Source organism: Thalassospira lohafexi (assembly GCF_002844275.1).
Classification (GTDB): domain Bacteria; phylum Pseudomonadota; class Alphaproteobacteria; order Rhodospirillales; family Thalassospiraceae; genus Thalassospira; species Thalassospira lohafexi.
The window spans coordinates 1-115,343 of sequence record NZ_NXGX01000005.1 but is presented as its reverse complement, the minus strand read 5'-3'; the positions used below and the strand labels follow the sequence as shown (position 1 = coordinate 115,343).

Below are 115,343 nucleotides of genomic sequence, written 5' to 3'. Positions count from 1 at the left end.
GGTCATGACTGCGGCCGCACCGGCGTCTTCAAAATCCTTGCCGGCTTCGATGGCATCGGGAAAGCCGGTCGAAAGGACGCCGGGAATGATAGGGGCGCTACCCGCCGCATCGACACAGGTTTTGACAATGTCCTTGCGTTCCTGACGTGACAGGGCCGGGTATTCGCCGGTCCCGCCAATCGGAACGATGCCAGTAGCACCCGCTGCAAGTTGCCGGGTTACCAGATCAGATAACGCTTTGTGATCGACGGATTTGTCTTCGGTGAAGGGCGTTACAATGGCGGTATAAAGACCATTGATATCGTTTTTGGTAAGCGTCATGTGAAGTCTCTTGTCTTTTGGGTGGTGGCGATATTGTGATTAGTTCAAGAAGCCAAACAGTCGTGGCAGGGTCAGTGACACCGCCGGGATGTAGGTCACGATCATCAAGACGATCAGGTTCGATATCAGGAACGGGAAGCTTTTTCGGACAATGTTGGCGAGGGGCTGTCCGCTAATGGCTGATCCAAGATACAAGCCAAGTCCATAGGGCGGTGTCATTAGGCCGATCATGACGTTGACCACCATGATCACGCCAAACTGCACCGGATCGACACCCATCGCCGCAACGATCGGGGTGAAAAGCGGGGCAAACAGCAACAGCTGAACAGAATCCCCGATCCACAGACCGTTGATCAGGAAAAAGATGTTCAGACAAAGCAACAGCATCCAGGGTTGCAGGTCGAGTGTTTCGACCAGCATGGTCAGCTCGGATGGCACCCGTTCATTGGCCAAAATCCAGCTGATGACACTGGCAAAGCCAACAATTAGATAGACCGAGGCCGAGGTGCGCACCGCGCGATCAAGGATGGCCCAAAGCTGTTTCAGCGACAGGCTGCGATATGCACAGATACCCACAACAATGGCATAGGCAACCGCGATGGATGCGGCTTCGGTGGCTGTGAAAATACCTGAAATGATCCCGCCAATAATGATCAGCGGCATGAACAACGCCCAGAAGGCATTGTAGAAAATCTTAAATGCCAGACCAAGGGTCAGGGCTTTGATCGGGTTGGCCGGGAAGTTGTTTTTACGTGCAATGAAATAAATCACGATAATCTGCGCGATCCCCATCAAGGCACCTGGAATAGCCCCGCCAAGGAACAGTGCGGCAACCGATGTGTTGGTCAGGCTTGAAAAGATGATCAACGGGATTGACGGTGGGATGATCGGCCCCTGAATGGCCGAGCTTACCGTGACCGCGGCGGCAAAGTCCGCGTCATATCCGTCCTTTTTCATCATGTCGATTTCGACGGGACCCAAGGCGGAGATATCGGCAAGTGCCGAGCCCGAGACACCTGAAAACATCATCGACCCGACAACGTTGACATAGGCAAGACCACCGCGCCAGCGCCCCACGAGAAGGCGCGAGAACTGGACAAGTCTGTCAGTCATCCCGATAGATGTCATGATCTCGCCGGCGATGATAAACAGTGGAATCGACAACCAGATGAAGACATCCATTCCCGTAAAGAACTTGTGGGAAAACATGTGCAGCATGTCGGTCATGCCGGGTTTGACGAAGAAATAGGAAAGACCGGCAAAGCCGATGGCAAAGATCACGGGGCTGCCGAGGAACATCAGCAGCAGCAGCAACCCGATCATGGTGATAAGTGCGTAATCCATAGTGTGCCCTTACAGCTCTGCGCGTAAAAGTGATGCTTCCTGTTCTGCGTCCGGACCTTTAATGATGTCGCGAAGGGCAAGAACAACCATGTGGAAAAGCATCAAGGCGGCTCCGACCGGAACGGCAAGATAAATCCAGAACCATGAAAGGTTCAGTGCAGCGGAGGTGCGACGCAGGCCAAAGATTGCCGAATCAAAGCCTTTGACAAGCAGGACAGCCAATAGCCCTGCGAGCAGCAAACGGAAAAAGGCATTGCGATAGCCAAGCCACCGGCGCGGCCAGAAGGCGTCGAAGAAATCAACACAGACCAGTTGTTCATCGCGAACAAGCAGGCTGCCGCCCAGCATGACGACCCAGATCATCAAAAAGCGTGATGCTTCTTCGGGCCAAGGGAGCGAAAAGCTGAAACCAAAACGTAGAACGACCTGAACGAACAGGACAACCGCGACCGATGCCAGCATCAGTCTGGCAGCAATCGACGTCAGGGTTGCGATGGTCGTCGATAGTTTTTCAAGGAACAGAAGCATTGGAGGTCCTCTCTCGGACCGTGTTTTCTGCGGATGGCAACACGGATATCAGAACAGCGTGCGAACTGGTCGAGCGCAACTTGCACCGCATGGGCTGTCGATGGCTCAATGTCTAAGAAAGCGCCAGAACAGTCAGGAAATGCAAGGTTATAGAAAAGGCCCGGAAATCTTGGTTCCCGGGCCTTGTCATTTTATTCCTGTGCGGCTTTGACGGCTGCCTCAAGTTCGTCGATCAACTCGGCGCCAACCTTTTCTTCCATGAAGGCACGGATTGGTTCTTTGGTGGCGTCAACGAATTGCTGGAACTCGGCCGGGGTCGGCTGATAAATTTCGACGCCGGCATCGCGAATAATCTTGAGGTCCTGTGATTCTTTGGCCGCAATAATGCCAAGCATCGCAAAGGTTGCTTCCTGTGTGGCATTGTCAAAAATCACTTTGTCTTCGTCGCTCAGGCCCTGATAAAAATCATCATTGATGGTAATTAGCGGCATGTTGATCAGGTGATGATCGAGCGTATAGTACTTTTGTACTTCCTGAAGATTGGTCAGAAGCATGGTGTAAGGGGCATTCTCCTGACCATCGACAACGCCGGTCTGAAGTGCGCTGTAAAGTTCCGCCCAGGCAATCGGGGTTGGTGATGCGCCAAGTGCCTTGACCATTTCCATGTGCAGCGGGACAGTCTGGGTACGAATTTTCAGGCCCTTCATGTCTTCTGGGGTGTGAATCGGGCGGACCGAGTTCGAGAAGTTACGAAATGCACCGGTCAGGTAGCTCATGATGCGTACACCACTGCCTTCTGCAATCATGTCCGCCAGTTTGTCGCCAAATGGCCCTTCGTTGAGAACTTTGCGGGCGACTTCGGTGGTCGGGAAGGTGTAGGGCATTTCGAGAATCTGTGCGGGTGGGTAATAGGCCGCCAGATGGCCCGCATTCAAACCGCCAACCATGTCAACGACGCCAATAGCGTTCTGTTCGGCAAGGGATTCAAGATCGCCGAGCTGACCATTCGGGAAGACTTCAAGCTTGTATCGTCCGCCAGACTGGTTCTGAAGGACGTTGTCGAAAACTTCGGTAAAGGTCCAGTAGGGATTGTTCAAAAGGTCGCCTTCGCCATCAACATGGGCGAATTTGACAATGGTTTGTGCATTGGCGGATGCGGACAGTACGGTGCCAAGGCCGATGGTGGCGGCGAGGGTGGCATGCCGAAGTTTCCGAATGAAGGTCATTCTTTCTCCTTTACCGGGCAACGGACAAAGCAGTGGCGCTTCGAAGGTGGCCTGGTATTTCCCTGATAAAGTTATGATCAGTTGCGCCGGGCATTCATGCCGGGCTGCAATTGACGGCTTTGTTACCGGATGCATCCGAAAGGTTGTGCAGCGACGATTGGGCGAGAAGAGCATCGCAAAATCGGTTTGCATCCGGTGAAATCAGAATATATCCGATATGACTGATGTCAACAAAATACGATAAAAATTTTCCTATAGTATATTTTTTATCAAATGTGGCATATTTCCCAAGATGGGATATGCTGCTGTTGGTTCATTGGAATCGCAGTGGATTCAAGTAACGGTTGTCAGGCTATATGGGGTCGGACACATAAGTGACGATGTTTGCAAAAGGAATATTACGGAATGAACGTCGATCTGGAAGATTTCCAGTCCAACCGTCGGCAGGGTAATCCCGCCAGCAATAAATCCGACGAAATTGGACCACGGTTGCATCAACTGCGCAAAGGGCGTGGCTGGACCTTGCAGGTTGCCAGCAAGGCATCGGGAATTTCGGCATCCGCATTTTCCAAAATTGAACGCGGTGAGCTTTCGCCGACCATTTCAACGATCCAGCGCATTGCACGCGGATTTGAAATGGATGTGCTAAGCCTGCTGGCCGATCCGGAAACCCAACCCACCCTGCTTGGCCGTCGCAGTGTTACACGGGCAGAAGAAGGAAAACCGCATCTGTCAGGCAACTGCGATAATAAGCTTTTATGTGCGGATCTTAAAAACAAGCGGATCACGCCGATAAAGACCCGTGTGGTTGCACGCGATGTTGAGGAATACGACGTCTGGCCCAAAACCGATGCCGAAATATTCATGACCATCCTGAGTGGAACCGTCGTCGTGCACAGCAAGATTTACGAGCCGCTGGAACTGCACGAAGGTGACTCGATGTATTATGACGCCAGTGCCGAACATGTCTGGACCCGCAAAGGCCCGGAAGAAGCAGTTGTACTGTGGGTATTAACGAGCTGATCGATGGCCAGACTCTTGAATGCCGAAGACTTTCGGGGGGCTGCGCGCAAACGCCTTCCCAAAGGATTGTTTGAATATATCGACCGCGGCACGGAGGCCGAACTGGCCATGGCCGATATTCGCCATTCACTTGACCGTATCAAATTCAAGCAATCCGTTCTTTCCGGCCAGTCGCAATGTGACATGACAACAGAGCTGTTTGATCGCAGTTATCCCACACCGTTAATCGTGGCGCCTACGGCCTTGGCCGGATTGGTCTCCTATGACGGGGAAGTTAAACTTGCGCGCGCGGCCAGCCGGTTGCAGATACCGTTTTGTGTGTCGACCCAATCGGTCACCAGCATTGAGGGTATTCGCAAAGGTGCGCCAGATTCTGAACTTTGGCTTCAGCTTTATGTCTGGAAGAACCGGGAGCTGACGTGGCAATTGCTTGATCGTGCGCGCAATGCCGGGGTGTCAACGCTTGTAATTACGGTGGATACGCCGCTGTCGCCAAAACGCGAATATAACCAGCATAACGGGTTTTCTGTTCCCTTCGTGCCGTCAGTTCGCGGGGTGGTGGATGTTCTATCCCGACCGGCTTGGCTAGGATCGGTCATGATGCGGTATTCAATGACAAGCGGCATGCCCAGCTACGCGCATTATCCTGCCGAATTCAAAACGGCAATCACCCGCGATGCCGTCGCTCAAGACGTTCAAATTGAAAGCGGCCTTGGTTGGGATGACATTGCGCAAATTCGTGATCGCTGGTCTGGAAAGATCATCATCAAAGGCATCCTGTCGGAGAAGGACGCGGTGCAATCGGTGAAGGCTGGTGCCGATGGCATTGTGGTTTCGGCCCATGGCGGGCGGAACTTTGATGTCGCCCCGGCCCCGGCAAACGTCCTGCCCGGTATCGCCGCTGCAGTTGGCGAAAAGATTGCTATCATGGCCGATAGCGGCGTGCGCCGTGGCAGCGATGTTTTGAAATACCTTGCCCTTGGCAGTCGATCCGTTCTGGTCGGGCGTTTACCGCTTTATGGTTTGGCCGCGGCGGGTGAGGAAGGGGCCTTTGACGCGCTTTCAATGCTGATGGATGAAATGCACAGCAACCTGATTTTCGCAGGTGCCAAAAATCTTGAAGACTTCAAGAAAAACGCGATTGCGTCATCTGGGCATCCCCAACGGGAGTGACATTTAAAATGAAAAGAGACGGAATTACCCGCCCCTTTTCATCGCCCTTTTCATCGCGATTGTGCGGAAATTTCTGTCGTTGATTACTGGGAACTCAGCACCGGCGATTCCAGAAGTTTACCGATTTCGACATCGCCAATGCCGCGATCCGTTTGGTGGGGCCCCGCGTTGCACGCAAGGGTCGCGCCAAACAGCGCCTTGAACACCAGATACGGCGGGTTCCAGTCAACGATGGCATCGGTGGCCGCCCGGATGTGGGAGAATTGTTCGGCGACTTGATCCATCGGGGCATCGGACACCAGACCACACAGCGGCAGCGGCAAGATCGCATCAAGTCTACCGTTTGACGCAACCGCCATTCCGCCACCGGCCTTGATGACCGCATTGGCGGCAATTGCCATGTCTTTGGGGTTGCCGCCAAAAACAGTCAGGTTGTGGCTGTCGTGTGAAACAGTGGTGCAAACCGCACCGCGCCAAGTGCCCCAGTTTTCCAACAGGCCAACACGTGGTGTGCCATCAACCTTGCCGTGGCGATGCGCGACTGCGATCAAAGTCGTACCATCGGGCGGGATGACAAAACCGTCTTTGACGTCTGCCTCAACCTCGCCCCAGCGGGTGAAGCGCGGGCGATCAATGGTGGCGATACGAACTTTGTCACCGGTCGCAGCAATGCGGAAATCATCGACTGTCAGTGTGTCGATCTTCATGGTGTCGGTCAGCGGGGCCGGGTCAAGGGCCGTTGGCTGTGTTTGAAGTTCACCAGATTTTGCGACCATTTTGCCATTGGCAATAACGGTGTGGGCGACAAAGCCGTCAAGGTCATCAAAAATGACAATATCGGCCCGTCGTCCGGCCGCAATGAGCCCCAAGTCATTGCGGCCCAGACGTGTGGCGGCATTCAGCGTTGCGGCGCGCAAGGCCCATTGGGCTTTCATACCATAACGCACCAAACGCCGCACAACATCATCAAGCCCGCCTGCGTTGGCCAGATCATCGGGGAAAACATCATCTGTGCAAAGTGTGACGGTTTGCGGCAGGAATCCAAGCTCATTGAGGGTTTGCACAAACCCCGGCAGCAAATGGTCATGCGATCCGCGCATCTCAATCGTCAGCCCGGCACGCAGTTTTGCCATCAGATCGTCGTTTGACACCAACTCATGGTCGGATCCGATGCCGGCAACGATAAAGGCGGCAAGGTCGCTGTTTTCCAGTCCCCGTGCATGGCCGCACACCAGTTTTTGCGATGTCAGGCCCGCTTGGACAATGCTGCTCATGCGTGGGTCACGGTCAATGACACCGCGCATGTTCATGACCTCGGCAACGCCGTGGATGTCTGGCCATGACAGCATTTCGGTCATGGCATCGCCATCAAAATCAGCCCCTGATACTTCATACCCCGGTGCGGCGGGAACGCAGGACGGCGCAAGGGTAAGGACGCGCAACGGCAAATCACGCACCGCATCGGTTGCCCATCGAACCCCGTCAAGCCCCAGCACATTGCCAAATTCATGCGGGTCCCAGACCGTGGTGGTGACACCGCGTGGCACGACGGTTGCGGCGTAGGTCGCAGGCGTCGTCATCGAGCTTTCAACATGCATGTGCGTGTCGATCAGGCCCGGACTGATAAACCTGCCCCGTGCACTGATCAGGGTGCGGGTGTCGCTTCGGGTGGCGGGTTCGTGGACACTGGCGATCATTTTTCCAACAATGCCAATATCGGCAAGGCGGATTTCGTCGGTGACCATATCAACGATTTTTCCACCGACGATCAGCACGTCAAACGGGGCATCGCCACGGGCAGCAGCAACCGCGCGCGCGCGTAAGGCATCGTCATGCAGGTCAAGGGGTTCTGAATTTCGGTCTGTCATTTTGCGGCTTCTGCCTTTAGCGCGTCAAAGATCATGGTGCGTGCACGATCAGCATCAACCGTGACACCATATTGCGCATTGAATTTGGCGGTTGCGGTGGGATCAATATGGGTTTGCCCCCGCGCGACACCATGGCTCGTGTCAACCGCGACATGGGTGTTGGCAAATTGCACAACGTCAGGGTCAAGGAGTGTAATTGCGGCAACCGGATCAAAAATCGCCATGCCACTGCGTCCACGTGAAATCCCGATATTGATGTAGCCGTCGGTCAGATCGGCCAAAAGGCTTGCATTCTGGCCGCCCGCAATGCGGATGGCATGGACATCGTCCGGGGTCGCAATAACCTTGCGGCACAGATCAAGTTCAACCATGCGAACAGGCAATTCATGGGCCAGTACAATTGCCAGCGCTTCGGGATCGGCAAAGGCATTATATTCGGCAAGGGCAGTATGGTTGCCGCGCCCCGCCGCACCGCCCATCCAAGTGATTTGATCAATCTTGCGGGCCAAATCAGGACGGGCCAAGGCCAAAGCGGCAAGATTGCCAAGTGGGCCAAGGGCCAGAATATGTTTCTTGTCATCCCCAAGGGCAGGTTGTTCAAGCCACTTGCACAGGGCGCCAAAGGCACAGCGTTCAGTAAGGGGGCGACATTCAGGTAAATGTGCGCCTGCACTTTGCATGCCGCGTGGGCCAAGGATGGCCTGTGCGGTTTCAAGCCCCCCTAGGACAGCCTTTTCACGTCCGGTAAAGATCGGAAAATCCCAGCCAAACAGTTTTGCCGCACTGGCCGCATTGCTGCGCACGGTTTCAAGCGGACTGTTGCCCGCAATCAAAGACATGCCGTCAATCAGGCGTCCGGCATGGGCTAGAACCAGCACAGAAGCCAGATCGTCAAACCCCATATCGGTGTCGATCCAAAGTCCCATTACAGGCTCCCGGTACGGGCAAGCTGGGCGGCTTTGGCGACCGGAAGATCAAATTTAAGCACTGCGCCAAAATCATGTGCCGGAAGGGCGGCATCACATTCGGCCTTGATCTGTCCAAGCGGGGTATCAAGCAGATATTCGCGCGTGCCCCCGGCAAAGGATGTGCCGCGCACGGTTCCCTCATAGGGGCCTTCGCCCAAGGTCACCATGGACGGACGCCAGGCAAGACCCTTGGTCGCATCATCAATGTCGCCCGAAATGGCAACGTCGCCATTTGCGGTTTTGATGGTGTCACCGACCCGTTCAAAGACGTTTTCAAAACCAACAAAGTCGGCCACGAAATCGGACGCCGGGTTGTTATAGATGTCTTCAGGGGTTCCGATCTGTTCGATATGACCATCCAGCATCACAATGATGCGGTCGGCCATGGCAAGGGCTTCGACCTGATCATGGGTGACAAAGATCATCGTCACGCCGCTTTCTTTTTGCACGCGCTGTAGCTCGGTGCGCATTTCAAGTCGCAGGCGCGCATCAAGGTTCGAAAGCGGCTCATCAAGCAGCAAGACCTTGGGTTCCATCACCATGGATCGGGCAAGGGACACGCGCTGTTGCTGGCCACCGGAAAGTTCGGCGGGTTTGCGCGTGGCATATTGCGACAGGCCAACGGTTTTAAGGCCATCGTTTACACGTGTTTCAAGGTCCTTGCCCTTAACCCCCATCAGTTTCAGGCCAAAGGCGACGTTTTCATAAACGTTGAGATGCGGGAAAAGCGCATAGGATTGAAACACCAGCCCGACCGGGCGTTTGTTGGCTGGAACGCGGGTGATGTTTGCGCCGTCCAGAACAATGGCGCCCGATGCCGGTTCCATCAGCCCGGCAATGGCGCGCATGGTTGTGGTTTTGCCACAGCCTGACGGGCCAAGCAGGGCGACAAGTTCGCCCTTGGCGATATCAAGGTCCATTTCCGGCACGGCAACGTTTTTGCCATAGGACAGGGTCAGTTTTTCAAGTGATAGAAAACGGGAATCAGACATAGCGGGAAAATCCTAGGAAACGTTCGGCCAGAAAGACAATGCCCAGTGACATGAAAGCAAGCAGCGCAGACAGGGCTGCGACCGATGGGTCATAGGTGATCTCCATATAGGAGAGCATGTCGATTGGCAGGGTGCGCACACCCGGACCAGACAGAAACAGCGACACGGGCACCTGATTAAAGCTGGTGACAAACCCCAGAATGAAGGCGGCCAGAATGCCACCCCGGATATTGGGCATCACCACCCGGAAAAAGGCCCCAACGCGCGAACAGCCCAAAAGCACGGCGGCTTCTTCGATGTCGGAGCGCAGGTTGGTCAGGCTGGCCGACACCACCCGCACCGCATAGGGCAGGATCAACGCGGTGTGGGCCAGAAATAGCGCAAACAGTATGCCGAAATTAAACGGCACCACGAAATAACGCAGCAAAGCCAAGCCAACGATGATACCGGGCACAATGATCGGCGATGACACGATGGTGCGGATGGTTTCGGCACCCGGCACCTTATAGCGCGACAGCGCATAGCTTGCCGGGATGCCAAGGATCAGGGCGGCAATCGTACCGCCAATCGCCAGAAACATCGAAATGCCAAAACTGGCCCGGAAACTTTCGACCTCAAACACCTTGATCACCCAGCGCAGCGACAATCCTTGTGGCGGGAAGGATAACGTTTCACCCGCTGACAGCGACGCGGCAATGATGATGATGAATGGGCCGATCAAAAAGGCCAGAACCAGCAACAGGATGATCGGGGCATAAAGCTTGTTACTCATCGCTTGTTCCTCGCAGTTGCCAGTCGTTTGAGCAGAAGGTTGGCGGCAAACGCCATCACAATCAGGATAAGGGCAATGACCGAGGCCGAGACAAAATCATTGGCCATCGTCACACGCTGGTACAGCAACGTTTCAAGCATCAAGACCTTCGATCCACCCAGAATGGCCGGGGTGATATAGGCGGTCATGGAGCCGGTAAACACAAGTGTTCCGCCAATAACCAGACCTTCCTTGGTTAGTGGCAGGATGACCTTGGTAAACACCTGAAGCCAGTTCGCACCCAGAACCCGTGCGGCGGGGACCGCATCGCGCGGCATATTCTCAAGCGCGCTGATCAGCGAAATGATCATCAACGGCAAGAACAGTTGCAATAGCCCGATAAACACCGCGGTTTCGGTAAACAGGAACCGGATCGGTTCATCGCTTAAGCCCACAGCAACTAGGGCCTCGTTGACAATGCCGGTACGCCCCAGAATGACGATCCATGCATATGTCCGGGCAACCGGCGAAATCATCAACGGCAGGACCACAAGCCCGGTAATGCGGCCTTTGCCTTTGGGGGGCAAATTGACAATTGCGAAGGCTGCGGCATAACCAATGACTGCGGAGGCGGCTGTGACCATGGCAGCGAGTTTCAGGGTACGCAGAAACACCGCCTGATTAAGCGGCTGCGCAAAAAAGTCGATATAGGCTTGTATTGTCCAGCTATCACCGGATCGGAATCCCTCGGAAAGAAGGATCACCACGGGCACCAAAAAGATGGCACCGGCAAAGATCGCGGCAGGCAGGACCAGCGCAAAGGCCTCGGCCCGGTTCTGAAACATCTCAGCAACCTTGTCGTCGATAAGTTAAGTAAATGGTGGCGCGACGGGGAGGTGGGGCGTCGCGTTTAGCGTCTTGGATCAATCATCGGGGCCGGTGCGGTCACCAGCCCCGAATTCAGATCCAGTGTCTTATTGGCCGACCTTGTTGTTCCATTGCGATAACCAGTTTTCACGGTTATCAAGTGCAACTTCAGATGGGATGAGATGGAGGTTCTTAACCGTTTCCGCGCCATAGGTCAGATTGTCGGCAACCTCATCAGATACCACGACATCCTTGTTGGCCGGGCTGTCGACAAGGTTCTCGGCCAGGGCGGTCTGAATGTCGGTCGACAACCAGAAATCCATGAACTCAAGTGCGAGATCGCGGTTCTTGCTGCCTTTGGTCAGGACCATAACGTTCATGCCGCCAGACTGGCCTTCCTTGGGGGTGGCCCATTTGATCGGCATGTCCATTTTGGAAAAACCGGCCCATGCAAAACGGCCAATCGGTGCGGCCCAGATTTCTTCTTGCTGCATCAACTGAACCAGTTGGGACGACCGGACATAGAAGGTGACGATGTCGTCTTTTTTCTCGCCAACTTTGGCAATCGGAGTTTTAAGCGACGGGTCTTCATCGCCCAGCGCCTTGCCCAGCATATAAAGGGTCAGCGGGCCTTGCGTCGTGGTGACGTTTGGCAATGCCACGCGCCCGGCAAGATCGTCAGACAGAAGATCGGCCCAGCTGTTGATGGTGACCTTGTCAGAACGATAGGCAATCGAACTTGCATAGAAGGTGTAGCCGATGCTCATGCCATCGCCATTGGGGTCTTTGGCAATGTCATAAAGCTTGTCAAAATTGGCAAGCTTGCTGTTGTCGATTTTGTCGGTCAGGCCGTTGCGTGCCGCAGAAAGCGCATCGCGCATGGAAATCACCGCCAGATCAATGACCGGGTTTTCCTTGTTGGCTTCGATTTTGGCTAGACGTTCGACGGAGTTTCCGGTTTCAACAACCAGTTCACAGCCACATTTTTCTTCGAACGGCTCATACAGGTGTTCCTTGAAGGCATCCTGTGCAAAACCATAAACGGAAATGGTCAGGGTTTTTTCTTCGGCCTTGGCAGCGGTAACGCTTAGGATCAGCGCGGCAGATGCCATCATCAGCTTTTTAATCGCCATTATAGAATTTCTCCATTCGGGCTTGGTGTGGCGGGTGAAACTGCCGGGCCGCTTGAGGCGCGCACCATCAGTTCCATGGAAACCTTGGACGTATCGGCTTTGACGGTGTGTGAAACCGCTGCACCGTTCTTGTGTTCAATATTGGGATCAATTGTTCTGGGGGTTTCGATTTCTGTGATCAGGGCGGCAATCGCGATTTGTGCGATCTGCGTCATGTTCATATGCACCGTGGTAAGCGACGGAGTAACCACCGGCGCAAAGACCAGATCATCAAAACCGGTGACGCTGACCTGTTGCGGAACCTTGATGCCCGCTGTTTGCAGTTCGGTCAGAACGCGCAAGGCATGCAAATCCGAAACCGCGGCAATCGCCGTAACGCCGGATTTTACATGATCCATCAGGCCAAGCGATGTGCGGTCTGGCTGCGCATTGAGCAGCGTTTCAATCCAGATCGTCTGATGGCGTGTATCGGAACCAAGGGCGGCTTTCATGCCGCCAATGCGGTCATTTTGCACGTTTGATGCTTGATCATGGCCGACAAACAGGAAATTGCGATGGCCAAGATCCTGAAGGTGGCGGGTGATTTCGGCCCCGCCTTCCCAATGGTCGGCTGAAACGGTGTTGCCCGGTGTTGACGGGGTATCGACCATGGCAACCGGGCAGCTTACCGACCCGATGCGCGTCCCGCGGCGTGGAATAACCACCAGCCCATCAACGCCGCGTTCAATCAGCCGTGCGATGGCCTGTGTCTGGGTGGTGACATCACCGCGTGAATCGGCAATCAAAACCCCGTATCCGGCATTGGATGCGGCGACTTCCATCGCCTGTGCGATTTGGGGAAAAAGCGGATTGGAAATATCTGGCAGGACCAGCCCCAAAACATTGGATCGCCCCGTGCGAAGCGCGCGCCCGGCATTGCTGGGGACATAGCCAAGTTCGGCGGCTGTCGCGCGGATTTTTTCAACCAGATCGGCCGACACGCGGCCCTTGCCAGAAAGCGCGTTGGACACAGTCGCCGACGACACGCCAACGGCTTTGGCGATCTGGGTCATGTTCGGTCCGATACGCGATGCAGCCAAGGGGGCCTCCGCAGAAACGTGAAACTGTTTCAAGTTAAATGACGTGATTAAACGATTAACCAAGTGCGTCAGTGTTAATCGAACCGATCCTGTGAGTCGAGTTAAAATTTATCCATTATCCCTGATGGGATAGGGTTCCTATGGTGAAAGCACGGGTGAAATTTGCGATAGAATATTGAAAAACTGATATAAATATCTGCTGGGGACCGAGTGGACGAAAGTGTCCTCGAAAAAGCGTGCGCCTGTGGTCAGGATGCGGTTGGACACAGCAGAATGACGGACGCATTGACAGGCGATCGTCCCGATTCATGATTGGTGCCTGAAGGGTCGTTATGTGCTTGGGGCAAACACATGACCGGGGATAAAGACACGGAATGTCGCGCCTTTACCCGGTGGGCTTTCGGCCCATATTTTGCCCTGACAATGTTCAACAACATGTTTGGCAATCGCCAGGCCCAATCCCGATCCCGATGGTTTGGGCTTATCATCGGCATATTTTCCCCCGCGTGAGAATTTGTCAAAAATGATCTCAAGCTCGTTGGGGGCAATGCCGCGGCCATTATCGGTGATCGATACCAGATACCCACCGTCCATGGCCTCGCCCCGGACAGAAACGCTGGGATATTCCGGATCCGAAAACTTTGCCGCATTCGACAACAGGTTGATGAACACCTGTGTCAGGCGGTCCCGATCGACATGCAGCATTACGGTCTGTGCGGCGAGATCGGTGGTAAGTGCAACCCCCTTGCGATCCAGCAACCCTTTGACCGCATCGACACTTTCATCAAGCACGGTGCGCGGATCAACATCAATCGCCCGCCAATCGGAATGACCGGCTTCAAGTCGGGCCAGATCTAGGTGATCATCAATCAGGCGGGTCAGGCGTTCACTTTCACGTACAATGATGCTGAGGAAATGTTCAGCCCGTTCGTGGTCAAGGGTCGGGGTGTCGACCAGAATTTCGGAAAATGACCGGATAGAGGTCAAAGGTGTTCGGAATTCGTGACTGACCATGGTCAGGAATTCATCCTTAAGCCGGTCGAGTTCTTTGAGCCGGTCATTGGCGGCGCGCAGCTCGGCAGCAGCCTTTTCAAGCTCCGCCGATTTTTGTTCAAGGCGCTGGGAATATTCAATAACGTGCGATGTTTCCTCAAGGATTTCCAACACTTCCTCAAGGCTGACCATTTCGCCCTTGGCCACCGATGAGACCATCACACGTGCCGATGCGGCCCCGATCGACCCGGCCAAAAGCCGTTCGGTAAAGGCAATCATATCGGCATTTGCTTCCCCCTTGCCGCGCCATGGGGTGTCTTTTTCCCAACCAAAATCACGGAACGAATGAAACGCGCGTTCACGGCCCAAAAACCGTTCGACAAGTTCATAAAGATCATCGACCGAGGCCGATGACCGCCAGATAACGGTATCCTGACCCTTGCGCGAAAAGGCATCGACAAACAAGGTGGCCTGAATGCGTTCGAGCGCACTTGGCGATGTGAACAGGCTGATCAGAACGTAAAATGCGGTATTAAGCGAGATCGACCAGATCAGCGCATGGGTTAACGGTTCGAACTCTGACAGGCCAAACAGGCTTTCGGGCCGCAGCCAGGGGTGCCCGAATGCGCCATTCAGGATCAGGTCCGGGTTCATCCAGCCACTATCGGCAAGCGACGGCAGCAAAAGGGTATAGCCCCAGATCAGGAAGCCGACGACAAGTCCGACCTGCGCGCCCGATTTGGTCGCTCCTTTCCAATACAGCCCGCCAATCATGATTGGGATGAACTGTGCCGTGGCCGCAAAGGAAATCAGCCCGATTTCAGCCAGGGCATCACTGGCCCCGGCGGACCGGTAATAAGCAAAGCCCAAAAATACGACTACGACGATGGAGGCGCGCCGGATGAAAATCAAAAGCCCCGTCAAATCATCGCGTTCGGTCATGCGAAATGGCCGAATGCGCAGCAAGGCCGGAACGATCAGGTCATTACACACCATGGTAGAAAGCGCGATGGTCGCAACAATCACCATGCTGGTACTCGCCGACAACCCGCCGACATAGGCCAAAAGGGCCAGAAGCGACTGGCCTTCAAACAGCGGCACGGATATGACAAAAAAGTCCGGGTCCGACCATGCCGGAAGGGCGCCAAGCCCCGCCAAGGCAATCGGCAGGACAAACAGGTTCATACCGAGCAAATAAAGCGGAAAGGCCCAGCTTGCGGTGGGCAAATGGCGTTCATCGACATTTTCAACAATGATGACCTGAAACTGTCGCGGCAAGCACAGGATGGCGGCCATCGACAGCATCATCAATGTCATCCAGCGCGCACTGCCATCTTCGGGCAGTTGCAAAAGCTTGGCGGTGTCAGGCGTGTTGAGTGCCTGTGAAAACAGGTGATCAATCCCGTCATACATCACAAAGCAAACAAAGATGCCAACCGCCAGAAGGGCAAACATCTTTACCAGACTTTCAAAGGCAATGGCCGCAACCATGCCTTCGTGATGTTCATCGGCATCAATGAAGCGTGTGCCAAACAGAATACCAAAAAGCGCCAGCCCAACGGCTGCCCAGAACCCACTGTCTGAAAACACGCTTATGGTTTCGACAACCGGTTGGGTCATGCCGTAATCCCAGACGGTTAGAACCGTATAGCTGGTGGCAATCGCTTTGAGCTGAAGGGCAATATAGGGCGTGGTGCCAATCACCGCGATCAAGGTGACCAGCACGGAAAGTTGTGTGCTTTTGCCGTAACGCGACGAGATAAAATCGGCAATCGAGGTAATCCGATGCGCCTTGGAAATGCGCAGCATCTTGCGCAGCAAAAACCACCAGCCAAGGAAGATCACCGTTGGGCCAAGGTAAATGGTCAGATATTCAAGCCCGTTACGCGCGGCCGTGCCGACCGCCCCGTAAAAGGTCCAGGATGTGCAATATACCGCAATAGACAGCGTATAGACGGTTGGGTTGCGAACCCATGATCGCCCGTCGCGCGCGCGTTTGTCGCCCCACCATGCAATGGTATAGAGCAAGCCGACATATCCGATCGATACCAAGATGACCAGTTCAGAGGAGAGCATATAGTCTATGGCCTCTCTGACTGGGCGACTTTACGCAACGAGCGGGTGAGAATGGCGCAAAGTGCAATCAGGACAGCCCATCCGGCAAAGAAATACACAAACAGGATCGGCAGACCAAAGATTTGCCCATCAAGGGAAAAGACCCCCACCAAGGGCGGTATCCATGCAAAAAACGCGGCAAGTACCAAAACAAATGCCCGTTCAGTCAATCTGCGTGGTGGGGTCATGATGGGGCTCCTGCCAATCGGGGGAAGGGTGCGTTAGCATTCCGTTCGTTCAAGCAGGGCCTTGACCCGTGATACGACATCGCGGGTCGAAAAGGGTTTGGTGACAAAGTCATCAACGCCAAGTTCCAATCCCTTGCGCCGGTCGACTTCGCGTGTTTTGGCCGTTAGCATCATGATCGGGATTGGTTTGGTTTTCGGATCGGCGCGCACGGCGCGCACGACTTCAAACCCGTCACAGCCGGGCATCATGACATCAAGGAGCACCATGTCGGGAATGTCGCGGGCGATCATTTTAATCGCAGTTTGGCCATCTGTGGCCACACTGACATCATAGCCTTCTTTTTCCATCAGAAAGCTAAGCGATTCAACAATGGTTTCCTCATCTTCGGCGATCAGGACCTTGGGTCTCTTGTTCAAAGGACGTTCTCCCCGATTCTTCGCATTTTATGAGGCCAATCCTAACCGCTAACTGATCGAATTATAATGCTACTTTGGGGTGGTATGGTTCATGCGATCAGTCAGGGGGTAAATGTGCGTTAAAATTGCAAGGATCCTGCCAAATACGTGTGGTTATGCGCCGGGCGATACAAGTGCCGTGTCCGACATTTCATACGCCCGCTGTCGACAGTCTGCGCGCGGGCATTGTCGGCATGATATCCCGACGGGAATTGCCGAATCTGCCCGCTCAAGCGGTAACCCATCGGCATAGACCACGTCATGGGCAAAGGCCGTATCACAGCCAATCATTACCGAATAAACCGATTGCGGAACCCCGTATCCGCCCGCCCCTGTGCGAAGTGCACGCGCGACAAACAAATATTCACTTGTGTCAGGCAGACGGACAAATTGTGGAATGACCCGTTCGGGGGCAAGATATGCTTCATGCACCGCCCAGCGCGGGCAGGCCCCGCCATAGCGCGGCAGTTGCAAACCCGATGCTGAAAACCGTTTGGAAATATTACCGGCAATATCGGTTCGCAAAAGGTGGAAGGGAATGCCTTCCGATCCGGTGCGCCGCAAGGTTGTTAGTCTATGGCAAATCTGTTCCCAGCTTGCCGCATAGCGTTGCTGCAGCAATTCAATGTCATGGCGGAACGTGCGCGCATCGGCAAGAAACTGTTCATAGGGGAACAAGAGGGCCGCGGCACAATAAGACACCAGAGCCTCGGTCGCGCGATGTCGCCCGGCATCGCTGCTGATCGACGCTTTATCAAGAACACCGTTGATGGCATCAATCGCCTCGATGCTACAGATGGTGCGTGCCGCCTGAAACCGTGCGGACGTGATCGGCAGTGCGCGTGAAAACCGCACTGTTTTGGTTTTCTGATCCCACTCAAACCCGCCGGTGGGGAATTCTTCAGAAGGTAAACGTTCAACCCTGATCTTGTGATGGCTTTCAAGGTAGTTGATCAGGTCGGTCAGGAACAATCCACCGTCCGGGTCAATCGCCGGGCGCATATTCGCGGCCTGATCCTCAAGCGACGGGAAGTAGTTGGCATTGTCATTAAGCAGATCATCGACTTCTTCGGCCGGGCTTGTTGCCGGGCGCCCGGCATCACCGCGTTCAAGAAAGTTGAAAATCTCGGTCGCAGATTCGGCCAGTCGCTGTGATTCACGCACCAGTGTCGCGTTAAAGCGCGCGCGTTGTTCATTGGGAAGGTCGTCGTAATCGTTGAAAATCTCGGCAACGGATCGGATCGAGGTAATCCGTGTCAGGATTGAGTGGCTGGCTTCGGTCAAAAATGGATCGTGGCTGAGGCGCTCGGACAGGGCATCAACATTGTCCAGCCCGCTGCGATAGGCGCGATACAGCGACAGAAAAGCCGCAATCATGCCCGGTGCGGCGGCGATCATGGATGGAAATTCGCTGCGTTCAATCGGGGTTGTGCGAAACACCGGATCAGACGCGGCTTCGCTGAGGTCCGATAAGAGACGACTTTCTTCCGACCCTGACAGTGTATGGGGCTGAATGTTCAGCGCTTCGGCAATGCGCATCAGCAATCCGCCCCCAATCGAACGTCGGTTATGTTCGATAAGGTTCAGATACGACGGCGAAATCCCGGCCGTCTTGGCCAGTGCATTCTGGGTCATCCCGATATCTTTGCGGCGACCGCGAATGCGATGTCCGATGGGGGCCTGACGGGTCATACTAAAGTCTCATTTTTGACAAAATTTACAAATTTTCACAGCATCCATCTATATATTTACAAAAAAACTCTTCTATATCAACTAGGTGTTGATTCATTTTCAACGCACCCCCATTGTTTTAGCAGGTCGTGAAAAAAACAAACCAGAAAATAGGCCTCAGATTTCTCTGAAACAAATCCCAAGACATTGGGGAGGAAAACCATGTCGGAGACCAAGAATATCCTGAATGTATCACGTCGTACGATCCTTAAGGGATCCGCGGCAACCACAGGTGCAGCCCTTATCGGCGGCACTTTCCCGATGCATTTCATCAAGAATGCCCACGCCCAGACTTTCCGCGGCGACCCGGGCAGCGCAAGCAGCGTAAAACTCGGCTTTAACGTACCGCAGTCGGGTCCGTATGCCGATGAGGGTGCGGATGAACTTCGTGCCTATCAGCTTGCTGTCAAACACCTCAATGGTGAAGGCGACGGCGGGATGCTTAATACCATCAAGCCGCTTGAGCTCAAAGGCAACGGCATCCTCGGCAAGAAAGTCGAGTTCGTTACCGGCGATACGCAGACCAAATCCGATGCGGCACGTGCATCGGCAAAACGCATGATCGAAAAAGACAACGTTGCGATGATTACCGGTGGTTCGTCCTCGGGCGTTGCTGTCGCGGTTCAGGGTCTCTGCCAGGAAATGGGCGTGATCTTTATGGCCGGTCTGACCCACTCGAACGATACAACGGGTAAAGACAAAAAGCGTTATGGCTTCCGCCATTTCTTCAACGCTTACATGTCTGGTCAGGCAATTGCGCCGGTTCTTTTGGATGAATATGGTGCTGATCGTCGCGCCTATCACCTGACGGCCGATTACACTTGGGGTTGGACTCAGGAAGAATCGATCAAAGCCGCAACCGAGAATATCGGTTGGGAAACTGTGAACACGGTCCGTACCCCGGTTGGTGCAGGTGACTTCTCGCAGTATATCACGCCGGTTCTGAACTCTGGTGCCGATGTCCTGATCCTGAACCACTATGGTAAGGACATGGTCAACTCCCTGACGCAGGCTGTTCAGTTTGGTCTGCGTGACAAGATGGTGAATGGCAAGCAGTTCGAAGTTGTCGTTCCGCTGTATTCCCGCCTGATGGCACAGGGTGCTGGCGATGCTGCAAAAGGCATCTTGGGTACCACCAACTGGCATTGGTCGCTGCAGGATGAAGGTTCACAGGCCTTTGTGAAATCCTTTGGTCAGGAATACGGCTTCCCGCCGTCCCAGGCTGCGCACACCTGCTACGTCCAGACTTTGCTATATGCAAATGCCTGTGAAATGGCCGGTACGTTTGCCCCTTGGGAAGTCATCAAACAGCTCGAAGGTTTCGAGTTCGATGGCGCTGGTAACGGCAAGACCCTGTACCGTGCAGAAGACCATCAGTGCTTCAAAGACGTTCTGGTTGTACGTGGTAAACAAGAACCACAGTCCAACTTTGACCTTCTTGAAGTCGTCAAGGAAGTGCCGCGTGCACAGGTTGAGTATCCGGCCGACATGTTCGGTGGGGAACTGGGTCCGTATCAGGTTTGATACAGTCCAAATAATGCAAGCAGGGCCGACCATTTCCCAATGGTCGGCCCATTTGCCAGCACGCAGGTCTCTTTGGTCTTTTCATTAAGTCCTTTACGAATACGCGGCGGATAACTGATGGACGCTATATTTCTTCAAATTCTCAATGGTTTGGACAAGGGCGGTGCTTATGCACTGATCGCACTTGGCTTGACTTTGGTGTTCGGCACGCTTGGCGTGGTGAACTTTGCCCATGGTGCCATCTTTATGATGGGCGCCTTTTGTGCGGTAACACTCGAAAAAATTCTGACCCTTTCGGTCCGAGTCAAAGATGAGTCTGTGACCTTCTTTGACGCCTACAAGGAAACGCCTTACCTTGAAGTCTGGTTCGGCGATACCGGTAGTGCGATTATCAATTGGTCGGTACCGTTGTCGATCCTTCTTGCGATACCCGTGATGTTGTTGATCGGCATCGTGATGGAACGCAGTCTGATCCGGTATTTCTATAAACGTCCACACGCCGACCAGATCCTTGTGACCTTTGGCCTGGCCATTGTGATGCAAGAACTGATCAAGGCATTCTTTGGCGCCAACCCGATCCCGCAGGGGGCACCGGATATTGTTGCCGGTTCCGCTGCAATCGGGGCTGTGTTCGGACTTGGTGAGTCGGTTGTTTATCCTTGGTGGCGTCTGATTTATCTGGCGTTCTCGCTGATGACCATCGGGCTTGTTTTCTCGTTCCTGCATTTTACCACCTACGGGATGGTTGTGCGTGCCGGGATGGCCGACCGGGAAACGGTCGAGCTTCTTGGGATTAACATCGAACGTCGCTTTACGATTGTGTTTGGCATGGCTGCGGTGGTCGCGGGCCTTGCTGGTGTCATGTATACGCCGGTTCTGCCCCCGGATTACCATTTGGGGATGGACTTCCTTGTGCTGTCATTTGTCGTGGTGGTTGTCGGGGGGATGGGCTCCTTGCCCGGTGCGGTGCTCGCAGGGTTCCTGCTGGGTATCTTGCAGTCCTTCTCGTCCATGACCGAGGTAAAAGATATCTTCCCGGGCATTGACCAAGTCATCATTTACCTTGTTGCCGTCGTTATTCTGCTGACCCGCCCGCGTGGTCTCATGGGTCGTCGCGGTGTGATGGAGAGCTAAAATGACAAACACAAAAATCGTCTCGCCAAAGCAGGATATCCTTTACATGGTCATTCTGTCGGCAGTGGTCCTGACCATGCCGATCTGGCTGCAGCCCTTTGGGGCGGCCTATCCTGACCTGATGCAGAAATTCATGATCTTTGGCATCTTCGCCATTGGCTACAACATTCTGTTTGGTCTTACGGGGTATCTTTCCTTTGGCCATGCGGCCTTTCTCGGGGTGGGTTCTTACACCGCTGTCTGGTCGTTTAAACTGCTGTCGATGAACGTTATTCCGGCGTTGATTTTCGGAACTGTGCTGTCAGGATTGTTTGCGCTGGCCATCGGGTTTGTCTCGTTGCGCCGCTCGGGGATTTACTTCTCGATCCTGACACTCGCGTTTGCGCAGATGTCCTATAACTTGGCCTATTCTGTTCTGACCCCGATCACCAATGGTGAAACCGGTCTGCAGTTAACCCAGGGGGATGCGCGTATTCTGGATCGTGCGGCTGGTATTCAGGCTGATGCGTCGCTTCCGACCCCGAACCTGTTTGGGATTGAAGGTATCGGCTATTCCGGGTTCTATATTTGTGCGGCCTTGATGTTGATTTCGTTCTTCATCTATTTGCGCATCTTCCGGTCCCCATTTGGCCTGAAACTGCGTGCGATCAAGTCAAACCAGAGCCGCATGGGATACACCGGGTATAATACCCGTCCCTATTTGATGACGGCCTTTGTTATCTCGGGCATGTATGCCGGGCTTGCTGGATCGCTTCTGGCGGTCACCGATCCGTTGGCCGGTGCTGAACGCATGCAATGGACCGCATCGGGTGAGATTGTCCTGATCACCATTCTTGGCGGTGTTGGCACTCTGATTGGTCCGCTGCTTGGGGCGGGTATCATCAAGTATTTCGAAAACATCCTGTCGGCCTTTAACGACACGGTTCTTGTGAATGCCTTTTCCTTCCTTCCGGACTGGTTGGCCAATGGGGTTGCATCGGTTCTCGGATTGTTTGTGGGTGATGGCTGGCATCTGACACTTGGTCTGGTGTTCATGCTGATCGTGATCTTCCTGCCCGGTGGCATTATGGAAGGGATCAATCGCCTTTGGCGTCTTGTGAGCAACCGTTCGTCATCCTCCGCAGAGGACAAAGAAAAAGAACAACCTTCGACGAAGGAGGCCTGACCGATGTCTGAATACATTCTTGATGTAACCGATGTGGACAAGAATTTCGGCGGTTTGCGTGCGTTGTCTGACATCAATCTTCGGGTCAAGGAAGGCACAGTTCATGCTATCATTGGTCCGAACGGTGCGGGAAAATCGACGCTTCTGAACGTGATCGTCGGGCGTCTTGCCCCCAACCGGGGCCGGGTTTTGCTTGGTGATGAGGTTCTGACGGGCAAACAACCCCACGAGATTAACCAGCTTGGGGTTGCGCGTGTCTTTCAGACACCGGAAATCTTCCCGGATTTGTCATTGTTGCAAAACGTGATGATCCCGGCCTTTGCCAAGCGCGATGGTGAATTCAAAATGGGCTTCCTCAAAAGCCTGTTTGCGGAAAATGAAATCCGCGAGCAAGCCGAACATCTTCTTGAGGATGTCGGGTTGATTGATCATCAGGATCAGATTGCAAGTTCGATGTCGCGCGGCGATAAACGCCGGCTTGAACTGGCAATGTGCTTGGGCCAGCATCCAAAACTGTTCCTGCTTGATGAACCGACTGCCGGTATGTCGCGCCATGACACCAACCGCACGATTGAACTGCTGCAAAGGATCAAGGAACGCGGCATGACCAAGGTGATTATTGAACATGACATGCATGTTGTGTTCAGTTTGGCCGACCGCATCAGTGTTCTGGCGCAAGGGGCGATTATTGCCGAAGGCACCCCTGAAGAAGTGCGCAATGATCCCAGAGTAAAAGAAGCCTACCTCGGAGGGGAAGCGGTATGAACGCAGTGCCAAAAACGGAACCTGTTCGCAATCAGGGCGGTGACCCGGCGTTTTTCTCGGTCCATAACCTGCATGCCTATTACGGCGAAAGCTATATCGTGCAAGGGGTTTCCTTCGACATCCGCGAAGGTGAAATCCTGGCCCTTTTGGGGCGAAACGGGGCGGGTAAAACCTCGACCTTGCGGGCCCTGGCCCGCATGGCGAACCCGGAACTCAAGCAAGGTGAAATCTGGCTCGACCATCAGCCGCTTCACACCATGAAGGCATGGCAGGCAGCCCAGCTTGGGCTTCAGCTTGTGCCAGAAGATCGTCGGATCATTCCGGGCATGACAGTTGAGCAGAACCTTGAACTGGCCCAGATTGCCGAGCCGATTGGCTGGTCGATTGAACGCATCTATGAACTGTTCCCGCGTCTTGGCGAAAGGGCGGAACAGGAAGCCATCACGCTTTCGGGTGGTGAACAGCAGATGTTGGCAATTGGCCGGGCACTTGCCCGCGATATCAAGCTTCTGTTGCTTGATGAGCCATACGAAGGCTTGGCACCGGTGATTGTTCAGGAAATTGAAAAGACGCTACAAAACGTCAAAAAACTGGGCATCACCACGATCATTGTTGAGCAAAATGCCATCGCGGCACTCAAGCTTGCGGATCGCGCGATCATTATGGACAGCGGCGAAATCGTCTTTGATGGCACCGCGCAAGAGGTTCTCGATAACGAAGAACTGCGTGACCAGTATCTTGCGATTTAACGATTTGATTTGGGGGGAGTTCGAAGCTCAGGGATAGGGGGAGTTTCGAAACAGAAAAGACCGTACCTTCGGGTGCGGTCTTTTTTCGTGTGGGCGTGCGGGTCAAATTTCAGATTTGCGCACCAACAGCCACCCCCTCGAAATCCTTGAGCACGTTTAGGACAATTGATGTTTTGACATGCTGGACCGAGTCATGGGGCAAAAGCACCTCATTGACGAAATGCGACAATGCGGCAAGATCGCGTGTTGCGACCTTAAGGTGATAATCCATCTCCCCGGTCAGCGAAAAGGCCTCAAGGACCTCAGGCAAATCGGCCAGAAGCCTTGCAAACCGTTTGGCATTGTCGCGGTTATGGGTGGCAAGCGTGACGGATATCACCACCAGCAACCCCAGCCCCATTTTCTGACGGTCGATATCGGCCCGATATCCCCGGATGACCTTGTCATCTTCAAGCCGCGCACGACGGCGCGAACATTGCGATGCCGACAGCCCAATCCGCTCAGACAGGTCATTGTTGGTCAGGCGGCCGTCCTTTTGCAGTTCGGCCAGCAATTTAAGGTCTAATTTATCAAGTTGCATGATATCCGCGCTATTTTGATGAACTATGCATGATGTGTGCATTAATGGGTCAGAATCAACCATAAATGCATGCACTTTGCGCGTGGTTTGGCGCACGATTGGATTAATCAGAAATTGAATAATTCCAGTCAGAGGAGACTTCATATGGGCCCGTTCCCCCATGATGCGCCGCGCGCCACCATCACCGACAAAAATCCCGCCGGTACGGACGGGTTTGAATTTGTCGAATTTGCCCATGAAGACGCCGCAACACTTGAAGCCCTGTTTACCCGCATGGGCTATGTGCCGGTGGCCAAGCACAAAACCAAAAACATCACCGTCTGGCGTCAGGGCGATATCAACTACATCCTCAATGCCGAACCGGGCAGCCACGCAATGACGTTTGTGCAAAAGCATGGCCCGTGTGCGCCCTCGATGGCGTGGCGCGTGGTTGATGCCAAGCATGCCTTTGATCATGCGGTGTCCAAGGGGGCGGAACCTTATGTCGGCAATGACAAAACACTCGATGTGCCAGCCATTGTCGGGATCGGCGGCTCCATCATTTATTTCATCGACACATATGACGAAACCGGATCGGCCTATGACGCGGAATTTGACTGGCTGGGCGACCGCGACCCGAAACCAGAAGGGGTCGGCTTCTATTACCTCGACCATCTGACCCATAATGTCTATCGCGGCAACATGGATAAATGGTGGGATTTCTATCGTGATCTGTTTGGCTTTACCCAGATCCATTTCTTTGACATTGCCGGGAAAATCACCGGGCTGGTCAGCCGCGCAATCACCTCACCTTGCGGTAAAATCCGCATCCCGCTGAACGAATCGACCGACGATAAAAGCCAGATCGAAGAGTATCTGCGCAAATACAAAGGCGAAGGCATTCAGCATATCGCCGTCGGCACGGACGGCATTTACGATGCCACCGATAAGCTTGCCGCCAATGAACTTAAATTCATGCCCGGTCCGCCGGAAACCTATTACGAAAAATCCCACGAGCGCGTGCACGGTCATGATGAACCGATTGAGCGGATGAAACAGCACGGCATCCTGATTGACGGCGAAGGGGTGATTGATGGCGGCATGACCAAAATCCTGCTGCAAATTTTCTCAAAAACCGTAATCGGGCCGATCTTCTTTGAATTCATTCAGCGCAAAGGCGACGAAGGCTTTGGCGAGGGCAACTTCCGTGCGCTGTTTGAAAGCATCGAAGAAGACCAAATTCGCCGCGGTGTTCTCAAAGTCGACGCCGCCGAATAGGGATTGAAGCGAAACCTCATGAAAAAGGCCCGAGACAGGTGATGCTGTTTCGGGCCTTTTTGCTGGGACGTTGTTGATCAGGGTCAGTAGGCACCAAACCCCAAAAGATGCGGCAGCCAAAGAATAAGACCGGGAATGGCCACCATCAAAACCACGCGGACAATGTCCGCCGCCAAAAACGGCAGGATACCGCGCGAAAGCGTGGTGATCGTCATATCCGATGACACGCCCTGAATGATAAACAGGTTCATGCCAATCGGCGGGGTGATCAGGCCGATTTCAACCACCGACACCAGCAAAACCCCAAACCACACCGGGTCATAACCAACCCCGGTAATCACGTTAAAGGCCGGAACCACGGTCAGAAGGATCATCGACAGGCTGTCCATAAAGCAGCCCAGAACAATGTAAAACGCCAAAAGCGTTATCAGCACAGCAAGTGGCGAATACCCCTGTGTGGTGATCCAGTTGACCAGTGTCTGGGTCAGCCCACTGGTTTCAATAAAGAAATTGAAAAGCGCCGCCCCGATCAGGATCAAAAAGATCATCCCGGTCATGCCCGCCGTTTCGCGAATGCCCGCGCGTAATGTTGCCCAGTTAAGCTTTTTGCGAATGCCTGCAAACAAAAGTGCCCCACCCGCACCAACAGCCGCCGCCTCGGTCGGGGAAAACAGCCCGGCATAAATCCCGCCAATGACAAGGACGATCAGCACAATCGCATCCCACATCTGAAGCAAAGCACCCCAGCGTTTCGACCACGGCACATACTCACTGACCGGGGCCAAGGATGGATTGCGCATCACCTGAAGGCGGATGGACGCGATATAAAGAATGGTCGCCAAAATCCCCGGGATCATCGCGCCCGCAAACAGGGCGCCAATCGATTGTTCAGTCATCAGGGCATAAATCACCAAAAGGATCGACGGCGGGATCAAAACGCCCAGTGTCCCACCCGCCGCAATTGACGCTCCGGCAAGGCTTTTGGCGTATCCGCGTTTTTGCATTTCGGGCAAGGCCACCCGGCCCATGGTCGCACAGGTCGCAAGCGACGATCCGCAAATCGCGCCAAACACCGCACTGGCGCCAACACTTGATGCGGCCAAACCGCCGGGACGATGACCGGAAAACGCGGTGATGCCGCGAAACAGATTGCCCGATAATCCCGAATGGGATGCAAACACACCCATAAAAATAAACAGCGGAACAACCGACAGCCCATAAGGGAAAATCGCTTCAAACGGCAGGCTCGCCATCACATAGCTTGCCGACATCCAGTCGGTCAAAAGCAAGGAGCCGCCAATGCCGACAACCGCCATCGCAATCGCGACGGGGACACGCAAAAGTGCGAGTGTCAGGGCGACAACAAACCCGATTAATCCTGCCCATTCGGTGGCCATCAAATAGTCTCGTTGGTTAAAAGCGTTTTAAGAAAATGCACCAGACACACCAGTGTCGAGATCGCCATGCCGCTGAGCAAAAAGCCCCAGAACAGGATCATCGGGATCGCAAGGTTTTGCGACACATCGCCGTAATCCCATTGCTCCATCGCCCGCCCCCACGACAGATACAGCAAAAATGCCATGACCCCGGCGCACAAAAGCGGGATCAACCTGTCGATGGTGTTGAAAAGAATGCGAAGACGGTTTTTACCGATCAGATCGACCGTGACATGGGCACGCGCGCTAAAGGCATAGGGGATTGCCCATGAGGCGGCAGCCATGACGCAAAACTGGGTCAAATCAACCGCGCCAACCATCGATTGCCCGCCGATCCGTCGCCAGACAATATCAACAACCACAATGCCAATCGCGCCAATAAGGGCCGACATGCCGACAAATGCCAGAATGTCGGTCAGCCTATTCATCGCGCGGTCAAGGTGGTCGACCGCGGCATAAAGCCGCGATCCACCAGATTTGTAAGCGCGTTGTGTCATTTGTCGCCAGCGTGATATTTGGCGTCAAATTCCGCGACCAGTTCCTGCGCACGCTTGTAAATCGCCTCGGGATCGGCAACGCCTTTTTCTTTCAGGCTTTCAAGGTAATCCTTGATCATCGGCTGGACCGATGCCTGCCATTCCGCGCGCGTCGCATCATCAATTACGATGATTTCATTGCCGCGTTCTTCGGCGGCTGCTTTGCCAACCGCTTCCCATTTGGTCCACCAGTCACCAAATTTACTCACCAGTGCATCACCGGAAATTTCATCAATTGCCGCACGGACATCTTCGGGCAGGCTGTCATATTTCTTCTGGTTCATCACAAAATAGAACCCGGCGGTATAGGCTGCCGCATCGGTATGATATTTCAAAAGTTCATTGGCCTTAACCGCATTGACCAGATCCCAGGTCGTTACCAGACCTTCGATATTGCCCTTTTGCAGATTTTCGTAAATCGCTGATGGTGGCAGCCCAACCGGCGATGCGCCAAACGATTCAAGCATGGCCGAAATCGCCGGGCTAGGGGTGCGAAGACGAAGACCCTTAAGGTCGTCAAGCGATCTTACCGGGGTATCAAGGGTATGGATCAGCCCGCCTTCATGGGTGAAAAGACCCAGAACCTTAAAATCCTGATAGTCACTGCCAAGAAGGCCTTCCTTATAAAGCTGCCACAGGGTTTCGGACCCGGAATCGGCATATTTTACAAGGAACGGCATTTCAATGACCGACGCAGCAGGATAGCGATCACGCGGAATGCCATTGAGGCCCACGGCCATGTCCATCACACCGGCGCGCACCTGATCGGCCTGCCGGTCGATCTTGCCAAAGGCGGATGTAGCGTCAAAGATTTGCACCTCAACCTTGCCATTGGTCTTTTCCGAAAGCTGCTTGCCCCAGTTTTCAAGAAAATCGACCTGAAAACCATGGCTTGGCGGCAGATAGTGGCTGACCTTAAGGGTGATGTCGGCGGCCTGTGCCACACCAGCCCCGGCAAGCATGGTGGCCCCGGCCAGAATGCTCATCACCGTTTTGCGTAAATTCATCGGTTTCATGTTCCTCTCCCTGTTTTCTTGATCATGGGGTTGTTGTTTGTTTGGGCGTCGGCATTTCCGGTCTTATTGAGTCTGGCCGGTGGATGGGGATTGCGCATCCAGTCCATCGGGTTTGATCCGACGCCGAATGTGATTTCCTCTTTGCTTTGGAATTATGATATATATAATGAATTACGCAATATGAAATTTATAAAGGTAATTTTTTGACCCAGTTTCCGACAAAAGACCTTTTGACCGATCAGGTTGACTTGGATGCACCAGACGCAATGAGTGCAACCGATGCGGCGGATACGCGCAAAGGCATCCAGTCGGTTGAGGTCAGTGGCGTCATCATTGCCGCTTTATGCGATTTCAAATTCCCGGTCCCGCTAAAGGACCTGGCCGCCGCGGTCGATATGTCACCGGCCAAGGTGCATCGTTATCTGGCAAGTCTGGTAAGGATCGGTCTTGCCTGGCAGGATGACCAAACCGGGCTTTATGGGTTGGGCCCGATGGCGCTTCGTATGGGAATTTCGGCGATTGAGCGCAATGACGTTGTCATGCGGGCCGGGCGTTTATTGCGAAAATTGGCCATTGAATTACGCTCATCCGGGCATCTGGCAATCTGGGGTGAACGCGGCCCGGTTCTGATCCGTACCGAACATGGTGGTCCGCCGATCATATCAACCATGGGGTTGGGAACGGTCATGCCGCTTTTGCGCTCGGCCACCGGGCAGGCCTTTTTGTCGGCCATGCCCAGAAGTGCCATCGAACATGTCATTCACGCCGAACAAGACATCCTGCATTGGGATGATGCGACGGTGGATCGGCTTATTACCGATACCCGGGCGCGCGGCGCGGCAGTGATCGAAGGCGATATTGTGCCCGGCTTATCGGCGATCAGTGCGCCGGTTTACAATCTGGACGGGGCGGTGGCGTGCTGTGTGACGCTGATGAACCCCAAGGCCGATTATTTTCAGCCCGGACACCCGGCTTTCGATGCGTTCCGCACTGAAATTGATGCGTTCACCCAAAGTTGGGGCGGTGATCCGCGTGGTGAAGAGTGAGGTGGAAAAGGAATGCTGATCAAAGATCGTTCAGCTTCGTCAGGAGGGCAGACAGCCGACTGAAATCATCCTCACCCAGAAAGTCGCGGACTTTTTGGTCATAGGTAATGCCTGCTTTGCAAAGCGACGCAAACGCCGATTGACCTTGGGAGGTTAATTCAAGGCGCTGAATACGGCGGTCCTGTTCGTCCTGATGACGCTTTAACCAGCGGCGCTGCTCGATGGAAAAGACTGCGCGCGAAACCTTGGTTTTATGAAGCCCGGTATGGGTAACGATTTCGGTCGCAGTCAATGCGCCATATTGGCCAAGGGTGGCAAGAACGCGCCATTCGGATCGGGTCATCCGGTATTGATCGCGATAAATATCGCGGAAACCGAAACTGACCTTTTCGCTGGCGTGATGCATCAGAAACGGCAGAAAGCTGTGTAAATCGAACTCGGTTTTCATGGCTGGAAAAGGCCGTTTGATAGTTACAAAAATAATGGTTACGAATGTAACTATATCAAATATTGTTAGGGAAAAGGCAATGACCGATCATATCGCAACCAGCAAAACCGCCCAAAACGGCGCAAGCAGCGATTTGTCTTACATGCCCGGTTTTGGCAATGATTTTGAAACGGAATGCCTGCCCGGTGCACTGCCCCAAGGGCAGAACAGCCCGCAAAAATGCCCGTATGGCCTGTATGCCGAACAGCTTTCTGGATCGCCCTTTACCGCACCACGCGGCACCAATGAACGGTCATGGCTGTATCGGATCCGCCCCAGTGTCCGCCACAATGGCCGGTTTAAATCCCTGTCCCTGCCAGATTGGAAAACCGCCCCTTGTGTCGGCGATCATAGTCTGGCCCTTGGGCAATTGCGCTGGGACCCGGTCCCGATGCCGTCCGAACCAACCGACTTTATGACGGGCATGCGCACGGTGACAACGGCCGGGGACGCCATGACGCTCAGCGGCATGGCAAGCCACGTCTATGTCTGTAACACCGATATGGTCGATGACTATTTCTTCAATGCCGATGGTGAAATGCTGATCGTGCCCGAAAGTGGCACGCTTCGGATTTTTACCGAACTTGGCATCATGGATGTTGAACCGCTTGAGGTCGCCCTGATCCCGCGCGGTATGATGTTCAAGGTATCCATCGTCAAAGCCGGAATTGACGGCGGGGCGCGGGGCTATGTCTGTGAAAATTACGGCGCGAAATTCACCTTGCCCGAACGCGGGCCCATCGGGGCCAACTGCCTTGCCAATCCGCGCGATTTTAAAACGCCTGTGGCGGCTTATGAGGATAAAGAAACCCCGTGCCGGATTTTGATCAAATGGTGTGGCAAGTTCCATCAAACCAACATCGGCCATTCGCCTTTGGATGTGGTGGCGTGGCATGGCAATTACACACCGTTCAAATATGATCTTCGGACCTTCTCACCGGTCGGGGCGATTTTGTTCGATCATCCCGATCCATCGATCTTTACCGTTCTGACCGCCCCGTCGGGCGAGGCCGGGACTGCGAACATCGATTTCGTCATTTTCCCGCCGCGCTGGATGGTCGCCGAAAACACCTTCCGTCCGCCATGGTATCACCGCAACATCATGTCCGAATTCATGGGCCTGATTTGCGGGCAATATGACGCCAAGGAAAAGGGCTTTGTGCCCGGCGGCATGAGTTTGCACAACATGATGCTGGCCCATGGCCCCGATGCGTTCGGCTTTGAAAAGGCATCGAACAGCAACCTCGGCCCGGAAAAACTCGAAGGCACCATGGCCTTTATGTTCGAAACCCAATTCCCGCAGCAACTGACCAAATTCGCCGCCGAACTTGAAACCCTTCAGGATGATTATCTTGAATGCTGGGATGGGCTTGAACGCAAATTTGACGGCACCCCGCAAGGTCGCCCATGAAGCCCAAATTTAAAGCCCAAACGTAACGGTCGAACGTAACGGTCAGCCGATAAAAAGACGATTTTCTGGACTTAACGACAAGAATGCCGGAGGCATGAAACCCAATGAAACTTGCAACCCTTAAAAACGGTACACGTGATGGCCAGCTTGTTCTGGTGACAGGTGATCTTTCACATTATGTCGATGCCAGTGCGATTGCCCCCACCTTGCAGGCCGCCCTTGATGACTGGGCGATTGTTGCGCCACGCCTCATCGAACTGGCTGATGAAATCGCCGCCGGATCATCGATTGCCAAACGCGAAGCCCTTGATGCCACCCAGCTCCATTCCCCCCTGCCGCGCGCGTTTCAGTGGGCGGATGGGTCGGCCTATGTCAACCATGTCGAACTGGTGCGCAAAGCCCGCAGTGCGGAAATGCCCGAAACATTCTGGACTGATCCCCTGATGTATCAGGGTGGATCGGACCGTTTTCTGGGACCATGTGATGATATTGCAATGGCCGATACCGCATGGGGCATTGATATGGAAGGCGAGATCGCGGTCATCACCGACGATGTCCCCATGGGTGCCAGTCTTGATCAGGCACGCGATGCCATCCGCCTGATCATGCTGGTCAATGATGTGTCGCTGCGCGGGTTGATTCCGGGCGAACTGGCCAAGGGATTTGGCTTTTTCCAGTCCAAACCGTCATCCGCCTTTTCCCCGGTGGCCGTCACCCCCGACGAACTTGGGGACGCATGGGATGGGGGCAAGGTGCATTTGCCTTTGAACGTTGACTTGAATGGCAAACCGTTTGGCCGGGCCAATGCGGGTGTTGATATGACCTTTGATTTTGCTCAACTGGTGGCGCATGCCGCACGCACACGCCCCCTTGGCGCGGGCAGTGTGGTCGGGTCGGGCACGGTTTCAAACAAATTGGACGGGGGCCCGGGCAAGCCTGTCGCAGAAGGCGGGGCGGGATATTCCTGCATTGCCGAAATCCGCATGATTGAAACCATTGAAACCGGTGCGGCCAAAACCCCGTTCTTGCAGTTCGGTGATCGGGTCAAGATCGAGATGCTGGGAAAAGACGGCACATCGATCTTTGGCGCGATCGATCAGACCGTAACGCAATATAAGGGCTAAGGTGACCGATCATGGCTGAGGTCGTTTTATATGATTACTGGCGATCCTCAGCCAGCTATCGGCTGCGGATTGCCTTGGGGCTTTTGGGCATTGCGTACCGCACGGTGCCAGTAGATTTGCTCGCCGGGGGGCATAAGTCCCCCGCATACCGGCAGCATAACCCCCAAGGATTGGTCCCCGCGCTTGAGATTGACGGGATCATGATGACCCAGTCGGTGGCGATCCTTGAATATCTTGATGAAACCCGACCGGGGCAGGGATTGTTGCCCAACGATACCTTGGCCCGCCAACGGGTTCGCGCCCTTTCACACGTGATCGCGATGGATATTCACCCCGTTTGTAACCTTGGCGTGGTGCGCCATGTCATGGATATGGCAACCACCCATGGCGAGGACCCCGATGCGGTGCGATCCGAATGGATGGCGAAGTATATCGGATCGGGCTTGGCCGGGTTTGAGGCCATGCTGGCCCAAGGTCCGGAAGCTTCCCAAGGCGATTTCTGTCATGGGGATCGGCCCGGCATGGCCGATATCTGCCTGATCCCGCAGCTTTATAATGCCCATCGCTGGGGCGTTGATACCAGCGGGTTTAAACGTATTAACGCCATTGCCGAGCGCTGTTCTGCCATCAAGGCGTTTGAAAACGCCCATCCTGATCATTGCCCGCGATAGCCCGCTTTAAACCCCGATGGCCATGCCGTCGCTGCGCGGGTCATGCGCCCCATCGACAAAACCGTCGTCATCAATGCGGATGATCCCGGCCTGACCGGCAAGCGCACTTTGGGCTTCGATCTCACGCAAAACATGCCCGCGTTGGGTTAGATCATCAAACACGTCCGGCCCGGCATCAGCCTCAAGTTTCAGGCTGTCATTGGCATCCGAAAACGTCTTGCCCAGCAAGAAGCGCGGCTTTGCCAAAGCCTCCGCAGGCGACAGGCCAAAATCAAGCAATCGGGTAAGGAGCATCGCCAATGTTTGCGGCTGTCCATCCGCACCCTGCGTCCCATACAGCAAATGCGGTTTGCCGTGTTTCAGTGCCAAGCCGGGGTTGAGGGTATAAAACGGGCGTTTGCCGGGTTTGAGTTCGTTGGGGTGACCGGGCTGGGTGCTAAAGGCAGCCCCACGGTTTTGCCAGATGATGCCGGTATCGCCCGCGACAACTCCGCTGCCCCAATCAAAATAGGTACTTTGCAGCACACTGGCGCAATTGCCCTGTGCGTCGGTTGCCGCCAAAAACACTGTATCGCCACGGCGGAACGGGTGGGGCCAATCCATTGCGTGGGCGGTTGAAATATCGTCGGCGGCGGATGTCAAAACCTCATCGGTCAACATATTGCTCAGATCATCAAGATTGAAATCCGGGTCGGCAATGCGGTCGCGCGCCAGAAACGCCCGTTTAATCGCCTCAACCACCAGATGGTAATGATCGGCCGTGCCTTCGGCCCAGTTCTTTGTCCCCAGTTCGCGCAAGATCCCCATGGTCATCAGGGTCGCCAATCCTTGTGTCGGGGCGGGCGGGGCATAAAGCGTGACATCGCCATAGGCAAGCGACACCGCATCCACTGTGCGGGTGCGTGTTTGGGCAAGGTCATTTGCCGTGATCGGGGATCCTGCCTTTGCAAGGCCGGCAATAATGCGCTGTGCCAGGTCGCCGTCGTAAAAATCGCGCGCCCCCTTGGCCGCGATCTGTTTGAGGCTGCGGGCAAGGTCGGGTTGTTTGAATGTTTCGCCGGGCGTTGGCATTCGGCCATCGGGGGCGAATATGGCGGCAAATCCCGGCCAGTTTTCAAATTCGTCTTTACGGAAATTCAGCCAGAAGCACTGCGATGCACTGATCGGGAACCCGTTTTCGGCCAGTTCAATTGACGGGGTGATGAGTTCCGACAGGCTGCGTTTACCACCCCAATGGCGGGCGGAATGATCCAGCGCGTGTTGCCATGAATCAACAGTGCAGGCGGTGGTTAATGTTGATGCTGGGCCACGCAGGGGAATGGGCGTTCCCGGTGTTATGGTCTCAGGCGTCTTTTCACCCGCCTGACCAATGCCCATGAACGATTGAACCTTGCCCGATTTGTCCGACACCATCCAGACCGCATCCCCGCCAATACCGCAGAAATGCGGGCATGTTACCGCTAACATCGCGGCAGTGGCGACGACCGCCTCAATCGCAGTGCCGCCATCGCGCAGCACGTTTGCCCCGGCTTGGCTGGCGGCGGTACTGGGGCTTGTGACCATGGCGCGGAAGGTGGAAGGGGCCGTTATGTCGGTCATGGCAGCGGTTTCTTTCTGTAAATTCAGATTGGGGTATCTGTGGTGGCTAAATTGTATGCAATCAACTATACAAACGAGACGGGTAAATTGTATGGCGTATCAAACGTGACGGATCGGCATGAAGGCATCTGATAAGGTAAAACATCGCACCGACATGATCAGTTCGGCATTGCGGTCGGCCATTCTTGAACGGGTATTGATGCCCGGTATGAAGCTGCCCGAAGATTCGCTTGGCGAACGGTTTGGCGTCAGCCGCACGCTGATCCGCCAATCGCTTGAACGGCTTGCCGCCGAAGGCCTGATTGAACTTCGCCGTAACAAGGGGGCGATGGTTGCCAAGCCTAGCCTTGAAGAAGCCCGTGATCTGTTTGAATTGCGCACCCAGATCGAAGACCTTGTGATCAGCCGGGTGATCAAGAATATGACGCCGGACATCATAGCCGAACTTGAAGGCCACCTTGCCAAGGAAGTCGAGGCCGAACACGCGGCCGAGCCAAAGTCGATCCGGCTGGCGACGGAGTTTCATATTCTGCTGGCAAAACTTGCCGGAAGCCCGGTTTTGCTGCGCTACGTCGAAGAAATCGGCTATCGCTGTGGTTTGACGCTGTCGCTGTATGCCCGGCCCCATTCGACTGATTGCGGCATTGCCGAACACCGCCAGATCATCGAAGCCCTGGCGACCGGCGATGAGGACGCCGCACGCAAACTGATGCGCCATCATCTTAATGCCGTTGCCGACCGGGCCCTTTTCACCACCGATGAGGGTGGGCCGCTTGTGTATCTTGATGCGCTTGAACCCTATGCCAAAAAGGTGCGTGACGGCGGCGCGTGATATACGCAAACCGCTGTACGCATAACCACCCGTCCGCAAGATCAGTCGGTTATCAGGGATATCGGGGTGCCTTTGCATCCGTGTCACCAGCTAGCTGTGATTAGGCTCGAATGCCCTTGCGCACCAGAATGCGTTCGGCACTTTCATTCCAGACATCCATTTTGACGATCTTGCCGTTTTTGATCACAAAGCGATCAACATACCGGTTGCCGTCAAACGCAGTGCCATCCGGCCATTCGCCATACAGCCAGCCGGTGCTGTAAACCACTGTTTCGCCGTCATTCTTGGCGACGTCAAACTGACCGAACTTCTTTTTCACCCATTTATAACGTGCCGCGTTAAACGCGGTTGTACCTGCCGGATGGTCGTATTTCTGACCATCGGTAAAGGTGATGACAACATCATCGGACATGAATGTCGCGGCCAGATCCGGGTCGGGCTTCATCGATGCATCCAGGAAATCGCGCACGGTCTGGGCTTCTGGTGGCAGGGTATCAAGCACGTTTTGTGCGGGTGTCTCAGTCATTTGGAAATCCTCATTCACGGCATTTGATCTGCGATGAGCATAATACGTGGGCAGAAAATTTGCATGCACTAATTTTATGCAATAATTGCATGCAATTTGCGTATACATAAGGCAATGCACAAATCTCACGCGGTCAAAAATCGCGTAACTATCTGATTATATTGAATTCCTGTTTTTGGCACGCCCCTTGCTGCAGTGCGAAGGTCATTTGGCGCGCACCGTGAAACTGCGACGACCAACTGTAAAAGTCATATAATCAGGGAGTCTCACATGCCTATTTCTTCGCCTATCCCGAAACTCACGCGCCGTGCCGCCCTTCTGGGTGCTGCGGCGGTACTGATGTTTTCCGCCGTCTTGCCCGCCCATAACGCCCGTGCCGAAGATACCGTCAAGCTCGGCCTTGTTGCTGCGCTAAGTGGTCAGTCGGCCAAATCGGGTGAGGCGATTACGCGTGGTATTATGCTTGCGATTGACAAGATCAATGCCGACGGCGGCGTTCTTGGCAAACCGCTTGAACTTGTATCGCGTGATGATGAAGGCAACCCGGGCAAAGGTCTGGTTGCAGCGCGTGAACTGGCCCAGCGCGAAGGTGTTGCTGCGATCATTGGGGGGCTTGATACGCCGGTTTCCTTTGCCATTGTCCCGTTCGTCAATCAGCAGAAAATTCCGTTCATCGGCCCATGGGCAGCAGGCACCGGGATCACCAAAAACGGTGCGGATGAAAACTATGTCTTTCGTGTTTCGGCCGTGGATGAATATGTCGACGAAGCGATCACTGAATATTTGATTGCCAATTACGGTGCGAAAAAACCGGGCATGATCCTGATCAACAACCCGTGGGGCGAGTCCAATGAAAAGGGTTTGCTCAAGGCACTTGATAAACGCGGCATGGAACATGCCGGGATTGAAAAGTTTGAATCAAACGACGTTGATGTTGTCCCGCAGCTGACCCGCCTAAAAGAAAACGGTGCGGATTCCCTGTTTGTCGTGGCCAACGTGGCCCCGACCGCACAGGTGATCAAGTCGCTTGATCGCATGGGTTGGGATGTGCCGATTTCTTCGCATTGGGGCCCGGCCGGTGGTCGTTTCACCGAACTTGCCGGTAAATCTGGCGAAAAGGTCCATTTCATTCAGACCTATCTGTTTACCGATGCGGCCGACCCGATGTTTGTCAAACTTCAGGAAAAGTTCCCTGAGATCAAAACGCTGGCCGATGTTACCCCGGCAACCGGCATTGCCAATGCCTATGACGCAACCCTTTTGACGGCTGCTGCGATTGAAAAGGCCGGCTCGACCGATGGTGCGGCCATTCGCCAAGCCATGTACGAGATTTCTGGCATCAAAGGCATGATCAAAACCTATGACATGCCGTTCACCCCGGACGATCAGGACGCGCTTGGTCCCGAAGATTACACCTTCGCGCATTTCGTCGAAGGTCAGATCATTCCGATCAAATAATCGATCTTTTTCACCCCTTGCGGTGCTTCGTGCCGCAAGGGTTTTTATCCCTTTGAACGCTGCACCTATGTGCAATCGACAAGCAGGTAACCGGCAATGACACTCTTAATCGCAGCCCTGATTACCGGTATCGGTCTTGGCAGTATGTACGGACTGGTCGCACTCGGATTTCAGATCACCTATTCGGTGTCCTCAAAAGTCAATTTCGCGCAAGGCAGCATGGTGATGCTGGGTGCGGTCTTGGGGTTTGTGTTTTGTGAACAATATGGCTTTCCGGTTATTATTGGTTATCCGCTGGCGATCCTGTGCTGTGGTGTTGCCGGTATTCTGGTGGAGTTTTTCCTTGTCCGCCCATTTGCCATTCGCAATTCCGAAGCCTGGTTAATGGCAACGGTTGCGGGCGGTATCCTGCTTGATAACGTGGTCCTGTTCACCTTTGGCAATGAGCCGCGCACATTGCCCTCAAACCTTGTCGGTGAAAGCTGGAATGTGTTTGGCACCGGGGTGTATCCGCAACAAATCCTGATCCCGATTGCCGCCATTGGTGTCGCGCTGGCCTTGCACGCGCTGTTTCGCCATACCCGGCAAGGACGCGCGCTTTTGGCCGTGGTGCAAAACCTTCAGGCCGCCAAGCTGATGGGCATTAACACCACCGTCATGGTGACCGGATCATTTGCCATTTCATCCATGCTGGCGGGCTGTGCCGGGCTTTTGATCGCGCCACTGTTTTCCGTGCATTCCGATATGGGCACCTTGTTTGGTCTTAAGGCATTTGCAGTCGCCATTCTGGGCGGGATGACATCGGCCTATGCGGTGATGCTGGCCGGATTTATCTATGGGCTGGTCGAGGCCGGTGTCACCACCTATCTCGGCTCGTCCTATACCTTCATTGTCGTGTTTGCCTTGGTGATCGCGGTCCTGACCATCAAACCAAGTGGCCTGTTTGGCCGTGCTGCGATCAAAAAGGTCTGATGATGAAAAGCCTTCCCAAATTCAAAAATCCCATCCCGAAATTGAACAAACCCGTGGCACTCGATTGCACGATCATTCTCGCCGTCATCGGTGGTCTGATCGGCGTTTCGATCACCGGCGGATATACCCAGTTCATCATCGGACTTGTCGCCATCACCACGGTTTTATGTGTGGGGCTGAATGTTCTGTATGGTTTGACCGGCCTTGTGTCGCTTGGCCAAGTTGGCTTTTTCGCCATTGGGGCCTACGCCAGTGCGATCCTGACATTGGCCGGGCTGACTTTCTGGTTCTCGCTTTTTGCCGCGACCATAATTGCCGCGATTGCGGGCTGTGTGCTGGCCATATCGGCGGTGCGGATGGCCGGGCCGTTTTTGGCGATGGTGACCATTGCCTTCGCCTTCATTGTCGAACATGGCGCAATTGAATGGCGGTCTTTGACCGGCGGGCAAAATGGCCTGATGGGCTTTCCGATGCCGCAAATCGGGTCTTATGTCTTTGCCGAGCGTGATCTTGTGATGCTGTGTGTGATTGTCGGCGGGATTGGCTTGCTGGCGTTCCGGCGTCTGGCCGTCAGTGGCTGGGGCATGGCCATGACCAGCATGCGCGATGCCGAAATCGCCGCAAGTTCCCTTGGCTATAACGCCTTTGCGGTCAAGGCATCGGGCTTTGCCATTGCGGCTGCCATGGCCGGTCTGGCGGGTGCGTTGTACGCACCTTTGATGATGTTTATCGCACCTTCAAACTTCCCGATCAGCCAGTCGATCCTGTATCTTTTCGCCGTCATTCTTGGCGGTGCGGGGACGGTGCTGGGGCCATTGGTCGGGGCGTCTGTTTCGGTTCTGTTGCCAGAACTCCTGTCTGATTTTGCCGAATATCGCCTGCTGATTTTCGGTGCCCTTTTGATTGTGGTGCTTTTGATCGCACCGCGCGGGTTGGTTGGCGTTGTTGAACGCTTCATCCCGATTGCCAAACGCGGTGTCACGGCCATTCCCCCTGCCGAGATTGAGGCGGGTCTCAAAGCATACCCAAAATCCGATGGCTTAACCGTCGATGATGTGTCGATTGCCTTTGGCGGGGTAAAGGCCGTCAACAGCGTTTCCTTTGCCGCCAAACCGGGGCAGGTAACATCGATCATTGGTCCAAACGGGGCGGGGAAAACCACGCTTTTGAACATCATCAGCGGCTTTTACAAACCAACCGAAGGGGCGGTGCGCATCGGTGATCAGGATATCGCCGGACGCCCCACCGACTTTGCCGCACGCAGTGGCATTGCGCGCACCTATCAGGCAACCCGTCTGTTTGAAAACATGTCCGTGATCGACAACGTGATTGCAGGCCTTCCGGTCGGGCGGTTTGGTGCACCGTTTTCGGTGATTGCATCGGACAAAAACCGCAGCCACGCGGCAGGACTTTTGGCATTTTGCGGTTATGCTGGTGATATTGATGCCCGGGCCGGTGATTTGCCGCATGTGGATCGCCGGTTGGTCGAAATTGCCCGGTCACTTGCCACCAAACCCGGCGTGTTGTTGCTTGATGAACCGGCAGCCGGTTTGATGCATGCCGATAAGGTGTCGCTTGCCAAACTGTTGCGGCAATTGGCCGATGCCGGAATTACGGTTGTGTTGGTCGAACATGACATGGAAATGGTCATGGGCATTTCCGACCATATTCTGGCGGTTGATGCCGGAACCCCGATCATTTTCGGATCGCCGCAGGCGGTCCAAAACGATCCACAGGTGATCGCGGCCTATCTTGGCGATGGTGAAATGAAGGCCCGCCCGCGTCCCATTCCGTTCGAACCCGGTGCTTCCCCGGTGATTGAAACCCTGCGTCTGACGGCGGGATATGGTGCCGCACCGGTCCTGCAATCGGTTGATTTAAAAGTCCAACAGGGCGAAATGGTCGCGCTTTTAGGGGCAAATGGGGCGGGTAAATCAACCTTCCTGACCGCCCTTGCCGGGTTGTTGCGCCCGGTAAAAGGCCAGATCGTTTTAAACAACGAATATATCCATACGCTGGCCCCCCATCAGATCGTCGAACAGGGCTTGATCCTTGTCCCCGAAGGACGGCAGGTCTTCCCCGAACTGACCGTGCGCGAAAACATCGAACTGGGTGCCTATAAACAACCAAAACCGGTCAGTAAGGACGAACTCGAAGCGATCCTGAAACGCTTCCCGCGCCTGCGTGATCGCATCAACAGTCTGGCCGGACATTTGTCGGGCGGTGAACAGCAAATGATGGCGATTGCGCGTGGATTGGTGGCAAAGCCAAAGGCACTTTTGCTTGATGAGCCATCCCTTGGTCTGGCCCCGGCCATGACCGAGGAACTCTATGCCATTCTGGGTGAGCTGCGTGATGACGGGGTGACGATCCTTCTGGTCGATCAGATGGCGACCATGGCGCTTTCCGTGGCCGATTACGCCTATGTCCTTGAACAGGGACAGGTGGTCGCCCAAGGAAAGGCGTCCGAACTTCGCCGCGATGAACGCCTGATTGCCGCCTATCTTGGCGGTGCCGAACAAACCACAAAAGAACCCAAAAAGGTTGCACAGTAAGATGCTTGATTATTTGGTGAGGAACGCCTGCCTGCCCGGTGAAAACACGCTGGTTGATATTGCCGTTGGCCACGGAAAGATTATCGAAATTGCCACGTCACTAACCGGCGATGCCCCGGTTTTTGACGCGGACGGTCAGTTGATCAGTTGCGGCTTTGTCGAAAGCCACCTGCATCTTGATAAGGCCTGTATCCTTGATCGGGCCAAAAACAAAACCGGCACGCTCCAAGGGGCGATCAGTGCGGTTGCCAACGCCAAAAGCGGTTTTACCGAAGATGACATTTACGCACGCGGCGCACGCGTCATCAAAAAGGCAATTACCGAGGGCACCAATGCGGTGCGCACCCATGTTGAAATTGATCCGGGCATCGGGCTTGCGGGCTTTAACGCGATCAAGCGCCTGAAGGCCGATTACGTTTGGGCAATGGATATTGAAATCTGCGTCTTCCCGCAGGAAGGCCTGTTTAATTATCCGGGGACCGAAGAATTACTGCGCGCGGCCCTTGATAACGGCGCGGATTTGCTCGGCGGGTGTCCCTATATGGATACCGATCCCGAAGGTCAGATTTTGCGCCTGTTTGAAATGGCGCGCGACTATGACGTTGATCTGGATTTCCATCTTGATTTCGATCTGGATGCCAGCTGGCGGCATTTGGACGAAGTTGCCAAACAAGCCATCGCCTTTGGTTGGCAGGGGCGGGTGATGATTGGCCATGTGACCAAATTATCCGTCCTGCCCAAGGTACAACTTGATGACACGATTGCGCTGATGCGCGACGCCGGGATTGGTTTGACGGTCTTGCCTGCAACCGATCTTTTCCTGACCGGGCGTGATCATGACCATTCAGTACCACACGGGGTCGCACCGGCGCACAAACTGGCCGCACAGGGTGTGTGTTGCACGATTGCGACCAATAATGTGCTGAACCCGTTTACGCCCTATGGCGATTGTTCGCTGTCGCGCATGGCAAATCTTTATGCCAATGTCAGCCAACTTTCGACCGAGGCGGAACTTGAAACCTGCTTTGCCATGGTGGCCGATGCCCCGGCCAAATTGCTGGGACGATCCAGCAAAATCGCGGTTGGTGAGGCCGCAAGCTTTATTGTCCTGCCCGCCAAAAGCCGCGCACAGGTCATCTCGGAAATCAGTCGTCCGATCTGGGGGATGAAGGATGGCCGGGTGACGTTTACCCATCCGGCGGCGACCATATTCCATCCGTGATCAGCTTGTCACAAGTTCCGGTTCTGGTTTGACCAGCGTATCGGCACCGGGGTCAAAGGTCACCGACATGCCACCATTTTGAAGGTGGGTCGGCGTGCAATGCCAATTCAGACGCGCGCAAATACGCCGGACAAGTTGCAGGCCGATGCCCTCACCCTGCGGGGTGGTATATTCACCCGTGCAGGTCGAAATTGTGTTTTTGACGGTCAATGCCGTCCCGTTTAGCGTGATGGTTACCTGCCCCTTGGGGGTGTGTTGAAACGCATTGCGGATCAGGTTGGATATGACAATCATCAAGGCCGCCCGTGACGTGGCAATCACGGTGTCTTCGCTATCGGGGATAAAGCTGCATGTGACGTGCTTGCCGTCGGTCAAATAGGAAAGGTCACTGATTTCCTGTTCGATGAAGGCTGCGAAACTGATGTGTTCGGTGCTGCCGACCGGTGCGTTGTCCCGGCCCAGCCACAACAATGTTTCCAGCAGTTGCTGCATATTCCGGTTTGCCCGTTTGATCCGCGTCATCACCCGCGACTGGGTCTGGTTAAGCGGGCTTTTTTCCAGCAATTCAACATTACCAGACACAATGGTCACAGGGGTGCGCAATTCGTGACTGGCTTGGCGTAGGAATTCACGTTCACGCGCAACAAACTGGTCAATCTGATTGACCGACCGATGCAATTCACGCGCAACGTCATTCAGCTCTTCGAACCCGAAATCAGGGATCGGATCGGCCAACCGTTCGGTTGTCAAATTGTTGGCCCAGTCTTGCAGGTTTTCAGATGGCTTGGTCAGGCGTTTGCCAATGATCCACAGGAACCATGCAAAAATGCCAATAACCGCCATGGCAAACGGGATCGAAAGCAAAGCGAGGTTGTGCAGGCGTTCAAAAAAGACGCTTTCGCCATCACCGACATGATAGGTCTGCAAAATCAGGATTTCGCGACCATCGGCAAGCTGATGGGGAAAAACCAGAAAGATCGGATTTTCTGGGTCTTTCTGGTCGGCATATTGATCCGTGTTGATATAGAAAAGTTCGTTAAGTTCGAGGTCATTGGGGCGTGCATGTGCGCGCAGCTCTGCGGGCAGTTCGTCAAAACGTTCAAAGGATTCAATGTTGAACCCCTTGGGCAACGGAGCATCCGGGTCGCGGGCAAGCTGATCGTCATATTGCTCGGCAATCAGTTGAAGCTGAAAGGCCGCGACCATCCACTTGCCATAGAGCATGTAGAAATTCAGCACCGCAGTATAAAGAACCAGCGTGACCACCAATCCCAGCAAGACGTAATTGCGCACAAAGCGCGAAAAGGATCGGGTTTTGGGGGCACAACAGGTGGTGTTCATAACAGTTACTCGCGCAGGGCCACGCCCTGGCCCGGAATGGTGTGAATCAGATTTTGCTCAAACGGTTTGTCGATCCGATGACGCAATTTGTAAAGATGCGTTTTCAGCGCATTGGTATCGGGCGGGTCCCCCTGCCACAGCGCCATCGACAAACGCGACCGGGTGACAACCCGTGGGCTGTTCTGTGCCAGCACCTCCAAAATGGTCCAGCCGGTTGGCGATACATTGATGTTTTGACCTGACCGGACAACCGACCGGTTTTCAAAATCAATCATCAAATCGCGCAGCGCAAACCGTTTGACCTCGCCACTGCGCCGACGTGACAGGACCCGCGTACGCAGCAAAAGTTCTTCAAGCTCAAACGGCTTAACCAGATAATCATCCGCCCCGGCATGGAACCCTTCGACCTTGTCTTCAAGGGTATCGCGTGCGGTCAGCATCAAGACCGGCGTGTCGATGCCTTCATCGCGCAGGGCCCGGCAAATGCTCAACCCATCGCGAAACGGCAACATGACATCAAGCAGGATGACGTCATATTCACCGGTCAACGCGCGTTGATAGGCGGTTTCCCCGTCATAGGCATGGTCGCATTCAACGCCTTCTATCGTCAGATAATCACTGATGGTGGCGGCGATATCCATGTTGTCCTCGACCAGAAGGACCATGATGTTTGCAGTTGCTTTCATTCACGTCGTCTCTTTTCCTGCGGCGGTCAAGTATGCCGCACTTCCAATCGGGGGGCTGCCCGAAACATTCATGTCGTCGCCAAATCGCTTACTTAGGTGTTCTGCGCGCGCATTGCGATCAGATCATCTTGTGTATCGATATCATCTGCCGCATTTGGCAGATCGACGCCAATCACTTCATGGTGCGCCCCATTCAGAACCTTGCGTGCGCCGGCCTGCCCATTGAGCACCGCGAGCGATTTAAACATATGTGCCGGGAAAATCGCCGGAACACCAAATCCGTCATCATGGCGGGTGGCCACGATATTCTGTCCGTCGAACGCGGCAATCAGTTTATCATAATCGGCACGGCCAAGACGGACCTGATCACACAGCGCAATCAAAACGCCATCATAAGACCCGTGATGCTGGATTTTGGCCATTCCGGCCGCGATGGAACTGCTCATGCCCGATGCCCAACTGTCATTTTTGATAATATGGGCAGGCGCGTTGATCACAGGCGCGATGTCATCCTGAAAGGCACCCAGAACCACAAACAAATCTGCCCCGGCAATCGTGCTTAATGCCTCGATGGTGTGGCAGATCATCGGGCTGCCGTTGATATCGGCAAGCTGTTTGCGTCCGCCAAACCGCGCACTTTCACCTGCGGCAAGAAGCAGCACGGCAAGAGGGTGGGGCGGGGGCTTGGCCTTGGCAGATGTGTTCATCACGCTAACGGTATCATTCTGCGGCACGCGCCATGGCGGGAACAGCGGAAACGGCGGGCACGGCACTTTGTTTAAACAGTCCGGCATGAATGCCCGACAGCATCGAAAGGGCAATGCTTTCTGGCAGTTGTCCGCCGATATCAAGACCGGCAGGGCTGGAGATATCAAATGCCAGATCAGAACGGTTGATCCCGGCGTGCTTCAACACCTCGGCAAAGCGATGATTGGGGCCCAAGGCCGACAGATGTTTGATCGGTGTGTTTTTAAGGACCGCAAGGGCATCGCCATCAATGCTGATGCTATGGGCCATAAGGATAACGGCATCGACTTTGGCCTCAAACACATGGCGGGTAAGATCATCGTCAATCTTGCGCAAAATCGTATCTGCATGTGCGAAATGTTCGGCGCGTGCATTGGCGGCACGCGGATCAACAAGTGTCGTCACCCATCCCATTTCATGGGCGATGTTAATCACGGGGCGCGCATCAAGCCCGCCCCCGACCACCAGAACATGGGGTTCAGGGCGGATCGGTGTGATCAGCCAGTCACCATCGGTCCGCTTTTCAATATGGGCGGACTGTTGTGGGCTGTCGTGTCCGGTGATATCGCCGGTTTCAAAATGTCCGGCAACGTCGCCGACTTTCTGAAAATACCGACCACTTTCGCGCTGTGTCAAAGCGTGATGCAAATCGGACAGGCCGAGATCATTTTGGGCGGTGACCGGTTGCAACATGATGTAGACCGTGCCGCCGCAGCCCACACCAAGCTTGAACGACAGATCATCTTCGTCATTGCCATCATAGACCAGCATCACCGCCTTGCCGGTGATCATGGCCTTGCGGGCATTGCGAATAATATCGGCCTCAAGGCAGCCACCGCTAAGCAGGCCGAACTGCTGTCCATGACCATTGATCAGCATCATCGCCCCGGCCTTGCGATAGGCCGAGCCGTCGGTGCGATACACCGTGCCCAAAACCCATTCGGTGGCGTCACGGTTCGCATGCCAGGCGTTTAGCATCGCAGAAAGTTGGTTGCTCATTATCTGTTCCCTTCAAGGGAAAAGGGGCTGCCCGGAGAACACAAGGGAGGGGGGGGGGAAGAAATTTGGTTCTCCGGGCAGTATGCCTTACACGAAGTCGAAACCGGCCTTGGTCATGGGAAGATCCATGATCCGCTTTCCGGTTTGTGCAAAAATGGCATTGGCGACAGCCGGTCCGGTCGGGGGAACGCCCGGTTCGCCAACACCGGTTGGTGCATTGTTTGACGGAACAATTGCGACTTCGATTTCAGGCATCTCTTCGTTGCGCAGAAGCTCATAGTCCGGGAAGTTGTATTGATCGACTTCCCCGTCGGTCAGTGTGATCTGATTGCGCAAGATGGTGCTCAGCGCAAATCCGGCCCCGCCCTCCATCTGTGCCCGGATCACATCGGGGTTGATGGCAACCCCGCATTCGACGGACATGAACAGTTTGTTGACGTGCACACTGGTTTCCTCAACCGTGATATCGGCAACAACCGCAACACATGTATTAAACGAAAGGTGGCTGGCAAAGCCGCGCTTATCGCCTTTTTTCCAGCCCGATATGTCACGGACCAGTTTGATGGCTTCGATCATGCGGGCCTGATTGGCAGTACCACCATCGAGCATCGAAAGACGCATCTCAATGGGGTCTTGCCCGGTTTGGGTTGCGACCATATCCATCAGGGTTTCCATGACAAACCCGGTATGGCTATGCCCGACCGAACGCCACCAGTTGATCGGAACCGGGGTTTGGAAATCGCTGAGGCCAATGCCGAAATTGGGCACGTTATAAAGACTTTCAGAAACCCCTTCGGCCGATGTCGGGTCGACATCGTTCTGGACCATACCGGCCATGGGTGTGCCCTTGACGATGGACTTAACCGCAACCCGGTGGTCCCAACCTATGATCTTGCCATCGGCATCAAGACCGATTTTCGCGCGATGGGCGGCCATGGGGCGGTAATAACCGCCTTTGATATCGTCTTCGCGGCTCCAGACCAGTTTGACCGGAACCTTGCGCCCGGAAACGGCAAAGGCCATCGCGGCTTCGGTATTGTAATCAGACGTGGCATTGGCGCGCCGTCCGAATGATCCACCGGCATAAAGCGTTTTGACCTCGACCTGTGACGGGTCAAGTTCAAGGATGGCGGCGACCATTGGCTGGGTAAAGGTCGGGAACTGGCAACCGTCATAGACGCGAACACCCTTTTCGGTGGGTTCAATCGTGCAGTTTTCCGGCTCCAGCGGCGCGTGTGCCAGAAACGGGAAATCGAATTCTGCGTCAATCGTTGTGGCCGCATCGGCCAAAATCGGGGCGACGGAGGCCAGTGGGACTTCGTGATTGACGTCAAATTGCGGGGCATCAAGCATCGCCTTGTGATCGGCGATCATGGCATCGGTGCTGCGCGTTTCAGCCGCACTGAAATCCCACTCAACCGACAGCGCATCACGGGCCTGAAACGCCGCCCACGTGTTTTTGCCAAACGCCACCACGCCGGCCTTGTTGGGCAGAACCTGTGCGGCGATAAAGCCACCAACGTCTTTGGCGCCACTATCGTCAAACGACACGACCGTGCCGCCAAATTTCGGGCTGCGCATGATCGCGGCATAAATCATGCCGGGCAGATTGACATCCATGGCAAACATCGCGGTGCCATTGGTTTTGCCGGTATTGTCCTTGCGGTGCAGTTTTTCGCTGCCAATCAGTTTGAACTGATCGGGGGTTTTGACCGTTGGTTTTTCGATTGCTTCAAGCGTTGCGGCGATGGCCACAAACTCACCGAAATGCGCAGAATTGCCACCAGATGTCAGCATGCCGTTTTCAACCGAAATGCTGCTGGCATCCACACCCCATTTCTGGGCGGCGGCCCGGACCAAAAGATCACGTGCGGCTGCACCGGCTTCGCGGTATTGCATGAACGAATTGGCGATTGAGGTCGACCCACCGGTCCCCTGTGCGCCAAAGAACAGGTTTTTATACCGTTCGGTATTGGCCGGTGCGAAATCAATGGCGACAGCATCCCAGTCGGCATCAAGTTCTTCGGCGACCAGCGTGGTCAGTCCGGTTGTCGTGCCCTGACCCATTTCAAAATGCTTGATGATGACAGTGACCGTGCCATCGGCATCGATTTTAACAAACGGGTTCAAATCGGTGGCGGCGGATGCGGTGCTGCCCGCGGCCAGAACACCCTTGGCGTTTACACCGACCAAAAGGGCGGTGGTGCCAGCAGCGGTTGCTTTGAGGAAACCACGGCGTGAAACATTGATTGTCATGGCTTAGGCCTCCAGCTTTTGCGATGCGAGCTTGATGGCTTCGTTAATGCGGACATAGGTCACGCACCGGCACGCATTGCCGTACATGTATTCCTTGATGTCTGCATCGGTCGGGCTGGGGTTTTCGGTCAAAAGACCGATGGCCGACATGATCTGACCTGACTGACACCAGCCACACTGCACCACATCCTTTTCACGCCAAGCGGCCTGAACGGCCTCGGCAACTTTGTCGGTGGCCCCTTCGATGGTGGTGATTTCGGTTTCGACCGCATCCTCGACAAAGGTCTGGCAGGACCGGGTCGGATAGCCATCGACATGCACCGTACAGGCGCCGCAATAGGCAACTCCGCAGCCAAATTTGGTGCCGGTAAGTTGCAGTTCGTCGCGCAGAACCCACAGCAACGGGGTGCCCGGTTCGGCGTCAACGGTTCGGGATTCACCATTGATTTTAAGCTGATATTGCATGACCGCCTCATCTCTCTCTTTTGGCTTGTTATGGCGCATCATTGCGGGGGCGCAGGTAACCGACGGGTAACCACCCCGAAAAGAAAAAAGCCTGCCGATACAGGATATGTACCGGCAGGCTTTTCATCACATCAGCAAACAGGGTGGGGCGCCTGTTTGTCGATGGGGAATGGGTCTCAGTTCGGCAGACGACCATGTTCGCAAGCGAATTGAACGTCGCGGCGTGCAATGCCGATATCGTCAAGAACTTCGCGCGGGGCCGACCGCAGCATTTGGGTGTCGCGGGCGATCTTGTATGCGTGGGCCCATTTGCGCGGCAAAAGGACGAGCCAGCGCCAGACAGATGCGGCCGAAGTCGGCGCAACATTGGTGGTGGCGACGAGGGGATCAGTCGTAACATGTGCTGGCATGATGCTGGCTCGCTAGTTTGTTTGCTAATAAGGGGTTAGAGTTTCCTCTGAACCCACAGATAAACTACGCCTGCGATATGTTGTTTGGCGCGCAAACTTCGCAATTCGGTGCGAGATTTCCGCAAAAATTTTATAAAAACGATTTTCTTTCGCTGGCGGCTTGGGTCATCCTTGTTTACAGGGTGTTACATCATGATGAACCAGGAAGACTGAACCGTGGCGGAGCTTGATAAATTCGACCATCGCCTGCTTGAACTGTTGCAGGAAAACAGCCGTTTGACGGGCAGCGAGCTTGCCGACCGTGTCGGGCTGTCGTCGGCGGCCTGTTTGCGCCGGGTTCAGCGGTTGCGCGAAACTGGCGTGATTGAGCGCGATGTTGCGATTGTATCGCCTAAGGTTTTTGGCAAAAAGATGATGGTTATCGTGCTTTTGACCATGGAGCGCGACCGGCCGGATCGGTATATGTTGATGCGTGAGGCCTTTGCGAAAATGCCCGAAGTTGTCCAATGTCATCATGTGACGGGTGCACATGATTTTGTGTTGCGAATTCAAGTCACTGACATGGAAGAATACAGCGCATTTGTCGATCGGGTGTTTCATGAACCCTATATCAAACGCTATGAAAGTCTGGCGGTTCTGGGGTCGCTGAAGTAGCGGTTCGGGCTGTTTTTATTCTTCAATTATTTTGAATAATCATCTTTATTATTCATTTTAAGAAAATGACCAAATGGCGAACCAGGGACCCGATCATGGCCCGCCATTTGGGTGACATTTGACCGCATTTTAATTGTATGAGGATTAAAGTGCATCATCGATCAGGCCGGAATGGTTTTTTCGGCGGCATCGAACAGATGCACATTTTCCGATCCGAACGTCAGCCCGACCACATCGCCGACGACAGCCTCGGAATGGCCGACGATGCGCACGGTGAAAAGTCCGACATCGGTGACATTGACATAGGCAAAGCTGTCCGAGCCGAGATGTTCCATCACATCAATCTGACCGACAAGGATGCCGTCCTTTTCGGCACACAGCGACATATGTTCGGGACGGATGCCCATTTTGGTCGCCCCGTCGGCATTGCGCGCAATATCGGATGTGTTGCGATTGCCAAAGGTCAGCGTGGTGCCAACACCGGTGCAATCCACCACATTCATTTTCGGCGAGCCGATAAACTGTGCGACGAACAGGTTGCCGGGATTCCGATACAGATCAAGCGGGGAGCCGATTTGTTCGATCTGGCCTGCTTGCAGCACAACGATTTTGTCGGCAAGCGTCATGGCTTCGACCTGATCATGGGTGACATAAACCATGGTCGCGCCGAGTTTCCGATGCAGGCGGGCGATTTCAAGACGCATCTCGACCCGGAGTGCGGCATCAAGGTTCGAGAGCGGTTCATCAAACAAAAACGCACGCGGTTCGCGGACAATGGCGCGGCCAATCGCAACGCGTTGACGTTGCCCGCCTGACAGGGCCTTTGGTTTGCGGTCAAGGTAGTCTTCGAGTTTCAGGGTCGCGGCGGCCTCATCAACCTTGGCGGTGATGTCGGATTTGGGCATGCCAGCCACAGTCAGCGCAAAGCCCATGTTTTCACGCACCGATTTGTGCGGATAAAGCGCGTAGGACTGAAACACCATGGATAGTTCACGTTCGGCGGGGGGCTTGCCCGTCACGTCATCGCCATCAATGATGATCTGACCGTCGCTGGCCTCGACCAGACCGGAAATCAGGCGCAGCAAGGTGGATTTCCCACAGCCTGACGGGCCGACGAAAATCACCAACTCGCCCTCGTCGATTTGAAGGTCGATGCCTTTGATAACCTCGACACCGCCAAATGATTTACGGATGTCTTTGAGTTCGATCTGACCCATTTTATTTGGCCTCCTGATCTTTGGCGGTGGGCGTTTTTTTTATGAATGGTGTGGATGGTGCGCAATGCCGTACGGGCATTTGATGGATTGGTGACATGATCATCCCTTGACACTCCCGGCCGTCAGGCCCTGAACAAGGAAGCGTTCAAACCACAGGAAAATCGCCAATATCGGCACGGTGGCAATCACCGCACCGGCCATCAGATGTTGGCGCGGAACCTCGGAGGAATTGAGCGAGACAACCCCGCGTGACAGGGTGAAAATGCCCGGATCATCGAGGAACATGAAGGCAAACAGAAACTCGTTCCACGCAATCATGAAGACATAAAGCGAGACCGATGCAAGGGCGGGAAGGGCAAGCGGCAGGGTGATTTTCCAAATTACACCAAGGCGCGACAGTCCATCCATCAAACCGGCTTCTTCGAGTTCGGCGGGAATGCCGCGAAAATATCCCTGAAGCATGTAAAGGGCGACGGGAACCGTGGTGGCCGGATAGACAATCAAAAGGCCAACCAGCGAGTTGCGCAGGCCAAGCTGGCTAAACACCGCATAAAGCGGGATCACCAGAACGATCATGGGCACGAGATAGATCAGAAGGATCGAGCTTGAAAGCACGGTCTGGCCGGGGAATTTCAGACGCGCCACCGCATAGGCACCGGGAATGGAAAAGGCCAGCGTGATAAGGACGGTCGAGACGGAGACAATGGTCGATGTCAGAAGGAAACTGCCAAAATTGAACTGGGTAAACAGTTCGACATAACTGTCGGTCAGGCTGGCAAAACCCTGCGAGAGATCAATCGACAGATCAAGCGGGTTCAAAAACAGGTCTTGCTGGTTTTTCAGGCTGGTCATCACCATCACATAGAATGGCAGGATGACGATCACGCTGAAAAACACAAAGCCAAGCCCCTTGAACACGCGCACAATGACAAGATCAAAGCTGTAGCGTTTGAGCATCCCCGCATGGGCGTCCATCAGGCACATGCGGTTGGCAAAGGTGATGGCCAGTGCAATCAGGCCAACGCCAAAGGCCTGAGTGGCAGAGTTTTGGGAGAATGACAGACTGAACGGCATGCCAAAGGACACCAGCATCATCGCAATCACCACCGCGGCAAAGGCGACAAGATACAATCCCGGTGTGCGGTTTTTAGGCGCGCGCGAGATAATGATCGCGGCATTGACCGCCCCGGCAAGCGCACCGGCCGAAATGATCGGGGTGGCGGCAAGCCCGGTGATCAGGGTCAGTGAGATGCCGGTAATGACAATGGCAATCACGCCCCAGATCAGGCCCGAAATCAGGGAAAGTAGAAGACCCGTACCGATACGCATTACTGATCCTCCCGATGGACGAATTTGAAGTAGAACACGGCAAAGACCAGAAGCAGGATGAAGATGGCGACGGCCACGGCCGCCCCGGCGCCAAGGTTTGAAAGGGCAAAGCCCTGTTCATAGACATCGACGGTCAAGGTCCGCGTGCCCGCAGCCCCGCCGGTCAGAAGGAAGATGTCGTCGAATTTGTTGAACGTCCAAATGAAGCGCAGCAAAAACAGGGTCGATAGAATGCCCAGAAGCTGCGGCAGGGAGATGTGCCAGAACTGTTGCAGCGGGGACGCACCATCGACCTCGGCGGCCTCATACATGTCTGAGGATATCGACTGCATCCGGGCGAGAATAAACAGGAACGACAGCGGGAAATACCGCCATGCTTCAAAGGCGATCACAGTCGCAAGGGCCAACGGGAATTCAATGGTCAGGCCAAAGATATCAATCGGCAGGGCGCGTTGGCCAAAGAAGTTTACCCCGGCATCGGTGACGTTCATGCGTTGTAAAATGGCATTGAACGTGCCGTTAAACGGATCAAGCAGGATCACCCATGTAAAGGCGACCGCGATCACGGGGGCGACATAGGGAAACAGGAAAAGGCCGCGAATGATCGAGCGGCCCTTAAAGGGCTTGTTTAAAATCTGTGCGGCAAACAGACCAAGGACCAGTGCGCCCAAGGTGCCAAAGACGGTATAGGCAATGGTGACCCAAAGCACGCTCCAGAATTCGCGGGAATCAAAGATGCGTGCAAAGTTATCAAGCGTGAACTGGTTGTTGGTCAGGATATTTTCGGAAGTGCCGGTCAGTGTTGGTTCGCTGTCGCGGGGCGACACCGGATTGGCGGCAAAATCGGTATTAGCGGTGGCTTTGAGTTCAAGGCGTTGACGGTCCCCGCCTTCAAGACGGTCGAGACGGCAGGTGACATTTTGACCGGTGATTTCACAGGCCGGGTCAATGTCGGTGATGGTGATGCCAGACGGCAGGGTATCGGTCAGAACAACGTCATCAATCGCCCCGGTTTGCGATGAATTGCGCATGCGGTACTGAATGCGAAATTCTTCGCCCGCAACATCCATATCCCCGCGCACCCGTTCCGATACCACCGGGGTTGGCGGGCGCAAGTCGGACAGTTTGACCGGCTTTACCGAAATCCAGAAGTTGGCCAGCAGCGGAAACAGGACAATGCCCATCACAATCAAAAAGGTCGGCGCCAGCATCCAAAGCGCAAGTTTTGCTTCGCGCCGGGCCATGGGGCCGAGTTTTGATTTTTTGGGCGGTGCTGTTGCGGATGGTGTCTGGGTGCTGTGGGACGTTGTCATCGTCTTTGGTCCGTTGTGAAAACCAGATATCCGGGGCGGCCCAAAATCAGCCCGCCCCGAATTCAAGATCGTTTATTCGACGGCGGCGATTTCTTCGTTGATCAAATCAGCCGTTGCCGATGCATCACGTTCGCCGTCGATATATTCGCGGACCAGCGTGTTGATGATCTGGCTGTTGATGATGCGCGATGCCTTGGCCAATTGGCCCTCAGCAACGCCCCAACGGTTGGCCGTTTCAAGCCCCGAAACGATTTCGTCGATCACAGCCGGGTCATACAACTCCGACAGTGGTTTTTTGCGATCGACCCCGACCGGAAGGGTCGCCCATGCTTTGGTGAACTTTTTCGGGTCTTCGGCAGTGCCTCGGCGGACCGGGAATTTGCCTTCGGGGGCGATGGAGAGCGTGTTGGTGTAGCCTTCGTCCATCGAGAATTTGACGAATTCTTCGGCGGCATCGGTATCGGCGTCATTGGTGATGCCGAAATAGTTGATGTCCCCCCATGCGGCACCATCGGGGTTGGACGGGCCGGTCAGACGGGTGACGATGCCGGTTTTCGATGCCAGTTCGCCCGATGTCGGGTCATCGTTGATGGTGGGCGGGGCGCTGTCGCGAAGGCCCGCCAGTTCATCCAGAATGAAGGGCGACCAGATGATCATCGCCGCCTGACCGGCGAAATAGACTTCGCGCGACTGTTTCCAGTACAGATCACCGGGGGGCGATGCCTTGGCGATGGATTTATAGAATTCGAGTGCTTCGACCAGTTTGGCCTTGTCAAATCCGACAGATCCATCCTTGGCAACCGGGGTTGCGCCATTGGCCAGAAGGACATGTTCGAGCACCTGGCTCATGAAGTTGTCGTCGATCTTGGTTGCGGCGACAAAGCCATACATTTCCGGCGGATTGTGCAGTTTTTCCAGCGCCTTTTGAATGTTGGCGTAGCTGTTGGGGGCCTCTAACCCGGCTTCGTCAAACAGATCCTTGCGGTACAGCACCATCTGGGTCCAGCCATCGGACGGAACGGCGGCGGTTTCACCGTCAAAATCGGCCATCGACAAGGCGGCGGGGGCAAAGGTATCGGCCCCAAGGTCGCGGATGACTTCGTTGTTGGCTTCGGTATCAAGGATACCGGCTTCGGACCATGGCAGGACATATTGCAGGGTGAGATAAATGACGTCGGGCAAATCACCGGCGGCATAGGCGGCCGTGGCCCGTGTGCCGAGTTCGGATTCGGTGACCGGAATGACTTCGACGGCGGTGCCGGTTTTTTCCTCAAACGCCTTGGCCATTTCCTGTTGCTTGGCAAGGCGGTCTGGCTGTTCTTCGATGGTCCAGAAACGCAGCTGCGCACTTGCCATGCTGGTGGAAACCAGCAGGCCGACGGCTGCGAGAGTCAATGCACGCGTAAACCTTGTTTTCATGAGATGCCTCCCTTGGCATTGGTAACCAGCTTTGGCGCTGGCGGATTGGCTGATCCACGGATGGTCAGCGTTGCTTCCCATAGAATCTGGGAAAACTCGGATGCAGGCGCGTTGGCCTGTTCGACAACAATGCGGCCAACCGCGCGGCCGACCTGATAACTGGCCTGGCTCATGGTGGTCAGGCCGGGGTGGATGGCCTCCCCCATGGGCAGGCCATCAAAACCGATAACCGATATTTCTTCGCCAACCGTAATCCCGGCGTGGGCCAGCGCATGGATCGCACCAATGGCGACCGCATCGGTGACGCACAGGATGGCGGTGGGGCGGTCGGGATGTTTGAGGAGGTCGGCAACGGCGTGCCGGGCGGCCATTTCATCGGTGATGCCGTCATGAAGGTAGCCATCAAGAACATCGCAGCCATGAGTTTTTGCCGCGCTCAGATATCCAGACCGGCGTTGCCACGCATAGTTCAGGTCGGGATCGCCGCCGAGATAGGCGATCTTGCGATGGCCCAAACCAACAAGATGGCCCATGGCATCGATAAAGGCCTTTTCATTGTCGATATCGAGCCACGCATAATCGTCGCAGTCTTCGGTGCGGCCTTGCACAACAAAGGGGATATGCGATTTGCGCAGATAGTCGATGCGCGGATCGTGGCGCCGTGTGCGGGCAATGACAAAGCCGCCCACCTTGCCAGACCGGATCAGGCGGTCCATGACTTCGACTTCGTCATGGCCTTCGGGGACGGCGGCAACCAGCAAATCCCAGTCCGACAGGGCCAGCTCGGTCGCCAGCCCATCAAGGATTTCGGCCAGAAATGGATCAATTTGATGCCCATGACGGGCGGGCAGGACAAAGCCGATGGTTTCAACCACACCCCGCGCCAATCGCCGGGCGGTGGTAGACGGGCGATAGCCCAGTTCATCGGCGGCCTTGCGCACACGCGCGATGGTTTTGTCGGCAATGTCGGGATAGTTGTTCAGCGCGCGCGAAACCGTACCCTCGGACAGGCCAAGGTGCTTTGCCAGTCGGGCAATAGACATGGTCTCGCTACGTTGTGGCGCGCGTGGCACGGAACCTCCCTTATCTTTTCTTCATCACCTTTGTGGGGATGTTTGCTTCTTTTCCGAAACCGCTTTCGGAAAGAGTTTGAGACGCTAGCGAAAGCGGTTTCGGTTGTCAAACCGTTGATTTTGAAAGGTTTATTTTTGCGTGTGCGAAGTGCCCAGAATCCTATTCATAAGGAGGGGATTATTTTGGGCGAAACCATAAGGGAACCCAACGTTTTCACGTCTTGCGCGACCGAAGGTATAGGGCGCTGATGTGTGTCACACGGGAAAGGGATAAACGCCCGGTTGTGCGTTAAAAAGTCGCTTTCCTGACCAGAAGGTCAGGACTCGGCATAAAAAATGGCGGACACAAGGGTCCGCCATTTTAATCAGGAGGTGTGGATTTGGCCGATTAGCTAAAATCCAGTGCCCGGTCGCCATTGGCGTCTTTGATGCGGGTCGGAAGGCCCATGCCGTTGAGCAAGTTCAGGAACGGCTTGGCGGGCAGGTCTTCGACGTTGGCCATTTTTTTGACGTCCCATTCGCCGGTCGCAATCAGCATGGCAGCCGCCACCGGCGGCACGCCAGCGGTGTAGGAAATGCCTTGGCTGCCGACTTCGTTATAGGCGTCTTTGTGGTCAGCGACGTTATAGATCAGGACTTCGGTTTCCTTGCCGTCCTTGGTCCCCTTGACCAGATCACCGATGCAGGTTTTGCCGGTGTAGTCGGGGGCAAGGGAGCTTGGGTCCGGCAGGCAGGCCTTTACGAGTTTCAGCGGAATGACTTCCTGTCCCTCGGCGGTTGTCACCGGCTGTTCGGACAGAAGGCCGATGCTGTTGAGTACGGTAAACACATTGACGTAGTGATCGCCAAAGCCCATCCAGAAGCGGACGTTCGGGACGTCCAAGTTCTGTGATAGGGAATGGACTTCGTCATGGCCGGTCATGAAGGTCTGGCTTTCGCCAACCACGGGCATGTCCCAGATTTTCTTGATCTCGAACATCTTGTTGGACTGCCATTTGCTGTCCTGCCAGGAATAGACCGTGCCGGTAAATTCGCGGAAGTTGATTTCCGGGTCGAAGTTGGTGGCGAAATATTTGCCATGGCTGCCGGCATTGATGTCGATGATGTCAATCGAGCTGATTTTATCGAAGTAATCCTCGACCGCCAGTTTGGCATAGGCATTCACAACACCCGGATCAAAGCCGATGCCAAGGATGGCGGTGACACCGGCCTTTTCGCATTCTTCGCGGCGTTTCCATTCGTAGTTGGCATACCACGGCGGGGTTTCGCAGATTTTGTCCTGCTCTTCATGGATGGCGGTATCAAGATAGGCAACGCCGGTTTTGATGCAGGCCGACATGACGGACATGTTGACGAAGGGAGAGCCGACATTAATGACGATCTGGCTTCCGGTTTTTTCGATCAGGGCTGCGGTCGCATCAATATCGGTGGCATCCAAGCCATGGCCTTCAAGAACGCCGGGGTTCTTGAGTGCGTTCTTTTCGTGGATGCTGTCGATGATCTGCTGACACTTCACAGCAGTGCGTGAGGCGATGTGAATATCGCCCAGCACGTCGTTATGCTGTGCGCATTTATGGGCAACCACCTGGGCGACGCCACCGGCACCAATAATCAGAACATTCTTTTTCATGTCGGGCCAAAAACTCCCTTGTTTGAGAGGTGGGGGCAGGTTTTGTTCTGCCCCGGTTCGCTATGAAAACAGCCCTTTCGGGTTACGAAAGGCTTGAGACGAAGTCAGTAAAGTCAAATTCGCGAATAACGCGTTCTGTACCGTCGAGTTCCCGGATGACGATGGACGGCATGCCGACCCCGTTAAACCAGTTCTTTTTGACCATGGTGTAGCCCGCGGCATCGTCAATCGAGATGCGGTCGCCGACCTTGATTTCATGTTCAAAATTAAAGTCGCCAAAAACGTCACCGGCGAGGCAGGATTTGCCACAAATCATGTACGCATGGTCGCCGGTGTTGGGCAGCACCTTGGCATTTTCGCGGTAGATCAAAAGGTCGAGCATATGGGCTTCGATTGAGCTATCGACAATCGCCAGATTTTTGCCGTTAAACAGGGTATCGAGCACGGTGACCTCAAGCGTTGTGCTTTTGGTGATCGAGGCTTCGCCCGGCTCCAGATAGACCTGCACGCCGAATTTTTGCGAAAACGCCCGAAGGCGCGCGCAGAATTTATCAAGCGGGTAATCATCACCGGTAAAGTGAATGCCGCCGCCCAAGCTGACCCATTCGACACGCGACAAAAGCGCGCCGAACTTTTGTTCGATGTTCCCCAACATGCGATCAAACAGATCGAAATCGTCATTTTCGCAGTTGTTGTGGATCATAAAGCCGGAAATTTGATCCATCACGGCTTCGACCTTGGCAACGTCCCATTCGCCAAGGCGCGAAAACGGGCGGGCCGGATCGGCGAGATCAAAGCTTGAGGTGGAAACCTGTGGGTTCAGGCGCAGGCCACGCACGATGTTTGAGGCCTTATCGCCAAAGCGGGTCAGCTGGCTGATGGAATTGAAAATGATCTTGTCGGCATTTTCGATCACCTCGCCAATTTCGCCGTCCGAATAGGCGACGCTATAGGCGTGGGTTTCCTTGCCGAATTTTTCGCGGCCCAGTTTGACTTCATACAGCGATGACGACGTGGTGCCGTCCATATAGTCGGCCATGAAATCAAATACCGACCATGTGGCAAAGCATTTGAGTGCCAGAAGCGCCTTTGCCCCGGAATGTTCGCGCACATAGGCGATCTTTTCCATGTTGCGCAAAAGCTTCGACTTGTCGATCAGGTAATATGGCGTTGCGGGCATGGGCGGCTCTCTACAACTATGTCACGGGGATGTGGGATGATTGGGGGCTTTGGCCTAAAACGCCAAAGCCGGACGGTCCATCAGGCGCACCAGCATGTGGTGCGATCCTCTAATGGTCGGCGAAACGCTGCGTCATCCATGATCCGGAGACGGATAAACTATGGTCATTCATCGTTTATGTCCCCCATCAAGGGCGGTGATGCCAAATGCGCGTCATTTGAATATGGGTAACAACGCGCGCGATTGCCGGTATGTTCCGCAAGGCGACCCAATAGCAGCGGGGGGCAAGGGGGTCAATACGGTAATCGGTCCATATGTACTGTGATTTTATCATTCGTTGCATGTTGTGATTTCATGACGATTTCAAAAGCAGGACATCGGATTGATTTTGGAGCGAAATTCACCATCTGTTGAGAAGGGTACATAAGACCAACGGAGGCATACATGACAGCTGCACCAGTCAGTGTCGATCATCTTGCATTTCCAACCCGTGATCTTGCGGCGACAGACGCGTTTTACTCGAACGTCATGGGGGCAACGCTTGTGCATGCGGAAAGTGGCTATAGCCCGTCATGGAAAAGCGATTACCTGCTGATCACCTATGCCTTGAGCGACGGCACGCGATTATCCTTTTATGACTGGCCGGCCGATAACGGGCCGTATGCCGATGATCCGCAGATGCCCGATGATGTGTTTCATATCGGGTTGCGGTGTCGGTCGGCGCGCGATGTGATTGCGTGGCAGAACCACCTGTTTCAGCACAAGATTGTCTATCATAACGAAGATGATGGCACGTCACGCCGGCTTTTTGTGCGCGATCCCAATGGCATCCGGTTTAAGATTTTTGCATCTGAAAGTGCCAAGTCCGACGAGGACCACGAAGGCCGCGCACGGGCGGTTTATGATGAGTGGCGTAACATCGGCAACGGGTAAGGAACCTGGCGTCAGGGTCGCTCATCTGGATGTCAGCCTTGGGGGCAGGGGCCTGTACTTTGCCGGATGATCAATTCGGTCGGGACAATGACCGGATCGGTTTTGCCGGTTTTGTTCGGAGTCTTGGGATCAAGGCGATCAAGCAACAGGGTAATGGCCTGTTCGCCCAGACGGCGGCGCGGTTGGCGCACGGTGGTCAGCGGCGGGTCATAGGCCGCAGCCAGATGAATATCATCAAAGCCAAACACCGAGACGTCTTGCGGCACGCGCAGGCCAAGTTCCTTGGCAGCAACAATCACGCCGATGGCCATGCCGTCACTGGCGCAAAAAAGCCCGGTCGGCCGGGTTTTGGCATCGGCCAGAAGGCTGCGCCCCGCCGCAATCCCGGCATCGATTGAATAATCCCCGACAAAGGTCAGTTTGGGATCAATTGCAATGCCATGTTCGCTCAACGCCCGGCGGTATCCGGCGGTGCGATCCACGGTCAGGATATTGTTGCCCGGCCCGGCCACATTGGCGATCTTGCGGTGGCCATGGTTAATCAGATGGGTGGTGGCCTCAAAGGCGGCCTGTTCATTGTCGATAATCACCGTGGGCAGGCCACAACCGGGGATGCGTTCGCAGGCAATCACCACCGGCGGGGTGGCATTGGCCGGGGAATTGGCCAGTGGTGCGGGCAGACGCCCGTTCAAAAGGATCATCGCGTCGGCCTGATTGCTGCGTAGATAGGCGGCATAGGTGGCTTCGCGGTCGGGATCGTTTTGGGTGTCGCCAATCAGGACATTATAGCCCGCCTTGCTCGCCCCTTGTTCAATCCCAGAGAGGATTGCTGAAAAAAACGGGTTTCCGATGTCTGGCACCAGCAAAAGAATCATGCCCGAGCGGTTCAAACGCAGGTTTCGGGCCATGACATTGGCGGTATAGCCGGTGGTCGCAATCGCGGCCTGCACTTTTTCGCGTGTGGTTTGGGAAACCACATCAGGTTTGTGCAAAGCCCGGCTGACAGTGGCAATCGATACCCCTGCGTGGCGGGCAACATCTTCAATCGTCGCGATTTTTTCGTGCATGCTTCTTCCTACTCCGCCGGTCACAGGCTGTCCAGCGGCATTCAACACGGTGGTGCGCTGGGTGATTTTGGTCACTGTAACGCAAATGTAAAGGTTTACATGAAAAATGAAAACGTTTACAGAGAAGGTAACCAACAGATGATCGCGAAAATGCGACGCTAGGGAGGATATATTCATGACGGATGCGGCCGTTCACGCCGTTGATCCCGATCAGGAGGGGCGCGTACGCCTGTCCGGTCGGCAGATTTGCAAGTCATTCGGATCGGCACAGGTGCTTTTCGATGTTTCCATCGATCTGCATGCGGGCGAGGTCCATGCGCTTTTGGGCGAAAATGGTGCGGGCAAATCCACACTGGTTAAAATTCTTTCGGGCTATCATCAGCCAACCAGTGGCGAGTTGATCCTTGATCAGGCGCCGGTCAGTTTCGTTGATAGCGAAGTTGGCGAAGGCCACGGCGTGATCCTGATCCATCAGGAATTGAACCTTGCCGAGCAGCTTACCGTCGAAGAAAACATCTTTCTGGGCCGTGAGATCAAGCGCGGCTGGTTCCTTGATAAGGCAACCATGCGCGCACAGGCGCAGGAGCTTTTGGATCAGTTGCAATGTGATGTCGATCCACGCGCACGCATTCGCGATCTTGCGGTGTCGGACCGTCAGATGGTTGAGATCGCCAAGGCGCTCAGCAAAAAGGCCGATATCCTGATTTTGGATGAGCCGACTGCGGTTTTGACCGGGCGCGAGGTTGAGATCCTGTTTGATCAGATCAGGCGCCTGCGCGAACAAGGTGTCGCGATCCTGTATATTTCCCACAAGCTTGATGAAATCAAGGCGATTGCCGACCGGGTGACGGTGTTGCGCGATGGCCGCCATATCACGACCGAAACCGTGGCCGAGCTTGAAAAGGACGATATGGCGCGACTTATGGTCGGACGCGATATCAAACAGATGTTCCCCGACAGGGTGCCCGATCACAGTGCGGAAATTGTATTGTCGGTGCGCGATGTCTGTGTCGACGGGCAGGTGCGTGACGCCAGCTTTGATCTGAGGCGCGGCGAGGTTCTGGGCTTTGCCGGGATTGTTGGCGCGGGGCGAACAGCGCTTATGGAAGCGATCATCGGGTTGCGTGAGCGCAGCAGCGGGCGCATTGAGCGCAACGGTGCGCCTGTCAAAATCAACAGTCTGCAAGATGCCAAGAAATGCGGCATTGCCTATTTGACCAAGGACCGCAAAGGCAGCGGGTTGCTGCTTAATATGGATATGCGGCCCAATTTGACGTTGCTGGCCCTTGAGAAATTCGGGCGGGTGTTCATTGACCGCAAGGCCGAGGAAGCCGCCCTTGAGACCGCCATTGAGGCGTTTGATATCCGGGCTGCTGATCGCAAATCAAAGGTCGGTGATTTTTCCGGTGGCAACCAGCAGAAATTGCTTCTGGCCAAGGTCATGGAAACCGACCCGGACATCGTGATCATTGATGAGCCGACACGCGGCATCGATATCGGCACCAAAAGCGAGATTTATCATTTCATCGGCGATCTTACCGATCGCGGAAAATCCGTCATTCTTCTGTCGTCCGAGATGCCCGAAATGCTTGGCCTGTCTGACCGTATTGCGGTGATGGCAGGGGGGCGCATTACCGGCATTCTCATGGGGGATGGCCGCAATGAGCATGAGATCATGCGGCACGCGACAGGAATCTCAGGCAAGCAGGGAGCGTCTGTTCATGAGTAGCGTTGAGCGCAACGAAGCACCGACAAAGAAGACTTCGGGCGGCTTTAGCATTGATTTTAAAGCGCTGGGCCCGTTTTTGGCGCTGGTTGGTCTGTTTGTTTTGGGGACGGCGATTAATGACGCGTTCTTAAGCGGCGGCAACCTGTCGAACATCTTCACCCGTGCGGCCTTTATCGGCATCATCGCGGTGGGGGCGACATTCGTGATTACCGCCGGCGGCATTGACCTTTCGGTCGGGTCGATGGCGGCGTTTATTTCAGGGGCCATGATTGTCGTGATGAACGGTCTGGTCGAGACACTGGGGGCCGGGGTTGAAACCGTGCTGCTGGGGGTCGTGCTGAGCGTGATCCTTGGCATCGGGGCCGGGGCGATCAACGGGCTTGTCAGCACCAAGGGCAAGATCGAAGCGTTCATTGTTACCCTTGGCACCATGGGGATTTATCGATCCCTTGTGACCTATATGGCCGATGGCGGGACCCTGTCGCTTGATTTTGATATCCGCGGTGTGTATCGCCCGATTTATTACGGCGATATCCTTGGCATTCCGATCCCGGTTCTGGTGTTCTTTGCCGTCGCGGTGGCCGGGTATGTGTTGCTGAACATGACGCCGTTTGGCCGCAAATGTTTTGCCATTGGATCGAACGAGCAGGTTGCCCGTTACTCCGCCATCCATGTCGACCGTATCAAGACCCTGACCTATGTCATTCAGGGGCTTTGTGTGTCGATTGCGACGATCATTTATGTGCCGCGTCTTGGGTCGGCATCAAGTTCAACCGGGGTTCTGTGGGAACTTGAAGCGATTGCGGCCGTGATCATTGGCGGCACCATGCTTAAGGGTGGCTATGGCCGCATCTGGGGCACGGTTGTTGGTGCGATCATGCTGACCACGATTGGTAATATTCTGAATTTGACGGATGCGATCAGTAACTATCTGAACGGAGCAGTTCAGGGGCTGATTATCATCGTTGCCGTGTTCCTGCAGCGCGGGGACTGGCGACGCAAAAAGAGCAAATAACCGGCGATCAACGTCCGGGATGAATGTGAAAATGCATCATTTTTTTTGATCAGGAGGAAGCGTTGATGAAAACGTTTACAAAATATCTGGGGGCCGCCTGTGCTCTGGGTCTTGGCCTTGGACTTGTGTCTACCGGTGCGATGGCACAGGAAAAAATTAAGATCGGTGTTTCCATTCCAGCAGCGACCCATGGCTGGGCCGGTGGTCTGAACTGGCATGCCGAGCAGGCCGAAAAACGGATTGAAGCCACCTATCCGAACATCGATGTCATCGTTGTTTCGGCAAATGGCGCAACCGAGCAGGCCAATGATCTTGAAGATCTGGTGTCGGTTCAGAACATCGATGCACTTGTGGTATTGCCGTTTGAGTCTGATCCGCTGACCGTTCCGGTTCAGCAGGTTAAAGAAGCTGGCAAATTCGTCACCGTGGTTGACCGTGGTTTGTCCCTGCCGGGGATCGAGGACGTTTATGTTGCGGGTAATAACCCGGAACTGGGCCGTGTATCGGGTGAATACATCCGTAAACGCCTCGATGACGAAGGCAAGATCGTTATCCTGCGCGGTATTCCGACCACGGTTGATACCGAACGTGTGGATGCGTTTATCGAATCCATCGAAGGATCAAACATCGAAGTGCTTGATATGAAGCACGCGAACTGGAACCGCGATGATGGCTATGAAGTCATGCAGGACTTCCTGTCGCGTTTCCCGAAAATCGATGCGGTCTGGGCACAGGATGATGACATCGCGCTTGGCGTGATCGAAGCTGTCAAACAGGCTGACCGTACCGACGAGATGTTCATCGTTGGCGGCGCTGGCATGAAAGACATCATCAAACGCGTGATGGATGGCGACAAACTGACGCCGATTGACGTTCTGTATCCGCCGGCAATGATCGCAACCGCGATGGAACTGACCGCACTTAAATTTGCGTCCGGTGTGCCGGTTGAAGGCCGTTATATCCTTGGTGCGACTGTCGTTACCGAAGAAAACGCCAAGAACTTCTATTTCCCTGACAGCCCGTTCTAAGGCTGGAACTGGAAACGGGACCGGGTGGCATGATGGTTGCCCGGTCCCGACCTTTCCCATTTAACACTGCCACAGCGCTAAGAGGTTATCGATGAAAACGCTCAAGGGACCGGCATTGTTTCTTGCGCAGTTCGCAGGTGACGACGCCCCGTTTAACAGTCTTGATTCCATCGGAAAATGGGCTGCGTCACTCGGCTACAAAGGGGTGCAGATCCCAAGCTGGGACAAACGCCTGTTTGATGTTGAACGCGCAGCACAAAGCAAGGACTACTGCGACGAGGTCAAAGGGACACTTGGCGCACACGGTGTGGAAGTAACCGAACTTTCGACCCATTTGCAGGGTCAGCTTGTTGCGGTTCATCCGGCCTATGATGAAATGTTTGACGGCTTTGCCGTACCCGAAGTACGCGGCAATCCCAAAGCCCGTCAGGAATGGGCGGTCAATCAGGTTAAAGCAGCCCTTAAGGCATCACAAAATATGGGCATCAATGCCCACGCAACATTTTCGGGCGCACTTGCCTGGCCATATGTCTATCCATGGCCGCAACGCCCGGCCGGTTTGATTGAAACCGCGTTTGATGAATTGGCGGCACGCTGGACCCCGATCCTCAATGTTGCCGAGGAATGCGGTGTTGATGTTTGCTATGAAATTCATCCGGGCGAAGACCTGTTTGACGGGGTAACGTTTGAGATGTTCCTTGAGCGGGTGAACAATCATGCCCGCGCGAACATTTTGTATGACCCAAGCCACTTTGTGCTTCAGCAGCTTGACTACCTTGATTTCATTGACATTTATGCCGACCGTATTCGCATGTTCCATGTCAAGGATGCCGAGTTTAACCCGACCGGACGCCAGGGCGTTTATTCCGGTTATCAGGGCTGGGCAAACCGGGCGGGTCGTTTCAGGTCGCTTGGCGATGGTCAGGTTGATTTTGGGGCGATTTTCTCAAAACTGGCCGCGATTGATTTTGATGGCTGGGCCGTGCTGGAATGGGAATGTGCGCTTAAACATCCCGAAGACGGCGCGCGCGAAGGGGCGGAGTTCATCAAGAACCATATCATTCGCGTGACGGAAAAGGCATTTGACGATTTTGCCGATGGTGGCACGGACGAGGCGGCCAATCGCCGTATTCTTGGACTAAGTTAAGGTCCGGTCATATGGTGTCTGATCTGGTGTGATCAGACACCAAAAGGCAACACGATATTTGGAGGCAGACATGAGCAAAACGACCCCCCTTAACCGTCGCATTCGACTGGGTATGGTTGGCGGCGGCCACGGGGCATTTATCGGGGCGGTGCATCGCATTGCCGCCCGGCTTGATGATCGTTATGAACTGGTCGCAGGCGCGTTATCGTCCAAGCCAGATGTTGCCCGTGCGTCGGCCGAGGAACTGTTTATTGCAGCCGATCGCAGCTATGACAGTTTTGAGACGATGGCCACACAGGAAGCCGCGCGCGACGATGGCATTGATGTGTGTGCGATTGTCACGCCAAACCATGTTCATTTTCCCGCCGCCATGGCGATGCTTGATGCCGGTATTCATGTCATCTGTGACAAGCCGCTTTGCTTGACCGTGGATGAAGCCGAGCAGCTTGCCGCCAAGGTCAAGGAAACGGGTCTTCTGTTTGCGCTAACCCATAATTACACCGCCTATCCGATGGTGCGCGAAGCCCGCCAGATGGTGGCCGATGGCAAACTTGGCGATATTCGCCTTGTACAGGTTGAATATCCGCAAGGCTGGATGGCAACCCGTGTGGAAGATACCGACAACAAACAAGCCAGTTGGCGGGCCGATCCGGCCAAGGCGGGCATGGGTGGTGCGCTGGGCGATATTGGCACCCATGCGCATAACCTTGCAAATTTCGTCTCGGGCTTGGAAATCAGCGAACTGTGTGCCGATGTGGATGCGATTGTCGCGGGCCGCAAGCTTGACGACAATGTGCAAATCCTGATGCGCTATGCCAATGGTGCGCGCGGGATGTTGTGGGCCAGTCAGGTTGCCGTGGGCCATGAAAACGGGCTGAAATTGCGGGTTTACGGCGATAAAGGCGGGATTGAATGGGCGCAGGAGCACCCCAATCATCTGCATTTCCGCCCACTTGATGGCCGTCCGGAATTGATGACGCGCGGTGGGGCGGGCATCGGTGCCGAGGGGCTTCGCGGTGTGCGTGTGCCGCCGGGGCATCCGGAAGGATATCTTGAAGGGTTTGCCAACCTTTACACCGATTTTGCCGACCAACTTGGTGCGTTTTTAGATGGCACCGCGCCAGATGCCGCGTCGCTTTTGGTGCCGGGCATCCAGGAAGGTCTAAACGGCATGAAATTTGTCGAAGCCGTCGTGCGTTCCGGACGGGAAGGGGCAACGTGGGTTCGACTTTAAGGGGGCAGGTTTTCTGGGGAAACCTGTGACCACACAAGGAACTTAACCGTGTTCTTCCCGCCGACGTGTGTCGGTTGCAGGCCGTTGCTTTTATCAAGCAACGGCCTTTTTTTGTGGCTTTTGGGCCGATTTAACGGCGTCTTTCGCGGTCATGGGCGGTTTTCATCGCGAGCTTTGCCGATGGGACAGGGTAGGAAAATTATCCCGACTCGGGCGGATAAGGCGATCTAAGGGCTTGTTTGATCATGGTTTCCGGGCCGTGCGCGACAGCCATCTTTTGGCAAAGACGCAGGATGGCGCGTGTTGGTTTTCCACGAAGTGAAAAAGAATAGCCGTTTGATTGATCGCCTATTGATGGAATTTCCGTATAGGTGTTTGCTTGGAAAATAATAAATAAACCAGTCCTGTCAGGGAAACACCGGGAGCGTTTTAATGCCCGACAAGCCAAGGCTTCTTATCACACGCAAACTAACCGATGCTGTTTTGATGCGGGCCGCACGCGATTACGATGTGACTGTTAATGCCGACGACCACGTTTTTGCGACCGATGAGCTGATTGCCAAATGCCAGGATGTGGACGCGGTACTTCCGTGTCATTCCGAGCATTTTTCTGCCGATGTGATCAGTGCATTGCCCAAACGGTTAAAAATCATCGCCAACCATTCGGTGGGGGTTGATCACGTCGATCTGGTGGCCGCCAAGGATGCCGGGGTTGTTGTGACCAATACGCCGGACGTTTTGTCCGATGCGACGGCCGAAATTGCCATGCTATGTATGCTGGGTGCCGCACGGCGCGGGGCGGAAGGCGATGCGATGATCCGGGCCGGGAAATGGGATTTCTGGTCGCCAGCCTTTATGGTTGGGCGGCAAGTGACCGGCAAGCGTTTTGGCGTTCTTGGGATGGGACGTGTCGGGCAGGTCGCGGCCGAACGTGCGCGCGGTTTTGGAATGATAGTTCACTATCACAATCGCAAACCCGTTCCCGAGCATCTGGCCAAAGGGGCCGTGTTCCACGATACGGTCGAGGGATTGTTTGCCAATTCCGATGTGCTGTCACTGCATTGCCCGGCGACGCCGCAAACCACCGGGATTATTAACAAAGACACGATTGCATTACTGCCCGATCGCGCGATCCTTGTGAATACGGCGCGCGGCAATCTGGTCGATGAGGCGGCCCTTGCAGATGCGCTTGAAAGCGGTAAGCTGTTTGCGGCCGGGTTGGATGTGTTTTGCGATGAACCGGGTGGAAATCAACGGATTAGCGCGTTGAAAAACGTTTTCCTGTTGCCACATATAGGGTCCGCGACCGAGGAAACGCGCGATGCGATGGGGTATCGCGCGCTTGATAATCTTGATGCTTATTTTAAGGGTCGTGAACCGGGTGACCGGGTGGCCTAACAAGGCGGGTTAACCGTCAAATATCAGTGAATTCAAAGCTTTAACAATAACAAAATGCGTGCCGGTTTTTGGTCCCGAAACGGGGAAAGCGCATCGACATGATCTTCAACAAAAAGGTCAGGGGCTTTTGAAGGCTGAATTTACCGTTCGTTTGTCGGCAATGGTTGTCGATTTATGACGGTATTTCTGGGAGGAAGTAATGAATACGAAAGATAAATCTGAAGGCAAGAAGTCCGTCGAAGTGTCGCGTCGTTCGTTCCTGACCAAGGGTGCGACCGGTGTGGTTGCCGGTGGTGCCGTAGCATCAGGGCTGTTTGCAGCCCCTGCTGTTCATGCACAGCCAGCACCGATGGTGTTGAAAATGCAGACGTCCTGGCCGTCATCTGACATCTGGATGACGTTTGCCCAACAATATGTTGATCGTGTTGAAGCCATGTCGGGTGGTCGTTTGAAAATCGATCTTCTGCCTGCTGGTGCGGTTGTTGCCGCGTTTCAGGTTCTCGACGGTGTCAATGACGGCGTGATTGATATTGCCCATTCCGTGCCGGTTTACTGGTACGGCAAAAACAAGGCCGCATCGCTGTTTGGGACTGGTCCGGTGTTTGGTGGTTCTGCAACCACCATGCTGAGCTGGTACTATGCCGGGGGTGGTCAGGAGTTCTATCGCGAGCTGACCCAGGACGTTATGGGACTTGATATTGTTGGTCGTCTGGGCTTCCCGATGCCAGCACAGCCTTTTGGCTGGTTCAAAAATCAGATTAATGCGGTTAGCGATATCGAAGGCCTTAAATATCGTACCGTGGGTCTGGCAGCAGACCTTCTGCAGTCGATGGGCATGTCCGTTGCCCAGCTTCCGGGCGGTGAGATTGTGCCGGCGATGGAACGTGGCGTGATTGACGCGTTCGAGTTTAACAACCCGTCGTCTGATATGCGTTTTGGCGCACAGGATGTGGCGAAAAACTACTATCTGTCGTCATACCATCAGGCGTCTGAAAGCTTCGAGTTCCTGTTTAACAAGGCACTTCTTGAAGACATGGACCCGGACCTTCAGGCGATCTTGCTGCACAGTGTTGAGGCGGCTTCGACGTCAAACACCGCCCTTGCCATGGACAACTATTCCGCCGACTTGCAGAAACTGCAAGACGAAGGTGTGGAAGTTCACCGGACGTCAAAAGACATCCTGGCAGCACAGCTTGACGCCTGGGACAAACTGATCCCGACGCTTGAAGAAGATTCGTTCATGAAACGGGTTCTCGATAGCCAGCGTGCATGGGTGGAACGTGTGACCTATTACGAACTGATGAACGCACCTGATTATCAGCTCGCATACGAACACTACTTCCCGGGCAAACTGAAACTCTGATCAACCCATAGGTTTTTCAGTGTTTAGATGACCCTGACCACCCCGTCTGCCCGGTTCGGCGGGCGGGGTGGTCAAGATGCGAACGGACAAGGTTTCATGATCAGATTTATCGAATTTGCGGACAAGCTGTCGGCGTGGTTTGGCAAGGCGTTTGGGTGGCTTATCATCCTGATGACGCTTGGCATGAGTTATGAAGTGGCTTCGCGATACCTATTTAATGCGCCGACGACCTGGTCGCTGGATGTGTCATTTATCATGTATGGCACGATGTTCATGATGGGCGGGGCCTATACCCTGTCACGCGGTGGGCATGTGCGGGGGGATTTCCTGTATCGTCTTTGGAAACCCAGAACGCAGGGCATGGTTGATCTGGTTCTTTATCTGTTTTTCTTCTTCCCCGGTGTGATCGCGCTGATCTTTTCGGGTTGGAAATATGCCGCCCGGTCCTGGGGATATGGCGAGGTCAGTGTGAACAGCCCGGCGGGCGTTCCGATCTTTCAATTCAAGGCCGTTATTGTTGCCGCGGGCATTCTTCTGTTCATTCAGGGCATCGCACAGGTGATGCGCTGCATCATGTGTATCCGTGAAGGGTACTGGCGCAATGCAGAAGACGATGTCCAGGAAACCGAAGAACTTCTGATGAAGCAGGGTGTCGCCAAAAGCGATGGGTCCTGAACTTCGGATTGACTTGGACCCCAACAGTGATTGCCCCCGAACGGAGCTGCCAAAGTGATTGACGCACATGTCGCCCTAATGATGCTGGGCATCTTTATTATCCTCGTATTTCTGGGCTTTCCGGTGGCCTTTACCCTGATGGCTTTGGGGATTGGTTTTGGATATTACGCCTATTTCGATGACGGTCGGATGTGGCGGGCCTTTAACCGACTTGCCGAAGACAGTGACACCCTGACATCCGCGATTACGTGGTTTGAAGGGGCGTTTAACAACCGAATATTCGATTTATTTATCAACCAAACCTATACGGTGATGTCCAACGAGGTCCTGACAGCGGTCCCGTTGTTCCTGTTTATGGGCTACATCGTTGAACGGTCAAACATCGTCAATCGGTTGTTTAGCACCCTCAATATTGCCGCGCGCAATATCCCCGGATCGCTTGGTGTTGCCGCCCTTGTGACCTGTGCATTGTTTGCAACCGCGACCGGGATTGTGGGTGCTGTTGTGACGCTGATGGGGATGCTGGCGCTGCCGGCAATGCTTAAGGCGCGTTATGACAAAAGCTTTGCTGCGGGGATTATTTGTGCCGGGGGAACACTTGGCATTCTGATCCCGCCGTCGATCATGTTGATTGTTTATGCCGCCGCATCGGGTGTTTCGATTGTGCGGCTTTATGCCGGGGCGCTGTTGCCGGGCCTGACACTGGTTGGTTTGTATCTTCTTTATATCGTTGGCCGTTCGATGTTGCAGCCCAAAGCAGCCCCGCGTCCGACCAAGGAAGAAGTTCCTGAAGTGCCGCTGCCCAAAGTTTTGTGGATGCTGGCAACCTCGTTCTTCCCGTTGGCTTTCCTGATCCTGTCGGTTTTGGGTTCCATCCTGTTTGGCTTGGCAACACCGACCGAGGCGGCATCGATTGGCGCACTTGGCGGGATGATCTTGGCCGCAGCCTACCGTGCGTTGACGTTTGATCGGCTGCGTGAGTCAGTTTACCTGACGGTGCGGACATCGGCGATGGTGTGCTGGTTGTTTGTCGGGTCTTATACGTTCTCCTCGGTGTTTTCATACCTTGGCGGGGAACATGTGATTGCCGAGTTTGTTGGTGGGCTTGATCTGACACCATTGCAGTTCCTGCTGTTGGCGCAACTGATCATCTTCTTGCTCGGCTGGCCTTTGGAATGGTCGGAAATCATCATTATCTTTGTTCCGATCTTCCTGCCACTGCTGCCGCTGTTTGATATTGATCCACTGTTCTTTGGTATTCTGGTGGCGTTGAACTTGCAGACCTCGTTCCTGACCCCGCCGATGGCGATGTCGGCTTATTACCTTAAGGGGGTGTCGCCTCCGGGGATATTGTTGACCGATATCTTTAAGGGGATCATGCCGTTCCTGTTCATGGTGATTGTCAGCATGGTGTTGATGTACACTTTCCCGCAGATCGTTTTCCATCTGCCTGATCTGTTCTATGGCGCCCGTTAAATGCAAAAGGCTCTGGGGAAATTGTAATGAGTAATATCAATCCACTCCTGACACTTGATGTTGTCGAACTGCGCGACCGCCTTGCCAGCGGGGCGGTGCGCGCGGTCGAATATGTCGAGGCGTGCCTTGCGCGTATCGAAGAGATCGAACCACAGGTGCAGGCATGGGCATGGCTTGATAGTGATTTTGCCATTGCCCAGGCCCGGGCCCTTGATGCGCGGCGTCAATCCGGGGCCGCTATTGGCCCGTTGCATGGTTTGCCGGTGGGGCTGAAAGACGTCATTGATACCGCACGCATTCCAACGTCCAACGGAACACCGTTGGACGAAGGGCGTGTGCCCGAAGAAGATGCGGTTCTGGTGGCACGGCTTAAAGCCGCCGGGGCGATCATTATGGGCAAGACGGTTTCGACCGAGCTTGCCTTTATGCATCCATCCAAAACCCGCAACCCGCATAACCCCGAGCATACACCGGGTGGGTCGTCTGCCGGGTCGGCGGCGGCGGTGGCTGCGGCCATGGTGCCACTTGCGGTGGGGACACAAACCGGGGGATCAGTGATCCGGCCCGCATCGTTTTGCGGTGTGGTCGGGTTCAAGCCAAGTTTTGGTGCGATTGCCCGAACCGGGGTTCTGCCGCAAAGTCCGAGCCTTGATACCATTGGTGTGTTTGCCAATTCGATCAATGGGGCGGCGATGGTGGCCGAAAGCCTGTTTGGCTATGACGCGGGCGATCCCTATACATCGCCAAGCCCGACGCCAAGGTTGCTTGATGTGGCCAAAAGCGATCCGTTGGTCACCCCGATGTTTGCCTTTATCCGGCCGCCACAGTTTGATGAACTGGCCGATGAGGAAACCGTGATGGCGTTTCGCGAAATCACCAGTGTTTTGGGCGATCAGTGCTTTGAAGCACCGCTGCCCAAGGCGTTTGATGATGCGGCGGCCTTGCGGGCCAAGATCAATTTCGCCGAGATGGCCAAGCATTACTATTCCTATGAAAAGCGTGGCCGGGCGCAATTGTCGTCGGAAATCGTTGCCGCCATCGATAAGGGCAATGATGTGACGGCCCGTGATTACCTTGCCGCCCTTGACTGGCGGGGATTGTTTAATGCCGGGTTGGAGGAAGTTTTCCAGCGGTGTGACGTGATCATCACACCGGCGGCCACCGGGCAAGCACCGGCGAATTTAAACACCACGGGGGATGCGATCTTTAACGGGCTTTGGACGTTTTGTGGCACGCCCGCGATCACCATTCCGTTGCTGTGGTCGCAAAACGGCATGCCGATGGGCGTTCAGCTTGTCGGGAAGATTGGCAATGACGCACGTTTGCTGCGGACCGCAAACTGGTTGAAAACATACCTCAGCACGCAGGGAGATGCCTGATGACGGGTGATACTCTAAACCGCGCGATGGCGCTTCTGGCTTTTGTGATCCTTACCGGATTTGTCGCTATTTTGATTGCGTATGTCCCACGTTGGGATCTGGCGATCATGTCGATCATTATGCTTGTGCTTGCCGGGTGGGATTTCTGGCATATGGCGATGGGCAACAAAAGCGACCATCACTGATTTTAAGAACGTCAGGCCTGCCGTGTTTCGGCGGGCCTGTCGCCATAGCCAAACCGTTTGGCGGCAATCATGGTGATGTCGCGGATTTGGTCGATTTCATCGTCACCGAAATTCGGGCGATAGTAACTTGGCGCATGGATCGTCGGGGCCACGCGGTCAATGATTGGTTGGGCATCGGCAAGCCCGGTGTGATCAAACAGCGCACGCAATTTGCCCGCCGGATCGGCCACCAGATCCTCGTAGCGCACAACCAGCGTTGCCTTTTCAAGTGCTTTGTTCACGGTTAAACGGTCTGCCAGATAGTGATGCAGGTTGGACCAGTAGTGCGCCCATCCTTCGATTTCCTTGCCGTTTTTCCACAGATTCATGATGTCGAGGGTTGCGTGCAAATCCCCAGTGTTGATCGGGCGGCGATCCAGCCCAAATTCAAAATGCCCGACACGCTGCATGTGGGCAACCGCACGGGGATTGTTCTGTTCCCCGGCACAGAAAAGAGTGTGTTGCTTGATCAGGGACGCAATGTGCCAAACCGGATCGCGCACGGGTAACACAAAGCGCGCATCGGGAAACAGCGACAACAGATATTCCATCCGGGTGACGAGATAGTTTGCCTTTGACACATAGCGCGTGCCGCCCCGGACATGGATCAGTTTGCGGATGTGGTCACGGTAGAATGCCTCAAACGCCGGGTTGCTGATGTGTTCATCAAGCGTGTTGTTGTCCCCAACGTCATGGAGATGACGGAAAAACGCCATCCAGATCATTTCCTCGAACGCCTCGGGGCTTTCGGGGGTGATGTTGATGCCATCGGCATGGGTGCGTTCGACCGCCACGTTCTTTTTGCCCGGTGCGAGATCGACAAAGCGGTTCCAGAACCACGGGGTAAAAACAGGCGGATAATCGCGATACTGATGGGTGGCGGCATCGGGGTGCCGGGCGAGGGTTTCAAGCAGGATTGTGCTGCCCGACCGTGCCAGACCGGCAACAAAAATCGGTTTTTCGATTTTGATATCTGCGATGGCGTCCGCGGCCATTTTCGTTTCGAAATTGCCAAGCCGGATCCATTTGGCCGGGTGACGGGCGATCAGGCCGCTGAGCCAGTGATCCCAGCCCGAAACGTGGAAGGCTTCGGGTTTTGGCGATTTTTGCGAGACGACCTTGTCAGATGTGGTGCCGGTTGGATTGGTCATTCGATCCGAAATCCTTTCTTGATCCCAAGGGACGCCAACAACAGGGCGACAAAGAATGTCAGTTCCCAACCACGTGCCCAGCCCGGACCAAAGGCGATGATTTCCTGCGCGGGCAGGTCAAAGCGAAGCTGGGTTACGGGTGTGTCGTCGGGCAGATATCCCGCCGGATTGCCAATCAAATGGTTCCACCAGACTTTTTGGTGCATCACCGGAATGGCCGCGGCCGGGGCGATGACATGGGTTTGCCCGTCAAGGGTTCCGGGGATCTGGACGGTTGGGCAACTGCTGTCTTGGGCGTCGGAGTTAATGCCGACTTGCTCAATCGGGGTGCCTTGTGGCTCGACCGAAATTGTCACGGTCTGATCGGGGGCCGGGCAGCGATACCCATATTGCCCGTCCAGCCAGACAATCATGGCAAGGGCGGGCATGGACGCCAGAACCGCCGGACCGATCACAAAGCCGACCAGTTTGAAGGAATGCCCAAGCTGTGCCCTGGCCAGACGCATGCCGTGGGCGAAGTCCTCGCCATCGTCATCAGTCATGGCTTTCTGGGCGGTTTTGACATCGGCCTTGATCTGTTTGATCCGGGTTTGCGGCGATAAAACCCGATACAGAACCATGGAGACCACCGCACAGAGCAGCCCCCAGATCAGCACGCGCCCAAACGGGCCAATGGCGTCGCCCATCAAGTCGTCCAGAGTTGTGAATGCCGGGGCGGGCCAGTCAAAAAGTCCCATTATGTGCCGTCCTGTTGTGCGTCAATGATGCGGTGTGTTCACGAACTTGAATGTTTTGTGCTTTCGGTCGTGCTGTTTTGCGCCGTCGTGCGATTGGCTTTGCGTTTGCGCATCATTTTGCGAATGGGCCACATCAGAACGAAGCCAACCGCAACAAGGATCGCGGCCAAGACCGCCCAAAGAGCGGACAGAAGGCTTAACCCCGCACCCGGTCCGACATAGGCATGGGCCGGAAAGGCCGTCAGCAGCATGGCACAGGAAAGGGCCGCCGTGGTGCCGATGGTGAGCATTTTTGAGCTGGGCGCGGACATGCGTTGGGCATGCGTCATTGCGTTTCGGGTCTGTTTCATTGTGCGTCTCCGGTGTTGGAGGCAGGGACAGTGTCGCGATACAGGGCCGCACGCGCATCGGTGATGCGTTCGGCCTGCGACACAACGGGGATCAGTTTTTTATCGGGATTATCAGGATCATCGCGACGGATCGGATTGTGGAATTCCCACACGATGTCACCGGTCGGGGTGACTTCAAACAGTCTGCCGCCGCTTGATTCCGTAATCAGTGTATTGCCATTGGGCAGGCGTTGCTGATCAGCACGGATGTTGCTGTCAAACTTATGGGTTGCTGTGCCCTTGTACTGCCACGTGATGGCGTTGGTTTCTGGATCAATTTGCAAAACACGTGATTGTCCGGCATCCGGGTCGGCAAGCTGGCCCTGATTGTCAAACAGCAAGATATCGCCGTTGGGCAGGACATCGGGGTCATGTTGCCCCAGCCATGAACCACGGGTGGCCCAGACAATTTTTTCGACATCCATATCAAGCACGGCGATGATGCCAAGATCGCGGAAGGACACAACAACATCGCCTTCCTTGCCATAGGCAAAGTTCTTTGCGGTGTCGGCGTCAATCAACTGGATTGTATTGGTATGAAGAATGTCTTCATTGGCAAAATACGGCGCAAAATCAACCATGTTCGCGTAGCTTGAATTGATCAGCGCATCAAGGATCGAGACCTTTTTGATCTCCTTGCCCTCGGGTGAGAGGATCACGGCGAAATCATCAAGACGCGGCGGGGTCAGCTGTTTGCGGTTGGCATAGGTGTTGAACCGGAATTCCTGTGTCAGGGCATAGACCCGGCCATCATCGGCAATGGAAAAATCATGGTGGGCGGTGCCAAGATATTTCCAGACGGGGTTGGAATTTTGGTCGATCTTGGCCATACCATAGCCATACGGGGTGTCGCCCGCCGCCGTGTATTGGACAATCAACCCGCCATCGGGTGCCATCTTGGCGGTGTGCCAATGCATGAAGTCGTCTTTTTGCGGATTGGGGATCGGGGATGTTTCATCGTGGATCATGCTAAAGGGCATGCGCCATTCATGGACAATATTGCCATCCATATCGATCAGCACGGCATGGGGACCATCGCCCGATGAATAAAGTGTCAGGCCATTTTGCGCGCGATTGACATCATGGATGGTAACGCCGGTCTGATCGGTTCTGGCTTCGGCCCAGAAATCAAGCCGTTCGACATCGGTGTATTTGGTGCGCTGTTCCCAAAGGGCCGTCCCGGCACGCCACGCATTTTTCATCGATTGATACGGTGGCACTTCTGCCAGCACGACAAACGCGCCCAGACCAAAGCTGATCGCGGCAATACCAACAAAAAAGGCAGAAATAAAAACGCGATCGCCGCCATTATTGGCGGCGGTTTGATCTTCTTGATCGGAACCAGACACGCATAACCTCCATATCATTTGAAACGGAGGTTACGGGCCAGTACAGGCAAATTTGCGGCCATTTTTCCGATGATTGTGGCTTTTTGGCCGGTATTTTGTCGCCGTTTCGCCTTAAACGTGAATGGTAAATATGGTTTTTCGCGTATGGTTTTGGCTGATTGTCTTAACGATTGAGGGCGGAGGCATTTTATCCGTTCCACGCGATTTGCGTGTCACCGCTGCCGACCATTTCAGCCCCCGGCCAGCTTGCCATGGTTCGTTGCTGGCCAAGGAAGATGGCGTTAAATAGTTTCGCCGTCATTTTGACTGTTCACGCATTCGCAATGTGCTTTATTTTCGGTATTCCACACCGTCAAAAACCAGAACGTCACGGTCAAACTGGCAAGGTACGGTGCCGGACGGTATCGTCATACGTTGAAGAACCTCGCCGGTTGCAGCATTGCTATAGGTTCCAATGCCCTCATAGGTCACGGAAATGCTGTCGGGGGTGGTGGTATAAGTGAAATCGATTTCAAACCGGTATTTTGCGGCACCGCCAAAGGTGTAGCTGATAAAATTACCGCGTCCCTGGCCGGGCGTGTCTAGCGTCAATGTCGAATTACCGGTCGTGTCGTGAAATGTTCCACTTGCCTGTCTGCAGCCGGTTTCGGTCGCCTGAGGGGCATCCGTTGCTTGTTGCCGGGGCTGTTTGACGTCTTTGGCGGCAATTTGACGATCCCTTTCGATCAAGAGATCAAGTTCTGCCGCCGAAGCCAATCTTGTCCCGGCATGGTAATAACATTCGCCGACGGGCACGGTTATGCCGCCGCAGGAAAATGTCCCGGTTTGGTTCGGGAACATTTCGCCCGATGGAAGATCGATCCAGCCATCCGCTGCGAACATAACCCGTCCGGCTCCAAAAGGACGCTCGTTGCGCAAAGCGCCTTTCCATGACGTTCCGTCAACCATCCGCAGCAAACCGTCAGCCGGGGTGAAAACCTGATAACGGCCGGTAAATTCCTGACCGTCGGGCCAAAAGGTGCGTGTTTCCGGTGCGAGTTGATAGATGCCGTTTAGACGAACGATGGTGCCGTCCGTCGTGCGGTTGTCGGCAAACTGTATGCGGCCCGATATGCCGGTATCTTCAAGGGCGGCATTGCCGATGGTGGCAAATTCCTTTCCGGCTTTTGATATCGTGACAGTCCCGGTGCCGACATGCTTGCCATACTGTTGTGGGCCGCGATAGTCAAAGCGGTAGCCACCGGTATCCTGAATGGTCTGGGGACTGTAAGTCGATGATATCGGGGTCAGCAATGCGGGGATGTTTTTTGCCTGCTGATAGAGTGCAGGGTCGGCAATATTGTTGATTTTCACATCGTCAAACAACAACCCGAAGTCGGCGTAAATGACAGTGATCTGTGCCGGATGGACATCGACCCAGCCGCTATATTGCAGATCACCCAGTCGATAGACATTGATTGCATAGCGATCAGGCCAGACTTCAAAACGCTGGATTTGGCCCGATGATAATTGGTTCGATATAAACGGGATGAACCCGGCATTGTTGGCAGCACGGGTGACTTGAAGTTGCCAGCCGTAATATCCGCCAATGCCGGAATTGTTCAATTCGAAACTGATCAGGGCGGTTTCGGAGAGGTTGGCAACGGTTTGTTGCGGCGCGGATGACTGGGCGGATGACGGGGCGGACGAAAGCGCGGGTGCGGTGCCTTGAACGGGGGGGATGGATGTGTCGCCGGTTGTTGTCTGACATCCAATCAGCCCGACCATGCACACGCCAATCAGCAGGGCTTTTGCGCCCCAATTGCCAACCGTCATTCCCGCCCCCTGCGCGATAAAACCCGAAAGCTGATTTCGCCACAGTTTCAAAAAAAAGAAAAGAATTATAGCGCGGGCCAGCCTGAACTTAATCAGACCGGCCCGTGACGTTCACATAACCATTGAAAGCCCAACACCACGACAAGAACAGCGGTTATTTCCGTTCGGGGGACTCAACCAGATTTTCAATCGGGGTGATGGCGGTGGTTTTGACCTTTTTGGTGACGATATAGGTGAAATAGCGATCAATACCGATATCAGACACCAGAAGGCGGTCGATCAGGCGTTGGTAAGCGTCAACATCATGACAGAGCACCTTGAGCATGTAATCGACCCCGCCGCCAAGCGCGTAGCATTCGACGATTTCGGGGATGTCCTGCACGGCTTTCTCGAAAATCTGGAAATCGCCATGTTGATGATGGCGCAGGGTGACTTCGGTCAACACCAAGGTCGGTTTGACCAGCTTTTCAAGATTGATATGGGCGTGATAGCCCGAAATCACGCCGAGGTCTTCGAGGCGTTTGAGGCGTTCCCAGCACGGGCTTGGCGACAGGTTGACCGCCTCGGCCAGTTTGACCTTGGTGATGCGCCCTTCGCGTTGCAGGGTTTTGAGTATTTTAAGATCCAGCTCATCAAGCCTGATCATGGTTACAGCACCTTTGCAATCACGGCCAGACAGTCACCCATCTTGATCAGACCGGGGAAGTGACGGCATGAAATGATGCCATCGCGCGAGGCATGATAGTCGCGCGGCGGTGTTCCGGTGCGCTCCACATCATAAATGCGGGCGATTAGATCACCTTTTTTGACCATGTCGCCCAGATCAACGCAGGGCTCAAACAGGCCGACGTCCTCGGATGCGACAAAGCAATCATCGCCGGGCATATCAAGCATGGCGGTACCATTCGGCGCGGGTTCAAGTTCACCGGCGAGAATTCCGGCATGGATCAGAACATTGCGCACACCGCGATCAGCAATTGCCACCCGCTCCGCCGTGGTGGAGCCGCCGCCGCCAAGTTCGGTGGTGACAAAGGTTTTGCCCGCTTCCTCGACGACGGTGTCGAACATGCCAACCGCATCGAGTTCGAGCATCATCATCGAATAGGGCGCGCCAAACGCCTTCATCGCCGCAACGCAACGGGCTTCCTGTTCCTTGTCGGGTAGGACGTGGGCGGCGGCAAAGGGGATGAAATCAAGCGTCTTGCCACCCGAATGGATGTCGAGAACGATGTCAGCCTCGGGCACGAGATAGCGCAGGACGTAATCGGCGATTTTCTGAGTAACCGTGCCATCGGGTTTGCCGGGATAGGACCGGTTCATGTTGCCCGCATCAATTGGCGATGTGCGCGATGCGTTGCGAAATGCCGGATAATTCATCGCGGGCAGAATGATCACGCGCCCGGTGACGTCGGCCGGGGTAAGGGAGCCCGCCAGTTTGAAAAGGGACACGAGGCCCTCGTACTCATCGCCGTGATTGCCGCCGGTCAGAAGGGCGGTGGGGCCAGCCCCGTTGCGGATAACCGTGATGGGGATCATCACAGCCCCCCATGCGGAATCGTCACGCGAATAGGGCAGCTTTAAAAAGCCGTGGTGGATGCCATCGCGATCAAGCGGGATCGTCGGGCTGATGGGGGAGGCTTTTGTCATGGTCGTATCCTTGAAGGGCCGAATGTCGCGACCGTCGAAATTCGGCATTGGTACTGTTGCACCGGGGACGTACTGCTTGGCATATTGCCGTTTGGCACATTGCTGTTTGGCACGTTGGCCCGGTGCGGTGTTGGTGTGATCGCCGGTGGCTAGTTCTTCACGAACAGCTGCCGTGGGTAACTGGTCAGTGTTTTGCTGCCGGTTTCCGTGATCATCATGCTTTCGGTGATTTCGATCCCCCAGTCATCAAACCAGAGACCCGGCATGAAGTGGAAGGTCATGCCCGGTTCAAGAACCGTTTTATCACCGGGACGCAAGCTCATGGTGCGTTCGCCCCAGTCGGGCGGATAGGACAGCCCGATTGGATAGCCACAGCGGCTGTCTTTTTCGATGCCGAATTTTTGCAGAACGCCAAAGAAGGCCAGTGCGATGTCTTCGCAGACGTTGCCCGGTTTGGCGGCCTCAAGCCCGGCCTGAAGGCCTTCGATCAGGGCACTTTCAGCATCAAGGAACCGTTGGTCCGGATCGCCAAGGAAAATCGTGCGCGACAGTGGCGCGTGATAGCGGCGATAACATCCGGCAATTTCAAAAAACGTTCCGGAATTGCCCGGAATGGGTTTTTCATCCCATGTCAGATGCGGTGCACCGGCATCCGCACCCGATGGCAGAAGCGGCACGATGGCCGGGTAATCACCCCCGATCCCGTCCACACCGGCGATGCCGGTACGGAAGATTTCCGCGACCAGTTCGTTTTTCTTCATGCCCGGTTCGACGATTTCGAAAATACGTTCGTGCATGTTTTCAACAATGCGGGCGGCCTGACGCATATAGAAAATTTCGGTTTCCGACTTGATCGCACGTTGCCAGTTTACAAGGGCCGTGGCATCGGAAAACGTTGCATTGGGCAAATGGGCCTGCAGTTGCAGGAAAGCCTTGGCGGAGAAATAGTAATTGTCCATTTCAACGCCAATTCTGCGCGAGCCCCATCCGCGATGTTCGATCACCTCGGACAGATAATCCATCGGATGATGTGTGGTCGATTGGACATAATAATCGGCATAGGGAATGATGCGATCATGGGTCATATAGACCGTACGCTTCGCCCCGTTTCCGTCCTGGGAACGTCCAAACCAGATTGGATCATCCTCAATCGGAACAAGCACACATTGATGGACATAAAATGACCAGCCGTCATAGCCGGTCAGCCAGGCCATGTTTGACGGATCGGACACGATCAACAGATCAAGTCCTTTCTCCACCATGGCTTTTTTGGTTTTCTCCAGACGCTCGGCATATTCCTCACGCGTGAAATTCAGTTCAACCTGGCTCATCGCAGGCCTCCAAAAAAGGCGGGTTTCAGTTTTTTCTGACCCATTTTCCTTGTGTTATTAAGACGTGATCTCGACACCGGCAGCAGCTTTGTCACAGCGGCTTCGGGCGAGGGTGGCGATTGCGGTGTCCTGAACACCAGTCCCGGTCAGGTCACAGATGGTAATCTGATCATCGGATGTTCTGCCAGAAGCATTTCCGGCAATGACCTGTCCAAGTTCGGGGAATGTCGCGTCAGCCGTCACAATGCCGGCATCAATGGCGTGATGAAGTTCACCAAGGATGCGGGTTTGTGCCTGACTGTCGCAGACATAAAGATCGGCCTGCCCGATCAGGGCAGGGTCAATTTCGTTTTTATGTTCGGCGTCCGACCCCATGGCGGTGACATGGGTGCCCGGTTTGACCCAATCGGCCATCAAAACCGGTTCGCGTGCGGGCGTGGTGGTGACGATGATGTCGGCATTGGCCGCCGCATCCTTGCCATCACTGGTGGCGGAAACCGGAATGCCAAGTTCAAGCGATGCCTTTTTGGCACAGGTTTCGGCCTTTGCCAGATCACGCGCCCAGATGGTGGCGGATGTGATGTTGCGCACCAGTGTCAGGGCTTTAAGTTGCAACCGGGCCTGAACACCCGCGCCAAAAATCGTGGCATGTTTGGCATCCTTGCGTGCGAGATGGTTGGCGGCAACACCGCCAGCGGCGGCGGTTCGGATATCGGTCAGGTAGCCGTTATCAAGAAGGACGGCTTCGAGCATGCCGGTTTTCGATGAAAACAGGTTCATCAACCCGTTGACCGAGGGCAGGCCGAGTTTGGGATTGTCAAAAAAGCCGGGGCTTATTTTAATCGCAAAGCCGTCCAGACCCGGAACATAGGCGGTTTTGACATCGACCTCGCCATTATAGTCGTCAATGTCCAGACGCAGGATCGGCGGCATGCGGACATCCTTGGTCGCCAGTGCAACAAAGGCGTTTTGCACGCAATCAATGGCATCGTGATCAAGGTCGATGACCTTGCGAAGATCGGTTTCGGTGAGGATTCTGATGTTTGGCATAGGGGTTACTCCGCCATCAGGTCGACGTCTTCGCCGCCAACGATCCGTTTATGCAGCGCCATGTCGATATTGCAGCCCGTGGTCAGGGCAACCGTGCGCCCCGGATTATCAATCAACCCGGCGCGAAGGGCGGCAATGCCCACAGCACCCGATCCTTCGATGACCTGTTGATCATCGTGATAGGCCGCCCGGATGCCATCGGCGATCTGGGCTTCATTGACCAGCACGAAATCATCGGTCAGATCGCCGCACATATCAAAGGTGTATTGGTTGTTTTCGCCAATGCCGCCGCCCAGACTGTCAGCCAAAGTTGGCAGTTCCTTGACCGCGGTTGGTTTGCCTTCTTGCAGGCTTGTGATCATGGCACAGCCGCGTTCCATGGTGATGCCGACCACGCGAATGTTTGGATTGATCGATTTTGCCACCAGTGCAACACCGGCCAAAAGACCACCACCCGACAGGGGCACAAGCAGGGTATCGACATCGGGCAGGGCTTCGATGATTTCAAGGCCGAGCGTACCCTGACCGGCGATGATGTGCGCATGGTCAAAGGGCGGGAGCATGGTCAGGCCTTCTTCGGCGACAAGACGGTCAACTTCGTGCTGAGCCTCGTCCTGTGACTGACCGATGATGCGGACTTCGGCCCCTTGGGCGCGGATGCCATCGACCTTGTTTTGCGGGACCAGCTCAGACATGCAGATGACCGAACGGACCCCGGCATTGTGCGCGGCATAGGCCAGCGCCCGGCCATAGTTGCCGGTGGAGACACCGACAACGCCCTTGGCCTTTTGCGCGTCGGTCAGGCGCAAGACAGCATTGGCCGCCCCGCGCAGCTTGAAGCTGCCGGTGTATTGTTGCTGTTCGCATTTCAGCCAGACGGGGCTTCCGATCCGGTCGGAAAGCGACGTGGACGGGCGCAACGGCGTATGGATCACGTGGCCCGCGATGGTTTTGCGGGCAGAAAGAACATCAGCAAATGTGATGGGGTCTTTCATGGCGACCTCGACTTATTTTTAAGGTTGTGGGGCATGGTCAAACAGGGTTCCGAACCCTGTGACCGGCTTTGTGTATTTCATCAGATGAAGGGCATGCCAGATCAGGGCCTGATTGCTGGTGATTACGGGCTTGCCCAATTTTTGTTCGGCCTCGGCCACGATTTCGGCGGAGCGGATGGCGGTGCAGGAAATAAACACTGCATCGGCATCGGGCGTATCAGCGTTAAGGGCGGCCTTAAGAATGGCGTCGGGTGGAAGGGCTGTCATATCGAAATCATTGTCCAGCCCAAAGCCCATCACGCGGGTTGTCGTAAACCCCTTATTGATAAAGCCATCCGCGACCGAGCGGGTCACATCGGCAAGATAGGGGGTGACGATGGCAATTTTTTGCGCCCCGACTGCCTTTAAGGCCAACTCGCCAGCCAGAAGCGGGTTGGTCACGGAGACGCCCGGCATCCCCTGATTAATCAGGGCGGCGATCTTGTCCGATCCGGTGACGGCAGTGCCCGATGTGCAGCCAAATATGGCAACATCAACACCGTAGCCGGGCAGTAAAGTGCGTGCAGCACGGGGTAAATCATTGGCCATGGCGCGCAGGTTATCGACTGTAACCGGGTTGGCATTTTCAATCCGGGTGGTGAACAGGCGCACGTCAGCAGGCAGGATGCCGCGCAGGTCATCCTCGCTGTTGAAATCGGTGGCAAGTGTAATCAATCCGATCCGCCCTGCCGGTCCGACAGGATCTGGCGAATAGGACAGGTTTACCGGCTCTGGCGTGACCGCTGGGGATACGGACATCATCCTGAACTCCAAGAGGCGGGGTGGTCCAAACCATGTTGTTTGGACCACCCCTGTTTCGGTTTCGTGTTTAGGTCGTTCGGGCGAACCCGGTTCTTGCTGATTTGCCGGACTTAGTGGAAGGCAAGCTCAGGCAGGAACAATGCAATTTGCGGAACAAACATCAGGATCACCGCCGCAAGCAGCAACATGATGATGAAGGGTGGCGTGCCGCGAATGACCTCGGCATAAGGTCGTCGGAAGATTGCGATGGCGGTAAAGATATCGCAGCCAAATGGCGGTGTGGCCGAGCCGATGGCCACCTGAAGGGTGACAAGTGTCCCCACCAGAACCGGGTCAAGCCCAGCGGCATTCACCAGCGGCATGAAGATCGGGGTCAGCACCAGGATCACCACAATCGGATCGACAAACATACAGCCGACAAAGAAGGCGATACTGATCGCGGCCAGAATGACATAGGGGTTCGCCCCTTCGAGCCCCAGCGCACCAATCACATGCTGCGGGATCTGGGCAAAGGAGATCACGAACGAGAATGTCGTGCCCGCACCCACCAGAATAAACACAACAGCGGTGATCAGCCCGGTGGAACGCGCAATATCAAGCAGTTCAGACCATTTGACTGATTTGAAGATCAAGACTTCGAGAATGATGGCATAAATCACGGCAACAGCGGCAACTTCGGTTGGGCTGACCCACCCCAGATAGATGCCCCCGACAATCAAAACCGGGAACATGATCGCCGGGCCGGCATTGACGACGGCCTTGCCACGTTCGGTCCAGTTCATGCGCGGGATGGTCGGGATATTGTTCTTTTTGGCGTAATAGACACAATAGGCCGAAAACATCAGCAAGATCAAAATGCCAGGACCAATACCGGCGAGGAAAAGCTCACCAATGGAGACCTTGCCGACAACACCAAACACGATCATGCCAATTGATGGCGGGATCAGAAAGGCGATGTCACTGGCGTTGATGATCAGGGCCATGGCGAATTTGTCTTCGTAGCCGGCCTTGAGCATTTTCGGGCGCAGCGGGCCACCCATGGCAACCACGGTGGCCTGTGTCGAGCCAGAGACCGCGCCAAACATGGTACAGCCAAGGGCTGTGGTGACGGCAAGACCGCCGCGCACATGACCGACAAAGGTCATGGCAAGGTCAATCAGCCGATTGGCGGTATGCCCCTTTGTCACGATGTCAGCAGCAAAGATGAACATCGGTACAGCGATCAGGGCGACCGGGGATATGCCCGTCACCATTTGCTGAATGAGGATGCGTTCAGGGATGGGCATGTAAAACATGAATGCCACGACGCTGGCGGTGGCAAGCGGGACCATCATGGGGAAGCCGAGTACGAGAAGTACAAGCATCACCAGAAGGATTGTGGTTCCAAGATCCATTTTTCCGTTCTCCTTACAGGTGAATGTCTTCAGCTTCGAACGTATCTTCGACCCGGTAGGACAGATGTGTCCCCGGCCTGAAGATGTTCGTTGCTGCGGCAAGGACGAACTGGATGCCCGTAACGGTCAGGCCGAATGGAACCCAGAGGACGGTGAAGTAGTATGGAATACGCAACGCAGGCGTCAGTCGGTTGGACTGGATCAGAGACGAGACGTAATCAATTGAATACCACGCCAGCAGGAACAGCAGCGATGCTGTGCCAAGTGTGATGATAATCATCATGACCTTGCTGGCCTTGGGGCCGAGCATATCGGTAAAGGCCGACATGCGAATATGGCGCCCCATCCGGGCGGCCTCGCTGATGCCGACGAATGTCACGAGAATGATCAGAAATTGATTGAGTTCTTCGGAGAAGAAAATGCTCGAACTAAAGACAAGACGCATGATCACGTTGGCGACGGTATTGACCGCCATGATCACAATGCTCCAGCCAAGAAGCTGACGCTCGATCACGGACAACCCGTCATCAAGTCGTTTTAGAATACCCAACACCCCACCACCCGGGGCGGGGGTTTCCCCATTTGAAGCTGACATACGACCTCCTTGATGCGCGTGCGAGACATTATTGAAAAACGCTTTGTGCAGTGATCGGTTCCCTCCCGCACATGTCGTCTTCGCTTCACGCGTGAAGGATCAGAATAAAAACGCTTTGTGACGGTTCAATCACATTTTTGTCATGAGACAAAAATCAATACATAACGTCGAAGGCATGGACACCCGGCATTTGATCCATTGTGTGACGGATCTGCATCAAACCGTGATGCAATGCCGGGGTATCGACAGCCCCGCCAAGGCACAATCGAATGGCGTTGGGGCGGGGGACCTTAACGGTCATGAACGGGTCGGAAATCGTAACAGCCACGCCATTTTTGCGCAGTTCGGAGGCAAACCATTCTTCCTGCCAATGGGCGGGGATACGCACCCATGCACTCAGCGATGTCGGGTGATGACGGACAACCGCATCACCAAGGATTTCGGCGACAAGGGCCTGTCGTTCACGCATCAGGGCGCGCTGGACCGTGACGGCCTGATCGACGGTTCCATCGGCAATCCAGCGTGCGCCGATCTCGGCCATCAATGGAGTCCCCATCCAGCCGGTGACGCGCAAAACGCTGCTGGCGCGGATTGAAAGGTGCTGCGGGACGGTCAAAAAACCGGTGCGAAGCCCCGGCATGACGATCTTGGTCAGGCTTGAAACGTGAAAGCCAAGCTTGGGCAGGAAGCTTGTGATTGGTGGCAGGTTTTGTTCAAGCAGCGGGCGATAGACGTCATCTTCAATGACGTAAACCCCGTAGTGTTCGGCGATTTCGGCAATCTTTTTGCGCCGTTCCAGCCCCATCAGGCAATTGGTCGGATTGGTGAAAATCGGTGTGACGACAAGGGCGCGGACTTGGCGTTGATGGCATTCGCGTTCAAAGGCCTCGGGCAGGATGCCCTGTTCATCGGTGGGAAGCGCCCCCAGCTTGAAGCGAAGGATGCTGGCGGTGCCGATCACCCCATGGTCGGTCAGGCTTTCGGTCAGGACAACATCATCAGGCTGCACAATGGTGGCAAGGGCGGTGAACACCCCCTGTGCGGCGCCATTGGTAATCAGAAGGTTGGGGATGGTGCAGTCGATCCCCATGGTTGCCAGCCATTTGGAGCCGATTTCGCGGTGATATTCGAATCCGGCAACCGGGCGGCAACTTTCCATCCAGCCATGCATCGTTTCCTCGGCCAGGCGGGCATGCATCTGGCGCGACAGATCATTGTGAAAATCGGTATAGGCGGTTCGAACAATCGACAGATCAATCAGGTCGGGTTGGCGGTTATCAAGGATAAAGGAGGACGCGCGGTCGGTCAGGCGGGCCTGAACGAATGTGCCGCGTCGTCGTTCGGATCTGAGGTATCCCTGACGTTCGACTTCCTTGTAGGCGGCACTGACGGTCTGAACGCTGACTTTGAGGCGGTAGGCCAGTTCACGGTGGGTGGGCATGCGGACATCATGTCGGAGTCTTCCCGATTCGATGTCGGTGATGATCGCTTCTACCAGTGCCTTGTATTTGGGCCCGGTTTCGCCACTCAGATCGATGTCTGGCAACCACATTATGCTTTTCCACCCTTTAATTTGGCCTGACCCTAACATGACCTGCGGGTAAATGTGTAGACGTCAAAGTTATTATGTCCTGATACAAAACTAGCATTGACCTGATGCAGGAACATTTCAACACTTCGCACGTTCATAAAATTGATGTGCCAATCATAACGCCGCCGTAACCGGGCAGATCCCGGACGTTGTGCGTACAATAAGGGAGACTTCGATATGAGTTTGAACAAACTCCTCAAGGCGACCCTGTCTGCTGCCGCTTTGTTCGCAGTAGCTGGAACCGCCGCCCATGCTGAAGAATGGAAATTTGCCCACGAAGAAAGCCCGGGCGATGTTCAGGACCTTTATGCACAGGAATTCAAACGCCTGGTTGAAGAAAAAACCGATGGCGACGTTAGCGTGACCATTTACACCTATGGTCAGCTCGGTACGGAAAATGACATCACCGAATTGACGGCTGCGGGTGCAGTTCAGTTCTCGAACGCATCGCCGGGTCATCTGGGTACGTTCGTGCCTGAAATTCAGGTCTTTGGCGTACCGTACCTGTTGTCGCAGGACAATGAGGTCAACAAAAAAGTCCTGTCGGGCAGCCCGACCATTTATGACGGCCTGAGCAAGGATTTCGACACTAAGGGTCTCAAGCTTTATACCATGTACCCGGAAGGGGAAATGGTTTGGACCACCAAGAAAGAAGTTGAAAAACCGGCTGATTTCGACGGTGTGAAATTCCGTGTCATGACCTCGCCGATTCTGATCGAGAGCTATAAATCCTTTGGCGCTGATCCGGTTGCCCTGCCGTGGGGTGAAGTTTATTCGGGTCTTCAGACCAGCGTTATCGACGCACAGGTTAACCCGATCTTCTTCGTTGAAAGTGCAAAGTTCTACGAAGTTACCGACTATCTGATCTATGCCGGTCAGCAGCAGTACACCACCACCGTGGTTTCGAATGCTGACTTCTATGCCGGTCTGTCAGATGAGCGTAAAGAGATGCTTGCCGAGGTTAAGGCCGAGCTTGATGACTTCATCTATGATGCGCAGACCAAGGCAAACGAAGCAGCCCTTGACCGTATCAAGGAAGCCAAGCCGGACATCAAGGTCATTCGCCTTGATGACGAACAGCGTGCCGCGTTTAAAGAAGCTTCCAAAGGCATTGGCGCAAGCCTTGTCGACGAAGTTGGTGGCGACACCCAGGAAGTTCTTGATGCGCTTCGTAAGGAATTCGGTACCGCGATGTAAGGCTTTCGCCTTAATCACGTAACGATTTCACAAAACCCCCGCAGATTTTTCTGCGGGGGTTTTTGTTTGTGCCACGGTCGAGATGATCCAAAGAACGAGATCAGACCCTAGTTTACGGTGTTGATGCGAAGCGGGCGCTGGAACGTGATCACGACAAACAGAACGCCGGCAACCAGTGTTAAAAGCGACCCGGTAATGGCAAATGCCTCTGTCCCGCCCTGATGGGCGATGGCAATGCCGATGCCCATCACGACCGATCCGACGATTGCGCAGGCAACCTGAATGCTGGCCACAATCGACCGGGTTAGTCCGATCAGTCGATAGTAGGTGCCATATAGTGCCAGACTGACCCAACCCAGAAGATTCAGATGAGCATGAGCGGCAAGGTTGCTGTGATCCTCGCTTCCGGCCATTTGCATCCCCCAAACCATGCCTGCAAGTCCCAAACAGGCAGAAACTGTCCAGCAAAGGCGTGGCAAATTATTCATCGCGGTTCCCTCAATATATGTTAATTGTAATCCCACAAAACGAAACTGTACGGTACAGTTTATTTTTTGACAAATGAAAAATTATGGTTGAACCATCTATATGGCACACCAAAACGATAGGCCCGGAAAACGAAAGTCGCTGGTTTCGCCTGGCCGAAAGCAGAGTCTTTGGGCGGGGAATGCTGTGTCGTAAGATGAAAATATTCGATCAATGTACTTGAACGATGCCACAGACAAGGAAGTCGGCCATATGTCCCCAGAAAACCCAACACCAAAACAGGTCGAACGCCGGTCCCGGATTCTTGAGGCCGCAGCACATGAAATGCTCGATATGCGCGACGACCGTACGGCGGTGGATCGGATTGCGGCGCGGGCGGGAACTTCGAAGGCGACCATTTACCGCTATTTTGGCGACAAGACGGGGTTGGAACGCGCAATGGTGGCGTGGTTATGTGAACGCGCCCGTGATCCGCTTGAGGGCGTGATGGTCTGGCCGCACAATCCGCGCAAGACCCTTCTTGCCATTGCCGAGGCGTTTGCTGACGGTATCTTGCGGGCACCGGTGATGAACGTGCATCGCTATGTGGTTGCACGCACACCGACCCATCCGGAGCTGGGAGAAATTTTTTGGGATGCCGGGCCAGAAGCGACGTATCAAACGGCAACCAAGCTGGTCACGCAGATCCATTTGCCGGCACATCTGCGCGTGATTGCGCCGCGCCAGTTTGCCGAGCTTTTCCTAAATATGCTGACCAGCAGTATTCAGCTTGGTTATTTCTGCAAAGGGCCGGTTGTCCTGGAAAAAGATGATATGGGGCAACGGATCGAGGATGCCGTTACCGCATTTGGATTTCCGCCCTGATTTGCCGTCTTTTGGTCGCCTGTAACGGCGCACACTTATCACAGCCGGGCGCGCCTTACGTCAGATGTGGAGCCACCTGTTTACGTCATGTGATCGGGTGCTGTCACACCACATAGGAAAGGAAATGGCTGTGAATGATTTTAATCTTTCTCAAGCGCTGCGGGATATTCTGTTCCCCGCAGTGATGATGGCGTTCGTGCTGTTGGGGACGTTTATGACGTCGGCGAATGCCGAGGTTCTGTCGCCCAATGGGGTGTCGATGAGCCCGGCTGAATGGGGCGAGAAGTCGCCCGATAAAGCAGGCGTTACCGTCAAATCAGCGCTCAGCAATGCCGACAATGCGACAATCGTTTCCGCAATCCCCAGCAGTTCTTCGACCACGCTGAACCTTATTGGTTCCGGGGGCGGTATCTGGTGGTCTGAGGGCGATGGTGCCGAGATCAAGCTGAATATCATCAATTCATCGGGCAGCCAGATCGGGTCTTGCACGGTTTCGTCGACCAAAGGCAAAAACGGTAAATACGTTACTGATTGCTAGAAAGGCCGATAACGATCTTGCTCAGGCACAGAACAAAGGCCGATTAAAAGTCGGCCTTTGCTTTTTTATCGATGAAATTTCCGATTGTTTGTCGGCGGAAACTCATCTGCCAAGTTTCACAATCAAACACAGTTGGCGTCAGTAATCCGAGTTCCATTTTGAAAGGAAGCAGGATGCTAAAATTTGTAGCGACGTCGATATTTTTTCTGGTCTTCGGGGTTTTCATGGTCCCGGCTGAGGCCGGAGATTTCAGCAACGTACATGTTGGTACGGCAACGGATTATCAGGCCATTAGTGCGACACAGCTTGCACTGAAATCAACCGATAGCGAAAAAACAACTGTGGCTGAGACGCTTTCCAATTCACGGGAGCTATCCATCCAGAATGCCTATAATGGTGTTGGAAATACGGAACTCTTGGTAACCAAGTTTTGGCACAAGGGCGGTACTTCGTCACTTGATAGCACATGGCAACATATTACCGTCGAAGTCTGGAAGAACGATGAGTATGTCAAAACGTGCCATGCGTATTCGCTGGATGTCGAAATTGGGAAAGGCGATAATCGCCGCCGGGTGTATCAGTCAACCTGCGATTAATCCATAAAGACAGGGGCCGATCAGATGACCGGCCCCTTCAAATCGTGGACGTTTATGTCACATCACGTTGCGGCGCGATTATTTGCCTGCGGCAACTTCGTCGGCAACCGCATCAACAGCCTGTTTGGCAATATCGATGACTTTGTCGACTTCGGTCTTGGTGATGCACAGCGGCGGTGCAAAGCCAAGGATGTCGCCATGCGGCATCGCACGGGCAATCATGCCACGTTCAAGGCAGGCGGCCGAGACGCGCGGACCGATTTTCGCATTCGGATCAAACCGTTCTTTTTTGGTTTTATCGGCAACGAATTCAAGGGCAGCCATCAGGCCAACACCGCGTGCTTCGCCGACCAGCGGATGGTCGCTAAAGGTTTCACGCATGCGTTTTTGCATGTAGCCACCGGTTTCGGCCGAATTGCCGGTCAGGTTTTCACCATCGACAATATCAAGGTTGGCATTGGCAGCCGCGGCACAGACCGGATGGGCCGAATAGGTCCAGCCGTGGCCGATTGGGCCCATTTTGTCGGAACCCTGTTCGAGTACTTTCCACACACGTTCGCCAACAATCACACCCGACAGCGGCAGGTAGCCCGACGAGACACCCTTGGCAATCGTGATCAGGTCCGGTTTCATGTCGTAATGCATGGAGCCGAAGTAAGACCCGGTACGGCCAAAGGCAGTGACAACTTCGTCAGCGACCAGAAGCACGTCGTATTTGTTCAGGACGGCCTGAATGGCGGCCCAGTAGCCTTCTGGCGGGGTGATGATGCCGCCCGTGCCCATGACCGGCTCGCCGATGAAGGCAGCAACGGTTTCAGGACCTTCGCGCAGGATCATTTTTTCCAGATCGTCTGCACAGCGTTTGGCAAATTCGGCCTCGGTTTCACCGGCTTCTGCATTCCAGTAATGGTGCGGGCAGGTGGTGTGCAAGATCGGCGCACGCGGCAGATCAAACGCATTGTGGAAGGCAGCAAGGCCGGTCAGGCTGCCGGTCATGATCCCGGAGCCGTGATAGCCGCGCCAGCGCGAGATGATTTTCTTCTTCTGCGGCAGGCCGCGGATGTTGTTGTAATACCAGATCAGTTTGATGTTGGTTTCGTTGGCATCCGATCCGGACATGCCGTAATAGACGCGCTGCATGCCTTCGGGCGCACTTTTGATGATGCGCTCTGACAGGCGAATGACCGGCTCGTTCCCGTGCCCGACATAGGTGTGGTAATAAGCCAGTTCCTTGGCCTGGGCATAGATCGCATCGGCAATTTCGGTTCGGCCATAACCGACGTTCACACAGTAAAGGCCCGCGAAGGCATCGAGGCTTTCGCGGCCTTCGGTGTCATGGATGTAAATACCCTTGCCGCCGTTGATGATGCGGTTGGGGGTTTCCCCATCGGCATGCTGGCGCATGTGGGTCGACGGGTGCATGAAGTGCGCCCGGTCCATTTCCTGCAGGTCGGCCGTGGTGTTTTTGATGACATTCATTGTTGTTCTCCCATGTGAATGCGGTGGTGTCTGAGGCGCGCGTTACTGTTTAAACGCAGCGCAGACGTATTTGAGTTCAGTGAATTCTTCGAGGCCATGGCGCGACCCTTCGCGGCCCAGACCAGATTGCTTGACGCCGCCAAACGGAACCGGGGCGCCGGTAATTTTTACGCAGTTAAGCGCAACCATACCGTATTCAAGCGCGTTTGATACCCGGTTTGCGCGGTCATGATCGTTGGTAAACAGATATGCCGCCAGACCATATTCGCTGTCATTGGCCTGTGCGATGACCTCATCCTCGGTGTCAAAGGGCATGACAGGTGCGACCGGGCCGAATGTTTCTTCGCGATATATTTGCATGTCATCGGTGACATCGGCAAGCAGGGTCGGGGCATAGAACAGTCCGCCCATTTTCTTGCCACCGGTCAGAACGCGTGCACCTTTGGCACGTGCATCAGCAACATGTTCTTCACATTTGCCAACCGCACGGTCATGCATCAGCGGGCCGATTTCGACATGTTCTTCAATGCCGTTGCCAACCCGCAATTGCCCAATTGCCTTGGCATATTTGTCGAGGAATTCGTCATAGATGCCGCGCTGGACAAAGATGCGGTTTGCCGCAAGGCAATCCTGACCGCTGGTGGCGAATTTGGCGTTGATCGCATGGGCGACGGCTTCGTCAAGATCGACATCATCAAACAGGATGAACGGTGCATGACCGCCGAGTTCCATCGACATTTTCTTGATCGTCTGGGCCCCTTGTGACAGCAACAGCCGGCCGACTTCGGTTGAGCCGGTAAACGACAGGGCGCGGACATCTGTACTGCCGCACAGTTCGCCAACAACCGGGTTCGGATCACCGGTGACAACGTTAAAGACGCCTGCCGGAATGCCCGCACGTTCAGCCAGTTCGGCCAAGGCGGTTGCGGAAAACGGGGTTTCGGTTGCCGGGCGGACAATCATGGTGCAGCCCGCAGCCAAGGCGGCGGCGGCTTTGCGTGTGATCATCGCGCACGGGAAGTTCCATGGTGTGACGGCAGCCGTCACACCGATGGCTTCGCGTTTGACCGACATGTTGCGGCCCGGCAGGTGGGACGTGATGTTTTCGACGTTCACGCGTTTGGCTTCTTCGGCGTAGAAATCGATGAAGCTTGCGGCGTAGTCAATTTCGCCGCGCGATTCATTGATGGGTTTGCCCTGTTCAAGCGTCATCAGAAGGGCCAAGTCTTCTTTGTTTTCGATCAGAAGATCATGCCAGCGGCGAAGTGCGCTTGCGCGGTCCTGTGGCAGCATGGCCGACCATGCCGGGAAGGCTTCCTTGGCCGCGGCAATGGCTTTGCGGGTTTCAAAGATGCTCATGTTCGGGACGGTGCCGATGAAGCTGCCATCGAACGGGTTGGTGACTTCGATAACCTGAAGGTTGTCGGCCGAGCACCAGCGGCCATCAATGTACGCATGTTCACGCAGCAGGCGCAGATCAGCGAGCTGGCTTAGGGATACGCAACGCTGTTCTTTTGATTGTGCCGACATCGGAACCTCCTTGAAACGGGCTGACGCATTTGCGACCAGCTTGTTTGTTGAACTGCAAGGAAGCTATCAGGGCGTGGCAAGAGGAGGTGTCCGAAGTGCGTGCCAAATGATGCGTTTTTTTTGGCTGATGCCGGTGAAATAGGAATGTTTCTTCTGCCAGAGGCGTGAAACACAGGGGAATCAGTCGTCTGAGGATTTCAGGTATTTCTGCATTTCGCGTTTCTGACGGCGTTTTTCCATGACAGTCCGGACAATGATCACGGCAAAGAACAGCACGACGATGCTGGTTGACATCGGAAAGGCAAAGGGGATGCCGATCAGAAACATCAATCCGCCCAAGATACTGCCGCCCAGTAGGGCGATAAACCCGCCAAGCATGACGATGGCAAACAGGGCGGCAATCAGGATGGATGCGATTTTATTCATGAAATGACAGATGTGTTTCTTTGGGTGAAAAGCAATAAACCGGATCAAAGTGCCGATCCGGTTTATGATAAATGTAGTCTATCTGGTGTTTGGCTCTGACGTGACGTGTTGAGCCCTAATCGTTGTTTTTGCTGCTGAGCTGTTTGGTGGTTTGGTCGAGACGGTCAGCGAGAACACGGATCAACTGAATGGCAACCGCCTGATCCTGTCTGACCAGACCAAGGAATTCCGCCTTGTCGAGTTTCAGCACCGTCATGTCCTCGACCGCACGAATGGTTGCGGACCGGGGGGCATCGACCAGAAGGGCGATTTCGCCGATGACTTCCTTGGGGTTCACATCGCGCAGTTTTACGGTTTGCATTTCGTCGGTGGTCAGCCAGATTTCACCACGACCGGAAATGACGATATAGGCGGCATCACCGGGATCGCCCTGTTTGACCAGAACCTCACCATGTTTGAAGGTCAGGCGCGGGCTGGTAAAGGCGAGGAGTTTGACCACACTTGCATCAAGCCCGGCAAACAGCGGAATGGTGCGAAGCAGGCGGACTTCCTGATCAATGTCACCATCGGCGACAGTCGTTTCTTCGTCGGATTCGGTGATGTCAGGCGTTTGATCGTCTGATGACTGACCACGGCGCTTAACCAGTTTTCCGTTCGACATATGCAGTAAAGCATCGAACTTTTCATTATCGTTATCATCACCATCCACCCACAGAAGACTGGTGTTGTCATTCTGTCCGGTGAGATAGGCGATGACGTTTTCGCGCGTTTCACGGTCCAGCGCAGACAGGCCTTCGTCAACCACCAGCAGATCAGGATTTTTGATCAGGGCGCGGACAAGGGCGATTTTCTGACGCAGGGTTTGTGAGACGCGGCTGCCGCCAACGCCGACCTGACTTTCAAGGCCAAGGGCCACAAGTTCTTCGTAAAGACCGCCTTCATGGGCGATTTCAAACAGGACTTCGCCAACGCGTTCTTCGGAATTTGCACGGCCATAGGCAAAGCGACCAAACAGCAAGTTATCGAGGATCGGTGCGGCCGGGGTGTAGCCATCGCCATCAAAGAAGTCGATGAATTGTGCCAGTGATTCTGGCAGGTTTTCGTGGAATTTAGGACGTGCAGACAACACCAGTTGACGGAAATCGTCATCAATCACCCGAAGACGGTGACGAGCCGGTGTCAACTGCATGGCGACGTCGAGAAGATGCAATTGATCTTCTTTGCGGATGTCGTCAAAGGCAACGCCTTCGGTCCGTTTGAGGATGTTTTTAACTTCGGGAATTTCATCGGCCGACACGAAACTGTAGCGGTCAAAGAACTCATGTCCTGCGGGCAGGCCGGTAAACAGTTCGATCATCAGATCAAGTGTTTCGCGGCCCATTCTGACCATGCGTTCATAAAGACCGGTATCGCGCAGGGTTTGCTGCATGAACGGATGAGACAGGAACTCAAACCGTTCAAAGTGGGTTTGTGACGGTGTGCCAAACACAAGGTTCACGCCCACCGGTGCATTGTCGTTGTATTTTTCAATGTCATAGGGTTCGACAAGGTCGGACAATTGCCGTTGATCGAGAATTTCCTTTAGGCGTGGTCGGACGGTCAGGACCGATGCAACCAGTTCGGGATGTGCGGCCGGATCAACGCGGCGTTGCAAACCAATGCGATAGATGTCGCGGTCCAGACCGACGACCTCAAGCAGACGCATCAGTTCGCCGTGCAATTCTTCGCGCGATGAGAAGCCCGGTCCGACATAGTCAATCCAGTTCGCCGACGGGTCATAGGGAATGTTGCCTGATCGCTGAACCTCGTCATACATCTCGCGGGTTAATTGCCATGGCAGGTCTGCCGGGTCGGAAGTATCAATCTGATCGACAAAGTTCGGCAATGGGAACTCGACCATGTCGTTATATGCTTTGGACTTGCTGGCAACGGCTTTGTCTTTTTCGTCCGCACGTGTCACCGCATTATCATTGTCACCCGTTTGGGGGGCTTCGTCGCTGGTGGCGGCTGTTTGATCGACAATGATCGGACGATGTTTCAGGCCATATAGCAGGTTATCTGAAATGCTGCCGTTAAACAGATAGGCATCACTGCCGATGTAGGCCAGACGTTGACCGATGATGGCCGCCGGAAGATTGGTGGCATCCATATCGTTGAACTGGATCCGACCACTTGTCGGGTCAAGAATCCGTGCCAGCAATCGGGCGACTTGTGATTTGCCACTGTCGGCAGAGCCGGTCAGAAGGGCCGTTCCCGGAAGGGGCATGTTAAACGACACATTTTCAACAACGCGAGTTCCGTCATCGTCAGTCCATGACAGGGCGGTCACATCAAGCGGGCCATTCAGGCGCGGTGACAGCGGCACGGTCAGTTGATGTTCAGATGACAGATCGGGCAGTTCGAACTGCTCGTGGAGCTGGTCATATTTAATCCGCGCGTCGGCAAGGCGTTGATAATAGGCCAGAAGTTCCTTCCACGGGGCGGACATATCCTTATAGGCGGCAAGGGCTGCGACCAGTGCGCCGAAACTCAGGTCCCCGATAATCACCAGATAACCGCCAATCGAATAGAAGAAGAACGGGGTGATCTGGGCGATGAAGTTATTGAGGAACTTGATAAAGAATTTGCGGAAATAGATTTCCTTGCGGATTTCAAAAATCCGGCCCAAACGCTGGGTAAAGTGGGTGAGTTCGAACCCGTGGGTTTCGTTGGCACGAATGTCGGTAGCACCGCCAACCGCCTCGCCAATATGTTCGGACATCCGGCGGACGTTTTGTACCCGCTGCTTACCCAGCAGATTGACGCGTTTTTGCAATTTCGGGATCAAATATCCCTGCAATGGATAGAACGCGATGGACGCCAAGCCCATCAACGGGTCCTGGATAAAGATAAAGGCCGAAATCGTAACCAGAATACCGCCCTGATACAGGGGGAGGGAAAAGGCCTCGCCAAAGAAACCGCCAAGCGGTTCGGCCTCGGCGGTGATCATCGAGACGATTTCGCCCTGACTGGTTTTGCGAAAATGCGGTAACGGGAACCGCAATACCCGTTCAAACAGGTTATAACGCAACCGGCGCAACAGTCTTTCGGACATCACGCCGACATAGACGTTGATGAAGTATTTGAACCCGCCATTGACGAAAACAAGGGCAAGGAAAATCCCCGACAGGGCAAACAGATATTCGATCTGATCGAGTTCGACCCCGAGAACGTCATAGGGTGATCCCGCGCCGCCGATCGCTTCGTTGACGATCAGTTTGGGCAGGTCGAGGGAATAATACAGAAACGGAAATGAAAACAGCGTCACCAAAGTCAGGATGATCTGTTGCAGGCGGCTATATCGCCAGATATAGGCAAAAACCGATTTTGGCATTCGCGCGTCCCGTTTTGTTGGTCAGGAACAAATTGTTCCGGTTGCTCGCTGTTTATTGTTATCGCGCAGATTACCAACCAGACGTGGAATTAGCCAAGGTCGAAACTTTGTTCCGGGCTGATAAATCCGCAAAAACCGTCTGCTTTGGCATCGGGCTTATCATATGCCTGATAATGATACAGCCACATCTTTGCCTTTACCTCGGCAGGGAGTGTGACAAGTTGATCATAATGGGCGTGTACACCTGAACGACGTGGGCCTAATTCGCAATCCTGAAAAATGATATCTGCCTTTTTGTAGAAGGGCATATGTGCATCAGGATCGAATATCGCATCTGTGGTCAGGAAAAAGCTTTTGTCTTTTGCGTGCCCGAACAGCGCGAAGGAAAACATGGTTTTTTCCTCGGTCACGACATGGGCCGCCGGGATGACATCAAACTTCAGGCCCTGCCATTCAAACCCGTCTTCGGGTTCAAGTGCGATAACATCGAAATAGGAGGACAGCGTGCTGTTGCCGTGGTCGCTGGTTTCCAGACCACCGCGAAGCGAATGTTCCCATAGCGGTTCGATCAGCTCGCGTGCGGTGATCAGATCGACACGGTGCCCGTCAAAGATGAAATAGTTGGCAAGCGCCATCCATTCCAGACCACCAATGTGATCTGAATGCAGGTGGCTGATATAGACGGCCTCAAAGTCATTTGGCATACAGCCAAGTTTACGCAGCGAATGACGCGCATCTGAACCGCAGTCAATCAGCAGGCGTTTTGGCTGTTCGTCACCCGACGGGGTGGTTTCCAGAACCATGTTGCTCTGAAAGTTGTCGGCTGCCATACAAAATGCCGACCCTGTCCCCGCAAAAGTAAGCTTCATTTTCCCCGTTCTCCCGACCTTTTGTCGAAAGACTAGAGCAACATTCCAGAAAGATGAATTAATTTGTTTGGAAAATGCCATGGCGTCGCACAAAGCAGCCAGTATCAGACGCGCAATCGCCCGTGATCACGTGATGCAAAAAATCAGATATCTGGCAACGTCACCGACCGGACCGGGGGCTGCATGGCAGAAATTTTCAAGTTCAGTGCAATGATCAAAACCGCAGGATAGCTGAAACACGCGCTTTATCAGAAAAGCCTGAAGTTTTTCGGCGGCGGAAAGGCTGACCCGATGTCGGTTAAGGTGGGGGCCGGGACCGTTATTTTATCTCGGGTGCCTTTTCGTCACGTTCCACGCGGGCGTTGAGTTTGGCGAGTTCGTGGCGCAGTTCGCGAAGTTCATTCATGATTTCACCATGATCACTTTCGATCTCGTCGCGAGTCTGGGACCCTTCGACATCGACGTGGGTCGACATGGCATCAACCACAATCGCGATAAACAGGTTCAAAACCGCAAATGTTGTCACCAGAATGAATGGCACAAAGAACATCCATGCATGCGGATAGGATTCCATCACCGGGCGGACAATGCCCATCGACCAGCTTTCAAGGGTCATGATCTGGAACAGGGAATAAAGCGACGCTCCGATGGACCCGAACCATTCAGGGAAGCCTGCGCCAAACAGTTTGGTCGCCATGACGGCGGATACATAAAACACCAGCGACAATAGGGTCAGAACCGAAATCATACCGGGAATGGCACGCATCAGGGCTTCGACCACTTTGCGCATGGAGGGAACCGTCGATATCAGGCGGAATGCGCGCAGAATACGCAAGGCGCGTAGCACGGAAAGCCCCTGTCCGGCGGGGAGGAGCGTAATGGCAACGATGGTGAAATCGAAAACATTCCAGGAGCGTTTAAAGAACGAAAGGCGGTAAACAAAAAGCTTCATCGCCAATTCGACGACAAAAATTGCCACCGCGATCTGATCAAGCGCATGCAGGAACGGTCCCGCCACATCCATGATTGTTGAGGATGTCTCAAGCCCGAGAATGATGGCGTTAAGGGCAATAACAGCCGTAATGAAGTTCTGAAAACGGCTGGATTCAATAAACCGGCGCAACATGGTCTGGTGCCTCCCGACAGGGTCGGAAATTGGCGCGGGCTTGCCGGATATCACCGACGGCAGACAGCGCCGGATGAAATAACAACAGGACGCAGTCACCCGAAGATGATCTGCGTCCTGAATGGAAAAATCAGTTCAGGCCTTTGCGGCCCATTTCAAGAAACTTGTCGCGACGGCGGGCTTTAAGAACGCCGCCTTCGACGTCATCCATGCTTTCAAGGGCCTTGATGATGGCAGCACCGACACGTTTGCAGGCCTCGGCTGGTGAGCGCTGTGCGCCGCCAAGCGGCTCAGGGATGATGTCATCAATCACGCCAAGCTGAAGCAAATCCTGTGCGGTAAGGCGCAGGGCCTCGGCGGCGGTTTTGGCCTCGTCACCCGAACGCCACAGGATGGATGCGCAGCCTTCTGGCGAGATCACCGAATAGATCGAGTTTTCAAGCATCAGCACGGTGTTTGCGACAGCGAGTGCAATGGCACCACCCGATCCACCTTCGCCGATGACGATCGAAATCAATGGTACCTTGATATCAAGGCAGGTTTCGATGGACCGTGCGATGGCTTCTGACTGACCGCGTGCTTCGGCATCCGCACCGGGGAAGGCCCCTGCGGTATCGACCAGTGTGACCACCGGGATGTTAAACCGTTCTGCCATGCGCATCAGGCGCACCGCCTTGCGGTAGCCTTCCGGGCGGGCCGAGCCGAAATTGTGTTTTACACGGGTTTCGGTGTCGTGACCTTTTTCGTGGCCAATCACCATCACGCTGCGACCCTGAAGACGGGCAAGACCACCGATGATGGCCTCGTCTTCGCCAAACAGGCGGTCGCCGGAAAGCGGGGTGAAATCTTCGAAAAGATGACCGATATAGTCGGTGAAATGCGGCCGATCAGGATGGCGTGCAACTTGCGTCTTTTGCCACGGGGTCAGCTTGCCATAGGTGCCTTGCAGCAGTTTGGTCAGCTTATCCTGCAGGCGTGCGACCTCATCTGCGATATTGACTTCGTCATTACCGGTAAGATGACGGAGTTCTTCGATCTTGCCTTCAAGTTCGGCGATCGGTTTTTCAAAATCGAGGAAGTTATGCATCAGGGCATCATATCCGACTGGGAAACAATGGGCCGGAACATAGTATATCGGCCCGCTACGTCAAGCGTTGAGGGAGCCGTTACACATATTTTCCGTTTACGTAAGAATTATGGCGTATGTTCCACAAAACATAATGACATTTTGCACACGGTTGCCCCATGACGTCCAGTATTCAGATTATTTGCCCCTCAAACCCCCAAGAAGTCCCATTTCAGCACCTGACGGAAATGCTTTTGGCGGCGTTTGCCGCGCAAGATGGCATTGTTAATCCGCCAAGTTCGGCAAAATCGGTCACGGTATCCGAGCTTCAGTGGCGTTTCGCCCGAGACAGACTGTTTTTGGCAACCGATGAGGTAGGGACGGTTGTTGGGCAAGTCTGGGTCGAGGATACTGGCAGGGATGCCTATCTGTATAAACTGTCCGTTGATACCGCCATTCAGAGAGGCGGAATTGGCAGGGCATTGGTCACTGCGGCATGTGAAGATGCGGCGGTGCGCGGCAAGGAAAAGATGCGTCTGCATGTGCGTGTCGAACTGACGGACAATGTTGCCTATTTCAAGTCACGCGGATTCGAGATCGTCGGCGAAGGTATGCACGACGGATATGATCGTGCGACATTCTGGAAAATGGCGCGCGACCTTGACAGGATGAGCGGATCCTAAAATTCATCAAGTGGGCGACGTCGTTCGCAGCCGACTATCTGGTCGCAATTATCTGGCCGCACCGGGATCATTACGGCGGGTGTCGCCGATCATGCCTTGAGGCGTTCGGGGTTCTGTTTTTTGTCGTACGCGTAATAGGGCACATGGGTTTCGCCCCATGCCTTAAGGGCCAGAATGATCTGGCGGAGTGTGTCGCCCTTTGCCGTCAGGCTGTATTCAACCCGGGGCGGAACTTCGGCATAGACTTCGCGATGCACCAGTCCGTCTGCCTCAAGCTCACGCAGCTGACGGGTGAGCATCCGCTGGGTGACACCCGGCATCATGCGGTGCAGTTCGTTAAAGCGTTTGGTGCCATCAAGCAGATGGTACATCACAACGCCTTTCCACTTGCCGCCAATGACATCAAGTGCGCCTTCCACCGGGCAGCCGGGGCTGCGATTGGGTGCGCAACGGTCCATATTTAATCTCCTGATGCTCTGAAAGCCGCAGTAAAGTCCATTAGTATACAAAATGACACTATGGGTCGAAATTGTGCGTACTTCTTATTGGGGGCATTATGAGGTATCTTCGGCGCATTCACAAATCAAACGTGCGTTACAAGGAATACAAATATGAAATCCATTGGTATTAACAAACCTGCCCCGGTCGAGACGCCGGGCCTTTTTACCCAGATTGAAACCGACACGCCGACCGCCGAAGGTCGCGATATTCTGGTGCGGGTAAAGGGTGTCGCGGTGAACCCGGTTGATTTTAAAGTACGTAAAGGTCGGGCCAAGGAAGGTGAATTTACCGTGCTTGGCTGGGATGCGGCCGGCGTGGTTGAGGCTGTTGGCGAAGACGTCACCCTGTTTCGTCCGGGCGATGAGGTTTGGTATGCGGGCGATGTAACCCGTTCCGGGTCAAACAGTGAATTTCAGCTTGTCGATGAACGCATTGTTGCGCCAAAGCCCAAATCGCTTGATTTCGCAGCGGCGGCGGCCTTACCGTTGACGACGATCACCGCCTGGGAGGCGATGTTTGACCGACTGTTGATTGATCGTACTGCAACCGATGCCAATGCGGGCAAAACCATCCTGATCATTGGTGGTGCGGGGGGCGTTGGCTCCATCGCGATCCAGCTTGCCAAACTGGCCGGGCTAAACGTGATTGCCACCGCATCGCGCGATGAGACCATTGAGTGGGTCAAAAAACTGGGTGCGGATCAGGTGATCAATCATCGCCGTCCGCTTAAGGATGAATTGGCCGCCCTTGAGGTTGCTGCGGTTGATTACATTTTCTGCACATCTGAAACCGATCAGTATTTTGACGTGATGACCGAAATCATTGCCCCGCAGGGACGGATCGTGACGATTACCGAAGCATCGAAAGAGCATAATGTGGATTTGCTCAAGGCGAAATCGGCCAGCTTTTCCTATGAGTTTATGTTTACCCGGTCGATGTTTGAAACGCCCGATATGATCGAACAACATAAATTGTTGGCCACCGTCGCCCAACTGGTTGACGACGGTGTGATCAAAAATACGGCCTCCGAAAACTTTGGTCCGCTGACGCCGGAAAGCCTGAGAAAGGCGCATGCGCTGCTTGAAAGCGGCAAGGCGATTGGCAAGATCACCTTTGAGGCCATTCCGGCGTAATCGGAAACTTCGCGGTGTGACAGCCGGACCTGATGCAAGACATCACAAAGGGGCGCCAGATAATGGTGCCCCTTTGAGTTTTACGGGTGTTCTGGCGGGACGATTTGGTCGTCAGCTTTCGTTAAGTGCGGCGATGACGTCTGCTTGCCTGACCATGACTTCGGCCTGTTTGATGGAGGCGATATCAATCAGGCGACCATCAAGTGCAACGGCACCCGCGCCTTCGGCCTGAGCCTTTGCCATGGCTTCAAGAATGCGTTTGGCCTTGGTGACTTCGGCGTCTGACGGGGAATAGACTTCGTTGGCAAGGGTGATCTGGCTGGGGTGGATGGCCCATTTGCCTTCGCAGCCCAGCACCATGGCGCGTGCGGCTTGTGCGCGGTAGCCATCCGGGTCGGAAAAGTCCCCAAACGGGCCATCAATCGGGCGCAAACCATTGGCACGGGCCGCGACGACCATGCGTGCAATGGCGTAATGCCACATGTCACCCCAATGATAATCGCGTGGTGTGTCGCCGTCCTTGTCGGTCAAAACGCCATAATGCGGGTTCGGGCCGCCAATGCCGGTTGTCATGGCCTTGGTCGAGGCGGCGTAATCAGCCACCCCGAAATGCAGGCTTTCATTGCGCGGCGAAGCGGCAGCGACTTCGTGGATGTTTTGCATGCCAAGGGCGGTTTCAATGATCAGTTCAAACCCGATGCGTTTTTTGCGCCCTTTTGCGGTTTCAATCTGGGTCGCCATCATATCAAGCGCATAAACATCCGCGGCCGTTCCGACCTTGGGGATCATGATCAGATCAAGCCGGTCGCCAGCCTGTTCAAGCACATCAACAACATCGCGGTACATATAATGGGTATCAAGTCCGTTGATGCGCACCGACAGCACCTTGTGGCCCCAATCAATGTCATTGATCGCAGCGATGATGTTTTTGCGTGCCTGTTCCTTGTCACTGGGCGCAACCGCGTCCTCCAGATCAAGGAAAATGGCGTCGGCTTTTGATTTGGCGGCCTTTTCAAACAGTTCGATGCGGCTGCCGGGAACGGCAAGTTCGGACCGGTTCAGGCGCGCGGGGGCCGGGGTCGGTGTTGTGAAGCTCATGATAACGTTTCTCCAAAACCTGTCATTTCAAGACGGCAACGCGTCGGCAAGTTCGCCGTGCGATGCCTTTGTCGTATTCTTGTGGCGTGTTATTGCGTCCCGTTTTCGGGATCGTACCGTGGCCGCCGTGACAGTCTGCTTTTCTGCGATCATTGTGCGCCGCAGTAGGCTGGGTTTCAATTTATGGTGCAGATGCGAATGCTGGCAAGCTTAAAAACACCGGGTCGTATTGTGCTTTGGGTGCAGACCGATGCTGAATAAGAAAAACTGCAACTACGAAGGACAAAGCAATAGCCCCTTAACCCAACAGCCGTTAGATTACCGCCGATATCATGGTTCGGGATCGTTTCCCAACACGCGTTGCCCCATCTGCAGGTAGTATCAAACGACCCATGCGTCGCGCTTATTCCACCCTTGTTTCCGTCGGACTGGCCCCATTGTTGATCATGGGGGCCTGTTTGGTGCTGGCGATATCACCGAGCCTTGTGCCGGCTGAATTTTCGGGGCTGGTGCGGTATGGCCCGTTTCTTCTGGCGGGGTTGGGCGGGGCCATCGCATGGTGGTTCAACCGTGGGCGTGCGGTTTTTGTCATGCTGCTTTTGCTGGTGTGTTACTGGCTTTTGGTGGGCAACGGTGGCGGGTTCTCGCCCGATGGGATGGCCTTTTTACGCATTGCGACCCTGTATGTGATCCCGGCCAATTTGTTGATCCTTGGTTTTACCGCCGAGCGCGGTGTTTTAAACCCGCGTGGCATTGCACGGATGCTGGTGCTTGGGTTGCAGATTTTTGTCATGTTGATGCTGGCAGGGCAGCCTGATGTTGGCTTGGCACTTTATCGCATACTCGATACCCGGTTCATAAATGATGGCGGTTTTCTGTCGGTCATGCCGCATCCGGCCATGATCCTGTCTGTGGTTGCGGTGGTCTTGTTGTTGATCCGTCATAAGCCGCTTGAGACAAGCTTTGCTGCGGCAATCATTGCCATCACGGTGGCAACGGTGATGGGCCCCGGTGCCATTCAATATGGCTATCTGGCAGCAACTGCCGTGGTGCTGGCCGGATTGGCACAGGAAGCGTGGCGAATGGCATTTGTCGATGATTTGACCGGCCTTGCCGGGCGGCGTGCGCTTGGCCATGCCATGTCGGAACTTGGCAGCCAGTATGCGATTGCCATGCTTGATGTGGATCACTTTAAAAAGTTCAACGATACCTATGGCCATGATGTTGGCGATATCGTTTTGAAAAAGGTTGCCCGCGAATTGGCCCGTGTTGGCGGGGGAGGCAAGGCGTTCCGATATGGTGGGGAGGAATTTACCGTTGTCTTTGCCGGGCGGACGGCAGAAAAAGTTCATGAACCGCTTGAAGCCCTGCGCAAACGGATTGCCGAGAATAAAATCACCGTACCCGAAAAGAATAAAACCGTATCGGTGACGATTTCAGTCGGCCTTTCGGACATTGACGAGGATGTAAAAGACCCTTGGGCGGTTTTGAAGCGCGCCGATCAGAAGCTTTACGAGGCCAAACAGGCCGGGCGTAATCGAATTTCGGCCTAAGTATAAATAAAAATTCAGTATTTGAATTAAATTTAGAAGAATATTAATTCAAATTTGAAGTAAAAATACACAATTATTGGTTCAATATATTTATTGTTATTATCGTTTTACGATTAGTTTTCTGGTGCTAGTCTTTTGGAGTCTTTTCATTGTTTGTGGAGGATTCCAATGCCGCGCATCATCGGTACAAATCAAGACGACGTAATCTGGGACGAATGGACCAATGACACTGTCTATGGTCTGGAAGGTGATGACACCATCTATTTCGGCAGTGGAGACACCATTATCGGTGGTCCTGGGGCAGATACCTTTATTGCCCGGACGAGCCAGGATTATACGCTGTCCTATGAACTGTCAGACGATCCGGTTCATATCGAGTTTTACAATCATTTTAATGACGACCGCGAGACTCGCGATATCGAGCTTACCGGACATGGCGGTGATGCCGAGGGCGATACGTTAGAGTTTTACAACGACGATTATTACCACGAGCAGGAGTTCGACCTCACCGGTTCCGATCATGATGATTATCTTCAGGGGGAATTTTATTCCGTTGATGGCGGCGGCGGTGCCGATACGATCATATTTGATTATCGGGATGTCAGAAATTTCGGCCCTTATGAGGCAACAGTCACATACGTCAGATCACCAGAAGGTGTCATTTTTGATCAGGACAGCATGACCGGTGTTGGCGGTGATGCCGACGGCGACCAGATTTCAATTCTCGATGATACGGAAGAAACCCCCGATCTTAATGTGCGTGGCTCCAATCATGACGACACCTTGATTGCCGGTGAAGAGCGCGGCGGTATCCTGATGGGCGCTGGCGGGGATGATTTCCTTGTCGGGAGCGAGCGTTCCAATGAACTTTGGGGTGAGTGGGGCAATGATACACTGCTGGGTCATGGCGGTGATGACACGTTGAATGGCGGGTCGGGTGCCGATTTCATCAATGGCGGAGACGGTCAGGATGAAGCCACATTCATCCATTCCAACGAAAGTGTTCATGTCGAGTTGACGGATGGTGCGGCGATTGTCAGTGGCGGCCATGCCGAGGGTGACGTCATTACCGGCGTCGAGGATATATTCGGGTCGCGCTATTCAGACGTCCTGATCGGCAATGACGGCGACAACGTGATCGACGGCTTTTATGGTTTTGATTCGATCTATGGCGGGGAGGGCAACGACACCCTTTCGGGCACTTTCGTCTATGGCGAGGCCGGTGACGACATCTTGCATGGCCAGCAGCACGGCATGGGTGGCCGCGATACGCTTGATGGCGGGGATGGCGACGATACCCTGTATGGCAATGACGGGGGGGATCACCTTTATGGCGGTGAAGGCAATGATACGCTGATCGCCAGTAACATTTATTACGATGATTTCTTTGAACCTGACGCGACCTCTATGTGGGGTGGGAATGGTGATGACGTGATTAAGGGCGATGTCGCCAATGACGCTCTGTTTGGCGGGAATGGTGATGACGTTATGAACGGCGGGTTCGGCGATGATTACATGTCGGGCGGTGCTGGCCGGGATGTAATCAATGGCAGCACGGGCGATGACCATGTTTTTGGCGGTGACGGGCATGACGTTCTTAATGGTGGGCGTGGTCAAGACGATTGGGTCGAAGGGGGCGATGGCAACGACCTGCTGACCGGCGGGACGTTCGTGTGGCGTGAGTTTGAAGGCGGGGCGGAACGCGACCGCATCGTCGATTTCAATCCCGATGCCGGGGAACACAGCGACCATTTGATGTTTGGTCAAACGTTTCAGGAAAAAAGCGGCATCGAGGACTTCGATGATTTCCTTGAACATGCCAGCGATAATGAAGACGGCGTCTATATCGATTTTGCCAATGGTCGTCATTACGACTATGGGGTGCAAATCGATGACATGACCGTTGACGAACTGACGCCCGACAATGTCATTTTCGCCGATTATCTTGGATAGCTGTGCGGTCAGGCGAGGGCATTGATCCAGATCGAAATTCCAATCCACCCCCTATTTGCGAACCTTTGACGGAGGGCATGATCGTGCCGCTTATTGGAACAGATGGTGACGACGTTCTGTATGAAACCACGGCAAACAGTACGCTGTATGGCATGGATGGCGATGACACGCTGATTGGCAATGATGGCATCAGTTCCCTGTTTGGTGGAAACGGGGACGATACACTGATTGGCGGGGGCGGAAATGACCGGCTGACCGGCGGGGCCGGGGCGGATGTGTTGAACGGTGGCTCGGGCATCCGCGATGCGGTGTTTTATGAGGGTGAAAATGCCACGGATGCGGTCCACGTCAATCTTGCAACCGGCACAGGGTTTGGCGGTGAGGCAGAGGGGGATGTGCTGCGCGACATTGAAGTCGTCTATGGCACGGAATTTGACGATACCCTGATTGGCAGTGATCAAAGCGATGTGCTTTGGGGGCGGGGCGGTAGTGACCTTCTTATCGGGGGGGACGGGGATGATTTTCTGTATGGCGATTATCTTGGCGATACGTCGGGCGACGACACCGTTTTGGGCGGCGATGGCAATGACACCCTGACCGGGCGGGACGGCAATGATGTTCTGATTGGCGGCGATGGGAATGATCGCCTTAGCGGCGGGGCCGATGGCGACATCCTGTCGGGCGGGGCCGGGGTGGATACCCTTGATTACAATGATAACGGTACCGAAGGGGTGACAATTAACCTTGCGACCGGGACCGCATCGGGTGGCACCGCCGATGGGGATGTGTTTGACGGGTTTGAAAATGTGCGTGGTTCGGGTGTCGCCGATGTGATTGTCGGCGATGACGGACGCAACCATCTGGACGGATTTTACGGTGACGATCATGTGCGCGGCGGTGATTTCCACGATGTCCTGACCGGTGGCGGGGGCAACGACACCCTTGAAGGCGGGGATGGCAATGATCTTCTGACCGGTGATGGTCGGGATGCCTATGGTGCGCCCGGATCAGATACATTTTTATGGACGGTTTTTGAAGGCGGTGCCGAACGCGACCGCATTACCGATTTTGACACCGGTGAACAGGGCGATCGGTTTGTTTTTGGCAAAACGTTTCAGGAAAAAAGCGGGATTGAAAGTTTCGATGATTTTCTGGACCACGCCAGTGAAAATGAAACAGGTGTGTATGTCGATTTCGCCGATGGCCGTCACTATGGCTATGGCGTGCAGATTGACGGTGTGACGCTTGATGAACTGACATCGGAGCATGTCGTTTTTGATGATGACGATGATGGTGAACTGCCGATTGACGATCTGTAATCGGTGGGGTGTTAAGCCCGATCAACCCTGTGGAGGACGCCATGGCCAAGATCATCGGAACAGATGCGAATGACAGCCTGATCGGGACTGCCGATGTTGACCAGATATACGGGCTTGCGGGCGATGATCGTCTTGAGGCGGTTGGTGTTGGCGATACCCTGATCGGTGGAGCGGGATCGGATACGTTTGTTCTGACCGAAGACTGGCAGGATGTGACGCTTGATTACGCTGATTCTGATGTGGCGATTGGACGCGCATATCTGTACCGGGATGGCACAACCTATGTTCGTGACGGTGCGGGTGATATTGACCGGAGCGATGTTCAGGCCGATTTTGCGAACATCAGCATCACCGGAACCAGATATGACGACGCGTTTAGTGGTCATTGGAAACTGGTGGAAGGCGGGGCTGGTGCAGATCAGTTTGATCTGACGTCGGGGGCGGTGACATATGCGCATTCGCCCGAAGCTGTACATCTTGATTTCGATGCCGGCCTTTTTGACGGCGGGGATGCCGATGGCGACGTATTTTTAACTGTGCGTGGCCTTACCGTTCATGGCTCAAGCCATGACGATCATCTGGTGGGGGCAAGTGGCCTTTATAATGACGTTTACCTGCATGGCGGGGACGGGGATGACCTGCTTGAGGCGCGCGGTGACGGTAGTGCGCTGCACGGGGATGCCGGGAATGACACGATGCTGGGCACCAGCGGGAATGACTATTTCAATGGCGGGCCGGGCCGGGACGTTATGATCGGTGGTGACGGGCAGGACCGGATCGACTATCGCGACGCGTCTTCGGGGGTTTACGTCAATCTTGCGACGTCGCAAGTCAGTGGTGCTGAGGCGGACGGGGACGTGTTTTCAAGCATTGAAGATGTCTACGGGTCGTCTTTCGAAGACGTTTTGATTGGCAGTGATACGGACAACGATATTTATGGCTATGCCGGGGATGATTTGATCATTGGTGGCGATGGTAATGATCAACTGGCCGGTGACGGCTACTACGGGCCTGCCCCGGTAAGTGTCACCATCAGTGACGATACCATCCTTGGCGGTGACGGAAAGGATTGGATTAACGGCGGTGCCGGAAATGACATTTTGCTTGGCGGGGCGGATGACGACCGGATCGAAGGCGGTGTCGGTGCGGATGTCCTTGATGGTGGAGATGGCGAAAACTGGCTGGTGTATCAAAAGACACTGAGCACGGGTTCGGAGGGTGTTTATGCCAATATCGAGACCGGCGTTGTGTCTGGCGGGGATGCGCAAGGGGATGTCATTTCCAATTTCACCCACATCATCGGATCAGCAGAAGATGACGTCCTGATTGGAAATCAGGACCGCAACGAACTATATGGCGGGTTTGGCGATGATGTTATTTCTGGCGGTGGCGGACACGACTTCCTGATCGGGGCTTATGGCGCGGATACCATCGAAGGTGGTGACGGGAATGATTATCTTCTGGGCGGAACCGAATGGCGCCAAGATGGCGGCGGGGCCAATACATTCGTCTGGAATGAGTACGAAGACGGCCCTGAGCGCGACCGGATAGGGGATTTTCAGGCGGGGCGCTATGGCGACCGTATCGCACTTGGTTCCGAGTTTCAGGACAAAAGCGGCATTCACGATATTAGTGACGTGCTGGCGCATGCCCAGCAGACGGACGAAGGTGTCTATATCGATTTTAGCAATGGTCGCGGCCACACATATGGTGTGGTGCTTGATGGTGTTGAAAAATCCGATTTGGACAGCAGCAATTTCGACTTTGCTGATGACGATGTTCTTGGCTGAGCCGGGGCGTGCCCTTTAAAGCTCGTCAAACTTAAACACCAGCCGCATCGATCCGGCTGTATTGGCCAGCGTTGCCAGACAGTTGCTAGCGCGTTCTGGCGCGATGGTAACGGCAAAGCGCGTGGTGTAAATCCGGGCGTCCTTTTCATCGGTGCTTGAGGCGGCAAGGCGCACGATATTGGCGTTGTATTCGATAAAGATTTCCGACAGACGCGCGATTAGGCCGGGCTGATCAATGCCGGAACATTCGATCATGTGGGTCGCGCCGGGGGCTGTGGTGAGCGCCGGGATGGCGGCGATTTCTTCCACCTTGATATCCGCATTTTCCAGTGACAGCGCGTTCAGTGCGGTTGCGCATTCGCTTACCGGGCAGCCGTCAGGCAACTCACAGCTGGTTTCGAATTTTGCCGTGCCATCCTCAAGGGCAAAATATGTCGGTCCCAGATTGGCGCCGATGTCAAAAATACGGCCAGAGATGTCGGACACAAGACCGACCCGGTCATTGCAGGAAATGGTGATCCGCGCATTGGCATTCATTTGAGAATCTCCGTCATATTCAAGGTCGCTTGGGCAGTGGCGAAGCTTGAGCATATCATCGCAGTCGCCCGACATGCAGTGATAATTATACCCGCGATCGCAAGGCCGCAGATACGGTCCGATGGTGCAAACGGATTACTAGCAGATGATCACAATCATATGAATGAACTGATCGTCATGACGGCCCCGTAAGCATCCCGACAGCGTAATTTCGAACAGCAATGTTCAACATAACAAACTTACAGGAGTTTGAGAGATGCGTGCGTTCAAAAAAACCGTTCTTGCAGTTGTTGCCGGTGCGACTTTGACCTTTGGCGCAATGTCGGCCAAGGCCGCAGACATTGTCGACACGGCGGTATCTGCCGGATCGTTCACGACACTGGTTGCCGCAGTGAAGGCCGCAGGTTTGGTCGATACCTTAAAGGGTGAAGGTCCGTTCACGGTATTTGCACCAACCGATGAGGCCTTTGCCAAATTGCCCGCCGGTACGGTCGAGGATCTGCTCAAGCCGGAAAACAAAGACAAGCTTGTGGCCGTTCTGACCTACCACGTTGTGCCGGGCAAAGTGATGTCAGGTGATATCGCAGGCAAGGAAATGATGGTCGAAAGCGTTCAGGGCGACACGATTGATGTGAATGCCATGAACGGCGTGATGGTTGACGGTGCAACTGTTACCTCGGCCGATATTGAGGCCGATAACGGTGTGATCCACGTCATTGATACCGTGATCATGCCGGGCATGTAAGTCGCAGGCCATTTAAGCAACGCAGCCCCGCACGTGTTCGTGCGGGGCTGCTTTTTTTATGATGATGCACGTAATCGGTTTGATTGCCGTGGGCGTATCACAAAAGGTTCAAAGCGTTGGAATGCTTCCGGGTTGGGCCACTATGGGTTGGGCTGCTTTAAAGCAAAATGGCTTAGCTGACCGGGGTGGTTTCAAGCATATTCTGACGGACGCTGATGGCCTGATGATCAAGGTGCCGGCGTAAATCCATTGCAAGGTCGAGACAGTCACCAAGGCGTTCAAGATAGCGTTCTTCCTCTGGATCATCCGGGTCGATTGCCAGACAGGACGCAAGATAGATTTCTGCGGCCTGTTCCTGAGTACGTGCCAGCTTGGCGGTCTGCATCGGGTCGGAATCAGCGGAAAAAGCATCAAACAGGAATGCCTTTTCGTTTGGGCCGAGGTTAAGGGCCTCAATCTGTTTGGCGATGCGTTTATGTTCCGTCTGATCAATATGTCCGTCGGATTTGGCTGCTGCGATCATTGCGCGGATCAAGGTCAGGCGAAAATCGGCGTTGTCGCGGCTGCGTTCGAGTTCCGGGGAAAAGCCGCTGTCGGCAGGGACGTGGTCAAGATCGCTGTCCTGACTGTGATCCTTGGGGGATGCGTTGTTTTTGTAATCGCGCCATGCCTTGTAAGCCAGACCGGCAACAAGGGATGTGCCGCCATAGGCCAGCACTTTACCGCCCATTTTGCGGCCTTTCTTGGAGCCCAGGACAGCCGACATCAAGCCGCCACTGATCGCACCACCCACCAATCCGCCACCAACACCACTGCCCAGGCTATTCCCAACCATGTTGGCCAAGCCGCCAGATTTGCCGCCAGTGTCGCCACGGGTGTTGCCACCTTTGTTGGCGAGGCTGTCTGCGATACCGCCCAGTTTTCCGGACATTGTCGAACGCCCGCCACCCGAATTTCCCAAAACATCGCTTAGAAGTTTTCCGATATCCATGAACATCTCCTGCATTTTTTTACTTTGCCCAATGCTCGATATGTTTAGGGGGCGGCAAACGGCAAGACCGATATGGGCAAAGTCGTGCTTTGAGGCCCTTTTTGCGGGCAATGCAGTGATATGGGTCACATTTTCGTGGGGAAAGTCAGGGGGTTTGGAGAAGGTGTGCGCAAGACTGTTCAGGGCAAATGACAAAGGCCCGACGCGGGAACGTCGAGCCTTTCAATGGTGCGCCCGGAAGGATTCGAACCTCCGGCCCTCTGATTCGTAGTCAGATACTCTATCCAGCTGAGCTACGGGCGCATTTTATGTTCTACGCTAAATGGCGAAGGCTCGACGCGTGAACGTCGAGCCTTCCGATGGTGCGCCCGGAAGGATTCGAACCTCCGGCCCTCTGATTCGTAGTCAGATACTCTATCCAGCTGAGCTACGGGCGC

General features: G+C 54.6%; 104 protein-coding genes and 2 tRNA genes (1 of these 106 running past the window's edge). 41 read left to right on the top strand and 65 right to left on the bottom strand.

The window, feature by feature from the left end:
- From dapA to COO92_RS13115, 4 genes are all read right to left on the bottom strand, one after another.
- Positions 1 to 321, bottom strand: partial view of a 4-hydroxy-tetrahydrodipicolinate synthase gene (gene dapA / locus COO92_RS13130; RefSeq protein ID WP_101302789.1) — the beginning only. Its footprint begins 579 nt before the window's first position; only the first 321 of its 900 coding nucleotides appear in the window; the start codon lies at positions 319 to 321; its stop codon lies off the left edge, out of view.
- A 39-nt stretch (positions 322 to 360) separates the two neighbouring features.
- Positions 361 to 1,665 (bottom strand): TRAP transporter large permease, encoded by a 1,305-nt coding sequence (locus COO92_RS13125; protein WP_101302787.1) that lies wholly within the window; start codon positions 1,663 to 1,665, stop codon positions 361 to 363.
- Positions 1,666 to 1,674: 9 nt separating this feature from the next.
- Positions 1,675 to 2,193, bottom strand: coding sequence for a TRAP transporter small permease (locus COO92_RS13120; RefSeq protein ID WP_101302785.1), 519 nt, complete (start codon positions 2,191 to 2,193; stop codon positions 1,675 to 1,677).
- 191 nt (positions 2,194 to 2,384) lie between these two features.
- Positions 2,385 to 3,419 carry a TRAP transporter substrate-binding protein gene (locus tag COO92_RS13115; protein WP_165792354.1) on the bottom strand — a complete coding sequence of 345 codons (1,035 nt, stop codon included), beginning with the start codon at positions 3,417 to 3,419 and terminating at the stop codon, positions 2,385 to 2,387.
- Between the two features lie 405 nt (positions 3,420 to 3,824).
- On the opposite strand from COO92_RS13115, the gene COO92_RS13110 reads away from it, so the two are divergent.
- Together COO92_RS13110 and COO92_RS13105 are read left to right on the top strand one after the other, a co-directional pair.
- Positions 3,825 to 4,442, top strand: coding sequence for a helix-turn-helix domain-containing protein (locus COO92_RS13110; RefSeq protein ID WP_101302781.1), 618 nt, complete (start codon positions 3,825 to 3,827; stop codon positions 4,440 to 4,442).
- 3 nt (positions 4,443 to 4,445) lie between these two features.
- Complete coding sequence (locus COO92_RS13105) at positions 4,446 to 5,615, top strand: alpha-hydroxy acid oxidase (RefSeq protein WP_101302779.1); 1,170 nt, start codon at positions 4,446 to 4,448, stop codon at positions 5,613 to 5,615.
- An 83-nt stretch (positions 5,616 to 5,698) separates the two neighbouring features.
- Here the strand turns inward: COO92_RS13105 and COO92_RS13100 are convergent, their stop codons facing one another.
- From COO92_RS13100 to COO92_RS13050, 11 genes are all read right to left on the bottom strand, one after another.
- Positions 5,699 to 7,483: an adenine deaminase gene (locus COO92_RS13100; RefSeq protein ID WP_101302777.1), complete on the bottom strand. Its 1,785-nt coding sequence runs from the start codon at positions 7,481 to 7,483 to the stop codon at positions 5,699 to 5,701.
- Positions 7,480 to 8,409: a nucleoside hydrolase gene (locus COO92_RS13095; protein ID WP_101302776.1), complete on the bottom strand. Its 930-nt coding sequence runs from the start codon at positions 8,407 to 8,409 to the stop codon at positions 7,480 to 7,482. Before COO92_RS13095 ends, COO92_RS13100 begins: the two co-directional genes overlap by 4 nt.
- Positions 8,409 to 9,443, bottom strand: a complete 1,035-nt coding sequence (locus tag COO92_RS13090) for an ABC transporter ATP-binding protein (RefSeq protein ID WP_101302774.1) — start codon at positions 9,441 to 9,443, stop codon at positions 8,409 to 8,411. Before COO92_RS13090 ends, COO92_RS13095 begins: the two co-directional genes overlap by 1 nt.
- Entirely contained in the window at positions 9,436 to 10,215 is a 780-nt protein-coding gene (locus COO92_RS13085) for an ABC transporter permease (protein ID WP_101302772.1), read from the bottom strand. The genes COO92_RS13090 and COO92_RS13085 overlap by 8 nt, the downstream gene beginning before the upstream one ends.
- Positions 10,212 to 11,039 (bottom strand): ABC transporter permease, encoded by an 828-nt coding sequence (locus COO92_RS13080; RefSeq protein WP_101302770.1) that lies wholly within the window; start codon positions 11,037 to 11,039, stop codon positions 10,212 to 10,214. Before COO92_RS13080 ends, COO92_RS13085 begins: the two co-directional genes overlap by 4 nt.
- A 129-nt stretch (positions 11,040 to 11,168) precedes the next feature.
- The gene (locus COO92_RS13075) at positions 11,169 to 12,194 is read right to left on the bottom strand and encodes an ABC transporter substrate-binding protein (protein WP_240626431.1); all 1,026 of its coding nucleotides are present in this window, start codon (positions 12,192 to 12,194) and stop codon (positions 11,169 to 11,171) included.
- Positions 12,194 to 13,273 (bottom strand): LacI family DNA-binding transcriptional regulator, encoded by a 1,080-nt coding sequence (locus tag COO92_RS13070; protein ID WP_165792353.1) that lies wholly within the window; start codon positions 13,271 to 13,273, stop codon positions 12,194 to 12,196. The genes COO92_RS13075 and COO92_RS13070 overlap by 1 nt, the downstream gene beginning before the upstream one ends.
- A 330-nt stretch (positions 13,274 to 13,603) precedes the next feature.
- Positions 13,604 to 16,342 carry a sensor histidine kinase gene (locus COO92_RS13065; RefSeq protein ID WP_101302768.1) on the bottom strand — a complete coding sequence of 913 codons (2,739 nt, stop codon included), beginning with the start codon at positions 16,340 to 16,342 and terminating at the stop codon, positions 13,604 to 13,606.
- Positions 16,343 to 16,347: 5 nt separating this feature from the next.
- A complete protein-coding gene (locus COO92_RS13060) occupies positions 16,348 to 16,569 on the bottom strand; it encodes a hypothetical protein (protein ID WP_022731446.1) in 222 nt (73 codons plus the stop codon).
- A gap of 33 nt (positions 16,570 to 16,602) precedes the next feature.
- Positions 16,603 to 16,986, bottom strand: coding sequence for a response regulator transcription factor (locus COO92_RS13055; protein ID WP_022731445.1), 384 nt, complete (start codon positions 16,984 to 16,986; stop codon positions 16,603 to 16,605).
- Positions 16,987 to 17,139: 153 nt separating this feature from the next.
- The gene (locus COO92_RS13050; RefSeq protein WP_101302766.1) at positions 17,140 to 18,717 is read right to left on the bottom strand and encodes a helix-turn-helix domain-containing protein; all 1,578 of its coding nucleotides are present in this window, start codon (positions 18,715 to 18,717) and stop codon (positions 17,140 to 17,142) included.
- Between the two features lie 201 nt (positions 18,718 to 18,918).
- Here COO92_RS13050 and COO92_RS13045 point away from each other — a divergent pair, with 201 nt between their 5' ends.
- The 5 genes from COO92_RS13045 to COO92_RS13025 all read left to right on the top strand — a co-directional run bounded on the left by COO92_RS13045 (position 18,919) and on the right by COO92_RS13025 (position 24,093).
- Positions 18,919 to 20,280: an ABC transporter substrate-binding protein gene (locus COO92_RS13045; protein ID WP_101302764.1), complete on the top strand. Its 1,362-nt coding sequence runs from the start codon at positions 18,919 to 18,921 to the stop codon at positions 20,278 to 20,280.
- A gap of 117 nt (positions 20,281 to 20,397) precedes the next feature.
- Positions 20,398 to 21,414 carry a branched-chain amino acid ABC transporter permease gene (locus tag COO92_RS13040; RefSeq protein WP_101302762.1) on the top strand — a complete coding sequence of 339 codons (1,017 nt, stop codon included), beginning with the start codon at positions 20,398 to 20,400 and terminating at the stop codon, positions 21,412 to 21,414.
- Position 21,415: 1 nt separating this feature from the next.
- On the top strand, positions 21,416 to 22,579 hold the full coding sequence (locus COO92_RS13035) for a branched-chain amino acid ABC transporter permease (RefSeq protein WP_101302760.1): 1,164 nt from the start codon (positions 21,416 to 21,418) through the stop codon (positions 22,577 to 22,579).
- A gap of 3 nt (positions 22,580 to 22,582) precedes the next feature.
- A complete protein-coding gene (locus COO92_RS13030) occupies positions 22,583 to 23,344 on the top strand; it encodes an ABC transporter ATP-binding protein (protein WP_101302758.1) in 762 nt (253 codons plus the stop codon).
- Positions 23,341 to 24,093 carry an ABC transporter ATP-binding protein gene (locus COO92_RS13025; protein ID WP_101302756.1) on the top strand — a complete coding sequence of 251 codons (753 nt, stop codon included), beginning with the start codon at positions 23,341 to 23,343 and terminating at the stop codon, positions 24,091 to 24,093. Before COO92_RS13030 ends, COO92_RS13025 begins: the two co-directional genes overlap by 4 nt.
- A 109-nt stretch (positions 24,094 to 24,202) precedes the next feature.
- Here the strand turns inward: COO92_RS13025 and COO92_RS13020 are convergent, their stop codons facing one another.
- Positions 24,203 to 24,673, bottom strand: coding sequence for an Lrp/AsnC family transcriptional regulator (locus COO92_RS13020; protein WP_206186411.1), 471 nt, complete (start codon positions 24,671 to 24,673; stop codon positions 24,203 to 24,205).
- A 144-nt stretch (positions 24,674 to 24,817) separates the two neighbouring features.
- Between COO92_RS13020 and hppD the strand changes: the two genes are divergently transcribed.
- Positions 24,818 to 25,930 (top strand): 4-hydroxyphenylpyruvate dioxygenase, encoded by a 1,113-nt coding sequence (gene hppD, locus COO92_RS13015; protein WP_101302754.1) that lies wholly within the window; start codon positions 24,818 to 24,820, stop codon positions 25,928 to 25,930.
- An 83-nt stretch (positions 25,931 to 26,013) separates the two neighbouring features.
- Here the strand turns inward: hppD and COO92_RS13010 are convergent, their stop codons facing one another.
- The 3 genes from COO92_RS13010 to COO92_RS13000 are packed head-to-tail and all read right to left on the bottom strand — an operon-like array spanning position 26,014 to position 28,918.
- On the bottom strand, positions 26,014 to 27,327 hold the full coding sequence (locus tag COO92_RS13010) for a TRAP transporter large permease (protein ID WP_101302752.1): 1,314 nt from the start codon (positions 27,325 to 27,327) through the stop codon (positions 26,014 to 26,016).
- Positions 27,327 to 27,863: a TRAP transporter small permease gene (locus COO92_RS13005; protein ID WP_101302750.1), complete on the bottom strand. Its 537-nt coding sequence runs from the start codon at positions 27,861 to 27,863 to the stop codon at positions 27,327 to 27,329. The genes COO92_RS13010 and COO92_RS13005 overlap by 1 nt, the downstream gene beginning before the upstream one ends.
- Complete coding sequence (locus tag COO92_RS13000; RefSeq protein ID WP_101302748.1) at positions 27,860 to 28,918, bottom strand: TRAP transporter substrate-binding protein; 1,059 nt, start codon at positions 28,916 to 28,918, stop codon at positions 27,860 to 27,862. The genes COO92_RS13005 and COO92_RS13000 overlap by 4 nt, the downstream gene beginning before the upstream one ends.
- 203 nt (positions 28,919 to 29,121) lie before the next feature.
- Here COO92_RS13000 and COO92_RS12990 point away from each other — a divergent pair, with 203 nt between their 5' ends.
- Complete coding sequence (locus tag COO92_RS12990; protein WP_101302744.1) at positions 29,122 to 29,964, top strand: IclR family transcriptional regulator; 843 nt, start codon at positions 29,122 to 29,124, stop codon at positions 29,962 to 29,964.
- Between the two features lie 19 nt (positions 29,965 to 29,983).
- On the opposite strand, the gene COO92_RS12985 is transcribed toward COO92_RS12990, so the two are convergent.
- The gene (locus tag COO92_RS12985; protein WP_101302742.1) at positions 29,984 to 30,412 is read right to left on the bottom strand and encodes a MarR family winged helix-turn-helix transcriptional regulator; all 429 of its coding nucleotides are present in this window, start codon (positions 30,410 to 30,412) and stop codon (positions 29,984 to 29,986) included.
- A gap of 79 nt (positions 30,413 to 30,491) precedes the next feature.
- Here COO92_RS12985 and hmgA point away from each other — a divergent pair, with 79 nt between their 5' ends.
- From hmgA to maiA, 3 genes are all read left to right on the top strand, one after another.
- Complete coding sequence (gene hmgA / locus COO92_RS12980) at positions 30,492 to 31,862, top strand: homogentisate 1,2-dioxygenase (protein ID WP_101302740.1); 1,371 nt, start codon at positions 30,492 to 30,494, stop codon at positions 31,860 to 31,862.
- A gap of 104 nt (positions 31,863 to 31,966) precedes the next feature.
- Positions 31,967 to 32,986, top strand: a complete 1,020-nt coding sequence (locus COO92_RS12975) for a fumarylacetoacetate hydrolase family protein (protein WP_101302738.1) — start codon at positions 31,967 to 31,969, stop codon at positions 32,984 to 32,986.
- An 11-nt stretch (positions 32,987 to 32,997) separates the two neighbouring features.
- On the top strand, positions 32,998 to 33,657 hold the full coding sequence (gene maiA, locus COO92_RS12970; protein ID WP_101302736.1) for a maleylacetoacetate isomerase: 660 nt from the start codon (positions 32,998 to 33,000) through the stop codon (positions 33,655 to 33,657).
- 6 nt (positions 33,658 to 33,663) lie between these two features.
- On the opposite strand, the gene COO92_RS12965 is transcribed toward maiA, so the two are convergent.
- Positions 33,664 to 35,256 carry a gamma-glutamyltransferase family protein gene (locus COO92_RS12965; RefSeq protein WP_206186410.1) on the bottom strand — a complete coding sequence of 531 codons (1,593 nt, stop codon included), beginning with the start codon at positions 35,254 to 35,256 and terminating at the stop codon, positions 33,664 to 33,666.
- 118 nt (positions 35,257 to 35,374) lie between these two features.
- Here COO92_RS12965 and COO92_RS12960 point away from each other — a divergent pair, with 118 nt between their 5' ends.
- Positions 35,375 to 36,088: a GntR family transcriptional regulator gene (locus COO92_RS12960; RefSeq protein ID WP_101302734.1), complete on the top strand. Its 714-nt coding sequence runs from the start codon at positions 35,375 to 35,377 to the stop codon at positions 36,086 to 36,088.
- A gap of 100 nt (positions 36,089 to 36,188) precedes the next feature.
- On the opposite strand, the gene COO92_RS12955 is transcribed toward COO92_RS12960, so the two are convergent.
- Positions 36,189 to 36,614, bottom strand: coding sequence for a nuclear transport factor 2 family protein (locus tag COO92_RS12955; RefSeq protein ID WP_101302732.1), 426 nt, complete (start codon positions 36,612 to 36,614; stop codon positions 36,189 to 36,191).
- A gap of 270 nt (positions 36,615 to 36,884) precedes the next feature.
- Between COO92_RS12955 and COO92_RS12950 the strand changes: the two genes are divergently transcribed.
- The 4 genes from COO92_RS12950 (at position 36,885) to COO92_RS12935 (ending at position 42,821) form a co-directional block, all read left to right on the top strand.
- Positions 36,885 to 38,072: an ABC transporter substrate-binding protein gene (locus COO92_RS12950; protein WP_022731425.1), complete on the top strand. Its 1,188-nt coding sequence runs from the start codon at positions 36,885 to 36,887 to the stop codon at positions 38,070 to 38,072.
- 96 nt (positions 38,073 to 38,168) lie between these two features.
- Positions 38,169 to 39,044 carry a branched-chain amino acid ABC transporter permease gene (locus tag COO92_RS12945; RefSeq protein WP_101302730.1) on the top strand — a complete coding sequence of 292 codons (876 nt, stop codon included), beginning with the start codon at positions 38,169 to 38,171 and terminating at the stop codon, positions 39,042 to 39,044.
- Entirely contained in the window at positions 39,044 to 41,599 is a 2,556-nt protein-coding gene (locus tag COO92_RS12940; RefSeq protein ID WP_101302729.1) for a branched-chain amino acid ABC transporter ATP-binding protein/permease, read from the top strand. The genes COO92_RS12945 and COO92_RS12940 overlap by 1 nt, the downstream gene beginning before the upstream one ends.
- A 1-nt stretch (position 41,600) precedes the next feature.
- Positions 41,601 to 42,821, top strand: a complete 1,221-nt coding sequence (locus COO92_RS12935; RefSeq protein ID WP_101302727.1) for an amidohydrolase family protein — start codon at positions 41,601 to 41,603, stop codon at positions 42,819 to 42,821.
- On the opposite strand, the gene COO92_RS12930 is transcribed toward COO92_RS12935, so the two are convergent.
- The 7 genes from COO92_RS12930 to COO92_RS12900 all read right to left on the bottom strand — a co-directional run bounded on the left by COO92_RS12930 (position 42,822) and on the right by COO92_RS12900 (position 49,725).
- Positions 42,822 to 44,162: a sensor histidine kinase gene (locus COO92_RS12930; protein WP_101302725.1), complete on the bottom strand. Its 1,341-nt coding sequence runs from the start codon at positions 44,160 to 44,162 to the stop codon at positions 42,822 to 42,824.
- A 5-nt stretch (positions 44,163 to 44,167) separates the two neighbouring features.
- A complete protein-coding gene (locus tag COO92_RS12925; RefSeq protein ID WP_101302724.1) occupies positions 44,168 to 44,848 on the bottom strand; it encodes a response regulator transcription factor in 681 nt (226 codons plus the stop codon).
- 92 nt (positions 44,849 to 44,940) lie between these two features.
- Positions 44,941 to 45,555, bottom strand: coding sequence for a nucleotidyltransferase family protein (locus COO92_RS12920; RefSeq protein WP_101302722.1), 615 nt, complete (start codon positions 45,553 to 45,555; stop codon positions 44,941 to 44,943).
- Positions 45,556 to 45,568: 13 nt separating this feature from the next.
- On the bottom strand, positions 45,569 to 46,594 hold the full coding sequence (locus COO92_RS12915) for an XdhC family protein (protein WP_101302721.1): 1,026 nt from the start codon (positions 46,592 to 46,594) through the stop codon (positions 45,569 to 45,571).
- Positions 46,595 to 46,681: 87 nt separating this feature from the next.
- Positions 46,682 to 48,850, bottom strand: coding sequence for a xanthine dehydrogenase family protein molybdopterin-binding subunit (locus COO92_RS12910; protein WP_101302719.1), 2,169 nt, complete (start codon positions 48,848 to 48,850; stop codon positions 46,682 to 46,684).
- Positions 48,851 to 48,853: 3 nt separating this feature from the next.
- Positions 48,854 to 49,315: a (2Fe-2S)-binding protein gene (locus COO92_RS12905; protein ID WP_022731416.1), complete on the bottom strand. Its 462-nt coding sequence runs from the start codon at positions 49,313 to 49,315 to the stop codon at positions 48,854 to 48,856.
- A gap of 176 nt (positions 49,316 to 49,491) precedes the next feature.
- Positions 49,492 to 49,725, bottom strand: a complete 234-nt coding sequence (locus COO92_RS12900; RefSeq protein WP_101302717.1) for a hypothetical protein — start codon at positions 49,723 to 49,725, stop codon at positions 49,492 to 49,494.
- A gap of 216 nt (positions 49,726 to 49,941) precedes the next feature.
- On the opposite strand from COO92_RS12900, the gene COO92_RS12895 reads away from it, so the two are divergent.
- Positions 49,942 to 50,379: an Lrp/AsnC family transcriptional regulator gene (locus tag COO92_RS12895; RefSeq protein WP_022731414.1), complete on the top strand. Its 438-nt coding sequence runs from the start codon at positions 49,942 to 49,944 to the stop codon at positions 50,377 to 50,379.
- Between the two features lie 161 nt (positions 50,380 to 50,540).
- Here the strand turns inward: COO92_RS12895 and COO92_RS12890 are convergent, their stop codons facing one another.
- The 7 genes from COO92_RS12890 to nspC form a co-directional block, all read right to left on the bottom strand.
- Positions 50,541 to 51,596: an ABC transporter ATP-binding protein gene (locus tag COO92_RS12890; RefSeq protein ID WP_101302715.1), complete on the bottom strand. Its 1,056-nt coding sequence runs from the start codon at positions 51,594 to 51,596 to the stop codon at positions 50,541 to 50,543.
- A 99-nt stretch (positions 51,597 to 51,695) separates the two neighbouring features.
- The gene (locus tag COO92_RS12885) at positions 51,696 to 52,925 is read right to left on the bottom strand and encodes a carbohydrate ABC transporter permease (RefSeq protein WP_101302713.1); all 1,230 of its coding nucleotides are present in this window, start codon (positions 52,923 to 52,925) and stop codon (positions 51,696 to 51,698) included.
- Complete coding sequence (locus COO92_RS12880) at positions 52,925 to 54,238, bottom strand: carbohydrate ABC transporter permease (protein WP_101302711.1); 1,314 nt, start codon at positions 54,236 to 54,238, stop codon at positions 52,925 to 52,927. Before COO92_RS12880 ends, COO92_RS12885 begins: the two co-directional genes overlap by 1 nt.
- A 72-nt stretch (positions 54,239 to 54,310) precedes the next feature.
- Entirely contained in the window at positions 54,311 to 55,657 is a 1,347-nt protein-coding gene (locus tag COO92_RS12875) for an ABC transporter substrate-binding protein (protein ID WP_101302709.1), read from the bottom strand.
- Entirely contained in the window at positions 55,654 to 56,730 is a 1,077-nt protein-coding gene (locus COO92_RS12870) for a substrate-binding domain-containing protein (protein WP_133125069.1), read from the bottom strand. The genes COO92_RS12875 and COO92_RS12870 overlap by 4 nt, the downstream gene beginning before the upstream one ends.
- A gap of 388 nt (positions 56,731 to 57,118) precedes the next feature.
- Positions 57,119 to 58,360 carry a saccharopine dehydrogenase family protein gene (locus tag COO92_RS12865; RefSeq protein ID WP_101302705.1) on the bottom strand — a complete coding sequence of 414 codons (1,242 nt, stop codon included), beginning with the start codon at positions 58,358 to 58,360 and terminating at the stop codon, positions 57,119 to 57,121.
- 82 nt (positions 58,361 to 58,442) lie between these two features.
- Positions 58,443 to 59,540, bottom strand: a complete 1,098-nt coding sequence (gene nspC, locus COO92_RS12860) for a carboxynorspermidine decarboxylase (RefSeq protein WP_101302703.1) — start codon at positions 59,538 to 59,540, stop codon at positions 58,443 to 58,445.
- A gap of 444 nt (positions 59,541 to 59,984) precedes the next feature.
- On the opposite strand from nspC, the gene COO92_RS12855 reads away from it, so the two are divergent.
- Positions 59,985 to 60,473: a VOC family protein gene (locus COO92_RS12855; protein WP_101302701.1), complete on the top strand. Its 489-nt coding sequence runs from the start codon at positions 59,985 to 59,987 to the stop codon at positions 60,471 to 60,473.
- A 32-nt stretch (positions 60,474 to 60,505) separates the two neighbouring features.
- On the opposite strand, the gene COO92_RS12850 is transcribed toward COO92_RS12855, so the two are convergent.
- On the bottom strand, positions 60,506 to 61,540 hold the full coding sequence (locus COO92_RS12850; protein ID WP_101302699.1) for a LacI family DNA-binding transcriptional regulator: 1,035 nt from the start codon (positions 61,538 to 61,540) through the stop codon (positions 60,506 to 60,508).
- Positions 61,541 to 61,715: 175 nt separating this feature from the next.
- Here COO92_RS12850 and COO92_RS12845 point away from each other — a divergent pair, with 175 nt between their 5' ends.
- The 11 genes from COO92_RS12845 (at position 61,716) to COO92_RS12795 (ending at position 74,169) form a co-directional block, all read left to right on the top strand.
- The gene (locus tag COO92_RS12845) at positions 61,716 to 63,269 is read left to right on the top strand and encodes a sugar ABC transporter ATP-binding protein (protein ID WP_101302697.1); all 1,554 of its coding nucleotides are present in this window, start codon (positions 61,716 to 61,718) and stop codon (positions 63,267 to 63,269) included.
- On the top strand, positions 63,262 to 64,284 hold the full coding sequence (locus tag COO92_RS12840) for an ABC transporter permease (protein WP_101302695.1): 1,023 nt from the start codon (positions 63,262 to 63,264) through the stop codon (positions 64,282 to 64,284). The genes COO92_RS12845 and COO92_RS12840 overlap by 8 nt, the downstream gene beginning before the upstream one ends.
- 65 nt (positions 64,285 to 64,349) lie before the next feature.
- On the top strand, positions 64,350 to 65,312 hold the full coding sequence (locus COO92_RS12835) for an ABC transporter substrate-binding protein (RefSeq protein ID WP_101302693.1): 963 nt from the start codon (positions 64,350 to 64,352) through the stop codon (positions 65,310 to 65,312).
- A gap of 91 nt (positions 65,313 to 65,403) precedes the next feature.
- Complete coding sequence (locus tag COO92_RS12830; protein WP_022731395.1) at positions 65,404 to 66,459, top strand: sugar phosphate isomerase/epimerase family protein; 1,056 nt, start codon at positions 65,404 to 65,406, stop codon at positions 66,457 to 66,459.
- Positions 66,460 to 66,529: 70 nt separating this feature from the next.
- A complete protein-coding gene (locus COO92_RS12825) occupies positions 66,530 to 67,693 on the top strand; it encodes a Gfo/Idh/MocA family protein (protein WP_101302692.1) in 1,164 nt (387 codons plus the stop codon).
- Positions 67,694 to 68,125: 432 nt separating this feature from the next.
- Positions 68,126 to 69,091: a 2-hydroxyacid dehydrogenase gene (locus tag COO92_RS12820; RefSeq protein ID WP_101302690.1), complete on the top strand. Its 966-nt coding sequence runs from the start codon at positions 68,126 to 68,128 to the stop codon at positions 69,089 to 69,091.
- Between the two features lie 199 nt (positions 69,092 to 69,290).
- Positions 69,291 to 70,454 (top strand): TRAP transporter substrate-binding protein, encoded by a 1,164-nt coding sequence (locus COO92_RS12815; RefSeq protein WP_101302688.1) that lies wholly within the window; start codon positions 69,291 to 69,293, stop codon positions 70,452 to 70,454.
- Between the two features lie 96 nt (positions 70,455 to 70,550).
- Positions 70,551 to 71,129, top strand: a complete 579-nt coding sequence (locus COO92_RS12810; RefSeq protein ID WP_028791409.1) for a TRAP transporter small permease subunit — start codon at positions 70,551 to 70,553, stop codon at positions 71,127 to 71,129.
- Positions 71,130 to 71,183: 54 nt separating this feature from the next.
- Positions 71,184 to 72,605 (top strand): TRAP transporter large permease, encoded by a 1,422-nt coding sequence (locus COO92_RS12805; protein WP_101302686.1) that lies wholly within the window; start codon positions 71,184 to 71,186, stop codon positions 72,603 to 72,605.
- A gap of 26 nt (positions 72,606 to 72,631) precedes the next feature.
- On the top strand, positions 72,632 to 73,984 hold the full coding sequence (locus COO92_RS12800) for an amidase (RefSeq protein WP_101302685.1): 1,353 nt from the start codon (positions 72,632 to 72,634) through the stop codon (positions 73,982 to 73,984).
- Positions 73,984 to 74,169, top strand: coding sequence for a hypothetical protein (locus tag COO92_RS12795; RefSeq protein WP_101302683.1), 186 nt, complete (start codon positions 73,984 to 73,986; stop codon positions 74,167 to 74,169). The genes COO92_RS12800 and COO92_RS12795 overlap by 1 nt, the downstream gene beginning before the upstream one ends.
- An 11-nt stretch (positions 74,170 to 74,180) precedes the next feature.
- Here COO92_RS12795 and COO92_RS12790 read toward each other — a convergent pair whose 3' ends face one another.
- From COO92_RS12790 to ehuR, 14 genes are all read right to left on the bottom strand, one after another.
- The gene (locus COO92_RS12790; RefSeq protein ID WP_101302681.1) at positions 74,181 to 75,359 is read right to left on the bottom strand and encodes a sulfotransferase family protein; all 1,179 of its coding nucleotides are present in this window, start codon (positions 75,357 to 75,359) and stop codon (positions 74,181 to 74,183) included.
- A complete protein-coding gene (locus tag COO92_RS12785) occupies positions 75,356 to 76,096 on the bottom strand; it encodes a hypothetical protein (RefSeq protein WP_101302679.1) in 741 nt (246 codons plus the stop codon). Before COO92_RS12785 ends, COO92_RS12790 begins: the two co-directional genes overlap by 4 nt.
- A gap of 38 nt (positions 76,097 to 76,134) precedes the next feature.
- Entirely contained in the window at positions 76,135 to 76,446 is a 312-nt protein-coding gene (locus COO92_RS12780) for a hypothetical protein (protein WP_240626430.1), read from the bottom strand.
- Positions 76,443 to 77,834: an arylsulfotransferase family protein gene (locus COO92_RS12775; protein WP_240626429.1), complete on the bottom strand. Its 1,392-nt coding sequence runs from the start codon at positions 77,832 to 77,834 to the stop codon at positions 76,443 to 76,445. Before COO92_RS12775 ends, COO92_RS12780 begins: the two co-directional genes overlap by 4 nt.
- A gap of 330 nt (positions 77,835 to 78,164) precedes the next feature.
- Positions 78,165 to 79,649, bottom strand: a complete 1,485-nt coding sequence (locus COO92_RS12770) for a hypothetical protein (RefSeq protein WP_101302676.1) — start codon at positions 79,647 to 79,649, stop codon at positions 78,165 to 78,167.
- A 154-nt stretch (positions 79,650 to 79,803) separates the two neighbouring features.
- On the bottom strand, positions 79,804 to 80,295 hold the full coding sequence (locus COO92_RS12765; protein WP_101302674.1) for an Lrp/AsnC family transcriptional regulator: 492 nt from the start codon (positions 80,293 to 80,295) through the stop codon (positions 79,804 to 79,806).
- A 2-nt stretch (positions 80,296 to 80,297) separates the two neighbouring features.
- The gene (gene doeB / locus COO92_RS12760; protein WP_101303321.1) at positions 80,298 to 81,296 is read right to left on the bottom strand and encodes a N(2)-acetyl-L-2,4-diaminobutanoate deacetylase DoeB; all 999 of its coding nucleotides are present in this window, start codon (positions 81,294 to 81,296) and stop codon (positions 80,298 to 80,300) included.
- Between the two features lie 149 nt (positions 81,297 to 81,445).
- Positions 81,446 to 82,627, bottom strand: a complete 1,182-nt coding sequence (doeA, locus tag COO92_RS12755) for an ectoine hydrolase DoeA (protein ID WP_101302672.1) — start codon at positions 82,625 to 82,627, stop codon at positions 81,446 to 81,448.
- A gap of 57 nt (positions 82,628 to 82,684) precedes the next feature.
- On the bottom strand, positions 82,685 to 83,677 hold the full coding sequence (eutC, locus tag COO92_RS12750) for an ectoine utilization protein EutC (RefSeq protein WP_101302671.1): 993 nt from the start codon (positions 83,675 to 83,677) through the stop codon (positions 82,685 to 82,687).
- A gap of 5 nt (positions 83,678 to 83,682) precedes the next feature.
- Positions 83,683 to 84,672, bottom strand: a complete 990-nt coding sequence (eutB, locus tag COO92_RS12745) for a hydroxyectoine utilization dehydratase EutB (RefSeq protein ID WP_101302669.1) — start codon at positions 84,670 to 84,672, stop codon at positions 83,683 to 83,685.
- Between the two features lie 18 nt (positions 84,673 to 84,690).
- A complete protein-coding gene (locus COO92_RS12740; RefSeq protein ID WP_101302667.1) occupies positions 84,691 to 85,473 on the bottom strand; it encodes a maleate cis-trans isomerase family protein in 783 nt (260 codons plus the stop codon).
- A 110-nt stretch (positions 85,474 to 85,583) separates the two neighbouring features.
- Positions 85,584 to 86,867, bottom strand: a complete 1,284-nt coding sequence (locus COO92_RS12735) for a TRAP transporter large permease (RefSeq protein ID WP_101302665.1) — start codon at positions 86,865 to 86,867, stop codon at positions 85,584 to 85,586.
- A 13-nt stretch (positions 86,868 to 86,880) separates the two neighbouring features.
- Positions 86,881 to 87,462, bottom strand: coding sequence for a TRAP transporter small permease (locus tag COO92_RS12730; RefSeq protein WP_022731374.1), 582 nt, complete (start codon positions 87,460 to 87,462; stop codon positions 86,881 to 86,883).
- A 154-nt stretch (positions 87,463 to 87,616) separates the two neighbouring features.
- Positions 87,617 to 89,014, bottom strand: a complete 1,398-nt coding sequence (gene ehuR / locus COO92_RS12725; RefSeq protein ID WP_101302663.1) for a MocR-like ectoine utilization transcription factor EhuR — start codon at positions 89,012 to 89,014, stop codon at positions 87,617 to 87,619.
- A gap of 216 nt (positions 89,015 to 89,230) precedes the next feature.
- Here ehuR and COO92_RS12720 point away from each other — a divergent pair, with 216 nt between their 5' ends.
- A complete protein-coding gene (locus COO92_RS12720; protein WP_101302661.1) occupies positions 89,231 to 90,250 on the top strand; it encodes a TRAP transporter substrate-binding protein in 1,020 nt (339 codons plus the stop codon).
- Between the two features lie 107 nt (positions 90,251 to 90,357).
- Here the strand turns inward: COO92_RS12720 and COO92_RS12715 are convergent, their stop codons facing one another.
- Positions 90,358 to 90,663: a hypothetical protein gene (locus COO92_RS12715; RefSeq protein WP_206186409.1), complete on the bottom strand. Its 306-nt coding sequence runs from the start codon at positions 90,661 to 90,663 to the stop codon at positions 90,358 to 90,360.
- 325 nt (positions 90,664 to 90,988) lie between these two features.
- Between COO92_RS12715 and COO92_RS12710 the strand changes: the two genes are divergently transcribed.
- The 3 genes from COO92_RS12710 (at position 90,989) to COO92_RS12700 (ending at position 92,734) form a co-directional block, all read left to right on the top strand.
- The gene (locus tag COO92_RS12710) at positions 90,989 to 91,600 is read left to right on the top strand and encodes a TetR/AcrR family transcriptional regulator (RefSeq protein WP_165792352.1); all 612 of its coding nucleotides are present in this window, start codon (positions 90,989 to 90,991) and stop codon (positions 91,598 to 91,600) included.
- 124 nt (positions 91,601 to 91,724) lie between these two features.
- Entirely contained in the window at positions 91,725 to 92,138 is a 414-nt protein-coding gene (locus COO92_RS12705; protein WP_101302656.1) for a hypothetical protein, read from the top strand.
- A gap of 173 nt (positions 92,139 to 92,311) precedes the next feature.
- Entirely contained in the window at positions 92,312 to 92,734 is a 423-nt protein-coding gene (locus COO92_RS12700; protein WP_101302655.1) for a hypothetical protein, read from the top strand.
- Between the two features lie 78 nt (positions 92,735 to 92,812).
- On the opposite strand, the gene COO92_RS12695 is transcribed toward COO92_RS12700, so the two are convergent.
- The 7 genes from COO92_RS12695 to COO92_RS12665 form a co-directional block, all read right to left on the bottom strand.
- A complete protein-coding gene (locus COO92_RS12695) occupies positions 92,813 to 94,213 on the bottom strand; it encodes an aspartate aminotransferase family protein (RefSeq protein WP_101302653.1) in 1,401 nt (466 codons plus the stop codon).
- A 42-nt stretch (positions 94,214 to 94,255) separates the two neighbouring features.
- Positions 94,256 to 95,743 (bottom strand): NAD-dependent succinate-semialdehyde dehydrogenase, encoded by a 1,488-nt coding sequence (locus COO92_RS12690; protein WP_101302651.1) that lies wholly within the window; start codon positions 95,741 to 95,743, stop codon positions 94,256 to 94,258.
- 180 nt (positions 95,744 to 95,923) lie between these two features.
- Positions 95,924 to 96,169, bottom strand: coding sequence for a hypothetical protein (locus tag COO92_RS12685; RefSeq protein WP_101302649.1), 246 nt, complete (start codon positions 96,167 to 96,169; stop codon positions 95,924 to 95,926).
- Between the two features lie 115 nt (positions 96,170 to 96,284).
- Positions 96,285 to 99,542, bottom strand: a complete 3,258-nt coding sequence (locus COO92_RS12680) for an ABC transporter transmembrane domain-containing protein (RefSeq protein WP_101302647.1) — start codon at positions 99,540 to 99,542, stop codon at positions 96,285 to 96,287.
- Between the two features lie 89 nt (positions 99,543 to 99,631).
- A complete protein-coding gene (locus tag COO92_RS12675; RefSeq protein WP_240626428.1) occupies positions 99,632 to 100,411 on the bottom strand; it encodes an MBL fold metallo-hydrolase in 780 nt (259 codons plus the stop codon).
- 319 nt (positions 100,412 to 100,730) lie between these two features.
- A complete protein-coding gene (locus COO92_RS12670; protein WP_022734376.1) occupies positions 100,731 to 101,537 on the bottom strand; it encodes an ion transporter in 807 nt (268 codons plus the stop codon).
- A gap of 130 nt (positions 101,538 to 101,667) precedes the next feature.
- Entirely contained in the window at positions 101,668 to 102,624 is a 957-nt protein-coding gene (locus COO92_RS12665; protein WP_101302645.1) for an acetyl-CoA carboxylase carboxyltransferase subunit alpha, read from the bottom strand.
- Between the two features lie 158 nt (positions 102,625 to 102,782).
- Here COO92_RS12665 and COO92_RS12660 point away from each other — a divergent pair, with 158 nt between their 5' ends.
- Complete coding sequence (locus COO92_RS12660) at positions 102,783 to 103,286, top strand: GNAT family N-acetyltransferase (protein ID WP_101302643.1); 504 nt, start codon at positions 102,783 to 102,785, stop codon at positions 103,284 to 103,286.
- Between the two features lie 89 nt (positions 103,287 to 103,375).
- On the opposite strand, the gene COO92_RS12655 is transcribed toward COO92_RS12660, so the two are convergent.
- On the bottom strand, positions 103,376 to 103,744 hold the full coding sequence (locus COO92_RS12655; RefSeq protein ID WP_101302642.1) for a winged helix-turn-helix transcriptional regulator: 369 nt from the start codon (positions 103,742 to 103,744) through the stop codon (positions 103,376 to 103,378).
- A gap of 153 nt (positions 103,745 to 103,897) precedes the next feature.
- Between COO92_RS12655 and COO92_RS12650 the strand changes: the two genes are divergently transcribed.
- Positions 103,898 to 104,920, top strand: coding sequence for a zinc-binding alcohol dehydrogenase family protein (locus COO92_RS12650; RefSeq protein WP_101302640.1), 1,023 nt, complete (start codon positions 103,898 to 103,900; stop codon positions 104,918 to 104,920).
- Positions 104,921 to 105,031: 111 nt separating this feature from the next.
- On the opposite strand, the gene COO92_RS12645 is transcribed toward COO92_RS12650, so the two are convergent.
- Positions 105,032 to 106,018 carry an HpcH/HpaI aldolase/citrate lyase family protein gene (locus COO92_RS12645; RefSeq protein WP_101302639.1) on the bottom strand — a complete coding sequence of 329 codons (987 nt, stop codon included), beginning with the start codon at positions 106,016 to 106,018 and terminating at the stop codon, positions 105,032 to 105,034.
- A gap of 392 nt (positions 106,019 to 106,410) precedes the next feature.
- On the opposite strand from COO92_RS12645, the gene COO92_RS12640 reads away from it, so the two are divergent.
- From COO92_RS12640 to COO92_RS12620, 4 genes are all read left to right on the top strand, one after another.
- A complete protein-coding gene (locus COO92_RS12640; RefSeq protein WP_101302637.1) occupies positions 106,411 to 107,571 on the top strand; it encodes a GGDEF domain-containing protein in 1,161 nt (386 codons plus the stop codon).
- 168 nt (positions 107,572 to 107,739) lie between these two features.
- On the top strand, positions 107,740 to 109,524 hold the full coding sequence (locus COO92_RS12635; protein ID WP_101302635.1) for a calcium-binding protein: 1,785 nt from the start codon (positions 107,740 to 107,742) through the stop codon (positions 109,522 to 109,524).
- An 83-nt stretch (positions 109,525 to 109,607) separates the two neighbouring features.
- Complete coding sequence (locus tag COO92_RS21925; RefSeq protein ID WP_165792351.1) at positions 109,608 to 110,843, top strand: calcium-binding protein; 1,236 nt, start codon at positions 109,608 to 109,610, stop codon at positions 110,841 to 110,843.
- 41 nt (positions 110,844 to 110,884) lie between these two features.
- Positions 110,885 to 112,633: a calcium-binding protein gene (locus COO92_RS12620; RefSeq protein ID WP_101302629.1), complete on the top strand. Its 1,749-nt coding sequence runs from the start codon at positions 110,885 to 110,887 to the stop codon at positions 112,631 to 112,633.
- A 15-nt stretch (positions 112,634 to 112,648) separates the two neighbouring features.
- Here the strand turns inward: COO92_RS12620 and COO92_RS12615 are convergent, their stop codons facing one another.
- Positions 112,649 to 113,224, bottom strand: coding sequence for a glycine cleavage system transcriptional repressor (locus COO92_RS12615; RefSeq protein ID WP_240626427.1), 576 nt, complete (start codon positions 113,222 to 113,224; stop codon positions 112,649 to 112,651).
- A 202-nt stretch (positions 113,225 to 113,426) separates the two neighbouring features.
- Between COO92_RS12615 and COO92_RS12605 the strand changes: the two genes are divergently transcribed.
- Entirely contained in the window at positions 113,427 to 113,915 is a 489-nt protein-coding gene (locus COO92_RS12605; protein ID WP_101302624.1) for a fasciclin domain-containing protein, read from the top strand.
- A gap of 172 nt (positions 113,916 to 114,087) precedes the next feature.
- On the opposite strand, the gene COO92_RS12600 is transcribed toward COO92_RS12605, so the two are convergent.
- The 3 genes from COO92_RS12600 to COO92_RS12590 all read right to left on the bottom strand — a co-directional run bounded on the left by COO92_RS12600 (position 114,088) and on the right by COO92_RS12590 (position 115,343).
- Entirely contained in the window at positions 114,088 to 114,906 is an 819-nt protein-coding gene (locus COO92_RS12600) for a tellurite resistance TerB family protein (RefSeq protein WP_240626426.1), read from the bottom strand.
- 226 nt (positions 114,907 to 115,132) lie between these two features.
- Positions 115,133 to 115,209, bottom strand: a tRNA-Arg gene (locus tag COO92_RS12595).
- A gap of 57 nt (positions 115,210 to 115,266) precedes the next feature.
- A tRNA-Arg gene (locus COO92_RS12590) sits at positions 115,267 to 115,343 on the bottom strand.

Excerpts from the sequence above, each read along its gene's own strand:
- COO92_RS12650 (WP_101302640.1), top strand. The coding sequence starts at position 103,898 with ATGAAATCCATTGGTATTAACAAACCTGCCCCGGTCGAGACGCCGGGC.
- COO92_RS12800 (WP_101302685.1), top strand. The coding sequence starts at position 72,632 with ATGAGTAATATCAATCCACTCCTGACACTTGATGTTGTCGAACTGCGC.
- COO92_RS12660 (WP_101302643.1), top strand. The coding sequence starts at position 102,783 with ATGACGTCCAGTATTCAGATTATTTGCCCCTCAAACCCCCAAGAAGTC.
- COO92_RS12830 (WP_022731395.1), top strand. The coding sequence starts at position 65,404 with ATGAAAACGCTCAAGGGACCGGCATTGTTTCTTGCGCAGTTCGCAGGT.
- COO92_RS12910 (WP_101302719.1), bottom strand. The coding sequence starts at position 48,850 with ATGACAATCAATGTTTCACGCCGTGGTTTCCTCAAAGCAACCGCTGCT.
- COO92_RS13075 (WP_240626431.1), bottom strand. The coding sequence starts at position 12,194 with ATGGCGATTAAAAAGCTGATGATGGCATCTGCCGCGCTGATCCTAAGC.
- COO92_RS12825 (WP_101302692.1), top strand. The coding sequence starts at position 66,530 with ATGAGCAAAACGACCCCCCTTAACCGTCGCATTCGACTGGGTATGGTT.
- COO92_RS12615 (WP_240626427.1), bottom strand. The coding sequence starts at position 113,224 with ATGCTCAAGCTTCGCCACTGCCCAAGCGACCTTGAATATGACGGAGAT.
- COO92_RS12780 (WP_240626430.1), bottom strand. The coding sequence starts at position 76,446 with ATGAAACAGACCCGAAACGCAATGACGCATGCCCAACGCATGTCCGCG.
- COO92_RS12810 (WP_028791409.1), top strand. The coding sequence starts at position 70,551 with ATGATCAGATTTATCGAATTTGCGGACAAGCTGTCGGCGTGGTTTGGC.
- COO92_RS13030 (WP_101302758.1), top strand. The coding sequence starts at position 22,583 with ATGTCTGAATACATTCTTGATGTAACCGATGTGGACAAGAATTTCGGC.
- COO92_RS13020 (WP_206186411.1), bottom strand. The coding sequence starts at position 24,673 with ATGCAACTTGATAAATTAGACCTTAAATTGCTGGCCGAACTGCAAAAG.
- COO92_RS12985 (WP_101302742.1), bottom strand. The coding sequence starts at position 30,412 with ATGAAAACCGAGTTCGATTTACACAGCTTTCTGCCGTTTCTGATGCAT.
- COO92_RS13080 (WP_101302770.1), bottom strand. The coding sequence starts at position 11,039 with ATGTTTCAGAACCGGGCCGAGGCCTTTGCGCTGGTCCTGCCTGCCGCG.
- COO92_RS12915 (WP_101302721.1), bottom strand. The coding sequence starts at position 46,594 with ATGAGCAACCAACTTTCTGCGATGCTAAACGCCTGGCATGCGAACCGT.
- COO92_RS13045 (WP_101302764.1), top strand. The coding sequence starts at position 18,919 with ATGTCGGAGACCAAGAATATCCTGAATGTATCACGTCGTACGATCCTT.
- COO92_RS12600 (WP_240626426.1), bottom strand. The coding sequence starts at position 114,906 with ATGGATATCGGAAAACTTCTAAGCGATGTTTTGGGAAATTCGGGTGGC.
- COO92_RS12675 (WP_240626428.1), bottom strand. The coding sequence starts at position 100,411 with ATGAAGCTTACTTTTGCGGGGACAGGGTCGGCATTTTGTATGGCAGCC.
- COO92_RS12735 (WP_101302665.1), bottom strand. The coding sequence starts at position 86,867 with ATGGATCTTGGAACCACAATCCTTCTGGTGATGCTTGTACTTCTCGTA.
- eutC (WP_101302671.1), bottom strand. The coding sequence starts at position 83,677 with ATGCCAAACATCAGAATCCTCACCGAAACCGATCTTCGCAAGGTCATC.
- COO92_RS12790 (WP_101302681.1), bottom strand. The coding sequence starts at position 75,359 with ATGACCAATCCAACCGGCACCACATCTGACAAGGTCGTCTCGCAAAAA.
- COO92_RS12665 (WP_101302645.1), bottom strand. The coding sequence starts at position 102,624 with ATGCATAACTTCCTCGATTTTGAAAAACCGATCGCCGAACTTGAAGGC.
- COO92_RS12710 (WP_165792352.1), top strand. The coding sequence starts at position 90,989 with ATGTCCCCAGAAAACCCAACACCAAAACAGGTCGAACGCCGGTCCCGG.
- COO92_RS12840 (WP_101302695.1), top strand. The coding sequence starts at position 63,262 with ATGAGTAGCGTTGAGCGCAACGAAGCACCGACAAAGAAGACTTCGGGC.
- COO92_RS12855 (WP_101302701.1), top strand. The coding sequence starts at position 59,985 with ATGACAGCTGCACCAGTCAGTGTCGATCATCTTGCATTTCCAACCCGT.
- COO92_RS12845 (WP_101302697.1), top strand. The coding sequence starts at position 61,716 with ATGACGGATGCGGCCGTTCACGCCGTTGATCCCGATCAGGAGGGGCGC.
- COO92_RS12730 (WP_022731374.1), bottom strand. The coding sequence starts at position 87,462 with ATGTCAGCTTCAAATGGGGAAACCCCCGCCCCGGGTGGTGGGGTGTTG.
- COO92_RS12605 (WP_101302624.1), top strand. The coding sequence starts at position 113,427 with ATGCGTGCGTTCAAAAAAACCGTTCTTGCAGTTGTTGCCGGTGCGACT.
- COO92_RS13110 (WP_101302781.1), top strand. The coding sequence starts at position 3,825 with ATGAACGTCGATCTGGAAGATTTCCAGTCCAACCGTCGGCAGGGTAAT.
- COO92_RS13065 (WP_101302768.1), bottom strand. The coding sequence starts at position 16,342 with ATGCTCTCCTCTGAACTGGTCATCTTGGTATCGATCGGATATGTCGGC.
- COO92_RS13095 (WP_101302776.1), bottom strand. The coding sequence starts at position 8,409 with ATGGGACTTTGGATCGACACCGATATGGGGTTTGACGATCTGGCTTCT.
- COO92_RS12620 (WP_101302629.1), top strand. The coding sequence starts at position 110,885 with ATGGCCAAGATCATCGGAACAGATGCGAATGACAGCCTGATCGGGACT.
- COO92_RS12850 (WP_101302699.1), bottom strand. The coding sequence starts at position 61,540 with ATGCACGAAAAAATCGCGACGATTGAAGATGTTGCCCGCCACGCAGGG.
- COO92_RS12820 (WP_101302690.1), top strand. The coding sequence starts at position 68,126 with ATGCCCGACAAGCCAAGGCTTCTTATCACACGCAAACTAACCGATGCT.
- COO92_RS12945 (WP_101302730.1), top strand. The coding sequence starts at position 38,169 with ATGACACTCTTAATCGCAGCCCTGATTACCGGTATCGGTCTTGGCAGT.
- COO92_RS13025 (WP_101302756.1), top strand. The coding sequence starts at position 23,341 with ATGAACGCAGTGCCAAAAACGGAACCTGTTCGCAATCAGGGCGGTGAC.
- COO92_RS12960 (WP_101302734.1), top strand. The coding sequence starts at position 35,375 with ATGAAGGCATCTGATAAGGTAAAACATCGCACCGACATGATCAGTTCG.
- COO92_RS12835 (WP_101302693.1), top strand. The coding sequence starts at position 64,350 with ATGAAAACGTTTACAAAATATCTGGGGGCCGCCTGTGCTCTGGGTCTT.
- COO92_RS13085 (WP_101302772.1), bottom strand. The coding sequence starts at position 10,215 with ATGAGTAACAAGCTTTATGCCCCGATCATCCTGTTGCTGGTTCTGGCC.
- hppD (WP_101302754.1), top strand. The coding sequence starts at position 24,818 with ATGGGCCCGTTCCCCCATGATGCGCCGCGCGCCACCATCACCGACAAA.
- COO92_RS12900 (WP_101302717.1), bottom strand. The coding sequence starts at position 49,725 with ATGCCAGCACATGTTACGACTGATCCCCTCGTCGCCACCACCAATGTT.
- COO92_RS12720 (WP_101302661.1), top strand. The coding sequence starts at position 89,231 with ATGAGTTTGAACAAACTCCTCAAGGCGACCCTGTCTGCTGCCGCTTTG.
- COO92_RS13050 (WP_101302766.1), bottom strand. The coding sequence starts at position 18,717 with ATGACCCGTCAGGCCCCCATCGGACATCGCATTCGCGGTCGCCGCAAA.
- COO92_RS12865 (WP_101302705.1), bottom strand. The coding sequence starts at position 58,360 with ATGAAAAAGAATGTTCTGATTATTGGTGCCGGTGGCGTCGCCCAGGTG.
- COO92_RS12715 (WP_206186409.1), bottom strand. The coding sequence starts at position 90,663 with ATGGCCGGAAGCGAGGATCACAGCAACCTTGCCGCTCATGCTCATCTG.
- COO92_RS13125 (WP_101302787.1), bottom strand. The coding sequence starts at position 1,665 with ATGGATTACGCACTTATCACCATGATCGGGTTGCTGCTGCTGCTGATG.
- COO92_RS12690 (WP_101302651.1), bottom strand. The coding sequence starts at position 95,743 with ATGTCGGCACAATCAAAAGAACAGCGTTGCGTATCCCTAAGCCAGCTC.
- COO92_RS12795 (WP_101302683.1), top strand. The coding sequence starts at position 73,984 with ATGACGGGTGATACTCTAAACCGCGCGATGGCGCTTCTGGCTTTTGTG.
- COO92_RS12975 (WP_101302738.1), top strand. The coding sequence starts at position 31,967 with ATGAAACTTGCAACCCTTAAAAACGGTACACGTGATGGCCAGCTTGTT.
- COO92_RS12695 (WP_101302653.1), bottom strand. The coding sequence starts at position 94,213 with ATGAATGTCATCAAAAACACCACGGCCGACCTGCAGGAAATGGACCGG.
- COO92_RS13120 (WP_101302785.1), bottom strand. The coding sequence starts at position 2,193 with ATGCTTCTGTTCCTTGAAAAACTATCGACGACCATCGCAACCCTGACG.
- ehuR (WP_101302663.1), bottom strand. The coding sequence starts at position 89,014 with ATGTGGTTGCCAGACATCGATCTGAGTGGCGAAACCGGGCCCAAATAC.
- COO92_RS12955 (WP_101302732.1), bottom strand. The coding sequence starts at position 36,614 with ATGACTGAGACACCCGCACAAAACGTGCTTGATACCCTGCCACCAGAA.
- doeB (WP_101303321.1), bottom strand. The coding sequence starts at position 81,296 with ATGACAAAAGCCTCCCCCATCAGCCCGACGATCCCGCTTGATCGCGAT.
- COO92_RS12635 (WP_101302635.1), top strand. The coding sequence starts at position 107,740 with ATGCCGCGCATCATCGGTACAAATCAAGACGACGTAATCTGGGACGAA.
- COO92_RS12680 (WP_101302647.1), bottom strand. The coding sequence starts at position 99,542 with ATGCCAAAATCGGTTTTTGCCTATATCTGGCGATATAGCCGCCTGCAA.
- COO92_RS12770 (WP_101302676.1), bottom strand. The coding sequence starts at position 79,649 with ATGACGGTTGGCAATTGGGGCGCAAAAGCCCTGCTGATTGGCGTGTGC.
- COO92_RS12700 (WP_101302655.1), top strand. The coding sequence starts at position 92,312 with ATGCTAAAATTTGTAGCGACGTCGATATTTTTTCTGGTCTTCGGGGTT.
- COO92_RS12880 (WP_101302711.1), bottom strand. The coding sequence starts at position 54,238 with ATGACAACGTCCCACAGCACCCAGACACCATCCGCAACAGCACCGCCC.
- COO92_RS12920 (WP_101302722.1), bottom strand. The coding sequence starts at position 45,555 with ATGAACACATCTGCCAAGGCCAAGCCCCCGCCCCACCCTCTTGCCGTG.
- COO92_RS12935 (WP_101302727.1), top strand. The coding sequence starts at position 41,601 with ATGCTTGATTATTTGGTGAGGAACGCCTGCCTGCCCGGTGAAAACACG.
- COO92_RS12965 (WP_206186410.1), bottom strand. The coding sequence starts at position 35,256 with ATGACCGACATAACGGCCCCTTCCACCTTCCGCGCCATGGTCACAAGC.
- COO92_RS12875 (WP_101302709.1), bottom strand. The coding sequence starts at position 55,657 with ATGAAAACAAGGTTTACGCGTGCATTGACTCTCGCAGCCGTCGGCCTG.
- COO92_RS12640 (WP_101302637.1), top strand. The coding sequence starts at position 106,411 with ATGCGTCGCGCTTATTCCACCCTTGTTTCCGTCGGACTGGCCCCATTG.
- hmgA (WP_101302740.1), top strand. The coding sequence starts at position 30,492 with ATGACCGATCATATCGCAACCAGCAAAACCGCCCAAAACGGCGCAAGC.
- COO92_RS12940 (WP_101302729.1), top strand. The coding sequence starts at position 39,044 with ATGATGAAAAGCCTTCCCAAATTCAAAAATCCCATCCCGAAATTGAAC.
- COO92_RS12765 (WP_101302674.1), bottom strand. The coding sequence starts at position 80,295 with ATGATCAGGCTTGATGAGCTGGATCTTAAAATACTCAAAACCCTGCAA.
- COO92_RS12815 (WP_101302688.1), top strand. The coding sequence starts at position 69,291 with ATGAATACGAAAGATAAATCTGAAGGCAAGAAGTCCGTCGAAGTGTCG.
- COO92_RS12645 (WP_101302639.1), bottom strand. The coding sequence starts at position 106,018 with ATGAGCTTCACAACACCGACCCCGGCCCCCGCGCGCCTGAACCGGTCC.
- COO92_RS13005 (WP_101302750.1), bottom strand. The coding sequence starts at position 27,863 with ATGACACAACGCGCTTACAAATCTGGTGGATCGCGGCTTTATGCCGCG.
- COO92_RS12925 (WP_101302724.1), bottom strand. The coding sequence starts at position 44,848 with ATGAAAGCAACTGCAAACATCATGGTCCTTCTGGTCGAGGACAACATG.
- eutB (WP_101302669.1), bottom strand. The coding sequence starts at position 84,672 with ATGAAAGACCCCATCACATTTGCTGATGTTCTTTCTGCCCGCAAAACC.
- COO92_RS12905 (WP_022731416.1), bottom strand. The coding sequence starts at position 49,315 with ATGCAATATCAGCTTAAAATCAATGGTGAATCCCGAACCGTTGACGCC.
- nspC (WP_101302703.1), bottom strand. The coding sequence starts at position 59,540 with ATGCCCGCAACGCCATATTACCTGATCGACAAGTCGAAGCTTTTGCGC.
- COO92_RS13100 (WP_101302777.1), bottom strand. The coding sequence starts at position 7,483 with ATGACAGACCGAAATTCAGAACCCCTTGACCTGCATGACGATGCCTTA.
- COO92_RS12685 (WP_101302649.1), bottom strand. The coding sequence starts at position 96,169 with ATGAATAAAATCGCATCCATCCTGATTGCCGCCCTGTTTGCCATCGTC.
- COO92_RS13090 (WP_101302774.1), bottom strand. The coding sequence starts at position 9,443 with ATGTCTGATTCCCGTTTTCTATCACTTGAAAAACTGACCCTGTCCTAT.
- COO92_RS13060 (WP_022731446.1), bottom strand. The coding sequence starts at position 16,569 with ATGACCCCACCACGCAGATTGACTGAACGGGCATTTGTTTTGGTACTT.
- COO92_RS12785 (WP_101302679.1), bottom strand. The coding sequence starts at position 76,096 with ATGGGACTTTTTGACTGGCCCGCCCCGGCATTCACAACTCTGGACGAC.
- COO92_RS13040 (WP_101302762.1), top strand. The coding sequence starts at position 20,398 with ATGGACGCTATATTTCTTCAAATTCTCAATGGTTTGGACAAGGGCGGT.
- COO92_RS12705 (WP_101302656.1), top strand. The coding sequence starts at position 91,725 with ATGGCTGTGAATGATTTTAATCTTTCTCAAGCGCTGCGGGATATTCTG.
- COO92_RS12655 (WP_101302642.1), bottom strand. The coding sequence starts at position 103,744 with ATGGACCGTTGCGCACCCAATCGCAGCCCCGGCTGCCCGGTGGAAGGC.
- COO92_RS13115 (WP_165792354.1), bottom strand. The coding sequence starts at position 3,419 with ATGACCTTCATTCGGAAACTTCGGCATGCCACCCTCGCCGCCACCATC.
- COO92_RS13010 (WP_101302752.1), bottom strand. The coding sequence starts at position 27,327 with ATGGCCACCGAATGGGCAGGATTAATCGGGTTTGTTGTCGCCCTGACA.
- COO92_RS12930 (WP_101302725.1), bottom strand. The coding sequence starts at position 44,162 with ATGAACACCACCTGTTGTGCCCCCAAAACCCGATCCTTTTCGCGCTTT.
- COO92_RS13000 (WP_101302748.1), bottom strand. The coding sequence starts at position 28,918 with ATGAAACCGATGAATTTACGCAAAACGGTGATGAGCATTCTGGCCGGG.
- COO92_RS13035 (WP_101302760.1), top strand. The coding sequence starts at position 21,416 with ATGACAAACACAAAAATCGTCTCGCCAAAGCAGGATATCCTTTACATG.
- COO92_RS12740 (WP_101302667.1), bottom strand. The coding sequence starts at position 85,473 with ATGATGTCCGTATCCCCAGCGGTCACGCCAGAGCCGGTAAACCTGTCC.
- doeA (WP_101302672.1), bottom strand. The coding sequence starts at position 82,627 with ATGAGCCAGGTTGAACTGAATTTCACGCGTGAGGAATATGCCGAGCGT.
- maiA (WP_101302736.1), top strand. The coding sequence starts at position 32,998 with ATGGCTGAGGTCGTTTTATATGATTACTGGCGATCCTCAGCCAGCTAT.
- COO92_RS13105 (WP_101302779.1), top strand. The coding sequence starts at position 4,446 with ATGGCCAGACTCTTGAATGCCGAAGACTTTCGGGGGGCTGCGCGCAAA.
- COO92_RS12950 (WP_022731425.1), top strand. The coding sequence starts at position 36,885 with ATGCCTATTTCTTCGCCTATCCCGAAACTCACGCGCCGTGCCGCCCTT.
- COO92_RS12670 (WP_022734376.1), bottom strand. The coding sequence starts at position 101,537 with ATGTTGCGCCGGTTTATTGAATCCAGCCGTTTTCAGAACTTCATTACG.
- COO92_RS12885 (WP_101302713.1), bottom strand. The coding sequence starts at position 52,925 with ATGCGTATCGGTACGGGTCTTCTACTTTCCCTGATTTCGGGCCTGATC.
- COO92_RS12890 (WP_101302715.1), bottom strand. The coding sequence starts at position 51,596 with ATGGGTCAGATCGAACTCAAAGACATCCGTAAATCATTTGGCGGTGTC.